We start from the raw sequence: 90,276 nt of genomic DNA, 5'->3' as shown, positions 1-90,276 counted from the left end.
GAAGAAGATGGAGGGTTACGGCGCCACCTGCATCTACGTGGTCGACTCCGGCGGGGCGATGCAGATGCAGGACATCCGCGAGCGCTTCCGCGCGCTGAAGGACGTGCTCGATCCCGCGACCCAGACCGGCATCCACGCCCACCACAACCTGAGCCTGGGGGTGGCCAACTCCCTGGTCGCGGTGGAGGAGGGCTGCGACCGCATCGACGCCAGCCTGGCCGGGATGGGCGCCGGCGCCGGCAACGCGCCGCTGGAGGTGTTCATCGCCGCGGCCGAGCGGCTGGGCTGGCAGCACGGCACCGACCTCTACACCCTGATGGACGCCGCCGACGAGCTCGTCCGCCCGCTGCAGGACCGGCCGGTGCGGGTCGACCGCGAGACCCTGGCGCTGGGCTACGCCGGGGTCTACTCCAGCTTCCTGCGCCATGCGGAGGTGGCGGCGCGCAAGTACGGGCTGAAGACCGTGGACATCCTGGTCGAGCTGGGCCGGCGGCGGATGGTCGGCGGCCAGGAGGACATGATCGTCGACGTGGCCCTGGACCTGCTCGCCGCCGGGCGCAACCACTGAGCGGCGGCCGGGAAACGGCCGCCGGAGTACCTACAACAACAATCAACAAGGTACGGAAACTATGAGCGAATACTCCTCGCATGACCTTGCGGCGCAAGCGGCCGGCCAGCGGACCTGGACCACCGTCGCGCTGTGCTTCGCCGTCGCCCTGCTCGAGGGCATGGACCTGCAGGGCCCCGGCATCGCCGGACCGGGCATGGCCGCCGAGTTCGGCCTGGACAAGGTGTGGATGGGCTGGATCTTCGGTGCCGGCATCCTCGGCCTGCTGCCGGGGGCCCTGTTCGGCGGGCGCCTGGCCGACCGGATCGGTCGCAAGCGCGTGCTGATCGGCGCGGTGGCGCTGTTCGGCCTGTTCTCCATCGCCACCGCCCTGGCCCGCGACACCTCCGGCCTGCTGCTGGCGCGCCTGCTGACCGGGGTCGGCCTGGGCGCGGCGCTGCCCAACCTGATCGCGCTGTCCTCGGAAGCCGCGGGGCCGAGCCTGCGCAGCACGGCGGTGAGCCTGATGTACTGCGGCGTGCCCCTGGGCGCCGCGCTGGCGGCCACCCTCGGCATCGCCGGCTTTCCCGGCGGCTGGCGGACCGTGTTCTACGTCGGCGGGGTGACGCCGCTGCTGATCGCGCCGCTGCTCGCCCTCTGCCTGCCGGAGTCGAGCGAGTTCCGCCGCCAGCAGGCGCAGGGCGGCGCGGCGCCGCGGATCTCCCTGTGGCAGGGGTTGTTCCGCCAGGGCGCGGCGCTGCCGACGCTGCTGCTGTGGGTCGCCTATTTCTTCACCCTGCTGGTGGTGTACATGCTGATCAACTGGCTGCCGAGCCTGCTGATGGACCAGGGCTTCCGCGGCGAGCAGGCGGGCTGGGTGATGTTCGCCCTGCAGATCGGCGCGGCGGTGGGCACCCTGGCCCTGGGCGCGCTGATGGACCGTCTGCGGCCGTTGGCGCTGGCGGCGCTGATCTACCTGGGCCTGCTCGCTTCGCTGGCCGCCCTCGGGCTGTCCAGCCAGTTCGGCAGCATGCTGCTGGCCGGCTTCGTCGCCGGCCTGTTCGCCACCGGCGGGCAATCGGTGCTCTACGCCCTGGCGCCGCTGTTCTACCGCACCGAGGTGCGCGCCGGCGGGGTCGGTTCCGCCGTCGCGGTGGGCCGGCTCGGGGCCATGAGCGGGCCGCTGGTGGCAGGCCAGGCGCTGGCCCTGGGCGGCGGTACGGCGGGAGTGATGCTGGCCTCGGCGCCGGGCATCGTGCTGGCCGCGGTGGCGGTGTTCTACCTGCTGGCCCGGCGCGAGCGCAGCGCGGTGCCGGCGCACGCCTGAGCGAGGCGGGCAGGGCGCGTTGTGCCTCGACGCCCGCGACGTCTCCCGCGCGCGGTGGCCCGGCCATCGCGCCTGCCATTCATTCCGAGGAGAATCGCCATGTCTGCCATGGCCAACCCGCGGCGGCTGATCGTCCTGCTCGCCGCCCTGGTGGCCTTCGGGCCGCTGTCGATCGACATGTACCTGCCCAGTCTGCCGCTGATCGCTGCCGACCTCCGCGCGCCGGAGGCGCAGGTCCAGCTGAGCATCGGCCTGTTCCTCGCCGGCTTCGCCCTGGGCATGCCGATCTACGGGCCGCTGTCCGACCGTTTCGGCCGGCGCCGGCTGCTGCTCGCCGGGATCGCCCTCTACATCCTCGCCAGCATCGGCTGCCTGCTCGCCGAGCGGGCCGAGCAGCTGGTGCTCTGGCGCCTCCTGCAGGCCTTCGGCGGGGCCGGCGCCTCGGTCCTCGGGCGGACCATCGTGCGCGACCTGTTCCCGCTCGGCGACGCCGCCCGGGTGCTGTCGCTGATGCACCTGGTGACCATGGTCGCGACCCTGGTCGCGCCGCTGATCGGCAGCTACCTGATGCGGGTGGCCGGCTGGCGCTCGATCTTCGCGGTGCTGCTGGCGTTCGCCGGGCTGTGCCTGCTGCTCGCCGCGCGGAAGATTCCCGAGACGCACCCGCCCGAAGCCCGCGGGGCGTCGGTGGCGGCCGCCTTTCGCGCCTACGGCGCCATCCTGCGCCTACGGCGCCATCCTGCGCCAGCCCCGGGCGCTGGGCTACATCCTCAGCATGGGCCTCGGCTTCGGCGGCATGTTCGCCTTCTTCACCGCCTCACCCTTTGTCTACATCGAGCACTTCGGCGTCTCGCCGCAGGACTACGCCTGGCTGTTCGGTCTGAACGTCGGCGGCATCATGCTGGTCACCCTGGCCAATGCCCGCCTGGTCGATCGCGTCGGCCCGTCGCGCATGCTGCTCTGGGGCGCCGGCATCGCCGCCCTGGCCGGGATGGCGCTGATCGTCCTCGGCGGCAGCGGTACGGGCGGGCTGGGCGCGATCGTCGTCTGCCTGCTGTTCTACGTCAGCGTCACCGGCCTTCTGGGCGCCAACGCGATCGCCAGCCTGCTCGCCCTCTATCCGCGTCAGGCCGGGGCGGCCGCCGGGCTGGCCGCAGCCGTGCAGTTCGGTCTCGGCACCGCCCTCAGCGCCCTGGTCGGCGTCCTGCACGACGGCAGCCCGCTACCGATGTGCCTGGTGGTCGGCTTCGCCGGCATCGGCTGCCTGCTGGCCCTGCTGCCCGGCCGGCTGGCGCAGCGGCCGGGCGTGGCGGTCAGTCCGGCCGACTGATCGCCGTGTGGCGCCGGCTTCGGGCAGCGGGTGCGAGGCTCCGCTGCGGTCGGGCCGCGGCAGGTTCCTTTCCGTCCGAACGACGCTGGACAGCCTCCCGGGCCTGGGTGTCATTATGATGTCATCCTGGCTCTGCATGGCCGCTCAGGGCGCGACGGCGGCGATCGAGGTGGCGGTCCGGTCCAGCGACTCCTTGGCCGCAGGCGGCAACTGATCGCGCATCAGCTCGAGCATGCGTTCGAAGGTCGGCCAGACGCGCTGCCGGGCTTCGGGCGGCAGCGCGCCGAGCAGGGCCGCGACGGCGCAGCGCAGGGCGACGACTTCGCCCTGAAGGGAATGGAATTGGCTCGGCATGGTGACACCCCTGTCGTTGATCCAGTGATGACAAGTTAGTGATACGGGCTCAAGGAAAAAACTAGGACATGAGCAAGCAACTGCTAGAAACCCGCAGGGACGTGATGAAGGCGGTGACCCGGGGTTTCCCGGGCGGCCAGGAGGCCGCGGCCGCCCACCTCGGGATCAGGCCGAAACGCCTGGGCAACCAGGTCTACGAGACCGCGGGCTGCAGTCCGCTGAGCGATGCGCAGATCCATGCGCTGGAGTCGGTCAACGGCACCCGCTTTCTGCCGGACTACGTCTGCGCCCTGTACGGCGGGGTCTTCGTGAAGGTTCCGGAGGTGGGCGAGCTGGACAACGTGGATCTCTACAGCCGGGTCGTGAGAGCCGCGGCCAAGCGCGGCATCGTCGACCAGATCATCGCCGCGGCTCTGGAGGACGGCGTGATCGAGGCCTGCGAGGCGGAGGCTATCCGCGAGGCCCACTACGCCTATCTCGCCGCCCGCCACGAGGAAGTCCAGGCGACCATCGATCTGCACTCCGCGCAGCCCTGACGCCGGGCGCCCGCTGCGGCGCGCCGAGCGTTCGAATTTCATACGTCCGATGGAGGAGGCGTTCGCTTGCCGAACGCCCGGTCTGCCTCCGTTTTCGTTGCCGTTTCCAGTAAGTCCTTCGTTTTCAGCGAGTTGCCTTTCCTGTCGGGATTGGCACAGGCGCTGCTATGGGGAAGAGGCGGGCGTGACGACCCCGCGCTGGGACAAGAACAACAACGGAGAACCCCATGGACATGCAACGTTCGAAAGTCCAGGTGATGGGCATCGATGCCGGCGGCACGATGACCGACACCTTCTTCGTCCGCGAGGACGGCAACTTCGTGGTCGGCAAGGCGCAGAGCAATCCGGCCGACGAATCCCTGGCCATCTACAACTCCTCCCTCGACGCGCTGTCCGCCTGGCAGCTGGGCGTCGACGACGTCTACCCGGAGCTGGTGACCTGCGTCTATTCCGGCACCGCCATGCTCAACCGGGTGGTGCAGCGCAAGGGCCTGGACGTCGGCCTGATCGTCAACCGGGGCTTCGAACAGACCCATTCCATGGGCCGCGCGATCCAGAGCTACCTGGGCTACGCCCTGGAGGAACGGCTGCACCTCAACACCCACCGCTACGACGCGCCGCTGGTGCCCTATTCGCGCACCCGCGGAGTCACCGAGCGCACCGACGTGCAGGGCAGGATCGTGATTCCGCTGCGCGAGGAGGAGGTGCGCCAGGCCACCCGCGAGCTGGTCGAGGCCGGCGCCAAGGCCATCGTCATCGTGCTGCTGCAGTCGCACAAGAACCCCACTAGCGAGAAGCGCGCCCGCGATCTCTGCCGCGAGGAGCTGAAGCGCCTCGGCGCGGACCTGCCGGTGTTCGCCTCGGTCGATTACTACCCCTCGCGCAAGGAGAGCCACCGCGCCAACACCACCATCCTCGAGGCCTACGCCGCCGAGCCGTCGCGCCAGACCTTGCTGAAGGTCAGCGAGCGCTTCAGGAGGCACGGCGCCAAATTCGACCTGCGGGTGATGGCCACCCACGGCGGGACCATCTCCTGGAAGGCCAAGGAACTGGCGCGGACCATCGTCTCCGGGCCGATCGGCGGGGTGATCGGTTCCCGGCTGCTCGGCGAGGCGCTGGGCTACGAAAACATCGCCTGTTCGGACATCGGCGGCACCTCCTTCGACATGGCGCTGATCACCAAGGGCAACTTCGCCATCGCCTCCGACCCGGACATGGCCCGCCTGGTGCTGTCCCTGCCGCTGGTGGCGATGGACTCGGTGGGCGCCGGCGCCGGCAGCTTCGTGCGCCTCGACCCGTACAGCGGCTCGCTCAAGCTGGGGCCGGACAGCGCCGGCTACCGGGTCGGCACCTGCTGGCCGGAGAGCGGCCTGGACACCGTCTCGGTGACCGACTGCCACGTGGTGCTCGGCTACCTCAACCCGGACAACTTCCTCGGCGGCACCATCAAGCTCGACGTGGAGCGCGCCCGCCAGCACATCCAGGCGCAGATCGCCGGGCCGCTCGGGCTGTCGGTGGAGGAGGCCGCCGCCGGGGTGATCGAGCTGCTCGACCTGTCGCTGCACGAGTACCTGCGCTCCAACATCAGCGCCAAGGGCTACAACCCCACCGACTTCGTCTGTTTCTCCTACGGCGGCGCCGGGCCGGTGCACACCTACGGCTACACCGAGGGCCTTGGCTTCAAGGACGTGGTGGTGCCGGCCTGGGCGGCAGGCTTCTCGGCCTTCGGCTGCGCCTGCGCCGACTTCGAGTACCGCTACGACAAGAGCGTCGACATCGCCCTGCCGCCGGACAGCGGCGAGGCCCAGCGCACCGAGGCCTGCGCGGTGATCCAGGCGGCCTGGGACGAGCTGGCGGCCAAGGTCATCGAGGAGTTCGTGATCAACGGCTTCAAGGCCGAGGACGTCACCCTGCTGCCCGGCTACCGGATGCAGTACATGGGCCAGCTCAACGACCTGGAGATCACCTCGCCGATCGCCAGGGCAGCCTCCGCCGCCGACTGGCAGCAGATCACCGACGCCTTCGAGGACACCTACGCGCGGGTCTACGCCAGCTCGGCGCGCTCGCCGGAACTGGGCTTCTCGGTCACCGGGGCGATCATGCGCGGGCTGGTCGCCACCCAGAAGCCGGTGCTGCCCGAGGACCCGGAAGCCGGCCCGCAGCCGCAGCCCTCCGCCCACCTCGGCAAGCGGCCGTTCTACCGGCACAAGCGCTGGGTCGACGCCGACATCTGGCAGATGGAGGCCCTGCAGCCGGGCAACCGCATCGTCGGGCCGGCGGTGATCGAGTCCGACTCCACCACCTTCGTGGTGCCCGACGGCTTCGAGACCTACCTGGACAAGCACCGCCTGTTCCACCTCAAGGAACGCGCCCGCGGCTGAGCCGGACTCCATAACGACAAGAAGAAGGAACCTCACATGAACATGCTGGCCAAGAACGCGCCCGGCTCGCTGCTGGGCAACGGCAAGACCCTGCAGGCCTTCCGCGGCGAAGTGATGCAACGCACCAAGGAAACCGGTTTCTACAACGGGCTGAGCAGCCTGCCGTTCCGCGAGAGCGACCCGATCGGCTACGAGAAGCTGTTCTCCAAGATCCGCGGCGGCCTGGTGCACGCCCGCGAGACCGCCAAGAAGATCGCCGCCAGTCCCATCGTCGAGCAGGAGGGCGAGCTCTGCTTCACCCTCTACAACGCGGTGGGCGACTGCATCCTGACTTCCACCGGGATCATCATCCACGTCGGCACCATGGGTGCGGCGATCAAGTACATGATCGAGAACGACTGGGAGAGCAACCCCGGCATCGCTCCCGGCGACATGTTCACCAACAACGACTGCTCGATCGGCAACGTGCACCCCTGCGACATCGCCACCATCGTGCCGATCTTCGCCCACGGCAAGCTGGTCGGCTGGGTCGGCGGCGTCACCCACGTCATCGACACCGGCGCGGTGACTCCGGGCTCCATGTCCACCGGCCAGGTGCAGCGCTTCGGCGATGGCTACCAGATCACCTGCCGCAAGACCGGGGTCAACGACCAGCCGCTGCGCGACTGGCTGCACGAGTCGCAGCGCTCGGTGCGTACGCCCAAGTACTGGATTCTCGACGAGCGCACCCGCATCGCCGGCTGCCACATGATCCGCGGCATGGTCGAGGAGATCATCGCCGCCGAGGGCCTGGAGGCCTACGAGCGCTTCGCCTTCGAGGTGATCGAGGAGGGCCGCCGCGGGCTGCAGTCGCGGATCAAGGCGATGACCCTGCCGGGCACCTACCGCAAGGTGGCCTTCGTCGACGTGCCGTTCAAGCACGAGGACGTGCAGACCTCCTCGGCCTTCGCCAAGGTCGACACCATCATGCACTCGCCGGTGGAGATCACCATCCGCCCGGACGCCAGCTGGCGGCTGGACTTCGAGGGCGCCAGCCGCTGGGGCTGGCACACCTTCAACGCCCACCACGTGGCCTTCACCAGCGGCATCTGGGTGATGATGACCCAGACCCTGGTACCGACCCAGCGGATCAACGACGGCGCCTGCTTCGGCACCGAGTTCCACCTGCCCAAGGGCGCCTGGTGCAACCCGGACGACCGCCGCACCGGCCACGCCTACGCCTGGCACTTCCTGGTCTCCGGCTGGAGCGCGCTGTGGCGCGGCCTCGGCCAGGCCTACTTCAGCCGCGGCTACCTGGAGGAGGTCAACTCGGGCAACGCCAACACCTCCAACTGGCTGCAGGGCGGCGGCATCAACCAGGACGGCGAGGTGCACGCGGTCAACAGCTTCGAGGCCTCGTCCTGTGGCACCGGCGCCATGGCGATCCGCGACGGCCTGAACCACGCCGCGGCGATCTGGAACCCGGAAGGCGACATGGGCGACATCGAGATCTGGGAGATGGCCGAGCCGCTGCTGTACCTGGGCCGCAACGTCAAGTGCAACTCCGGCGGCTACGGCAAGTACCGCGGCGGCTGCGGCTTCGAGACCCTGCGCATGGTCTGGAACGCCGAGGACTGGACCATGTTCTTCATGGGCAACGGCTACATGAACTCGGATTGGGGCCTAATGGGCGGCTATCCGGCGGCCGCCGGCTACCGCTTCGAGGCCCACCGGACCGGGCTCAAGGAGCGCATTGAGCTGGGCCTGTCGCTGCCGCTGGGCGGCGACCGCGACCCCGCCGAGCCGGCCTACGAACAGCACATCGCCGCCACCGCGAAGATCAAGCGCGACAAGCAGTGCATGACCACCGAGGACTGCTACGAGAACCACGACCTCTACCTCAACTACCTGCGCGGCGGCCCGGGCTTCGGCGATCCGCTGGAGCGGGAGATCGCCGCCATCGCTGACGATCTGAACCAGGGCTTCGTCCTGCCGGCCTACGCCGAGAAGGTCTACGGCGCGGCGATCGCCCAGGACGCCAAGGGGCACTGGTCGGTGGATGCGGCCGGCACCGAGGCACGCCGCCGGCAGATCCGCGCCGAGCGCCTGCAGCGCTCGCAGCCGACCCGCGAGTGGATGCGCGAGGAGCGCGAGCGGATTCTGACCAAGCACGCCTCGGCGCCGGTGCAGCAGATGTTCGCCAGCAGCTTCGCCCTGTCGGAGAAGTTCCTCGCCGAATTCAAGGCCTTCTGGGACCTGCCGGCGGACTGGACGCTGAAGGAGGAGGAGCTGGGCGTGCCGGTCTACGGTTCCAAGCACCGCATGGACCTGTCCCTGCTGCCCGACGTGCATACCGTGGTTCAAGTGGAAGAATGAGGAGCGCGAGATGAGCACCTACACCAAGGAACAAGTGAAGAACCTGGTCGACGGCCGCCTGGACTGGGACACCACCACCCGCATGCTGACCATGCCCAAGGACCGCGAGCGCTTCGAGCTGTATCTGAGCGTGCTGCAGGAGCGGGTCGCCTGGCCGGACCGCATCGTCCTGCCGCTGGGTCCGGCGCTGTACATCGTGCAGTCGGCGACCAGCAAGCAGTGGGTGACCAAGTGCCGCTGCGGCCACGAGTTCTGCGACTACCGGCAGAACTGGAAACTGCACGCCAACATCCACGTGCGCGACACCCCGGAGAGCATGCAGGAGGTCTACCCGACGCTGCTCGCCCCGGACACCCAGTGGCAGGTCTATCGCGAGTACTACTGCCCGCACTGCGCCACCCAGCTCGACGTCGAGGCGCCGACCCCGTGGTATCCGGTGATCCATGACTTCGAGCCGGACATCGAGACCTTCTACCGCGAATGGCTGGAGATGCCGCTGCCCGAACGCGCCGCCTGATCCGATCCGCCGAGCCTTGAGCTACGCCGCCGCCCCGGCATTCCCGGGGCGGCGGCTTTTGCCGTTGCGCTGGTCTAGAATGGAATCAGCCTGAACGGCATCCCCTCGCGGATGGCTGTCCGTCGCCCAGGCCCGACCACAACAAAACAATAAGAACAGAGGTGACGGTTGATGACTTCCCTGGTACCCCAAGGGGTATTCGCCTGCCCGGGTGACAATCCGCGGATCATGGCCGCCTGGCACGCCTTCCTGCGCGGTGAGGAGCCGCCCCGCGAGCTGGTCCGCTTCCCCATCGACGACTCCTGGCGCCGCTGCCTGAGCGGCGGGGTCGATCCGAGCCTGCAGCACGCCCCCGACCCTCTCTCCGACGCCCAGCTCGACGCTATCCGCCAGCGCCACCAGCGCCTGCTGGAGGGCAGCGTGCCGGCGATGGACATGGCCGAGCAGTTGATGGCCGAGAGCGGCGCCATCCTCATCCTCACCGACAGCGAGGGGATGATCCTCGAATCCCGCGGCGACCCGGCGACCCTCGGCCGCGCCGAGCGCATCCGCCTGATGCCCGGCAGCCCGTGGAGCGAGCAGGCCTGCGGCACCAACGCCATCGGCACCGCGCTGCGTCTCGGCGGGCCGGTGCAGATCCACGCCGCCGAGCACTTCTGCGAGGGCATCAAGCACTGGACCTGCTCGGCCGCGGTCATCCGCGACCAGCGCGACGGGCAGATCCTCGGCGCCCTGGACGTGTCCGGCGCGCCCAGCGATTTCAGTCGGCACACCCTGGCGCTGGCGGTGAGCACCGCCAAGCGCATCGAGGAGACCCTGGCTCGGCAGGAGATCGCCAGGCGCTTCCGTCTGCTCGAAGCCAGCGTCGAGCAACTGCTCGCCGACCGCAGCGAGGGGGTGATGCTGTTCGACCCGCGGGGCTTCCTGCTGCGGGCCAACGCGCGCCTGCCGGAGGTGCTCGCCGCCCGCGGCATCGCCTTCCAGCCCGGCACGGCCTGCCGGCTGGCCGCCCTCGACCTGTGCCGGGGCGGCGGCCAAGCAGGCCCGTTGCCGCCGTGGCTGGCGGCCGATTGGGTGCAGGCCATCCGCGCGGACGGCGAAGCCCTCGGCACGCTGGTGCGCATCCCACCGCCTTCCCGGGCGGCGCGGGCTCTGGCCCTGCCGGCGAATCCGGGCGAGCCGGAAGTCGGCTTCGACCGCCTGGCCGGCGACAGCCCGGCGCTCGCCGAGGCCCTGGGCAAGGCGCGCCAGTTGGCGACCTCGCGGGTGCCGGTCCTGCTGCACGGGGAGACCGGCTCGGGCAAGGAGGCCTTCGCCCAGGGCATCCACCATTCGGGCATCGGTGGCCGCGGTCCCTTCGTCGCCATCAACTGCGGCAGCCTGTCCCGCGATCTGCTCGCCAGCGAGCTGTTCGGCTACGCCGAAGGCGCCTTCACCGGTGCCCGGCGCGGCGGCATGAAGGGCAAGATCGAGGCGGCCCAGGGCGGCACCCTGTTCCTCGACGAGATCGGCGAGCTGCCGCTGGAGCTGCAGAGCCACCTGCTGCGCGTGCTGGAGGAGGGCGAGCTGTACCGCCTGGGCGAGAGCGAGCCGCGCCGGGTCGATTTCCGCCTGGTCGCCGCCACCCACCGCGACCTGCGCCAGGAGGTGGCCGCCGGGCGCTTTCGCGAGGACCTGTTCTACCGGGTCGCGGTCACCCGGATCCGCATCCCGCCGCTGCGCGAGCGCAAGGAGGACATCCCGCTCCTGGCCCGGCACATCCTGCGCCGCCAGGCCGAGCGCCACGGCCGGCCGCTGCCGGAGCTGGAGCCGGACCTGCTGGCGGCGCTGGCCGCCCATGACTGGCCGGGCAACGTGCGCGAGCTGCGCAACGTCCTCGAAGGCATGCTGCTGTTGGGCGGCGACCGGCTGAGCCGCGAGGACCTGCCGGACGAGCTGCGCCGGGTCGAGGCCCAGAGCGTGGTGGGCGACCTCGGCGAAAGCGAGCGGCTGGTCATCCGCCGGGCCATCGAGCGTTGCCGCGGCAATCTGACCCAGGCCGCCAGGGCCCTGGGCATCGCCAAGAGCACCCTGTACCAGCGGATGAAGAAGTACGGCCTGTCCCGCGACGGGGCGGCGCGGTGAGGCGTCGCCTACTGCTGCTCGAGCTGCTTGCGCAGTTCGCGGGCGGTGCGGATCAGGCCGGCCAAATAGGGGCGATCCTTGAGGATATGGGGAGCACGCAGGCCGGGCGGGGTATGGCGGTAGCCGTCGGAGCCCCAGCAGTCGGCCATGGCCTGTTCGTACTGCTCGATCAGCCAGCGGAAGTAGGCCTCGGCCTCGTGCCGGTCTAGCTGGATGGAAACGGTGATGTCACGCATAGGGTCACCCAAATGATGCTGCCTCTTCTTCCTCCGGCTGCCCGGGCGGAAAGTGCCGCCGGGGCAGGTCGGGAGCCGCGGACCGGGCAGGCCGTCGTCGACGCGGGCTTCGGGGAGAGACGGCCGCTTGTCCCGACCGGATCGCCGGCTGTCCGCCGGGCATCGGCGCCCGCCCGGGGCGGAGAGCGGGGGCGTCCGGTAGCGGCGAAGGCTCGTGCGCGAAGCGTTCGGCCGGCCGCGGGTCGAAGGGAAAACGGCGGAACTTGTCGCTATCTTCGAGCAGACAGTCATGTATCTGACGTTTGCTCATGTCGCTGCGCCTCGGGCGGAGGCTGGGTTCCGTGCGCTAGAGCGCCGGCATCGGGAAAGCAGGACAGGACCGCATGGTCCAGGCTTGGCGGAAAGTATGAGTTCCTTTCATAGTTTGGGCGTTCCCACTTTAGTTAATATGTACGCGTTGCGCATAAAGTTATCTATTCAATATGCGTATGTCAAATGGAAATCCGCCAAATGCGTAAGAGTAGCTCTGCAGATGTCATCTCGCGCCTAAAATTGGCGATCGGTACGAAAAGTGATTCGGAACTCGGGACTGCCCTGGGAGTTCCGCCCCAGACGATCAGCAGCTGGAAAAGCCGGGACAGCGTCCCCTACGCGAAATGCGTAGAAGTGGCGGAGGAAAGGAACATCTCGTTGGACTGGCTGCTGACCGGCGACGGCCCGATGCGCCGCGGCGAGCCCGAGACAAGGGTGCAGGAGGCGCCGGCCGCCTATGTCATCAGCCCGCACGAGCGGGCCATCCTGGAGCTGTTCCGCTCCCTGGACGAAGAGGCTCAGCGAGAGCTCCAGAGTGTCGCTGTGGAAAAGAAGCGGCTGCGGGACATGGAGCGTCGCCTGCAGCAACTGATCGAGGCCATGGATGGCATACGCAAGCCGGCCTGAGCGGCTCCGCACGCCGCTCCCGATGCGTGGCGGCGGCCCCTGGCGTTCGTTCTCAGTGGGGCATGACGGGCCACTGCGCCTGGCTCGCCAGCGCCAGCAGCTCGCGCTGGCCGGAAATGCCCAGCTTGCGGTAGAGGCGCTTGATGTAGGTGGCGGCGCTGGAGCATTGAATGCCCATGCGCGAGGCGATGGCGGCCACGTCGCAGCCGTCGAACAGCAGCCTCAGCAGCTCCCGGTCGCGCCGGGTCAGTTCCGGGTGCAGTCTGACCACCCGTTCGCCGAGCAGCGTCGGCATCTCGTTGGCTTCCACGTAGGCGCGGTAGTGCAGGCGGACGACCTGCATGACGAAGGGCGCCAGCGTTTCGATGAATTCGATCTCGCCGGACGAGAACCGGCCGTGCTCGCGGCCTCGATAGAAGTTGACCGACAGCCAGCGCCCGCCCTCGCAGTGGCCCAGCAGCGCGACCCGTTCGGAGATCTGCGGCTGCTCGTAGCAGATCCGCCGGTAGTCCTGGTGGGCGATGTCGTCTGTGCTTTGGCGCTGCACCATGATCCGCTCGGCGCCGGAGGCGGGCGGGCGTCCGGCCATCGCCTGCTGGTTGCCGTCCAGGCTGTAGAAGCGTTCCGCGTAGTTGGCCGAGATGTTCGGCAGCTGGGCCATCCGCGCGCGATCGGCGAAGGAGACGATGTGCGGGTTGCGCTGCTGCGGATAGGCGAAGATGGTGCACTGGGCCAGCGGAACCTGGGCGCAGACCAGCTGCAGCAGATCGCTCGCCAGCAGCCGGCTGCGGTTCTCGCCGACGCGGGACAGCAAGGCGGCGGCTTGTCCGGCATTCAGGCGGTATTCGGACCCGGACGATCGCAAGGGCCAATATTGCATCCTGCACTCCCTGTATCCCCTTTCCCGGGGCTTTCTCGTATCGGGTGTTGGCTCCGGCGCCGCGAGGTGAGGCGTCGGAGCCTGCCTGCACTGTAGCGGCTTTCACCCTGCTCCATAGCCCGTTCAATCGGCGTCCGGCTGGTGCTCCGGGGCGGCGCGCTGGAAGGCTTCCAGGCTCTGGCAGCGGGCGACGATGGCGAGGATCGTCGGCATGGCGTCGAGTTCGCAGCCGAAGCGCCGGGCGTTGAACACCTGGGGTACCAGGCAGCAGTCGGCCAGCGTCGGGCGGTCGCCGTGGCAGAAGGCGCCGGTGCGCCGATCGTCGGCCAGCAGCCGCTCCACCGCCCCCAGTCCTTCGCCGACCCAGTGCCGGTACCAGGCGTTTTTCTGCTCCTCGCCGAGGCCCAGGGTGCCGCTCAGGTACTGCAGCACCCGCAGATTGTTCAGCGGATGGATCTCGCAGGCGATGCTCTGGGCGATGGCGCGGACCCGCGCCCGGTCGGCGCTGCCTTGAGGCAGCAGGGGCGTCTGCGGGTACTGCTCCTCCAGGTATTCGAGGATCGCCAGGGACTGGGTGAGGGTGTGTCCCCGATCCTCCAGCGCCGGCACCAGCCCGGCCGGGTTCACCGCCCGGTAGGCCGGCCGGTGCTGCTCGCCGCCGTCCCGCAGCAGATGCACCGGCAGGGTGCGGTAGGTCAGCCCCTTGAGGTTGAGGGCGATGCGCACGCGGTAGGCGGCGGAGCTGCGGAAGTAGCTGTAGAGGTTCATGGTCAGGGGTTCCCGAGGGAAGGTTCTCGGACGGGCTGCTGATTCAGTATCCGCCGGGACGAGGGAATCGGCAGCAGGAAGACCAGTAGCGCCCCGACGACCAGCAGCGCGGTGGCGTAGCCGAGGCCGGCGGTGAAGCTCTGGGTCAGGTCCCTGAGCCAGCCGACCACCAGCGGATTGAGCGCCGAGCCGAGGTTGCCGACGGCATTGATCGCGGCGATGCCGATGGCCCTCGCCTGAAAGCTCAGGGCCTGGTCCGGGGTGGTCCAGAAGATCGACATGGCGGTGTAGGAGCCGCTGGAGGCCATGCACACGCCGAGCAGTTGCACCAGCGGATGGCTCGACCAGGCGGTGCACATCCAGCCGGCGGCGGCGAACAGCATGGGCAGCACCAGATGCCAGCGGCGCTCGCGGGTGCGGTCCGAATGCATGCCCCATAGCAGCATGCCGACGATGGTGCAGATCTGCGGGATGCTGGCCAGCAGGCCGATGGTGATGTTGCTGCCGGAGGCGTTGAAGCTCTTGATGATCAGGGGCGTCCAGACCGCGATCATCGCCAGGGTGTTGACCAGACAGAAGTACACCAGGCTGAACAGGATCACCGTCGGCGACAGCAGCTCGCGCATCAGACCGACGGGTTTTTCCGCCGGCCGGGACGCGGCCGGCGCATCGGCTGCCAGGGCCCGGGCCAGGTTCCGTTTTTCCTCGGCATCCAGCCAGTCGGCCCGCTGCGGCTGGTCGTCGAGATAGCCGAAGACCACCAGGCCCATGATCACCGAGGGCATGCCCTCCAGCAGGAACAGCCATTGCCAGCCGTGCAGGCCCCAGGTGCCGTCCAGGCCGAGGATCAGGCCGGATACGGCCGAGCCGAAGCCGGCGGTGAAGGGCATGGCGATCATGAACAGGGCGTTGGCGCGGGCGCGGTAGGCGGCCGGGAACCAGAAGGTCAGGTACAGCAGCACGCCGGGCAGGAAGCCGGCTTCGGTGATGCCCACCAAGATCCGCAGCAGGTACAGGCTGGAGGCGTCGCTGGCGAAGAGGGTGGCGGTGGAGGCCAGGCCCCAGGCGATCATCAGGGTGCCGATCCACTTGCGCGCGCCGACCCGGGCCAGGGCGATGTTGCTGGGAATGCCGCAGGCGATGTAGGCGAGGTAGAACAGCGTGGTGGCCATGCCGAACTGGGTGCCGGTCAGCCCCAGGTCCCCCATCATGGTGAGGCCGGCGAAGCCGATGTTGATGCGGTCGAGGAAGGACAGCACGAAGCAGAGGAACAGGAACCACAGCAGATGCCTGGATACCTTGCGGATCACCTGCTGCTGCGCGGTGGTTTGGCTGTCCGGTGTGTCGAAACGGCTGGTCCCGGCCGGGGACATGGCGGAGCTCTGAGTCATCGTTGGCTTCCCGATTATTATTGGAATGGGGCCGGATCGCCGACGCGGGCGGTGGCGCGAGGCTGCCGCCCGGCGGTCTGGTTGGTGGCGGACCTCGGCTCGCAAGGCTGGTCCGCCGGCTGGCGCGTCAAAGGTCCTGCAGGGCCGACCGGGTCAGCTCGGCGAAGACCCCGGCATCGCCCAGGGTCTGGGCGCTCAGCAGGGCCAGCTTGGTCAGGAACAGCTCGGCCTTGGCCGGGGTGGCCTGGTCGAGCGCTTCGGCCAGCAGGTCGTAGACGCGTTCCAGGTCTTTTACGGTCAGGGTGTTCATCCTCGAATCCTCAGTGATGGCCCAGGGCCTTGGTCATGGCGGCGTGCAGTTGTCCGGCCGACAGTTGCAGCCAGCGGGCGCAGACGTGCTGGTCCGGGCGGATCAGGTAGGCGCCGCCGGTTTCGATGCCGTAGCTGGCGCGCATCCGTCCTTCGACGTCCTCGATCCACTGGTCGGCGCCTTCGACCCGCTCTTGCCCGGCGGGGGCGACGGCCAGTATCTGGAAAGGGATGCCGCGAGCGCGGATGGCCTGCGCCTGCGCTTGCAGCTCGGCCGGAACGGCGCCGCCGTCGCCGTCGCCGAAGTGGAGCAGATAGAAGGAGGCGCCGAGGCGGTCGAGCAGGTAGCGGTCCTCGCCCAGCCGCACGTTGGCCAGCGGCGCGCCGTCGCGCGGGCCGGCTCGGAAGCGGGCATCGTCGTCGTCCCGGCAGTTGAGCGTCGATGCGGCGTAGTCGTGGGACCGGGAGGTGCGCCAGTGGTACAGCGGGCGGACGAATTCCTGGCTCAGGGACAGCGACAGGACCGCATCGCGTACCCGCCGGTAGCCCGCGGTCGGCGGGGTCATGAAGCGGGTGCTCTTGCCGGCTTCGTGGATTATCTCGTGGGCCGCGGCGACCCGTTCCTGGCTGTAGGAGGGCAACAGCCCATCGCCCGCCCAGCCGTTGACGGTGAAGGCCAGTTTCCAGGCCAGGTCGTGGCAGTCCTGAAAGCCGGTGTTGGCCCCGCGCACGCCGAAGATCGGCAACAGGTGCGCGGCGTCGCCGGTGAAGATCACCCGGTCGTGCACGTATTCCGGCAGGGTCAGGGCGCGGGCGGAATAGACCGAGCACCAGTCCAGCTCCCAGGCCGGGCTCTCGATGCCGATCATCCTCAGCTGGGCGTCGATGCGGCTGCGCAGGGACTCTGGCCGCAGCGCCTGCTCCGGGCTCTCGCCGGCCGGCAGCTGGTAATCGATGCGCCAGATGCCGTGCGGCTCCCGATGCATCAGCACGGTATTGCCGGGGTTCCAGGGCGGGTCGAAATAGGCCTGCCGCTCGGTGGGCAGGTTCAGCTCGGTCCGGATGTCGGCGATGACGAAACGGCCCTCGTAGGAAGCGCCCTCCAGCTTGAGGTTCAGCAGGTTGCGGATCGCCGAGCGGGCGCCGTCGGCGGCCACCACCCAGTCGGCCTCCAGGGTGTAGAGGCCCTTGGGCGTATCCACCTGCAGCGAGGCGGACTCGCCGCTCTGCTCGAGCCCGACGACCTTGTTGCCCCAGCGCAGCTCGATCAGCGGATTGGCCGCGACCGCCTCGACCAGGTATTCCTCCAGATAGGGCTGCTGCAGGTTGGTCATGGGCGGGAAGCGGTCGTCCGGGTCGTGCGGGGCCTCCATGCGGAACACCAGTCGGTCGCGGTAGAAGGAATTGCCGAAACGCCAGCCCAGGCCCGACTCGCTGACACGGTCGGCGATGCCGACCTGCTGGAGGATTTCCAGGGAGCGACGGGTGAAGACGATCGCCCGGCTGCCTTCGCTGACCTGCTGTTCGGATTCGAGGATCACCGAGGGCACGCCGTAGCGGGCCAGGTCCAGGGCGGTGGTCAGGCCGATGGGGCCGGCGCCGACCACCACGACCGGCTTGCGCTCCACGAGCCGTGTTTCCGCGCTGGCCGTGAAGGCCGGAAAGACCCGGTAGCGGTAGTAGATCGAGAAGCGTGGATCGGTATTGGGGTGGTGCATCGCAGTGCGTCTCCGGATTGTTCTTGTTATCCCGGGGATGACTCTAACCACTGCGAGGGAGGCGGCATGTCCCCTGGAGGGGACAACTTGCGAGGCGAATACGCGGGCGGGGCAGGGGCGCCGGTCTCAGGCCGGCATCTCGATGTCGCCGCCCAGCCGCGCGCTGATCTGCCGGGCGTGGTCGCGAAGCCTCAGGGCCGCCGGGCCGTGGGGATCGGCGGCGAAGGCCGGCGCCGAGCCCACCACGGTCAGCACGCCGGCCAGTTTCCGGCCGACGCCGAAGAGGGGCGCCGACAGGGCGTTGACCCCCAGCATCAACTGGCCGTGAATGCAGTGGATGCCGGCGCGGCGGATCCGTTCGCTCTGTTCGGCCAGGCGCTCGGACGTCAGCTCGGGCGCCCGGGCCGACTCCTCCAGACGCAGGGAAGCGGTTTCGCTGTCCGGCAGGTAGGTCTGGAACAGCATCCCGGTGGCCGAGCCCAGCAGCGGCAGGACCGAGCCGACCTGGGTCACCAGGGTCACGGCGCGCACCGCCTGCTCCACCAGCACCACGGTCGGCCCCTTGTTGCCCCATACCGCCAGGAAGCAGGTCTCGTTCAGGTCGTCGCGCAGTCGGACCAGCCAGGGCGCGGCGACCTTCACCACATCCAGCCGGCCTATCGCGGCGAGCCCGACGAACAGCGCCTGGCGACCGAGGGCGTAGTGGTTGGTGGCCGGGTCCTGCTCGGCGAAGCCGCTGGCGATCAGGGCCTGGAGGTAGCGATGGACCTTGCTGGCCGGCATGTCTAGGTGCTCGGCCAGCTTCGACAGCGAGGTGGCCGGTGCCAGTTCGGCCAGGGCCTTGAGAATGTCCGTACCGACTTCCGCCGACTGGACTTTCTGACGTCTTGGGGTGGATGCGACAGAGTCTGGGCTTTTCATCGGCGGTCCTTGGGATGAAGGGAGCGGCAATTCTAACGCTTGACGGTGGATGAATCGTCTGATTACGTTAATCGTAAATGGATTACGCATAACAAGAAAAGGAGTGAGCCATGAGTTCCCCATGCTGTACCACGCCCTTGTCGTACCAGTCCGGGTTCGGCAACCAGTTCGCCAGCGAGGCGCTGCCGGGCGCCCTGCCGGTCGGCCAGAACTCGCCGCAGAAGCCCGCCTACGGCCTGTATGCCGAACTGCTGTCCGGCACCGCCTTCACCGTGCCGCGCGCCGAGGCACGGCGTACCTGGCTGTATCGCTTGAGGCCCTCGGCCAACCATCCGAAGTTCGAGCGGCTGTCCCGGCAGATCGTCGGCAGCCAGACGGGGCCGGCGACGCCCAACCGTCTGCGCTGGAATCCGCTGGCGATGCCGGAGGAGGGCACCGATCTGATCGCCGGCCTGCACCGCTTCGTCGCCACCGCCGAGGCCGGCCAGGCATCCGGCGTGAGCATCTATCTGTATGCCGCCAATGCCTCCATGGAGCGGGTGTTCTACAACGCCGACGGCGAGTGGCTGATCGTTCCCCAGGAGGGCCGGCTGCGTCTGGTCACCGAGCTGGGACTGCTGGAGGTCGCGCCGCTGGAGATCGCCGTGATTCCGCGCGGCTTGAAGTTCCGCGTCGAGCTGCCGGACGCCGAGGCGCGTGGCTACCTCTGCGAGAACCACGGCTGCGCCCTGCATCTGCCAGAGCTGGGGCCGATCGGCAGCAACGGCCTGGCCAACCCGCGGGATTTCCTCGCCCCGGTGGCCTGGTACGAGGACCGCGACGAGCCGGTGGAGCTGGTGCAGAAGTTCCTCGGCGAGCTGTGGGGCACCACCCTCGACCACTCGCCGCTGGACGTGGTCGCCTGGCACGGCAACCACGTGCCCTACAAGTACGACCTGGCCCGTTTCAATACCATCGGCACCATCAGCTACGATCATCCCGACCCGTCGATCTTCACCGTGCTGACCTCGCCCGGCGCCGTGACCGGCCAGGCCAACGTGGACTTCGTGATCTTCCCGCCGCGCTGGATGGTGGCGGAGAACACCTTTCGTCCGCCGTGGTTCCACCGCAACCTGATGAACGAGTTCATGGGCCTGATCCGGGGTGTCTACGATGCCAAGGCGGAGGGCTTCCTGCCGGGCGGCGCCTCGCTGCACAACTGCATGAGCGCCCACGGGCCGGACGACGCCACCACCAGCCAGGCCATGGCCGCGGAGCTGGCGCCGCAGAAGATCGAAGGCACCATGGCTTTCATGTTCGAGACTTCCCAGGTCCTGCGCCCGAGCCGGTTCGCCCTGGAATCGCCCACTCTGCAGGCCGATTACGACCGGTGCTGGGCAGGATTGGGCAAGCACTTTCAAGGAAGCGGAGACTGACATGACCGATACGTCCCGATTGCACAGCTGGATCGCCTCGGCCAACCAGCATGCCGATTTCCCCCTGCAGAACCTGCCCCTCGGGGTGTTCAGCCCGGTCGGCGGCGAACCCCGCGGCGGCGTCGCCATCGGCGAGCTGATCTTCGATCTGAAGGCTGCCGTGGCCCACGACCTGTTCAGCGGCGAGGCCGCCGAAGCCGCGGTTCTGGCCGGCGGCGACAGTCTGAATGCCTTCTTAGCCCTCCCGGCTGCGATACGTGGTGCATTTCGCCGGCAACTCACCGAGTTGCTGGCCGAAGGCAGCCCGCAGCAGTCGAGGCTGGAGGCGCTGGGCGAGCAGCTGCTGCATCCGGCCCGTGCCTGCCGCATGCACCTGCCGGCGAGGATCGGCGACTACACGGACTTCTATGTGGGCATCCACCATGCGCTCAACGTCGGGCGCCTGTTCCGTCCCGACAACCCGCTGCTGCCGAACTACAAGTACGTGCCGATCGGCTACCACGGGCGTGCCTCGACCATCGTGGTTTCGGGCACCCCGGTGCGCCGTCCCCATGGACAGTCGCTGCCGCCGGGGCAGAGCGTGCCGGTGTTCGGCCCCTGCCGCCGACTCGACTACGAGCTGGAGCTGGGCATCTGGATCGGTACGGGCAACGAACAGGGCCAGCCGATCCCTATCGGCGAGGCCGGGGAGCACGTGGCCGGCTTCTGCCTGCTCAACGACTGGTCGGCCCGCGACATGCAAGCCTGGGAATACCAGCCGCTCGGTCCCTTTCTCTCGAAGAGCTTCGCCACCACCATTTCCCCCTGGGTGGTCACCGCCGAGGCCTTGGCCCCTTATCGCAAGGCGCAGCCGGCCAGACCCCAGGGCGATCCGCAGCCGTTGGACTACCTGCTGGACGCCCGCGACCAGGCCGAAGGCGCCTTCGACATCGAGTTGGAGGTGCTGCTGCAGACCCGCTCCATGCGCGAGCGCGGCCTGCCGCCCGAGCGCATCGCCCTGAGCAATACCCTGAACATGTACTGGACCGTGGCGCAGATGGTGGCGCACCACACTGTCGGCGGCTGCAAGCTGCAGCCTGGGGATCTGTTCGGCTCCGGCACACTGTCCGGCCCGGAACCGGGCAGTCTGGGCAGTCTGCTGGAAACCACCCGGGGCGGCAGGCTGCCGCTGCCGTTGCCCGGCGGAGAGCAGCGCACTTATCTCGAGGCCGGCGACGAAATCATCATGAGGGCCCGTTGTCGTCGAGAGGGCTTTCCAAGTCTGGGCTTCGGCGAGTGCCGGGGGACGATCGTCGATTGATCCGCGAAAAGGCGATTCGCCCATCAAAGGACAGTCGCATTTTCAGCGGTAACAGCTCAAATGTTCCGATGGTCGTGAGAGGGCGCGCGGATGAGTGAACTTCGATGCCTGTTATAACCAGCGGAGCAATAGGGGTATCGGGGGAAGTGAAGCGCCACAAGTTTCCGCTGTATTGATCGGCTGTGGTTTTGCACTGAGGAGATAGGGGGCTTCTGGTGCCCTGTCTCGAAGTTTTACTGCTGGCCTTTAAAGCACAAGGTCAGTAAGGGAATGGCACGGCTTGGTATCCGCTCACTCTTAACTTGGTCTGAGTATTCAGTTCAGAAGTTATTCGAGCCCGTGACGAAATATATGATCCCAAAGGAATGCCGCCGAATTTTCTGCTCCGATCGGCAAACGGATTCAACCGCTCGGCCATTGGAGATCGAAATGTACGCCAAGGACGAACCGGCGGGTTTGGGCCTGATAATCCCAACGCTCGACCCGCACCTGCTTGCCGTCCCGGGTGCTGATATAGAGCCGATTGAACGAGTTCGGCAAGCGGCCGCGTAGACGGGAGGAGAGGGTCGTACCGGCCTGGACGATCCAGATTTCCCGCGCCAGGTCAGGGTACTGACCACTCAGGGGAAGGACGTAGGGGAGATGGATGTGTCCGCCCATCACGAGGTCCAGCCCGCTCTCTGCCCAGCGCAACAATGCCTCGCGTGCGCCATGTTGCAGGTTGCGCAGATCCGAGGGCGCCATGGAACCGAAGGGTTGGTGAGCTACGACGATACGCAGCTTTGCCGGATCGCAGCGGCTCAGCCGCTCGCAGACCGAGTGAATCTGCTCTTCTGTTACCTTGCCATCCTTGCGGCGTTTGGGATGGGTCGTATTGAGGCCGATGGCTAAAAGCTCATCATTTTCGAAGACTGGCTCGAGTTGTTCGTCGATGAATTGGCGGTAATTTTTGTAAGGGCAGAGAAAACGAGTGAGGAGATTGTGTAGCGGAATATCGTGATTGCCGGGAACTATTAGCTTTTGTCGGATGCCACAGTCATCCATGCGGTGAATGAATGCTTGGGCGGCTGCAAACTGGTTCCGTCTCGCTCGTTGGGTAATGTCTCCGGATAGCACCAGCAAATCGGCTCCATGTTCACGGGCATGCGCTTCCAAGGCTTCTACTACAGGTTGCTGCTCGGTGCCGAAATGAGTATCCGAAATATGCAAGATGCTCGTCATGTTAGCGAGGTTTGCCTTCATACCATGGAAGAGGAAGTTGTACGTTCCATGGCTTCGATTCGGATGGCATCTGGAACATGGTGATACGCTTGTGCTATGAGTGAGTTATGTCAATAATTTTACGAGCGAGTCAGAGCACAATAATCCGCACTCGCCGGTCAAATAACAGCATGAGGGATGCATGGCTTTTTTTGCACTTGAAAATAGTTCGGCAGTGCGGAAGTTGTTCAAATCAGATCATCAAATCCGAGCCAATCGGCCGTTGAACTCTTCCGTTTCCAACAACGGCAGCACGGGGATTCCGGCAGGGGTGCCGATCATAACGCCCGTCGTCCTGGATGCCCAGCCTGGTTCGCCTGAAGCCCCCGCCGTACGCATCTTCCTTGGCACCCAGCCGGAGCAGTACCGCGCCGAGCGGATCTTCTTCTATTCCTTGCAGCGGGTGCGCGATCCCAACCGGCGCTACGAGGTCTATCGCATGACCGGCCTGCCCGGATTCGAGCAGCGCGGCTGGCGCACCGGTTTCACCAACTATCGCTTCGCTATTCCTTATCTCGCCGGTTGCCATGGCAGGGCGATTTACACCGACGTTGACCAGATCTTCACTGCCGATCCCGCCGAGCTGTTCGATCAATCCATGGGGGAGCACGGCTACCTGGCGTTGTCGCCCCAGGACACAGCAGTGATGCTGATCGACTGCGAGTGCATGGCCCGTTGCTGGACCTTCACCAAGGCCTGCCGCGAAACCAAGAAGAGCCTGTGCGCCGAGGCGGCCGCCGAGCCGGGGCGCTGGGGCGCCCTCGATCCGGACTGGCACGCCCGGGACCTGGAGTACCGCCATGGCCAGTCCAAGCTTCTGCATTACACGGCGCTGCACCTGCAGCCCTGGCGGCCGACACCTGACCAATATTCCTACCACATCAACCCGTTCGCCGAGTATTTCCTCAGCCTGGAGCAGGCCGCCGACGCCGAGGGCTATGAGATCTACACCGCCGAGCAGCCGACCCCGGCTTTTGCTACGGCCTGCGCTCCTCAGGGGTGGGGGCCGGAAGCGCTGTCCGAGGAACTCTATCGGCAGGCCCGCGAGTTCGGTGCCGAGAGCTTGGCCCTGATCGGTCCCTGGCATGAGCTGCAGAACCCTGGCCTGGAGCTGGTCCACTGGCTTCCTGATCAACTTCGGAGGGACGAGCTGGCGCCGCAGGACGCGGTCGCCGTCTGCGGCCTCGAGCGGCTGCCGGTGGAGGATCTGCCCTGGGTGCTGGACCGGCTGTTTCGTTTTTCCCGTCGAGCTGTATTCGTCAAGGCCGAGCCGGGGCCGAAGGGCTCGATGGTCGGGACTTTGGCCGGCTGGCGTACCCTGCTGAGACGTATCGCCCTGCGTTACCCGGGACATAGCTGGCAGCTCGACTGCCGCGATCCGGAAGGCAAGATCAAAACTTATCGGGCTGACTACGCCCGGCGCTGCGAAAGCGGGCAGCCACCGCGGGTCTGGGTGCTGGAAGGCAAGCATGCCGGGGACAACGCCCAGCTGCTGCAGGTTGCCGATTCCCTGGGCTGGCCCTATGAGATTAAGCGTTTCGGCACCTGTGCGAAGGAGTTGAGGGCGCCCTGGCCGGATCTGGTGCTGAGTGCCGGCAAGCGCACGGTGTCGCTGTCCCAGGCGATCCGGTGCCGCTCTGGCGGCCACAGTCGCCTGGTGGTGCTGGGCCGGCCCTGCGCGCCGCTGTCGCAGTTCGATTTGGTGGTGACGACTCCGCAATACGGCCTGCCTCTACGCGACAACGTGGTCGATTTGCCGGCGCCCTTCGTCACCGAGCAGGAACTCGATCCCACCGAACTGAATGTTTGGAAGCAGCGCTTCGCCCATCTGCCGCGCCCTTGGGTCGCCGTGCTAGTGGGCGGCAGCAAAATGCCCTATCGACTCGATACACAGGCTGCCAGGGTTCTTGGCCTTGAGGCCAGTGCGGCCGTACGGGCCAATGGTGGGTCTTTATTGGTGTCGACCAGTCCGCGTACGGGGAATGATGCTACCGATGCGTTGTTGGGCGCTCTGGATGTACCGGTATGGAGCTACCGTTATGGTAGTGGCGAGGAAAATCCCTATCGTGCACTCTTGGCTCTGGCCGATGCCTTCATCGTGACCGGGGAAAGCGTATCCATGGCCACCGAGGCCGTTATGACAGGACGGCCGGTCGCGGTTTACCCTCTGCCTATGCGTCGGAATTGGCAAGCCAAGCTGCTGCATGCCATCGAGAAACGCTTGGGTGTTGTTGATCGGGTGGCCGGTAGCCGTGGCGTACCACGGCAGCAGCATATCCTGGGCCGGTTGTACGACCGGGTGATCGAAGCAGGCTGGTTCAACCGAGAGCGGCGGATTGAGGAGGTCCATCTGTCTCTGGGCATAAGCTCCTTGCCGCATGGACTGGAGCGGTTGCCGGGACTTACTCCGGACCTTCTCGCTACATCTCGAGCTCGTGCCTTGCAAGCGATTCGGTGTGTAGTCGAGGCTGAAAGGCTTGTCTCCTGATCGATAGCCGATCAGGGGGAGAGCAGGCTCGCTTAAATGCAGGGAGGGAAACCAGATTCCCTTCCTGCCATGAAAATCTTATCCGTCCTTGCGAGAATCAGGCCTTGCATCATCTGTCGGATAAGGTTTGATCCTTACTCTTCAGAGTCCATTCAAGATCTTCGCATTGAGAAAATCCCCATGCGAAAGACGTAACATCCCAACGATATCAGTCAAGTCAAGCCGCTATTCATGGTGTGGAGCAAGTCCCACATGTATGAGGTGTTCCACCTGCTCGAAAGCGGCTGCCGGTGGCACCTGTTGCCCAGCTACTCTGTTCAAGTGATTCACGCCGCGCTCGTGCTTCAGCCACTGGGGCGAGCCGGCCACTGGTAGCGTTCGGGGGCGGCGCTTAAGGATTAGGCAGTGCGGCTTATACTAAACAGGCAAATCTTGATAAGCCTTCTGATCGTTGACGTGAATGGCGTGAAGAGCTCGGATAGCGCTAGTGACTAGGACTACGATGCCGGAAAGAAATTGTCTGGTATCAGGCTCTAGATTGCGTTGGATACGAAAGGACTGTTTTGCGCCATCCCCGTGACGAAGGAGAGCATGCCGGATTGCTAGGTTCGGTGAGCTGCCATGCTGGGTGTGCTTGGTCGCCCGGTTGAGAAGTACGGGGGCTGTGGAAGAACTGCCAGCGAAGCTCAACGCCAGCTTGCAGTCCATCCACTTGGCCTTTCTCATCCTGCTGCTTAGATAGGTGTGAAAAGGCTCATAGGTATCCGGTTGCACACAGAGCGATAGCTAGCGCTCGAGCCCTTGTTCCCACGCGCGATGATTGCGGCGTGCGTCCTGGATATAGGGAGACCAGCGGATAAGCTGCAGGATAATTCGATTGAGGAGCGAACCCGGCCAGGCCAGTGGTCGTTTGATATCCAAGAAAAGAACGACACGAGTGCCATCGGTATCGTTCCAAACCTGATGTCTGTAGGTGTCGTCAAAGACCATGCACTTGCCGGTTTCCCAATGCTGGGTTTGGTCGCCAACCTGAATGCGGCATTTTTCCTTCGGCTCGGGCACGATCAACCCCAGGTGTGCACGTAGCAGCCCATTGTAGGGGCCACGATGTGGCGGAATGTGTTTGCCTGGTGCTAGAACCGAGAAGAACGCGGTATACATCCCAGGTACAGACTCGACGAGCTTGGTGGTTTCAGGGCAAAGCGCGCAATTGCCCTCCATCTTGTACCCATACCCATAGAGAAAGAATGTTTTCCAGCGGTCATCCTGAGTAAGGTTTTTCTGATCCTTGGAGATGTCCTGGAAGTTGGGAATGCGATCCTGATTCTTCAGAACTTGATCCAGTTCCTTGCGGACAGTTTCCCAATTGGCTTCGAGTTTAGGTGCCCAAGGAAACATCCGGGGGTCAAAGAAAGGAGTGTTACCCACGGTCGAAGCCGAGTAATGCCGAATGGCTTTTTCCAAGCGCTTTATGATCCATAGGCCGATGGCAACGCTAGGACGATGCTTGCGTTTACGCTTTGGCGCAGGGACTACGACGCTTTCATTGGTATTTCCCACTTTCTTTGTACCTCCTGCAGATACATTGAGCGGTCAGAACTTGCGAGACCGTTACTGAAATAAGCCAGACGCATCATGCTGCAGCACAATGATTTTCGTCATGATTTCTGTCATGACTCGGACACGATACTCCCATGCATGTACATCAGGAAATCATGTCCATGTCTTCCAAAGTTTCACCGATTGCCCAGCTCACTCGATGCCTGAGTGTCGCGCTGGTAGTCGGCCACATATCCGAGCTGAGCAAAGTTAATGCATGTTTAATGCAGGCGTCGATCTTTAAGCAGTCGCCAAAGTAGAGGCCAGCCGAAGATAAGGGGGAAGCGGCGTAGGCGAGGAGTAATTTCGATGGGTTCCCCGAGATGTCGTTCCAGTTTCCACACCACGTAATCAACGCCATTCTCGAAGGTGAAGAACGATTTCACCAAGCGCGCCACGTTTAGAACTCGGCCCTGCAAGCGCCTCAATTTCCAGCGCTTGATATTCTCTTCGCAGGAACCAGGAGGCAGTTGGCTTCGATAGGTATCTGTCTGACCAGAGACGAGTTCCAGTCCGGTAATGGCCGGTACGGCTGCACGGGTCAGACTTCGATAATAATCTTTGTAATGCTGTGCAAGTTGTGTGGGGCGATTTGCCGACTCCGGGCGTAGCTCGGTGCCGTAACTCAGTGCCAAGGCTCGCTGCCAGAGGGTCTGGCTATCAAATTGCCCACTTTGGCAAGGCAGAGTTTGATTCAGAAGGGTTATGACTGCTTGAGCCAGGGCGCGATGTATACGCTGCTCGACGTGACCATCCCGACAGTAGACCAAACGGGATGGCTGAGCAAAACGCCCCCAAAGATAGCTCTGGAACCAGGAGCTGGTCCCTTGCTCGAGATCCTTCAAGGACAATACGGCACATTTTGCTTGCAATACACGCTTGTCTTCTGTGTGTGCTTGCAGCAGGAAAACGTTGGGTGGGAGCCAGGCATTCGCCATTTGCAGTAAGCGGTTCGCATGCGCGTGAGAGTAGTCGTCGACAACGGCATAGAGATCGACTAGCCCCTCGGTCGGATCGCCGCTGCGCAGGCACGAGCCATAGAACAGGAGCGCTACGAGGCCGTCGCCGAAACGAGAGCGCACCTCTTGGCAGAGCGTGTGCAGCTCCTTGGCAACGGGCTGAGCGCATTGCTGGGCAACTTCAGCGAGCAAAGGCGCCGGAGGTGCTGTCTGGGATAGGGGGGTACGCATCGGCTTGGCTCAGAATGTCAGGAAGCTGAGAGGTTCAGTAGCGGAGACTCGTATAGGTTCATGCGCTTTGAAAAGCTCCCCATCGAGTATGAAATCGGTTACATCGGTCAGTGTCAGTGAGTTGAGATTGTGGCTGATGTATCCATCTTGCTCTCGAGCCACTGATGCACCCCGTCCAGCCAATAGGGATGGCAAGACCCTGAAGAGGCGCTGAGGACGATTGATGACGGCCGTGAAGTGAACCGGACCTTTCTCTGATCCCCAGTAGGGGCGAGAGCCAACGAGTAGGCGGTCAAGCGTTGAGGCCAATACCAACAGCCAGTCATATTGCCACTTCGCATGTTCAGCGCTGATATGGGCCGGCATGGCCGGTAAAAGAGGGTGTGGCTTGTTGCGAAGCAGTGAGAACAGCAGCCGTCCGAGGGCCAATGCCGGCCCCAAGGACCCACGCACACCAGTTGGGCGGATCTGCTGATGGAAATAGCGCACACCGCTAACCACGGCGCCAACTCCAAAAAACATCCCGAATTGTGGGCCGGGGCTCGTCCCGGCATCTACTCTCAAGACCGCACGTTGCATGGTTTTGGGGGCCTTTCCGCTACCATGCAACCATGCGTTGAGGGCCTGTAGTGCGGGAACGGGCTTCAGGCGTGCGCCAATATCGGCAGCGCTCATGTTGGTTGTACCACCGGGCACGACCACCAACCTTGGAAGGCTGCTGGCCTGATCCAGTAGGAGCGTTGTCAGCGTTGCCTGGAGGGTCCCATCCCCCCCCATGATCACTAAGAGATCCAGGGGGGTTAGCTGCCAACGGCGCAGTGCATCTTCCATCTCTTGGGGAGTGGATACTTCCTGCAACAGTGCACCAGGTATCGAGGTTGAGAGCATCCGTAGGGTAGAGAGATGCTGTTTGTTACGCCCGCTGTGTGGATTTAACAAGATTCCCACACGAGAGGGCGTCCATTTTGCTGTGTCAAGCATCGCTCAGTCCGGAACGTGGAGCGAAGAGGCGAACAACAGGACGTCGTCCCTCGGCCTGGAGGTCGATTTGGCTCAACCATGGCTGAAGTTTCTCTCCGTGGCTACGGAGAGTGATGCCTTGGATCACTCGAACCGCGAGTACCAGTGTCGAAATGACAGTCCATGCCATCACCAAGAGTAAGCCGACATCACTGGCATTCGCTTGCCAGGCAAGAGTCATGATCAACAGGTTCGGATTGCGACGCGCGGTTATCAGGCGATTCAGTGAGTCGAAAGGTTGCCAGATGAACAGAGAGAAGGGGGCGGCAAACTGGAAAGCACCTTCACATAGGCGCCCACCTACGTAACCGATAAGAATGATCCAGAACACAGCTGATAGAGGAATGCTCCAGTTCCAAGTCGCAGCCATTCCCATGCCCCAAGCTATATACCAGAGCGGGGGATGAACGAGATCCAGGGCGTGGTCGAAGATATTACCGAAGCGGGTCGAGGTGACCGTGACACGTGCCAGCTTGCCATCCACCGTATCCAGAAATGTCATGATCCAGCCCGCGAGCAAGCCCAGCCCATAGTACCCCTGCCAAAACAGGCAGCCAGCGAGGAATGCCAGCACGTAGCTCGCCCCGGTGACATGGTTCGGGCTCAGCCCGAGGCGTATGCATAGTGCAGTAGCCCAGCGCGCGGGAACAGGCCAAACGCCTCTCGTAATGAAGTCCGTGACGCCTTTATAGGCACCATTGAACAGCGATTTTTCCAGACGTTTACGATTGCTATCGGTGATACGGGCCACCCATGGCTGATCGAACTTGCGTAGCTGTTCTTGCATGCCTGATGCGATCGTGTCGGGGCGAACCGTGCGCAGACTTTCGATGGCGGGACCTGCAAGCTGGGGTATATCAGTCAGTTTCTGGGCAGGCAGATGTGCTGCGACGATTGTTCCATCGCGGGGATCTTCCAAAGCAACATCCTCGGTGTCCAGAAGCCCTTTCAGGACCCGATCGTCATACAGATAGTCTTCGCGTAAGAGCAGGACACTCCCATTCTGGGGGAGGGATTCGTTTTCTGCGGACAATAGGGCCTTAGGGAACTTCTTGAGAGTTCGTTGCAGCCGTTCCCTGGAGGTGAGTCCCCACAAACGAACATTACAGTTGCCTACAAGGTGAACACGTATTGTCATGGTTTAATACTTCGGTCTATAGGGCGCAATAGTTATAAGCATTAGCTGGCGAGTATGACTGCATTTTTCTCTTAAAGACATTAGGAATGCCCGCGGTCAAATCGGTGCACTATGGCTACAGCCGCTGCAAGCAGAATGAGTGCAGGCAAGATGGCAACAGCGAGGGCATTAAATTTGAGTAGCAAGCCAAGATTTACCACGATCTGGTTTGACACATAAATCAATAGCCCCACGATTGCGCCGAGCGCAAGTTTGCCCCCTAATCCTGTTGAGCGCACCTGTGCAAAGGTGAATGGGACCGAAAAGAGAATCATTGCCAAGGTCAGAAGTGGAAGACCCAATTTTTGCCATAAGGCAACTTCATATTGCGCAGCAGGCTGCCCGGTGTTCTTCAGGAATTGCACGTAGCGATGAAGTTGGCTGGCCGAAAGACTCTCAGCAGGGAGGGTGACCTCTTTCAGCCGGGTATCACGAAGAACGGACTGCCACGGCATCTGGTCAAGTTGTTGGATACTCTCCTTTCCGTCGCTCCAGCGTTTCAGCTGGACATTATTGAGTCGCCATATTCCATCCGGTTGGATGTCCGCATAATCCGCAAAAATATATTCCTCTAGCCGGTCGGATTCATCAAAGTTGAATATTTCTATGTGGGTTGGAATGCGCCCAAGGCGCAAGTTTCCAATTCTCACTACTTGTTTGTCTTTTCGAGCCCATACGCTACCTTCCTTGCCGGAACCCTTGTCTGCAGAGGCGATGGCTTGGGTGCGAAGCTGCAGAGCTTTTTGTTGAAGAGGTGAAGCTATGAATTCATCAGCTGCACCGAGCATCAGTGCCAAGACTGCTCCTGCGGCCAAAGTCGTAAGCCCTATACGCGTGGCGGAAATCCCCGCTGCTCGGAGTGTTGTCAGCTCTTGGCTCAAGGCAAGCTGGCCGAGTGCTGCGATACCACCTAGTAGTGCGATGAAGGGCCCCAACTCCACTGCTCGTCGGGGCAGGGTCATGATTACGACCTCGACTGCCTGTATCAGCCGATAGCCCCCTTCGCTGACATCATCCAGTTCGCTGACCAGATCCAAAGTACTGAACAAGGGGAGCAGCAATGCAGCTGCTGCTGCGAAGCCAAGAAAAATATTTACAAAAAGATACTTGTCGATAATTTTCATCTGAACCGGATCCGGGCATTGAGCACATCGCGCGCTATGAATAGAGTCAGCGCGATCCCCATCAGAAGTGGGATTGACCATAGCCCGGGTGACAGAGGCAAATTGCCTTTGGCTACGAGATTCTTACAAATATCGCCCGCATAGAAAACTAATGCGAATACCACCGCAACGGGTAGTAGAGTGGAAAATCGCCCACGCCGGGGTGCAGTCCGGCTAAGTGGCACAGCAAGCAAAGCCAATAACAGCGTACTAAGTCCGCGGGACTGGCGCCATTGTAGTTCGGCTTTGTCTGCAAGTTCCCTTGAGCTTTTTAGGTTGTTAGACGAGGCTGCCTTCCGCCGAAAATCTGCTGTAGGCTCGATGGGGGTGAGGCGCAGCGTCATTTTGTCGAAGGACATCTGCTGATCTCGAGTGCCGATGTGCTCGAGCGAATAAGTATTGCCTTTCTTAAGCTCCAGAACCGGGTTGCTCGGATTAGGGTCTGCAATCCATGCTTCCTGGGCTCGGAAAAGGTGCGTACTTTGCTGTCCTGCGTCAAAAATCAGGATGTCTTGAAGTCGTCCCGTATTGCGATCAATTTGATCCGCTAGGATCATGCGACCGTTTTCTTCGTTGACGTTAAACCGTTCTGGTAGCAAATGCTTAACATCGAGGTCGGTTTTAGATTGTTGTTCGAGATCATATGCATTGGCATAAGCCCATGGCCTGCCGTACATGGATAGCAATGCTACGGCAATCGCAATAGGAATCGCCAGCAGGGTGATCGCTTGATAGATGCGCGCTGGGCTTATCCCTGATGCAGACATGGCAGTCATTTCTGTATCGTGATATAGCCTGCCTAGGCTTAAAACTACTGTTACATAGAGTGCAACGGGAATTAAGACCTCAAGTGCAATCAAAACCTTGTAGAATACAATATCCATGACGACATCTAGTGCCAAAGTTCCATTCGCGGCTTCTGCGAGATAGCGCTCGGATGAATAGCTAGCAAAGATGAAGGTGAGAATTCCCACCATGACCATCAGTGGTCGGCGTGTTTCAGAGATGATGTAACGCTCAATCAGAAGCATGAACTCATGAGCCTTTTGGGGGGCCAAGCGCGCGCTAACTGTGCCCGTCTAATGTGCGAAATGCCAATTCGCCAGCATGAGTACCTGCCTGCATGTGGGTTCGGCTGGCGTCACAGCATAGCAGTATGTCAGTATGGGCGGCCAACCATCCTATCAGCTAGGTAGTGTGCTGAGCCAGCTTGCTGGCACGAGTGGCGAATCATCGTACCAGTATGTCAGTATTGTGGCGAGCTATCTGGGTAGCCCATCTTGATCAGCTGCTTAATGGTGGTTGAGTTTTTTCAATGCAGGAGACGGCATGAATCAATTCGAGCGGAGTGAGCCCCGCAGGGCAATAATTTTAAGTGCTGGCCAAGGACGTCGCCTTCTTCCTTTCACTGAGAGTAGGCCTAAGTGTTTGATTGAAGTCGCAGGGCGTACCGTCATTGAATGGCAGGTCGATGGGTTGCTCGCTGTTGGCGTGCGGCATATTACGGTGGTAGTTGGCTATGGGGCTGATCAAGTTGAGCGTGTGCTGAACGACCGATATGGCGAGGGCTTCATCTTTACATTATTCAACCCTTTCTTCGAGGTGGCAGACAATCTTGCAAGTTGTTGGATGGCTCGCCAGGCCATGCAGGATGATTTTATTCTCTTGAATGGCGACACCCTCTTTGATTTGCCGGTTTTGCAGCGTTTGTTGGAGGCTCCTGCCAGGCCTATCACGCTTGCGATCGATAAAAAATCTAGCTATGACAGTGATGATATGAAAGTCTGCCTGGATGGAGATAGGCTGACACGGGTTGGAAAAACATTGCCTCTCGATACTGTCGATGGTGAGTCAATAGGCATGATGTATTTCCGCCCGGAGGGGGCGGCGATGTTCCGAAAAGCGCTCGAGGAAAATATGCGCAAGCCGGAAGCGCTTAAGCGTTGGTACCTGAGCATCATTGATCAGTTGGCTCAGGCCTCGGGCCAGGTTTTTGTTCAGTCCATCGAAGGACTAAGTTGGGGGGAACTAGACTTTCCGGGCGACTTGGAGTCAGTCCAGGTTAAGGCTCGCCTCTGGAAAGGGGTAAAAGAGGCTGGCAACTAAGGGTGGCAAGCTCGCCTGATCGCCTTCTTCATCGGATTATTTTGCTAATGATCCGATGATCTAGGCTCTGAATAAATCCTAGCTATCTGCTTAAATAGTTTATGTTCTGCTTGAGCCTTGATGTATTAGTTGGGGGCTTCTCTGGTGCCGAGTAAGTCGGCAAGCGCAAGCAGAACTATCGTGAGTGATTCCTGGCGGGGCTGAGGCAGGTTGCGCATGAGGCTGCTTGCTCTTGTCAAGCAAGTCTTTCTCTGCAACCTGCAAGTATTCTCTATATTGCTACAACCCGCCGCAGTGAGGGCTTGGTCTGATCGATCTGGCGAGTTGGGGGCTCCGCTCGCCGGCCAAGATTATTTAGAACGCTCGGGGCGGCGAGCACAAGGGTAATTAGTGTTGGGTTGAAGGTTGCGCGGATTCCTCGGCCAAGACTTTCTCAACTAAAAAAAGATCGGCTGTTGAATCCACATCAACGGCAGCTTCAGCAAATGGCAGGATAACCGCTCCAATTTTAACATCGAGCTTGCGGGATAGTCGTACCAGCGCTTGCTCTAGTGTCAAACTCCCAAGTAGATAGCGTAAAGCGGCACTTACACCGAGTGCTCCAGCAATTACGCGTCGTGGGTGCTTGCGTTCCTGTTCTATTTTGCGCCAAAAAACCGCAAGGTTTCGGCTTCGCTCACTTGCGAAAGCAAACAGATTACATCCGCAGTAAGGCCCGCCTCGGAGTTTCGTAGCGGTTCTTTTGGTATCGGGGAAGCGTGCTTGAACGGTTTCCAGTCGGGCTAGGCCTACAACGAAGTCGCATCCGCTGGCATTGGCTTGCTCGAGAAAGTAGTCGACGATTGCTGGCCTGAGAAGTGCGTGATCCGCTGTTGTGATGAGAACTGGTTGGTGTGGATCTTCCTTTTCTAACGCACGCGCGGCGCTTGTACTTGGGGAGGCGGCATTTTCCAACCAGCCTAGCTGATTTGTTGCTAGGAGATTTTCGATTTCAGCATCTTTGCGAAGTAGCGCGCGGGAGGGGCCGACTAAGGTAATGCGATTCACAAGGCTGCTCATTTGCAAGGTTTTTATAACCCTATGGACCATTGGTACGCCGCCAACTGGTGCCAATGCTTTACACTCTGCCCCGGTCGCGGCAGCCACCACGTCTCCGGAATGCCTATCTGCCGCCAGTACTAAGGCGGCATATTTCTTTTCATCAAATTCGCTTTTCATAGACACGATAACGTTTGTAGATGTAAGCACCGATGTGTTCAAGAATATTGCGCATGCCGGTGTTGCTTTCTAAAATCCAAGACATTTCAAGTGATTGAATTCCATGTTTGACAAATGGGGTATATAGGGCCTCGATCAAAAGAAGTGCCAGGGTGGGGCCGAGGCGGCTGTGTTGGTGCATCTGGCGGACGCCCATTAATGGTACTCGGGCAGTGCTAACACCTTGTACCTTCATTTTCCATAGTAAGCGTAGCCAGCCGAACGGCAGGAGGCGTCCTTTCAAGGGGGCAATCGCTTCGTTGATGTTGGGTAGCGCCACAATAAAGGCGCTCGGTTCCCCATCGACCTCGGCTATATATAATAAATCGCCTGGTACAAGTAGTTTTAGGTTTTTTCCTAGTTCTTCAAATTCGGCCTCGGTGAAGGGGATGTATCCCCAGTTATTGGCCCAGGCATCATTGAAAATGTCGCGTAAAATCTTGATTTCAGCTTGGAAGTTTTTGCGATTAAGCGCTCTGATGGTTACGCGATCGCGTACTCGATCCATCATGCGGCGAATGGGAGGGGGGAAATTTAGTTCGTCCGTCCGCATCCAGTAGGCCAATAGATCCACAGCTGGTTGGTAGCCAAGGCCTTCTATCCTGGTTCCATAATATGGCTTGCTGTGTCCCATAAGTGCGCATGGGGGCTCATCAAATCCTTCGATCAGTAGACCGCTTTCTTCGTTAATGGTTAGGTTGAAGGGGCCGGTTATTCGGTGTGCGCCCTCCTGTTGGAGCCAGCTTTCCGCTGTAGACATGAGGCTTTCAAAGACGGCGGGGTCGTCTATGGCCTCTAGCATGCCAAAGTGGCCTGTATCATTGCCATGTAATTGGCGATGCAGGGTGTCGACCTGGGCGGTGATGCGGCCTACAGGTTTGTCGCCTGCCCATGCGATCCAGGCTTGCCATTTCAGGTGACCGAAAACAGGGTTCTTTGGGGAAAGATGTTGACGGCGTTCGAAATGAAGAGGCTCTATCCAATGGGGATCGTTTCGATAGAGCAGGCCTGGCAGTCGAATAAAGAGATCTAGGTCAGACTTACTCAGTACGGGCTTGATGACGATCAATTGATTGCCTCTGGGACGGATCTGGTCCACGCGCGAAACCCTCAGCACGTTATCTTCTGTGGCAAATTGGAAAACATCCAGCCGGATGGTGGGGATGGTTGTATAGCGAGAATTGGACTGGCTTGACGCTATTATGCGGTAGTGTCACTCCTTCTGTCATGGTTACTCTGCTGCCATTCGAATGCGCTTGGTCGTTGCGCTCTGTATGAAAAGATATCGGCGCCCCGGGGTTTTTGGATTCTACTGGTCTCGTATTGCTTGGGGGTGGTGCTTCGTTGTATTGAACTGTGCTTTGTTAGGTGCGCTCGGTGGGTTGTTCGCGTGCTGAGAGCTTCTGCATTGAATTTTCTGTATAGTCCGTACCCTAGGTTTTTTTGTCTGTGTTGGGTGGGGGCTAAGGGTGCGGTGCGGGAGGCGGCTGTCCGTATCTGGATTTTCACGTCCCTACATAGCAGCTATCTGGGGGTAAGGCAATACGTTTGCGCTCGCTTGGTTGGAGAGGCTTTATCGCGGTGTCATATTAAGGTAAACTATAGGGGCTGGATGATGGCCCTATTGATTTGTGCTTTTTGTGATTTTTATTGCAAAGAGGCGTTTTAGGCAGATCTGACCGGCATGCTGCTAGCCTCGCCGATTGGCTTGCTGCATTGTATAGTCGTTGCGCTGGACTGAACTGATGGCCAAACTTTATATGTCTGCGACTCTAACTCAACACGTTCTGCCTCAGCGGTTGGCGGATTTTTCGACTCTTGCAGAGGCTCTTGATTACGCGGCGCTTGGGCATACTGGCATGAATTTTTATGACGGTCGTTGTCGTCTGACGGCTGTCGTGCAATATGCTGCTTTGAGGCGGGAAGCATTGGCTTTGGCTAAGCGCCTCCATGGCCTCGGCTTGAGGAAAGGCGATCGAGTTGCGCTCATTGCTGATACTGATCCCGGCTTCATGGAAGCCTTCTATGGTTGTCAGTATGCTGGCTTCATCCCTGTGCCTCTTCCTATCCCTTCAGGCTTGGGTAGTCATGCTTCTTATGTTGAGAAGCTCAAAGGGTTGCTAAAAAGCTGTGAGCCATCCGCAATACTTGGGTCTGCAGATTGGATGCCTTTTGCTCAAGAGGCGGCTGCGACTTTGGCGCCGTTATTCATAGGTTCTGTCAAAGATATAAAAGCTCTTGATGTTCCGTGTGTGGATCTTGAGACTCCGCAACCTGACGATATCGCCTACCTTCAGTACACGTCGGGCAGTACTCGTTTCCCTCGCGGTGTGGTTGTGACGCAGCGTGCGGCAATGGCGAACCTGCAAGGAATGGTGCGGGAGGGGTTGGGTGTGCGGCCTTCCGACCGTTGCGTGTCCTGGCTACCCTTTTATCATGACATGGGGTTGGTAGGTTTCGTGCTCGGCCCTATGGTATCGCAGCTGTCTGTAGACTATCTGCGTACCCAGGACTTCGCGATGCGTCCGCGGCAGTGGCTTAATCTGATCAGCCAAAATCGTGGCACCATCTCGTTCTCACCGCCTTTTGGCTATGATATTTGTACCCGCCGCGCCCGTGAGAGCGAGGCTTCGCGCTTTGATCTGTCTTCTTGGCGTGTGGCTGGTATTGGTGCCGAGCCCATTCGTGCCGAGGTGTTGGAGCGATTTGCTGAGCAGTTTGCTCCTTCTGGGTTCGATGCGCATGCCTTCCTGCCTTGCTATGGCCTAGCTGAAAGTACTCTCGGTGTGACTTTTGCTCGCCGCGGTGCTGGCGTACAGATTGACCGAGTCGATCGTTGGGAGCTGGAGCATCACTCCGTTGCTGTGCCATTTGCCAACGGCGATGAGAGTAAAGCCAGTACATTTGTAAACTGTGGTTCGATTCTTTCTGGACATAAGCTCGAAATCCGCGATGATGCTGGGCGTCCTTTGGCCGAACGCCAGGTTGGGAAAGTCACGCTACAGGGGCCCAGTTTGATGTCGAGTTATTTCAGAGATGAGGAGTCGACCCAGTCCGTGAAAAACGGAGATTGGCTCGATACTGGCGATCTTGGGTACTTGAGTAATGGAGAGCTTTTCATCACTGGGAGACGAAAAGATCTTCTGATTGTCCGCGGTCGTAATATTTGGCCCCAAGATATCGAATACCTAGTTGAAACCCAGCCTGAGGTCCGACCTGGGGACGTTATCGTTTTCCTCATACCAACGGATTCGGACCCGCAAGTAGTTGTTCAGGTCCAATGTCGCTTGACAGACCCGGAAAAGAGGGAGCGCCTCGTCCAAACTTTGGTTGGGATGATAAGCAGCGAGTTTGGCCTTATTGCGAAGGTTGAGCTTGTCCCCCCGCATTCTCTTCCGCGCACATCATCGGGTAAACCTTCCCGTGCTGAGGCTCGTAAGCGTTATCTTGAGCAGCTTCAGTCCGGGGCAGGGCTGTCGATGGCAGTCGGTTAGACCTTTATGGCTCGGATTGTTGCCCTGACGGGGGCGACCGGCTTCATAGGTAGTGTCCTGCGACAACGTTTGCTCCACTTGGGTGTTCACGTTCGAGCCTTGAGCCGCCATTCTGGCGGCTCAGAGGATGCTACTGAGTGGGTGCATGGCGGGCTTGGAGATATCGATGCGCTTGATGAGCTCGTTGCCGGTGCTGATGCGGTTATCCATTGTGCAGGAGCAGTACGCGGCGCTTCCTCTGATGAGTTCAATCAGATTAACACTGAGGGTAGTGTGCGTCTGATTGAGTCGGCTCGGAACGCTGGTACATGTGAGCGCTTTCTATTAATGTCTACGCTCGCTGCAAGGTATCCGGGTCTTTCTTGGTATGCTTCCTCTAAATACGCAGCAGAGCAGCAGGTCAGGAGTGCTGCCAGAGATGTTGCTGTGACCATTTTTCGGCCCACAGCGGTCTATGGGCCAGGCGACCGAGAAATGCGGCCGTTATTCGAGTGGCTGCTCCGTGGGTGGTTATTCACCCTTGGTGAAAGTGAATCCAGGCTTTCCTTCATACATGTGGAGGATCTGGCCAACGCTGTGCTGAAATGGCTTGTGGCGCCGGAAGCGCCGTCCGGTACCTACGAGTTGAACGATTGCCAACAAGGTGGGTATGACTGGAGCAGCATCGCGGCCATTGCGGCGGAAATTCGAAATGGCCCAGTACATCAGCTCAGCATTCCGACGCCTCTGTTAAGAGGTTTGGCGTGGTTCAACCTATACTTTTCGCGACTTTTTCATCGTGCTCCGATGTTGACTCCTGCGAAGGTGCGTGAACTGACGCATTCTGATTGGTCTTGCAGCAATGGTCCCATCCAGAAAGCATTGGGATGGGAGCCGCAAATCTTGTTAAGCCGGGCCTTGCAAGAACGTTGGTTCTAGTCAGGCAAAAGGCACATCTAGAACCTGAAGGATTTCACGATGATTTCCCAAGAGAAGATACTGGAACGGCTATTGGTCTACCTGGAACGTCTGGCTCCGGCCGGAAAAGCCATCTCCCCAGATATTGATCTGGTGGAAGACCTAGGATTGGAGTCCATCAAGATCATGGATCTACTGATGGAGCTCGAAGATGAATTTGATATTTCCATACCACTGAACATCCTGACGGACGTGCGTACTCCTGCCCAACTGTCTCAGGCGGTGTTTTCGTTGATGGAGGGTGATAATGGCGTTGTTCGATAAGTTTGAGAAGCTGGCTCAGGACCGTGCCGCCTTGGTCCAGAGCGGACTCAATCCCTTCGGTACTCGCATAGACGAGATTTTTTCTCCGACTGAAGGGCGTATCGGCGACTTCAAGGTGGTATTGGCTGGCACCAATAACTACTTGGGGCTGACTTTCGATCCTGAGAGCATCAAGGCTGCGCAGTTGTCATTGAAACATGAGGGTACCGGCACTACTGGTTCCCGTATGGCTAATGGTAGCTACGGCAGTCACATGGCGCTTGAGGCCGAGTTGGCCGATTTCTTCCAGCGCCGCTCAGCGATGGTTTTTTCGACCGGTTATCTCGCGAATCTAGGCGTGATCGGGACTCTAGCCGGGCCCGGTGATCTGGTATTGCTCGATGCAGATTGTCACGCCAGTATTTATGACGCTTGCAAGCTTGGCGGGCCTGAAATCATTCGTTTCCGTCATAACGATGCTGCCGACTTGGAGCGCAGGATGCTGCGCCTGGGCGAGCGTGCTCGGGATGTCATCATTATCGTCGAAGGCATCTATAGCATGCTGGGCGATCAAGCGCCGCTGAAAGAAATCGTCGACGTGAAGCGTCGCCTCGGCGGCTATTTGCTGGTTGATGAGGCGCATTCTGTTGGTGTCCTCGGAGCTCATGGTCGTGGGTTGGCCGAAGAGCTGGGCGTCGAAGCGGATGTGGACATCGTCCTAGGCACATTCAGTAAGAGCCTGGGTGCCATTGGTGGATTCGCGGTTAGTCACCATCCGGAAATGGACCTGCTGCGCTACGCCAGCCGCCCGTACATCTTCACGGCTTCTCCTTCTCCTTCATCCATCGCTTCGGTCCGTGCATCCTTGAAGACCATGCGAGCTCGACCTGAGCTACGCGAGCACCTGTGGTCCAATGCTCGTCAGCTCTATAAAGGGTTGGCGGATCTTGGTTATAGGCTCGGTCCGCAAGCTAGCCCGGTTATTCCGGTCATGCTGGGCTCCCCTCAGGAGGGGGTGGCCTTCTGGCAGACTCTTATCGAGCATGGCGTGTATGTGAATCTGGTGCTTCCGCCGGCATCCCCAGGGGGGCAGGCACTGGTGCGTTGCAGCGTGAGCGCTGCGCATACGCCTGAGCAGATCGACCGCATTATCCGGGCTTTCGACGAGTTGCGCCCCATTTTTCCTGCTGCCGTTGCTGGCAACCAGGGCTGATTGATCCCTTGATCCGACAGTAAGAAGAGCGCGAGTGGAACAAACCGGTTCCACTCGCGCTCTTGCTGGTTGGTACCACTATCCGTGTCGAGCTGCTTCGTTGCGATCAAGTCTGTCCTGCAGCGTGTCGGCTAACTGGTGACAGGCCTTCATAAGTGCTCCATGTTGCCTAGCCTCACCCAGGAAGCCCTTCTCACTCTCTGAACGATAGCCATGCGTATTATTGTTGCTTTTGGTCGGGCTTATCCGGCACGTACGTTGCTCATGCTCATCAGTCTGCTACTGGCTGGTGTCGCTGAAAGCGTCAGCCTAACCACCATGCTTCCTTTGTTATCGGTAACTCTGGGGGATCAGACTCACTCATCATTTGCTCAGAAGGTCGTTGATGTCCTGCACTGGTTCGGTTTGGAACCGACCGTTCTAGTCATGTTGTCCGTGATTGTGCTCGGTATGACTGTCAGCAGTACATTGATTCTGCTCGGCAACCGGCAGGTGGGGTATACCGTAGCCCATGTCGCTACCGATCTGCGCGTCAATCTGATCCGCTCTCTGCTGGGGAGCCGCTGGGAATATTATCTGCGACAGTCGACCGGAGCCTTGGCCAATGCAGTAGCGACCGAGGCATATCGTGCTTCGACTGGCTATGAGCATGCTGCCAATATGTTGGCCCTGTGCATTCAGGCCGGCGTCTATGCGTTTATCGCGCTTTTCGTGTCCTGGCAGGCCACTCTCGTTTCCTTGGTAGTGGGCTTCATTCTGCTGATCGCTTTGCAGAGATTAGCAAAAACCTCACGTCGGGCAGGTAAAAGCCAGACCCGTCTGATGCGGGATCTGCTCACCCATCTGACTGACACGCTGAGCTCAGTGAAGCCTCTCAAGGCCATGGCTCGAGAGGATATCGCCGACTCGTTGCTCAGGAGCCAGGCTGCAGAGCTCAACAAGGCCATGGAGCGCGAGGTCATGAGTCGCGAGACTCTCCGAGCGCTGCAGGAGCCGATGCTTGCGATCCTGGCCGCTGCCGGGCTCTATGCAGGAGTGGTGGTGTGGCACCTCCCACTGTCCCATGTCATGGTTCTCATCTTCCTCGTCGTGCGAGTGCTGGGGCTGATGCATAAAGCCCAGCAGCGCTATCACCGTATGGCTGCGCAGGATAGCGCCTATTGGGCGCTGCAGGAGGCGATCGATACGGCAGCAGCGGATGCCGAGCCTTCAGGCGGTAACCGAACCCCGACGCTACAGAAGGACATCGTCTTCGAAGGGGTGTCATTCACTTATGGTGCACGCCAGATTCTGGATGCAGTCAATCTCCGGATCCCTGTTGGCTCGTTCACCAGTCTGGTTGGCCCCTCGGGTGCGGGTAAAACGACCATCCTCGATCTGATCTGCGTTCTATTGGCACCGCAATCCGGCAAGATATCGGTCGACGGTGTGCCGATTGAGGAGCTGGACCGCCAGCGCTGGCGTCGGATGATCGGTTACGTTCCCCAGGAAACCCTGCTTCTGCACGATACGATTCTGGCCAACGTCACGCTGGGAGATCCGGCACTGACTGCGGCGGATGCCGAGCGAGCGCTCAAGCAGGCCGGAGCCTGGGAGTTCGTAGAAAAATCTCCCGCCGGTCTGCAGACCATCGTGGGGGAGCGGGGAGGCAAGCTTTCCGGCGGGCAGCGTCAGCGTATCGTGATCGCCCGGGCACTGGCGCACAATCCGCGTCTGCTGATTCTTGACGAGGCTACCAGCGCGCTGGATCCGGAGTCGGAAGAGGCGATCTGTTCCACGCTGAAGGCGCTATCCCCGGCGATCACCATCATCGCCGTTTCGCACCGGCCTGCCATGATTCATATCGCTGACCAGGTCTACCGCCTGAATGAGGGCAAGCTCAACCTCGTAGAGGCTGAGTCTGTAGAGTAATCGCCTGACCCCGCCCAGTAGCATGAATGGCCTCGTCTATTCTGCTAGTGGGCGGTTTTTTATGTTTACCCAGGCTGCAAGTCAGGTCAGCTCTCATTTCTTCCAGTTGCCCATTCCGTCCCTTGCAATCCTGCGAGGGCGCTCTTTGCTGGCTGATGACTGATACTCGGACCGTGCGATGAATGAGTCGCTTCAGGTCGTTTCCTCCGCAACGGAGAGACATGGGCGTCCCGTTTCGCCATGAAGCCGAGAAGTCGGCAATAGCCTGTTTGATCCTGGGATTCCAAGATCGTCTTCGCGCCAGGTAAGGCCTGTCAGTGGTGGGAATGGGGCGATAGTTTTTACGGCTTTTTTACAGCATGACCTCGGCGAACGGGGGATACTGAAGTCCCATCCATCACGTGCTTCACCCATGGTCCGCATGATTGATGCATCCCTCCTCGTATCCGCCTCGGGCTGCACTCCGCCCGTATCCGGTCAGCAGGGTGGCTACGGACGGCTCAAGCTTTATCTGGGAGCGGCGCCGGGCGTCGGCAAGACCGGCGCCATGCTGCATGCCGCCTGGGAGCTGCAGCGTCACGGGGTGGATGTACGGATCGGCGTGGTCGAATCCGATGGCTCGGCCGAGGTGGAGGCGCTGCTCGCCGAGTTCTTGCCGACCCGCTCGCAGATCAGGACGACAGTCCTGGACCTCGAGGAGCTGCTGGCCAGACCGCCGCAGGTTACCCTGATCGCTCCGTTGGCACATGGCAATCCACCCGGCAGCCGGCATGCCAAGCGTTGGCAGGATGTGCAGGAGCTGCTGGCCGCGGGTATCGACGTGCACGCCACGCTCAACGTCCATCACCTGGAAAGCCTGAGGAACCAAGTCGAAGCGACGGCCGGTCTGGTAGTCGACGAGACCGTTCCGGACTGGCTGCTGGACGAGGCCGATGAGGTGGAGCTGGTCGATCTGCCTCCCCATGAACTGCTCGAGCGCTTGCGCGAGGGCAGGGTGCACGGGGAGAAAGGAGCGGAAGGTCACGGTGCGAAGTCCTTCAGTCTGAGCAGCCTTGCGACCTTGCGCGCTCTGGCTTTGCAGGTGGTGGCGGCGCGGGCTGATGCCGAGCTGCATCGGCGCTATCGCCAGTCCGGGCGCGAAACCCCGGTGGTGCTCGGCCGCCTGCTGGTTGCGGTGGATGGCGATCTGCAGGCCGAGAGTCTGGTTCGCCACGCCTGCCAGGTGGCCCGGCGACGCCAGCTTCCCTGGAGCCTGGTGCATGTCGATACCGCTCGTCCCCGCAGCGAACACCGGCGGCAATTGCTGCAGTCCGCTCAGCAGCTGGCTGAACGTCTCGGTGGCGAGGTCATCGTCCTGCGGGCCGACGACGTGGCGGAGACCCTGCTGCAGCATGCCCAGGAGCGGCGCGCCAGCGTGCTGCTGGTGGGCCATGGCCAGCCGTCGCGTCGGCGCTGGTTGACCAAGGGCCTCGTCCCGCGGTTGCTGCGCAGCGGGAAGGACCTGGAGATCGATGTGCTCACCGGCGGTGAGCACGGCCCGCTGCCCCAGCCTGCACCGCGGCGCCACCTGGCTTCCCTGTGGGCCTACTTGCAGGCGCCGCTGGCGACCCTGCTGGCGAGCGGCGCAGCCTGGGGCATCTCCCTGTTCCTGGAGCTGTCGAACATATCCTTGGTGTTCCTGGTGGCGGTCCTGCTGGTCGCCGTACGTGGCGGGCTCGGTCCGGCCCTGCTCTGCGCAGTGCTGTCCTTCGTCGCCTACGACGTTCTGTTCATTTCGCCGACCTTTTCCCTCAGCGTGCATCACCAGCAGGACGTACTGACCCTGCTGTTCTTCCTCCTCATGGCGGCGTTGACCGGCAACCTGGCGACCCGCCAACGCCGGCAGATGGAGGCCCTGCGCGATACCCAGGCGGAAACGGCCGCGCTGCTCGACCTCTCGCGCAAGCTGACCGCCGCCACCGACCGTCAGGCGGTGCTGGACGCCGCCATGCAGCAGTTCGCCCTCTGGCGCGATCTGGACATCTGCCTGCTCGGCCCCGATGGCGCAGGCGGACTGCGCGACGAGGCCGGCCTGCCGCCCAATCTTAGCGACAACGAACGAGCCGCCGCCGAGTGGGTATGGCAGCACGAACTGCCGGCCGGTCTCGGCACCGATACCTTGCCGGAAGGGCGCTGGTGGTGGTGGCCGCTGTCCAGCGAGGAGGGGCCGCTGGCCCTGCTCGGCGTCATGCCCAACGACGGGCAACCGCTGCCGGCCCAGCGCCGACGCCTGCTGGCCGCTCTCGGCCGACCGCTGGCCCAGGCCCTGGCGCGGGCGCAACTGGCCGAGGCGCTGGAGAAGGCCCGCTTGCACGGGGAAACCGAGCAACTGCGCAGCGCCTTGCTGGCCTCGGTATCCCACGATCTACGCACGCCGCTGACGGTGATGCACGGTGCCATCGACAGCCTGCTGACTCTCGACGGGCAGATCGGCGAGCAGGATCGTCGCGAGCTTCTGGAAAGCACCCGCGACGAAGCCGAGCGGCTTGATCGCTACATCCAGAACCTGCTGGATATGACCCGGCTAGGACATGGCGGGATCAAGCTGGAGCGCGACTGGGTAGCGCCGGTCGATATCGTCGCCAGCGCCCTGCAGCGCCTCAAGCCGGTCCTGGCGCCTTTCACGGTGGAGACGCGGATGGCCGGCGAGCTGCCGCTGCTGTTCGTGCATACGGCGCTGATTGAGCAGGCGCTGGTCAACGTCCTGGAGAACGCCGCGCGTTTCTCGCCGCCGGCCGGGCATCTGCGGGTGACGGTGGAAAGCGACGAGCGGGAGCTGCGCATCGCCGTCAGCGACCAGGGGCCTGGCATTCCTCCCGGCGAGCGGGAGAAGATCTTCGACATGTTCTACACCGCGGCCCGCGGGGACCGCGGTGGACAAGGCACCGGCCTGGGGCTGGCCATCTGCCAGGGGCTGGTCACGGCCCATGGCGGCCGGGTGACGGTGGGCGACGGTCTGGACGGGCAGGGCACGACCCTGACTCTGCATCTCTCCCTGCAGGCCCTGCCGCGGTTGGGCGACGGGCCGGAAGACGAATGACGAAAGGCGACATGAGCAAGCCGCAGATCCTGGTCATCGACGACGAGGCGCAGATCCGCAAGTTCCTGCGCATCAGTCTGGCCGCCCAGGGCTACCGCGTGCTGGAGGCCGGTACCGGTGGCGAGGGGCTGGCCCTGGCCGGGCAGGCCCGGCCCGACCTGTTGGTGCTCGACCTCGGCCTGCCGGACATGGACGGCAAGGAGGTACTCCAGACCCTGCGCCTGACCTCCCGGGTGCCGGTGCTGGTGCTCTCGGTACGCGCCGGCGACGGCGAGAAGGTGCTGGCCCTGGATGGCGGCGCCGACGACTACGTGACCAAGCCCTTCAGCATCCAGGAGTTCCTCGCCCGGGTTCGGGTGCTGCTGCGCCGATCGGTTCCCTGCGACCAGGCGCGTACGCTGATCGATTGCGGCCCGCTGCGGGTGGATCTGGCCTGTCGGCGGGTCACGCTGAACGGCGAGGACATCGCCCTGACCCGCAAGGAGTATGCGGTCATCGCCATGCTCGCCGGCGCCCTGGACCGGGTCGTGACCCAGCAGCAATTGCTGCGGGACATCTGGGGGCCGACCCACGTGGAGGACAGCCATTACCTCCGGGTGGTGATCGGCCATCTGCGCCAGAAGCTCGGTGACGACCCGACCGCGCCGCGCTTCATCGTCACCGAGGCCGGCATCGGCTACCGCCTGCGCGAATCTCCCCCATGACCGATGGCGGTTTCGCGTCGATAATGACGGAGAAGGCTCCTATCCGAGCGTCACCCTGATCCCCTCCGCCAGGAGCTCTCGAATGAGTGAATCCACAGCGTCATCGGCAGCCGGGCACAAGGCGCCCTCCGCGCTCGGGCTGCTGGTCGCGGCCGCCGGCGTGGTCTATGGAGACATCGGCACCAGCCCGCTGTACACCCTGAAGGAGGTCTTCGCCGGCCACTACGGGGTGCAGGTCAATCACGATGGGGTGCTCGGCATCCTCTCGCTGATCTTCTGGTCGCTGATCTGGGTGGTGTCGATCAAGTACGTGCTGTTCATCCTGCGCGCCGACAACGAGGGGGAGGGCGGCGTCATGGCCCTGACCGCCCTGGCCCGCCGCGCCACCGCGGCCTATCCGCGCCTGAGTGGCCTGCTGATGCTGCTCGGTCTGTTCGGCACCGCGCTGTTCTACGGCGACAGCATGATCACCCCGGCGATTTCCGTGCTGTCCGCCGTCGAGGGCCTGGAGGTGGCGCTGCCGGCCGTCAGCCACTGGGTGCTACCGGTCACGGTGATACTGCTGATCGGTCTGTTCCTGATCCAGAAGCACGGTACCGCACGCATCGGCATTCTCTTCGGTCCGGTGATGGTGGTCTGGTTCCTGGTGCTCGGCGTGTTGGGCATCCGCGGCATCCTCCAGCAGCCCGAGGTGCTGCATGCCCTCAAACCCTGGTGGGCGATGAATTTCTTCGTCAGCCACCCAGGGCTCGGTGTGGCCATTCTCGGAGCGGTGGTCCTGGCTCTGACCGGGGCCGAGGCGCTCTACGCCGACATGGGCCATTTCGGCCGCCGGCCGATCACCCGGGCCTGGTTCCTGCTGGTACTGCCGGGGCTGGTGCTCAACTACTTCGGCCAAGGCGCGTTGCTGCTGAGCGACCCCAGCACGGCGCGCAATCCCTTCTACCTGCTGGCGCCGGACTGGGCGCTGATGCCGATGATCGTGCTGGCCACCCTGGCGACCATCATCGCTTCCCAGGCGGTGATTTCCGGCGCCTTCTCCCTCAGCCATCAGGCGATCCAGCTCGGCTACGTGCCGCGCATGCTGGTCCAGTACACCTCCAGCGCCGAGCAGGGGCAGATCTACATCAGCGTGGTGAACTGGATGCTGATGGTCGGTGTGGTCCTGCTGGTCCTCGGCTTCGGCTCCTCGGGGGCCTTGGCGGCGGCCTACGGCGTGGCGGTGACCACCACCATGCTGATCGACACCCTGCTGGTGGCCTCCGTGGTGCTGCTGCTCTGGCGCTTCCCGCGCTGGCTGGCGATCCCCGTGCTGCTTTGCTTCCTGTTCGTCGACAGCCTGTTCTTCACCGCCAACGTGCCCAAGGTCGTCCAGGGCGGCGCCTTTCCGGTGATCGCCGGCATCGCCCTGTTCACCCTGATGACCACCTGGCGACGCGGCAAGCAGTCGCTGATCGAGCGCCTGGACGAGAGCGCGTTGCCGCTGCCGACCTTCATCGACAGCGTGCGGCTGCAGCCGCCGCACCGCGTCCACGGCACCGCGGTGTTCCTCGCCGCGCGGCCGAATGCGGTGCCGCACGCCCTGCTGCACAACCTGTTGCACAACCAGGTGCTCCACGAGCGGGTGGTGCTGCTCACGGTGCTGACCGAGGACAGCCCGCGAGTCCCGGCGGAGCGCCGCTTCCAGGTGGATTACTACGGCGAGGGCTTCTACCGGGTGATCCTGCACTTCGGTTTCATGGATGAGCCGAACGTGCCCAACGCCCTGCGCCTGAGCCATCTGGAAGACCTGGACTTCAGCCCGATGCGCACCACCTACTTCCTCAGCCGGGAAACCGTGATCCCCTCCCGGGGCATCGGCATGGCCTACTGGCGCGAGGCTCTGTTCGCCTTCCTGCTGAAGAACGCCAACAGCAGCATGGCCTACTTCCAGTTGCCGGCGAACCGGGTGATCGAGCTGGGGACGCAGATCGAGATCTAGCCGAAGCGTGCCGGCGCGCGCCATCAGAAATGCATCTTGAGCAGCAGGCTGGTGCTGCTCTCGTCGGTATCGAACGCCTTGCTGCTCTTGATGCCGTACTTGTTCGCCCAGTAGCTGTACTCGATCCCCACGTAGAGTCGCTTCGGCTGGTAGCTCAGCGCCTTGCCCAGGTCGTACTTGATCTGCGGGTTGATGTGCAGGTTATGGTGCATGTAGTTGCCCGGTACGCTCCTGTGCCCGGCATCGTTCATGCCCCAGTCGATGTAGCCGTCTATCAGGATGTCGGAGCCGCCCACGGGAAGGGTCACCGACGACACGTGGGTCAGCTGCCACTGGCCGGAGGGCTTGTTGCCGTAGCTGCCGTCTGGTTTGCGGTAATAGAAGTTCAGCTGGAAGTAGTCGAAGCCGGGGACCTTGAAGTCGAATCCCGGGCCGAACAGGTAGCTCTTGTTGCCGTGTTCGCCGCGCTCGAAGGTGGTGGCGAGCAGCACGTCCTTGACCGGGCCGAAGGAGAAGTCGGTGCGGAAGATCTTGCCCAGCGAGAAGCGCGGGGTGATCTCGCCGTAATAGGTGTGGCCGCCGTCGCTCGCCTGGCCGTTGAACCACTTGTTGTCCCAGAAGATGAAGAGGTCGCCCCAGGTCCAGCTGCTGGCATGCTCGAAGGTGAGGGTCTGCTGGATGTCCCCGGCATCCACCTTGAAATGCTCGCCCCACAGGTAGGTCAGGCTGTTGGTTTGCCAGATCAGGGGGCTTCCTGCCAGGGATTCCCCGCTGGCGAACAGGCCGGCTGCCAGAGCGGTACTGCGTAGAACGGCTTTCATTATTGGGCTAGCTCCTATTGCACGCGGACGGATGTTGTCCAAGTTGTCAGGTTTCCGCGTGAGCAATAGTTGCGCCAAGAGGCTGCGCCGAGCCGCTCGTTTCGTATAACTACTTGATTATCAATCGGATGGTCGGTTGGCTTGCGCAGGTGCCTGGCGCCATCCGGACGAACGCACGCATCGGGACAATCTGATCGGATGGTCAATTATGGTGTGCGTCGGAGGTTTGCTGCCTCTTTCTGTTCCAGCGGGAATCCAGGGGCGCGTAAAGCGGGGAGGGGACTCCCGGTCGAGCTGGGCAGAGGCTAAGGGGCAGGCGGCCGGCAGCCAGACGGCCGTGGGGGAACGGGAGAGGGCGATGCAGGGACAGGAAGCGGGAGAGGCAGACGCCGGGCGGGTCTGCCTTCCGTTCCCGGTGGGTTACACGGCGGGCTTGAAGTACAGGGTCTCGCCGCGGGCCAGGGCGACCAGGCCGGGATGCTGCTTGCTCACCTCGGCCTCGATCAGCTCGTCCTGGCCCTGCACCTGCAGGGTCACCCGGGTGATGGCGCCGAGCGGGCGGATGTCGCGCACCTGGGCCGGGCGGTGATCGGCCGCGGCCTGGCGCGACAGGGAAACCTCGTGCGGGCGGAACAGGATGTGCCGGTCCCCGCCCAGCTCCAGCCGGTTGGAATCGCCGAGGAAGTGGTAGACGAAATCGCTGGCCGGATGCTCGTAGACCTCGCCCGGCGCGCCAATCTGCTCGACCACGCCCTTATTCATCACCACGATGCGGTCGGCGACCTCCATGGCTTCTTCCTGGTCGTGGGTGACGAACACGCTGGTCAGGTTGATCTCCTCGTGCAGGCGCGCCAGCCAGCGGCGCAGCTCCTTGCGCACCTTGGCGTCGAGGGCGCCGAACGGCTCGTCCAGCAGCAGGATCTTCGGCTCCACCGCCAGGGCGCGAGCCAGGGCGATGCGCTGGCGCTGGCCGCCGGAGAGCTGGTCCGGGTAGCGGTCGGCGAGCCAGTCGAGCTGCACCAGGTTCAGCAGCTCGTGCACCTTCTCGGCGATCTTGGCCTCGCCCGGCCGTTCGCGCTTGGGCTTCATGCGCAGGCCGAAGGCGACGTTGTCGAACACCGTCATGTGGCGGAACAGGGCGTAGTGCTGGAACACGAAGCCGACGTTGCGCTCGCGCACGTCGCGACCGGACACGTCCTCGCCGTGGAAGGCGATGTTGCCGCGGTCCGGCGTCTCCAGGCCGGCGATGATCCGCAGCAGGGTGGTCTTGCCGCAGCCCGAGGGGCCGAGCAGGGCGACCAGCTCTCCGCTGTGGATGTCCAGGTTGATGTCGTCGAGAGCCTTGAAGGCGCCGAACTGCTTACTGACGTGACGGACTTCGATGGACATGGCTTATTCCTCGACGGGCTTGGACTTGAGACGGGACAGGCGGGACTCGCTCCACTGCTTGAGCAGCAGGATGGCCAGCGCCAGGAGCAGGAGCAGGCTGGCGACGCTGAAGGCGGCGACATGGTTGTACTCGTTGTAGAGGATCTCCACGTGCAGCGGCAGGGTGTTGGTCATCCCGCGGATATGCCCGGAGACCACCGATACCGCGCCGAACTCGCCCATCGCCCGGGCGGTGCAGAGCACCACGCCGTAGATCAGGCCCCATTTGATGTTCGGCAGGGTGACGTGCCAGAACATCTGCCAGCCGTTGGCGCCGAGCAGGCGCGCGGCTTCCTCTTCCTGGGTGCCCTGTTCCTGCATCAGCGGGATCAGCTCGCGGGCGACGAAGGGCACGGTGACGAACAGGGTGGCCAGCACGATGCCGGGCACGGCGAAGACGATCTGGATGTCGTGGTCCTGCAGCCAGGGACCGAAGTAGCCCTGGGCGCCGAACAGCAGCACGTAGATCAGGCCGGCGATCACCGGCGAGACCGAGAACGGCAGGTCGATCAGCGTCACCAGCAGGCTTTTGCCGGGGAACTCGTACTTGCTCACGCACCAGGCGGCGGCGACGCCGAACACCAGGTTCAGCGGCACCGAGACGCCAACCGCGAGCAGGGTCAGCTTCAGCGCGGAGAGGGCGTCAGGCTCGAGGATGGCCGAGAGGAAGGTGCCGAAGCCCTGCTTCAGCGCTTCGCTGAGCACGACCACGAGCGGCAGCAGCAGGAACAGGACGAACGCCAGCCAGGCGCCGGCGATCAGCAGCCAGCGTCCCGGGTGGCGCTCGCGACGGGCGGCCGTGGCCGGAGCGGCGGCGGTCAGGGTGGTGGACGACATGGGGCCTCCTCAGGCGCGCGCGAGGCGCCGTTGCAGCAGATTGATCGCCAGCAGCAGGACGAACGAGACCACCAGCATCAGCACGCCGATGGCGGTAGCGCCGGTGTAGTCGTACTGGTCCAGCTTGACCATGATCAGCAGCGGCAGGATTTCGGTCTTCATCGGCATGTTGCCGGCGATGAAAATCACCGAGCCGTACTCGCCGACGCCGCGGGCGAAGGCCAGGGCGAAACCGGTCAGCCAGGCCGGCAGCAGCGCCGGCAGCAGCACGTGGCGGAACACCTGCCAGGGCTTGGCGCCGAGGCAGGCGGCGGCTTCCTCCACCTCGCGGGGGAAGTCGGCGAGCACCGGCTGCAGGGTGCGCACGACGAAGGGCAGGGTGACGAAGGTCAGCGCCAGGGTGATGCCGAGCGGGGTATAGGCGATCTTCAGGCCCAGCTCGCCGGCGAAGCGTCCGACCAGACCGGTCGGCGCATAGAGGGCGGTGAGCGCGATGCCGGCCACCGCCGTCGGCAGGGCGAAGGGCAGGTCGATCATCGCCTCGATCAGCTTGCGTCCGGGGAAGCGGTAGCGCACCAGCACCCAGGCCAGCAGGGTGCCGATCATCCCGTTGAGCAGCGCGCTGGCGAAGGCGGTGGAAAAGCTCAGCTTGAGCGCGGCGAGCACCCGCGGCGCTGTGATGATGGCGAGGAACTCGCTCCAGCCGAGCTGGGTGGTCTTGAGAAACAGCGCACCCAGGGGAATCAGCACCAACAGGCTGAGATACACCAGGGTGTAGCCCAGCGTCAGCCCGAAGCCGGGTATGACGGGGGAGGTACGTCGCGACATTGTGTGTCCTTCTCTGCGTTGAAACGCTCAAGCCAGAACGGTGCGCCAAGCGCACCGTTCCGCGGCCCGAAGCCGGTTGCGGCTGTCACTGGGCCTTGTAGATCTGGTCGAAGATCCCGCCATCGCTGAAGAACTTGGGCTGGGCGCTCTTCCAGCCGCCGAACTCCCGGTCGACGGTCACCAGTTCGAGCGTCGGGAACTGTTTGGCGAACTCGGCCGCGACCTTCGGGTCGCGCGGGCGGTAGAAGTTCTTCGCCGCGATGCGCTGGCCTTCGTCGCTGTACAGGTACTTCAGGTAGGCCTCCGCGACCTCGCGGGTGCCTTTCTTGTCGACGTTCTTGTCCACCACCGCCACCGGCGGCTCGGCCAGGATCGACAGGGACGGCACGACGATCTCGAGATCCTCCCCGCCCTGTTCCTTGAGGGCGAGGAAGGCCTCGTTCTCCCAGGCCAGCAGCACGTCGCCGATCTTGTTGTTGACGAAGGTGATGGTCGAGCCGCGGGCGCCGGTATCCAGCACCGGAACCTGTTTGTAGAGCTTTTCGACGTACGCCTGGGCCTGGTCGTCACTTCCGAATTGATGCTTGGCCCAGGCCCAGGCGGCGAGGAAGTTCCAGCGCGCGCCCCCGGAGGTCTTCGGGTTCGGCGTGATCACTTCCACGCCCGGCTTGACCAGGTCGCCCCAGTCCTTGATGCCCTTCGGGTTGCCCTTGCGCACCAGGAACACGATGGTCGAGGTGTACGGCGTGCTGGCCTGCGGCAGGCGGCTCTGCCAGTCCTCCGGGAGCAGCTTGCCGAGCCGGTACAGCTCGTCGATGTCGCCGGCCAGGGCCAGGGTCACCACGTCGGCGCGCAGACCGTCGATCACCGCCCGGGCCTGCTTGCCCGAGCCGCCGTGGGACTGCTGGATCTGCACCGGGTCGTGGCCCTCGGCCTGCCAGTGCTGGCTGAAGGCCTTGTTGTACTCGACGTACAGCTCCCGGGTCGGATCGTAGGAGACGTTGAGCAACTGGGTCTGCGCCTGGACTGCACCGCTCAGGGTGAGGCTGGCCAGGGCTGCCAGGGCGAATCGACGGATGGACATGGGGTACTGCTCCTGAATGCTGAATAGGGGGTATGGCAGGGGCTTTCTGGTTATCGGGCTTCGCCGCGCATTCGCCCGCGGTGGCCGCAGGGGCGCTGCCGCGGCTGGGGCGAAGGCCTGTTCGTGTCGGTGCCCATGAGGCATACCCTCCGGTGGTCCAGTCGGGTCGTCGGCTCTTGAGATGGGTCAGGAGGCTTTCTGGCTCTGGGCCTGGAGGCGGAACTTCTCCTTGCGCTCGATCTGCACGACCTGGCCGTTGTGCACGGTGATCTCCACCGACCCGAAGCGCAGACCATGCAGGGCGGCCCGGATTTCGCGCAGGATGGTGGCTTCGTCGTGACCTTCTAGGCTTCTGATGGGGGCGCTCATTCTCGTTCTCTCCTTGATGAAAGATCGTCGCCCAGGAAGCGGGCCAACGTGTTGGGCGGATACTAGGATGTTCGGTAATATTCTTAAAAATATTGTTTAGAAATTTTTATATTATTTCTGGTAATAAGGCGGAGCGACTGAGTAATTTGGCTATTTCGAATAAATAAATAATTTTTAATTCTTTTTAGTTCTTACTGGGCTGCCCTAGACTGGCCGGCGTTCATTTAGGAAGGAGGCCCTATCCATGCGCCGAAGCCTGAGTTACCTGATTCTGCCGGGCTGGCGAGGTTCGCCGGAGGAGCACTGGCAAAGCCACTGGCAGCGCTGCCTGCCGAACGCCGCTCGGGTCGAGCAGGAGGACTGGGAGCGTCCCGAGCCCTCCAACTGGATCGCCGCGCTGGACAAGGCGGTCGGCGCGCTGCAGACGCCGGCGATCCTGGTCGCCCACAGCCTGGGCTGCATCACCGTGGCGCGCTGGGCCGCCCAGGCGACGCGACCGCTCCTCGAGCGGGTGCGCGGCGCGCTGCTGGTGGCCCCGGCCGACGTGGAGCGGCCGACCTGCCACGAGCTGCTGCGCGGCTTCGCCCCCATCGTCCGCGAGCCGCTGCCTTTCCCCAGCCTGGTGGTCGCCTCCGACAACGATCCGGCCGCCAGCGCCCCGCGCGCCCTGCAGCTGGCGCAGGACTGGGGAGCCCACGCGACCCTGCTGAGCGGCGTCGGCCACATCAACGTGGACTCCGGCCATCACCAGTGGGAGCAGGGCTTCGCCCACCTCTACCGCCTGCAGCGGCAGATCGAGCGGCTCGAGAGGCGCTGTCTGTGAACCTGTGCGGTTGCCGCTGGCACCCGATGCGGAGGCCCCACGCCGCCGTCCCCAGCCATTAGTACCGAGCCTGCCCTGGCGGCGGCTCGGGCAGGAGAACACCATGAACCGCCGTCCTTCCGACCAGCCCCTGTTGACCTTCCCACCTGCCGACAGCAGCCCGCTGAGCATCCGCGCCCGGGCGCTGGTGTTCGTCGATCCGCGCACCCGCCGGCTGCGCAAGGTGGTCGAGGGGTTGGCGCCGACCAGCCTGCCGTTGCTGATCCGCGGCGAGACCGGTACCGGCAAGGAGCTGCTGGCGCGGCACATCCACCGCGAGAGCCAGCGCAACGGCCTGTTCGTCTCGGTCAACTGCGGCGCGCTCAGCCCGACCTGGGCCGAGGCCGAACTGTTCGGCCATGCCCCCGGCGCCTATCCGGGCACGGCCTCCAGCAGCCGGGCCGGCTGGTTCGGTTCGGCCAACGGCGGCACCCTCTACCTGGACGAGATCGGCGACCTGCCGCGGTCGCTGCAGGACAAGCTGCTCGCCGCCCTGGAGAACCGCGAGGTGCTGCGCGTCGGCGCGGCCCAGCCGAGCCCGGTGGACGTGCGCCTGGTGGCGGCCACTAGCATCGACCTGGCGCGCGTGGTGGCGGCGGGCAAGTTCAGCGAGCGGCTCTACCGCTACCTGGACGAGGGCCGCCTGGAGCTGCCGCCGCTGCGCGAGCGGACCGGCGACATCCTGCCGCTGGCCGAGTACTTTCTGGGTATCCACGCCGAGCGCCTGAGGCTGCCGCTGCCGACCATCAGCCCGGACGCCCAGGAATTGCTGGAGCACCACTTCTGGCCGGGCAATATCCGCGAGCTGGAGAACGTCATCCACTTCGCGCTGCTCAGCAGCGTCGCGGAAATCCGCCCCGAGCACCTCGGCCTGCCCGAGTACGGCCTGGCGTGAACTCCCGGTCGCCGGCGGCGCTACCAGCGGCCGGCGCTGCCCGCCGGCCTCAGCGGCCGGCGTTTTTCTGCGGTTTCCAGATCTCCACGTCGCGGGCATCGATCTTCTCCGGCAGCAGGCCTTCGGCCTGGAAGGCGTCGGCGATCTTCTGCTGCTCGGCGAGACTTTCCGGCGTCACCGCATGAACCTCGTAGCTGCGCTTGCCGTTGGCCTGGGTCACGGTGGCGCTGTCCATGTTGCCCCAGAGCGGACCGAGCACCGTCGCCGCCTCCTGCGGATGGCTCTTCAGCCAGGAGCCGCTCTCGCGCAGGGCGTCGAACACCGTGGCGAGGATCTGCGGATGGGCCTTGGCGTAGGGCGTCGAGGCCAGATAGTAGCGGCGGTAGCTGGCCAGGCCGCGGCCGTCGGCGAGGGTGCGGGTCTTCAGCTGACGCTGCACGCCGCTGAGGAAGGGCTCCCAGGTCACCCAGGCGTCGACCTTGCCGTTCTCGAAGGCGGCGCGGCCGTCGGCCGGGGTCAGATAGGCCGGCTGGATGTCGGCGAAGCTCAGGCCGGCCTTGGCCAGCGCGGCGATCAGCAGATAGTGGCTGCCGGCGGCCTTGGTCACCGCGACCTTCTTGCCCTTGAGATCGGCCAGGCCGTGCAGCGGCGAGTCGGCGGCGACCACGATGGCCTGGGCAGCGGGCGAGGGCGTCTCCTGGGCGAAGTAGGTCAGGCGGGCGCCGGCGGCCTGGGCGAACACCGGCACGGTGTCGGCGACGTCGGCGGAGAGGTCGACGTTGCCGACGTTGAGCGCCTCCAGCAGCGGCAGCCCGCTGGCGAACTCGTGCCAGCTGATCTTCACGTCCTGCCCGGCCAGCCGCCGCTCCAGGGTGCCCTGGCTCTTGAGCAGGGTGATCAGGGTGGAGGATTTCTGGTAGCCGATGCGCAACTGGGTCTCGGCCTGGGCCAGGCCAGCCGAGCTCACGGCCAGAGCCAGGGCGACGCCTGCCAGCAGACGGCGGCGCAGGGAATGGAACGGTTTCGGGTACTTCATGGATCTCATCGGGGTTTCTCTCTTGCGTCGAAGGCCCGGCGGACGCCCCGGCTTGCCGGGGGCCTCCATCCGGGCCCGCTGTTGCCCGTCGGGCGGGGAAGGAACTAGAACTCGGCTCGGCCGCTCGCCCGCGGGGGATTCCCCGGCTCGCCGGCATTCTGCGAAACGCTCGCCGCGCCGGCCGGCGCGGCCCCGTCCAGGGCGAAGCCGCGGTCGAAGGTGGCGCGGACCTCCAGGCGCTGCGGTATCAGGCCGTGGGCGTGGTAGAAGTCGGCGGTCGCCTGCTGCTGGGCGATGGTCTCCTCGTCGAGGGATTGCCAGCGCGACTGGCGGCGCTCGAAGGACAGGCGCGCGGCGTCCTCGGGAAAGCCGATGATCTCGGCCAGGCGCCTGGCATAGTCGTCGAGGTGGTCGTAGGCCCAGCGCTGGGCGCCGTCCAGGCGGTGCAGGTAGTCCTGCAGGGCCTCGCGCCTGGCCGGATCGGCCAGCGTCCGTTCGGTGGCCGCTAGATAGGTGTTGCCGGCCCAGAGGCCGCGGCCGTTGACCACCACCCTGGCCCGGTCGACGGTTTCCGCCTGCGCGGTGTAGGGCTCCCAGGTCGACCAGGCGTCCACCGAGCCGTTGGCCAGGGCCATTTTGGCGTCCACCGGGCCGAGGAAGCGGAACTCCACGTCCTGCTCGTCGAGCCCTGCCGTGGCCAGCGCCTTGAGGGCGACGAAGTGGCCGATGGAGCCGCGTCCGGTGGCGATGCGCTTGCCCTTCAGGTCGGCGGCGCCGCGCAGCGGCGAGTCGGCCCGGGCGATGACGGCGGTGCCGTAGGGATCGGACTTGTTCACCGCGATGGCCTTGACCCGAGCGCCGGCGGCCAGGGCGAACAGCAGCGGTGCGTCGCCGATGATCCCGGCGTCCACCGCGCCGGCGTTGAGGGCCTCGGCCAGCGGCGCGGCGGCGGGGAACTCCGACCACTGGATGGCGTAGGGCAGGTCGCGGAGCGCATCGGCCGCCTCCAGCTGGGCGCGCATGCTGCCCTTCTGGTCGGCGATGCGCAGGGTCACCGGCTCGGCGGCCGACGCCAGAGAGGCGTGCAGGACGAGCGCGGTCAGGAGGGCGAATGGGGCGCTGAATCTCATCGAGGGCTCCTCGGGGTCAAAGGACGAAGGACGGATCGTCGCGCTCGAGCTGGCGCAGGTAGGCGTCCCAGTGGGATTTCTGCCGGCCGTCGGCGATGGCCTGGTCGAAGCCCCGCGCGGCCTTTTCCGCCACCGCCTCGGGCGGCACGTGCAGCGCCGCGCCGCCGGACTGGGCGGCCAGCTGCGCCACGCAGGCGCGCTCCAGGTAGTAGAGGTTGTAGAAGGCCTCCTCGATGTCCCGGCCGCAGGCGAGCAGACCGTGGTTGCGCAGGATCAGCGCGTCGTGCTCGCCGAGGTCGGCGACCAGGCGCTGCTGCTCGTCCAGGTCGAGGGCGATGCCCTCGTAGTCGTGGTAGCCCAGGCGCCGGTAGAAGCGCATGGCGTGCTGGGAAATCATCAGCAGGCCGCCTTGCTGCGCCGAGACGCCGATGCCGGCCGCGGTATGGGTGTGCAGCACCGCATGGGTGTGTTCGCGGGCGCGGTGGATGGCGCTGTGGATGACGTAGCCGGCGCGGTTGTAGCCGAGCCCGGTGGGGTCGTCGAGGATGTTGCCGTCGAGATCCAGCTTGATCAGGCTGGAGGCGGTGATCTCGTCGAAGGTCAGGCCGTAGGGGTTGATCAGGAAATGCCGGTCCGGCCCCGGCACGCGCAGGGAGAAGTGGGTGTAGATGTGGTCGGTCCAGCGCAGCCGGGCGGCCAGCCGATAGCTGGCGGCCAGCTTGACGCGGGCCTCCCATTCCGCGGCGCTGACGCGGGGCTTGACGGAGGCGATGCGGGTGATGGCGTTCACGGAGTCTCTCCTTGTCCTCAGGTGTAGGCCCGTACCGGCGGGTACTGGCCGTTCAGGGCGTATTCGCCGACCTCCAGCACCTTGTGCGCCAGCGGGTCGTGCAGGCTGTGGGTGCGCGCGTCGCGCCAGAAGCGGTCGAAGGCGTAGCGGTTGTGGGTGGCGCGGGCGCCCATCACCTCGAACACCCGGCTGGTGACGTCGAGCGCGGTGCGGGCGGCCAGCACCTTGGCGCTGGCCACGGCGACGGCCGCCTCGCCGCGCAGCTCCGCGGTGAAGGCCTCGTCGGCGGCGAGCAGCTCGTCGACCTTGAGCGCGGCGCGGTCGGCGAGGGCGATGGCGCCCTGCAAAGCGATCCACAGCTCGCCGAACTGGCTGACCAGCAGCGGGTCCTGGTGGGCCTCGGCGACCCCAGCGTGCAGCCAGGCGCGGCCTTCGCGGTGGACGTAGGCACGCGCCGCGCGCAGGGCGCCGAGGGCGTTGCCGAGGTAGAACTGGGTGAAGGCGGACTGGTTGACCGGCGTGCGGATGGCGGCGGAGAAGTCGCCGCCGTCCTCCAGGTCGTTGACCAGCACCTCCTCGGCCTCGGCGCGCACCGCGTCGAGCACGAAGCTGCCGCTGTCGCTGCGCTCCAGGCCGAAGTGGTCCCAGTCGTCGGCGTACTTGAGGCCGGGGCGGTCGCCGGGAAGCAGGACCATCAGCCGCTCGCCGCTCAGCGCATGGCGGGCGCTGACGCTGAGCAGGTCGGCGAAGGCCGCGCCGCTGCAGAAGCCCTTGCGCCCGTCGAGGCGGAAGCCGGTGCCGTCCGGCGTGGCGAGGATGTCGTCGTCGCGCGGGTTGACCACCCCGGCCAGCCACAGCCGGCCCTCGGCGATGGCCTGCAGCAGCCGGTCGCGGCGCGGCTGCGGCTCGCGGCGCAGGTTGATGACGTTGAGCTGGTGGTAGCCGTAGAGCATGCCCACCGAGCCGTCGCCGGCGGCCAGCTCGCGGATGGTGCGCACGATCAGCGACCAGGGCTGGCCGGCGCCGCCCAGGGCGCGGGGAATCGCCAGGTTGGTCAGGCCGCTGTCCTTCAGGCGCCGGAGCTGGGCGTCGGGGCGGGTGCGCGCGCGGCTGCGCTCGGCGACGTCGCGTTCGAATTCCGCGCCGATCGTGCGCGCCAGTAGCAGCCAGTCGGTGCGGGGTTCGGGGGTGTCCATTCAGTCCTCCAGCGGGCCGAGGCCCAGGTGTTCGCGCAGCGTCGCGCCCTCGTAGGCGCGTCGGAACAGGCCGCGGCGCTGCAGGTGCGGCACCACGCTTTCGGCGAATTCGGCGAAGGAACCCGGCAGGTAGCCGGGCGAGACGATGAAGCCGTCGCAGCCGCCGCCCTCGAAGATCTCCTCCAGCTGCTCGGCGATCTGCGCGCCGGTGCCGACCAGCTGCGGCACCCGCACGCTGCCGGCGTACAGCCGGCCGAGTTCGTCGAGGGTCAGCGCCGGCCCCAGGGAGCGCAGCTTCTCGGCCACCGCGGGCGGGGTGTCGGAGCGTTTGGCGATGGCCTCCAGGCGCGTGCCCAGGGCGAAGCCGGAGAGGTCGAAGTTGAGTTGCGCGGCGAGCGTCACCAGGCCGATCTGCGGGCGCGCCAGGGCGTTGTGGCGGTCTCGCCGGGCGCGGGCCTCGGCTTCGCTGCCGCCGACGAAGGGCATGACCGCGGTGAGAACCTTGCACTGGTCGGCCTCGCGGCCCTGGGCGACCACCTGCCGGCGCACCGCCTCGCGGAAGGCGCGCATGGCGGGCAGGTCGGCCTGGATGGTGAAGATGGCCTCCGCCCAGCGCGCGCCGAAGCGCTGGCCGCGCCCGCTGGAGCCGGCCTGGATCAGCACCGGGCGGCCCTGCGGGCTGCGCGGGATGTTCAGCGGCCCCTCGACCTTGAACCACTGGCCCTGGTGGGCGACGTCGCGCACCCCGGCTGGATCGGCCAGGATGCCCCGTTCGCGGTCCAGCTTGAGCGCGTCCGGCGCCCAGCTGCGCCAGAGCTTGAGGGTCACCTCGACGAACTCGTCGGCGCGGTCGTAGCGCAGGTCGTGCTCCAGGTGGCGGTCCTTGCCGAACAGGCGGCCCTCGCTGTCGTTCATCGAGGTGACGATGTTCCAGGCCGCCCGCCCGGCGGAGAGGTGGTCGAGGGTGGCCAGCGCCCGGGCGACGTGGGCGGGTTCGTAGTAGGTGGTGGAGCGGGTCGCGCCGAGGCCGAGCCTACGCGTCTGCCCGGCCAGGTAGGCGAGGATCGGCAGCGGGTCGAGGCGGGTGGCGTCCTGGGCACCGTAGCGCAGGGCCTGCTCGCGGGAGCCGCCCATCTGGTCGCCGACGGCCAGGCGGTCGGCGAAAAACAGGAAGTCGAACAGCCCGTCCTCCAGCACCCGGGTGCTGCGCGCGTAGTACTGCGGATCGAGGTAGTCGCCGACGGTCTCGGGATGGCGCCAGAGCGCATGACTGTGGACGACCGGGCCGGCGAGCAGGAAGCCGGCCAGGTGCAGCTGTCGGCTCATCGGGAGGCCTCGCTCGGGTGGGGTTGCAGGTAGCGATTGAAGCTCTGGTCGTAGAGTGGCGTGACCTCGTAGGGCGTGCTCAGTACCCCGGCACGGACCAGGAAGTCGGCGGTCTGCTGGCCATCCTTCAGGGTCTGCGGGCTGATCGGCTCGACCCAGGTGGCGTCGCGGCGGAACCAGCTTTCGGCGATGGCCGGGTCCGAGTTGTTCTTCTTCGCCCAGGCCTGTGCATACACCTCGATATGCTGGCGTGACCAGTCGCGGGCGCGTTGCAGGCGGGCGATGAAGTCGCCGATGGCCGCGCGGTTCTCCTCCAGATGCGTGGTGTTGGCGACCACATAGATCGGCGCCGGCATCAGATCCTTGGCGTTGCGCAAGATCCGCCCGCCTTGGCGCTCGACCATGCTGACGTAGGGTTCCCAGGTGGCGGTGGCGTCGAGCTTGCCTTCCGACAGCGCGGCGATGGCCTCCGTCGGCATCAGGTAGCTGTAGCGAGGGGCGTTGCTGGGCAGACCGGCCTGCTCCAGCGCCGAATAGGTCAGCTGCTGGCTCCAGGAGCCTTTCCAGATGGCCATGCGCTTGCCGGCCAGGTCGGCTACCGTGCGGATGTCCGAATCCTTGCCGACCACGATGGCAATGCCGTCCGGCCGGCTGCGGGTCACCGCCACCACCTTGATCGGCCCGCCGCGAGCGGCCAGGGCGATCACCGGCGTGTCGCCGACGATGCCGACGTCGATGGAGCCGACGTTGAGGGCCTCGACCACCGGGCCGCCGGCGTTGAAGCGTTTCCAGTGGATCTCGTAGGGCAGGTCCTTCAGTTCGCCGGCCAGCTCGAGCAGGGTGCTGCTGTAGTAGAACTGGTCACCGATGGTGAGGGTCACGGCCTGGGCGCTGCTGGACAGGAACAGGCTGAGGAGGCTCATCAGGGCGAGCGTGGGCTTGATCATGAAGCGGTCTCCACCAGGGGCTGTGGAGCGCTCCGCTGGTGCGGTTGCGCGGGGCTGGGCGCGGGCGGGGTTCAGGCGCTGCGGCTGGTCTGCTGGCGGTCGCGTTCGGCGACCTTGGCGCGGATCAGCGGGATCAGCTCGCGGCCGTAGTCGACGGCGTCGTTGAGCGGATCGAAGCCGCGCATCAGGATGTTGCGCACGCCCAGGTCGTAGTAGTCGAGCAGGGCGTCGGCGACCTGTTCCGGGGTGCCGACCAGGGCGGTGGAGTTCTGCCCGCCGCCGACCAGCCCGGCGATGCCGGTCCACAGCCGCTTGTCCACCCGCTCGCCGCGGGCCACGGTCTGGCGCAGGCGCTGGGCGCCGACGCTCTGCGGCTTGGCCGCCAGCACCGGGCCGGCCTGCGCCTGGCGCTCGCGGGCGCGCCGGAGGATGGCGTCGGCCTTGGCCCAGGCCTCTTCCTCGGTGGCGGCGATGATCGGCCGGAACGACACGCTGAACTCGATGCTGCGCCCGTGGCGGGCCGCCTCGGCGCGTACCCGGGCGAGGATCTCGCGGGTCTGCTCCAGGGACTCGCCCCACAGCATGTAGACGTCGGCGTGCTTGCCGGCGACGCGCAGCGCCGCGTCCGAGGCGCCGCCGAAGTACACCGGGATGTGCGGCTTCTGCTCGCTCTTGATCGCCGAGAAGGCCTGCTCGACCCGGTAGAACTCGCCCTGGTGGTCGAACGGGCGGTCCGCGGTCCAGGCCTTCTTCAGCACCTCGAGGAACTCGTCGGTGCGCGCGTAGCGCCGGTCGTGGTCGAGGAAATCGCCGTCCTTGCGCTGCTCGGCGTCGCTGCCGCCGCTGATCACGTTCAGCGCCAGGCGGCCGTCGAGCAACTGGTCGAGGGTGGCCAGCTTGCGCGCCGCCAGGGTCGGCGCGACGAAGCCGGGGCGGTGCGCCAGCAGCAGGCCGAGGCGGCGGGTGGAGAGGCCGGCCAGGGCGGTGACCAGAAAGCCGTCCGGCTGGTCGGACCAGTAGCCGACCAGGATGCGGTCGAAGCCGGCGTCCTCGTGGGCCTTGGCGAAGCTGCGGATGTAGTCCTTGTCGAACACCGGGCCCACCGGGGCGATGGTTTCCGAGGACAGCCGGTGGCCGATCATGCCGAGAATCTGAATGCTCATCTGTGGGGCTCCTGCCCGATGCGAAGAAAGGGGAACGACGGGAATGCGGCGGCTACCAGCTGCTGCCCAGGCCGAGCAGCTCCAGCGCCTGCTGGCGCAGCTCGACCAGGTAGGGATCGTCGCGGTGCCGCGGGTAGTCGCGCTCGACCTTGAGTTCGGCGAGGATGCGCGCCGGCCGGTTGCTGAACACCAGCACCCGGTCGCAGAGCAGCAGGGCTTCCTCGACGTCGTGGGTGACCAGGAGCGAGCTGTAGCGCTGCTGCTGCCAGAGGCGGATCAGCTCGCCCTGCATGGCGATGCGGGTCAGCGAGTCGAGCTTGCCCAGCGGCTCGTCGAGCAGCAGCAGGCGCGGCTCGTTGACCAGCGCGCGGGCCAGCGCCGCGCGCTGGGCCATGCCGCCGGAGAGCTGGCGCGGATAGGCGTCGCGGAAGTCGATCAGGCCGACCTTGGCCAGCGCCATGTCTACCCGCGCCCGCTGGCTGTCGAGCAGGCCGCGGGCCTGCAGGCCGAGGGCGACGTTGTCCCAGACCGTGCGCCAGGGATAGAGGGTCGGGTCCTGGAACACCAGGATGCGCGACGGATCGGGCGCGGCGATCGGTTGGCCGTCGGCGAGGATCTGCCCGGCCAGCGGCGTCTCCAGTCCGGCGACCAGGCGCAGCAGGGTCGACTTGCCGCAGCCCGAGGGGCCGATCAGGGCCACGCTCTCGCCGGGTTCGAGGGTCAGGTCGACCTTGTTCAGCACCGGCAGGCTAGTCTTGCCCAGGTCGAAGGCATGGCTCAGGTTCTTCACGTCCAGGCGCAGGCCGTTGCCTTTGGCCTGCTCGCGGGGGGCGGCACTCACCATTTCACGGCTCCTTTCTGCCAGGACAGGACGCGGTCGCGCACGAGGAACAGCAGGGTGATCAGCCCCGAGCAGAGCAGGGCCATCACCAGCAGCGCCGCGTACATGTTCGGGTAGGCCGCCCAGCCCTGGGCCCATTGCAGGTACCAGCCGAGCCCGGCCTTGACGCCCATCATCTCCGCCACCACCAGCACCGAGAAGGAGGCGCCGAGGCCCATGAACAGGCCGACGAAGACGTGCGGCAGGGCCGCCGGGATGGCCACGCGGAAGATCAGGAAGCGCTCGCTGGCGCCCAGGGTGCGGGCCACGTCGTAGTAGGCGCGGTCGACGCTGGCGACCCCCGACCAGGTCAGCACCGTGACCGGGAACCAGGTGGCCAGGGCGATCAGGAACACGCTGGCGCCCCAACTGCTGGGGAAGACGAAGAAGCACAGCGGCAGCAGCGCGGTGGACGGCACCGGGCCGAGGATGCGCAGCACCGGGTGCAGCCAGTAGCCGATGCGCTGCGACCAGCCGATCGACACCCCGGCGACGAAGCCGAACGCCGAGCCCAGCAGCACGCCGTTGGCCAGCAGCCAGAACGAGTGCAGCAGGCTCTCGCCCAGGCGCGGCCAGTCCTCGGCGTAGACTTCCAGCAGGGCCTGGGGCGGGGCGAAGAAGGGCACCGGCAGCAGCGCCAGCTTGGCCGTCGCCAGTTGCCAGAGGCCGAGCAGCAGGGGCAGGGCGATCAGCCACTGGCCGGCCGGGCGCAGGCGACTGGCCAGCCGGGTCGTCGGGCCGGGCAGCAGCGCGAGCAGGGCCAGCAGCACGGCGATGGCGATGCTGCCGTGGGTCAGCTCGCGGGTGTAGGGCCAGGTCCGCGTCGCGTTGGGCGCCAGCTCGCAGTAGAGGGCGAAGGCCAGCCAGGCCGAGGCGGCCAGCAGTCCCGTCGCCCACAAAGAAAACGGCCGGCGCCGCTCCTCGCGCAACTCGCGCAATATTTCAGCTGAATATATCGGCATGGATGCTCTCCGCGAAGGCCAGGGGATCGGTGCTCGGGCGCAGCACGTCCACGGCCTTGAGGTCGCGGGCGTAGACGGCGATTTCCTTGACGAAGGCATCGCCCACCGAGTAGTGCGCGTGGGTGTGCTCGTTGAGGATGGCGCTGACTTCCTCGGCCGTGGTGTTGATCGAGTGGGCGAGGAAGGCCTTGGCCACGGCTTCCGGGTGCTGCGCGGCCCAGGCGTGGGCCTGGAGGATGGCGTGGGTCAGGGCGGCGGCGACCGGCTTGTCCTTGCGCGCCAGGTTGCCGCCGACGCCGACCACGCAGCAGCTCAGGTTGGCGTAATCCTCGACCAGGTTGGTGGACAGCTCGCGCTTGCCCGGCTGCTTCTTCAGCCGGTACATCATCGGGTCGGAGCCGCTGGCGGCCTGAATCTCGCCCTTGTCCAGGGCAGTGCCGAGCAGGTCGATGGGGTAGACCCGCCAGTTCACGTCGCGCACCGGGTCGACGCCGTGGCGCTTGAGCATCAGCGAGAAGAAGTTCTTGTCGGCGCCGGCCATGTCGGTGACGCCGATGGTCTTGCCCTTGAGCTCCTCGTAGGTGCGCGGGCCGTTCTCCTGGCCGATCAGGCGCAGGCAGCCGCCGTGGGTGCCGGCGGTGAGCTTGACGTCGAAGCCTTGCTCCAGCGCCTTCAGCCAGCGCAGGGCCATGCCCACCGCGGCGTCGGCCTTGCCGGTGGCGAGGGATTCCAGCAGCACCTCGGTGGAGTTGCCGAAGTTGACGAATTCCACGTCCAGATTGTGGTTGCGGAAGAAACCCTGGTCGTCCGCCACGGTCACCGGCGCGATGCAGACGGCGTTGAGGTTGATCGCCAGCTTGATCTTGCGCGGCTCCGGCAGCGCCCAGCTCTGGGCGTCGAGGCGGAAGGCTTCGGCGCTCGGGGCGGCCTGGCCGTGGTGGGCGTGGCCGTCCTCGGCCAGGGCGAGGCGACCGAAGGCGGCGGCTGCGGCGAGGCTGCCGGTCAGGCCCAGCAGGCGGCGACGGGAAAGGTTCGGGTTGAAGGGCATGCGAGTCACTTCCAGAGGTCCATGTGATTTCTGGCAGGCACCGCGTGGTCGGGAAGCTGCGTCGTTGGGGGCGGGGCGGTTGGACGGCCGTCCGGGTGGTGGTGTCGGACGGCCGCTTCGGTTCAGGCCAGGCGCACCGGCGCCTCGGCGTCCCTTCCGGGGGCGCGGGCCAGGGCGGCCTGACCGGCCTTGGTCAGCACCACGTCGTTCTGCGGCGTGTGGATGCGGCTGCAGAGCACGTTGCGGTAGTGCCGCTCCAGCGCGCCGGACCTGCTCAGCCCGGGATTGCCGGACGCTTCCAGGGCGCGCTGCACCGCGCGGATGGCGTTGTCGGTGATCAGGTACTTGAGCTGGCCGCTGGCGCCTTCCGGCAGGCGCTGCGTGCCGGCGGCCTCCAGCAGGGTGCGGTTGACCAGCAGCAGGCTGTCGATTTCGCCGACCGTCTGCTGGAAGCGCGGCAGGCTGGCCAGTGGCGCGCCGAGGTTGGACGGCGTGCGGTTCTGCAACCACTCCACCAGCCAGTCGCGGGCGGCGCGGGCGACGCCGTCGTAGATGGCGCCGAGCAGGGCGGCCATCCACAGCTGGCCGGTGGCGTCGAGTTCGCTCTCGCTGCTGCGGCGGCTGGCCGGGGCGATGTTCACCGCGTGGTCGAGGGGCACCGGCACGTCGTCGAAGTCGATGCGGTGGCTGCAGGTGGCGCGCATGCCCAGATGGTCCCAGTCCTCGACGATGCGGATGCCGGGGCTGTCCTTGTGCACCAGCCAGACGCCGACCAGCGGGTCGGCATCGTCGCTGCGGGCGAACACGCTGTACCAGGTCAGGCCGTAGCTGCCGGTGGAGTAGAGCTTGCTGCCGCTCAGGCGCCAGCCATCGGCCGTGCGCCGGGCGACGGTGGCCGGCAGGCCGCCGCGGGACGGCGAGCCCAGTTCCGGCTCCACGCGCAGGGCGTTGATCAGGGCGCCGTCCTCGATGGCCTCGCGCACTACCCGCTGGCGCAGGTGCTCCGGCCATTGCGGGTTGTCGTGCAGGCGGCCGTGCTGCAGGTACTGCATGGCCAGGATCAGCGCGGTGGAAGGATCACCCTGGGCGATCGCGCCGACGGTCTCGACGGCCTCGGCCAGTCCGCCGCCCAGCCCGCCCTTCGCCGCCGGGATGGTCAGGGCCAGCAGGCCGTGCTCGTGCAGGCGGATGAAGTTCTCGTGGGGGAACTGGCCGGTGCGGTCGTAGTGCCCGGCCCGGCGCGCGAACTCGGCGCCCAGTCCGGCGAGCAGCTCGGTGAATTCCGGGCTGCCGGGCTTGACGGGGGTTCTGGCGACCCGGGGGGCATTGGCAATCATTCTGGCACTCATCGGAAACTCACCCTTGGGCGACGGCGGGATTCGGTGTCGTCCGGTGGTCCGGTGGGTCCATCCATTCATGCGCCGGTTCGGAAGGCTTCTGCCGCTGGCAGGAAGGTCTGTCCCCCATACTGGTCGCATAAGAAACAAAACTGAAGTTCTATTTTGTTATAAACAAATATTCCTTCGTTGTAACTTGGTTGGTGATAAATATTCAATAAACGCATGTTGTGCGAGGCAGGTCTTGCCTGCCGCCCGTCGCTCAGGCTCAGGCGTTCGCTGTCTGCGGCGATTCCAGCTGTCCGGAGATCAGGTTGCCGAAACGCTCGATGGCCTCGTGCAGATTGCCGACGAAGCGCGGGCGCAGCAGCCAGAGTTCGACGCTCGGCTGGAAGTCCGCCAGCGCGACGACTTCCAGCCGGTCGCGGTAGCGGCTGGCGTTCAGCAGCGGCTCGGGAACCAGGCCCAGCCCGAGATCCTTGGCCACCAGCCCGAGCTGCAGTTCGCTGCCGAAGGTTTCCAGGTTCACCTGCAGCTTCAGGTTCCGCTCCTGCAGGGCCTGCTGCAGCCCGGCGCGGAAGCCGCAGCCGTCGGGATTCAGCACCCAGCCGCGGCGGCAGCAGTCGGCGAGCCGGCCGTCGCGGCGCTCCAGGCTGCCGCGGGCGGCCACCACCAGCAGCCTCATCCGCGCCAGGGAGGTGCCGGCGATGTTCTCGGCAAACGCCTTGCCCGGCGGGAACAGCGCCGCCACGGCGTCCAGTTCGCGGTTCTCAAGGCGCGCCAGCAGGGTGTTGCCCCAGCCGCTGGAAACCTGGGTCCGCAGGTCCGGGTAGGCGGCCCGCAGCCGCTCCAGGGCATCGAGCAGGACCAGATCGCCCAGGGCCTGCGGCACGCCCAGGCGCAGCAGGCCGCTGGGCGGGGCGTCGCGGGCGACCATCTCGCGCAGCACGTCCATGTTGCGCAGCACCTCGCGGCACTGTTCGTAGACCCGCAGGCCCAGGGCGGTGGGCTTGAGGGGCTTGGTGTTGCGGTCGAGCAGTCGCACGCCGAGGGCCTCCTCGAAATTCTGCACGCGGCGGGTGATGGCCGACTGGGTCAGCTGCAGGCTGTCGGCCGCCAGGCTCAGGGATTGGCAGCGGACGACGGCGGCGAAGGCTTCGAGATCATCTGTTTTCATGCTAAGCAAGTATATTAGCTTATGAATAAATTGAATTTAGCGAATGATAGGCTGCTTGCTAACGTGGCGCCATCTTGTCACGCAATGGAATCCAAGGATGAGCAATGCCCCCCTGCGCCTCGAGCGCCTGCGTCACTTCGTAACCGGCCTGGCCGAGGTCCTCGAACGCCACGACGACGAGGCGTACGTCCTCGATGAGGGCAAGCGCCTGCTCGGCGAGCTGATCCGCCACGACGACTGGTTGCCGGAGGCCTTCGCCCAGCCCGATCCGGACCGCTACCAGCAGTTCCTCCTGCACGCCGATTCGCGCCAGCGCTTCTCCGTGGTGTGCTTCGTCTGGGCGCCGGGACAGACCACGCCGGTCCACGACCACCGGGTCTGGGGGCTGATCGGCATGCTCCGCGGCGAGGAGGTCTCGCAGAACTACGCGCTGACCGCGGAGGGCCTGCGTCCCGACGGCTCGCCGATCCGCCTGAGGCCGGGCGACGTTGAGGCGGTATCGCCGCGCATCGGCGACATCCACCAGGTCTCCAACGCCCTGGGCGACCGGGTGTCGATCAGCATCCACGTCTACGGCGCCAACATCGGGGCGGTGCGCCGCGCCACCTATCAGCCGGACGGTACGGAAAAACCGTTCATCTCCGGCTATTCCAACGACGTCCTGCCGAACATCTGGGACCAGTCCAAGGAAGGGGGCCGAGCATGAGCCGGATCGCCCGCCGTTCCTTCGCCGAAATCCGCGCCGCCCTGCTGGCACGCCAGGAACTGGCACTGGTGGACGTGCGCGAGGAAGCCCCCTATGCCAGCGGCCATCCGCTGTTCGCCGTGAACATTCCGCTGTCGCGTCTGGAGCTCGAGATCTACGCGCGCATTCCACGGCGCAGCACGCCGGTCACCGTCTACGACGACGGCGAGGGTCTGGCCGAGCGCGCCGCCGAGCGCTTGCGCGAGCTGGGCTACGCCGACGTCGCCCTGCTGGAGGGCGGCCTCGCCGGCTGGCGCGAGGCCGGCGGCGAGCTGTTCATCGACGTCAACGCGCCGAGCAAGTCCTTCGGCGAACTGGTGGAAAGCCGGCGGCACACCCCGTCGCTGGCCGCCGAGGAGGTCAAGGCCCTGCTGGACGAGAAGGCCGACGTGGTGGTGCTGGACGCCCGCCGCTTCGACGAATACCAGACCATGAGCATTCCCGGCGGCGTCAGCGTGCCCGGTGCCGAGCTGGTGCTGCGGGTGCGCGAGCTGGCGCCGAATCCGGCGACCCGGGTGATCGTCAACTGCGCCGGGCGCACCCGCAGCATCATCGGTACCCAGTCGCTGATCAACGCAGGCATCCCCAATCCGGTGACGGCGCTGCGCAACGGCACCATCGGCTGGACCCTGGCCGGCCAGCAGCTGGAGCACGGACAGAGCCGCCGCTTCGGCGCGGTATCGGCCGGGACTCGCGCCCTGGCGGCGGAATCCGCCGGCCGGGTCGCCGACCAGGCCGGCGTCGGTCGCGCCGGACTGGCCGATCTGGCGCGCTGGCGGGAGGAGGCCGGACGCACGACCTACCTGTTCGATGTGCGCACGCCGGAGGAGTACGAGGCCAGGCATCTGCCGGGGTCGCGCCAGACCCCGGGCGGCCAGCTGGTGCAGGAGACCGACCACTACGCCAGCGTGCGCGGCGCGCGGCTGGTGCTGATCGACGACGACGGCGTGCGCGCCAACATGAGCGCTTCCTGGCTGGCGCAGATGGGCTGGGAGGTACACGTGCTGGACGGGCTGGGCGCCGCCGACTTCTCCGAGCGGGGCGTCTGGGCCGCGCCGGTGCCGCCGGCGCCAACGAGCGAGGACGTCGCCCCGGGGACTCTGCGCGACTGGCTGGCGGCGGGCGACACCCTGCTGCTGGACTTCACCGCCAGCGCCAACTACGTCAAGCGGCATATCCCCGGCGCCTGGTGGGCGCTGCGCGCGCAACTGCCCCAGGCGCTCGAGAAGTTGCCGCCTGCGGAGCGCTACGTGGTCACCTGCGGCAGCAGCCTGCTGGCGCGCTATGCGGTGGACGAGCTGCGCGCGCTGACCGGCAAGCCGGTGTTCGTCCTGGCCGGCGGCACGGCCGCCTGGATCGCCGCCGGCCTGCCGCTGGAGACGGGCGAGACCGCCCTGGCGGAGCCCCGCACCGACCGCTACCCGCGTCCCTACGAGGGCACCGACAACCCGCGGGAGGCCATGCAGGCCTATCTGGAGTGGGAGTTCGGACTGGTGAAGCAGCTCGGACGCGACGGCACCCATGGCTTCTTCGTGATCTGAGGCGGCGGGCCGGCCGCGACGGTCGGCCCTTCGCTCAATTGGCGAACAGGTAGCCCAGCAGGAGCAGCCCCAGCGCGGCGACCACCAGGTTGATCGCCGGGCCGGCATTGACGCTGTAGCCCTCGGGAATCTCCACCGGCTTGAGCGTCCGCACCACCTTGCGGTACTGCCAGGACGAGCTCAGCGCCACCACGGCCCCCAGCAGCAGAAAGCCCAGCCCCATCCAGAATGAGGGGCCGCGCTCCAGATCGGCATCTCCCGGCCGCAGCATCAGGTGCATGAACAGGCCGAAGCGCTCGATGACGAAGCCGAAGGCCATGAGCGACAGGCTGGTACGGTTCCACGCCAGCAGCGTGCGTTCGGCGGCGAAGAAGACCCGCGGGTCGTTGAGGTCGGACATGCCGATACTCCGTTGGGGAAGGGCGATCCGGGACGCCGGTCGGCGCTCCGGCCCGGCGGTCAGGACGCCGGCTTGGATGGTTCGATGTGGATGCGCTCGATGCCGGCCGGCGGTTCTTCGCTCGGGTGCAGATCGATCCGGGCGGAGGCGGCCTCGTCGTTCCGCTCGCGTCAGGTCATGCTGTCGAGCGCCTGCGCGCTGATCGGGAGGCCGGTCCTGACGAGTGGGCGATAAAGCATCGCAAACTCCTTTCGTATCGGGCGTATGCCAGTCAGGTTACTCGAAAGAGCGCCGATGGCGCAGCGGGGCCGCGGTTCCGTGGGCTTCGGCAGGAGGGGAGGGCGGGCGAGTCCGGATCTTTATTAATAACTGTCCAGCGACGTTGAGTCGCGCCCTAGTGCGACGCTATGTCGCAAATACAAACATTATTCCGGATTACGTCATGACAAAACGATATCGTTGGGGGATGATGAGACTTTCGTCTCATTCATCAACCGCTAGGCTTCCGCGCGCACGCGAACTCAGGGCGAAGCGCAGGCCAGGCACCGAGTAAGAGCGTCTCAGCGGCCTCGCCTCAAGGGTAACGGCATGTCTCAAATCGAAACCTTCTATGACGTGATGCGGCGTCAGGGCATCACCCGTCGCAGCTTTCTCAAGTATTGCAGTCTGACGGCTGCCGCGCTGGGCCTCGGGCCCACCTTCGCGCCGCAGATCGCCCATGCGATGGAAACCAAGCCGCGTACCCCGGTGCTCTGGGTGCACGGACTGGAGTGCACCTGCTGCTCCGAGTCCTTCATCCGCTCGGCCCACCCGCTGGTCAAGGACGTGGTGCTGTCGATGATCTCCCTCGATTATGACGACACCCTGATGGCCGCCGCCGGCCACCAGGCCGAGGCCTCCCTCGAGCACACGATGGAGAAGTACAAGGGCGAATACATCCTCGCCGTGGAAGGCAACCCGCCGCTGAACGAAGACGGCATGTTCTGCATCGTCGGCGGCAAGCCCTTCCTCGACCAGCTCAAGCGCGCCGCCAAGAACGCCAAGGCGGTGATCGCCTGGGGCAGCTGCGCCAGCTGGGGTTGCGTGCAGGCCGCGCGCCCGAACCCGACTCAGGCGGTGCCGATCCACAAGGTGATCCACGACAAGCCGATCATCAAGGTGCCGGGCTGCCCGCCGATCGCCGAGGTGATGACCGGGGTGATCACCTACATGCTGACCTTCGGCAAGCTGCCGGAGCTGGACCGTCAGGGCCGGCCGAAGATGTTCTACGGCCAGCGCATCCACGACAAGTGCTACCGCCGCCCGCACTTCGACGCCGGCCAGTTCGTCGAGCACTGGGACGACGAAGGCGCGCGCAAGGGCTACTGCCTGTACAAGGTGGGCTGCAAGGGGCCGACCACCTACAACGCCTGCTCCACCGTACGCTGGAACGAGGGCACCTCCTTCCCGATCCAGGCCGGCCACGGCTGCATAGGCTGCTCCGAGGACGGCTTCTGGGACAAGGGCTCGTTCTACGACCGTCTGACCAACATTCCCCAGTTCGGCATCGAGAAGAATGCCGATGAGATCGGTACCGCCGTGGCCGGCGGTGTCGGTGCCGCCATCGCCGCCCATGCCGCGGTGACCGCCATCAAGCGTCTGCAGAACAAGGGAGACCAGGCATGAGCAACCAGCTGAACGCCAGCCAACTCGACAACTCCGGCCGCCGTATCGTGGTCGACCCGGTGACCCGCATCGAGGGTCACATGCGTTGCGAAGTCAACGTCGACGACAAGAACGTGATCCGTAACGCGGTGTCCACCGGCACCATGTGGCGTGGCCTGGAAGTCATCCTCAAGGGTCGCGACCCGCGCGACGCTTGGGCCTTCGTCGAGCGTATCTGCGGCGTCTGCACCGGCACCCACGCGCTGGCCTCGGTGCGGGCGGTGGAGGATGCCCTGGGTATCCAGATCCCCTACAACGCCCACCTGATCCGCGGGCTGATGGACAAGACCCTGCAGATCCACGACCACATCGTGCACTTCTACCACCTGCACGCGCTGGACTGGGTCAACCCGGTCAACGCCCTGAAGGCCGATCCCAAGGCCACCTCGGCCCTGCAGCAGTCGGTCTCGCCGGCCCATCCCAAGTCCAGCCCGGGCTACTTCCGCGACGTTCAGACCCGCCTGAAGAAGTTCGTCGAGAGCGGCCAGCTCGGCCTGTTCTCCAACGGCTACTGGGACAACCCGGCGTACAAGCTGCCGCCGGAAGCCGACCTGATGGCCGTGGCCCACTACCTCGAGGCGCTGGAGCTGCAGAAGGACATCGTCAAGGTCCACACCATCTTCGGCGGCAAGAACCCGCATCCGAACTACATGGTCGGCGGCGTGGCCTGCGCCATCAACCTGGACGACGTCGGCGCGTCCGGCGCGCCGGTCAACATGGTCAGCCTGAACTTCGTCCTCGAGCGCATCCGCGAGGCCCAGGAGTTCACCCGTAACGTCTACCTGCCGGACGTCCTGGCCATCGCCGGGATCTACAAGGACTGGCTCTACGGCGGCGGCCTGGCTGCCCAGAACCTGCTGTCCTACGGCACCTTCACCCAGATCCCGGGGGACAAGTCCAGCGACCTGCTGCCGGCCGGCGCCATCGTCGACGGCAACTGGAACGAGGTGCTGCCGGTCAACGTGCGCGATCCCGAGGAGATCCAGGAATTCGTCAGCCACTCCTGGTACACCTACGCCGACGAGACCAAGGGTCTGCACCCCTGGGACGGCGTCACCCAGCCCAAGTTCGAGCTGGGCCCGAACACCAAGGGCACCCGCACCGACATCAAGGCGCTGGACGAGGCGCACAAGTACAGCTGGATCAAGGCCCCGCGCTGGCGCGGCCGCGCCATGGAGGTCGGTCCCCTGGCGCGCTACATCATCGCCTACGCTTCCGGTCGCGAGTACGTCAAGGAGCAGGTCGACCGCTCCCTAGCCGCCTTCAACCAGAACACCGGCCTGAACCTCGGCCTCAAGCAGTTCCTGCCCTCGACCATCGGCCGCACCCTGGCCCGCGCCCTGGAGTGCGAACTGGCCACCGACGCCATGCTCGACGACTGGAACGCCTTGGTCGCCAACATCAAGAACGGCGATCGCGCCACCGCCAACGTCGACAAGTGGGACCCGAGCACCTGGCCGAAGGAGGCCAAGGGCGTCGGCATCAACGAGGCGCCGCGTGGCGCGCTGGGGCACTGGATCCGGATCAAGGACGGCAAGATCGAAAACTATCAGGCTATCGTGCCGACCACCTGGAACGGGTCGCCGCGCGACCACCTGGGCAACATCGGCGCCTACGAGGCGTCGCTGCTGGGCACCCCGATGGCGCGTCCGGACGAGCCGGTGGAGATTCTGCGCACCCTGCACAGCTTCGACCCCTGCCTGGCCTGTTCGACCCACGTGATGTCCCCTGATGGCCAGGAACTGACCCGGGTGAAGGTCCGCTGAACCGGAGGAATGTGCGATGGCACTGGAAAAAACCCTGGAAACCGCCGACGGCCGGCAGAAGGTCCGCAAGCAGACCGCGGTGTACGTCTACGAGGCGCCCCTGCGCCTCTGGCACTGGGCCACGGCGCTGTCCATCGTCGTGCTCGGCGTGACCGGCTACTTCATCGGCGCGCCGCTGCCGGCGATGCCCGGCGAGGCGAGCGACCACTACCTGATGGGCTACATCCGCTTCGCCCATTTCGCCGCCGGCTACGTGCTGGCGATCGGCTTCCTCGGGCGGGTCTACTGGGCCTTCGTTGGTAACCATCACGCCCGCGAGCTGTTCATCGTGCCGGTGTTCAGCAGCCGCTGGTGGAAGGAGCTGCTGCACGAGGTGCGCTGGTACCTGTTCCTGGAGAAGGTGCCGAAGAAGTACATCGGTCACAACCCCCTGGGGCAGCTGGCGATGTTCTGCTTCTTCGTGATCGGCACCATCTTCATGAGCATCACCGGCTTCGCCCTCTACGCCGAGGGCCTGGGCCGCGGCAGCTGGGCCGACCGCCTGTTTGGCTGGGTCACCCCGCTGTTCGGCCAGAGCCAGGACGTGCACACCTGGCACCACCTCGGCATGTGGTACCTCGTGGTCTTCGTCATGATCCATGTCTATCTGGCCGTGCGCGAAGATATAATGTCCCGGCAATCGCTGATCTCCACCATGGTCGGCGGCTGGCGGATGTTCAAGGACGACAAGCCGGACTGAAGCCTCCCGGCAGGTCGTTTTCCACCGCCCGGGCCGCACCCGGCCCGGGCCATCGCCATCAGGGACGAACGCAGGTTGACCAGGGCTCGGGCCGGACGGCCCCGGGCGGCAACGGTAAGTAATCCATGACGACTCCCAACATTCTCATTCTCGGCATCGGCAACCTGCTCTGGGCGGACGAAGGCTTCGGGGTGCGCTGCATCGAGCGGCTCAACCAGGGCTACCGCTTCCCCGACGGCGTAACGCTGATGGACGGCGGCACCCAGGGGCTCTACCTGGTCCAGCACGTCCAGCAGGCCGATTGCCTGATCGTCTTCGACGCCATCGACTACGGCCTGCCGCCCGGCACCCTCAAGGTGGTGCGCGACGCCGACGTGCCCAAGTTCATGGGCGCCAAGCGCATGAGCCTGCACCAGACCGGATTCCAGGAAGTGCTGGCCATCGCCGAGTTCACCGGCTCCTTTCCCCGCGAACTGCTGCTGGTCGGCGTGCAGCCGGAGGAGCTGGAGGACTTCGGCGGCAGCCTGCGCGAGCCGGTCCGCGCCCAGGTCGAGCCGGCCCTGGCCATCGCCCTGGAGTTCCTCGCCGAGCGCGGCGTGATCGCCATGGCGCGGGAGGACGCCGCCGAAGAGCTGGCGCCGGAACAACTGGCCCTGGAGCGCTACGAGGCGGAGCGGCCGGCCGAAGACGTGGCCTACCGCTACGGCGACATTCGTTTCATCCCCCAGACCGACGAGCAATAGCCATGTGCATCGGCATCCCCATGCAGGTCCTGGAAGGGGCCGAGGGCCGGGCCCTGTGCGCCGACGGCCTGGAAACCCGCTGGGTCGACACCCGGCTGGTCGACCCGCCGCAGCCCGGCGACTGGCTGCTGGTATTCCTCGACGCCGCCCGCGAGCGCCTCGACGCCGAGCGCGCTGCGCAGATCCGCGACGCCCTGCGCGCCCTGGAGGCCGCCATGGCCGGGGATCTGGCCAGCGTCGACCAGCTGTTTGCCGATCTAGACCGCGAACCGCAGCTGCCGCCCCATCTGCAGGCGCAGCTGCCCGCCAAGGAGCAGTAATGAATCACCCCCTGTTCGAGCGCCTGGTCACCCTGGGCTATCCCCGGCTGGACGCCGACAACTTCGAAGGCCGGGTGCAGGCCCAGGCGTTCTCCGTGCTCTTCTTCAGCGAAGATCCCAACCGCTTTCCCGAATCTCTCGATGTGGCAGTGATCCTGCCGGAGCTGGTCAAGGCCTTCCCCCAGCTCAGCCCGGCGCTGATCGACCGCAGCTTCGAGCGCACCCTGCAGGAGCGCTACGGTTTCAGCGTCTGGCCGGCCCTAGTGTTCCTCAAGGAGGGACGCTATCTGGGCACCCTGTCGCGGATCCTCAACTGGCAGGAATACCTCGAGCAGATTCCGCAGATCCTCGCCCGCGAGCCCCAGGATCAGCTCATTCCCTTGCGCGCGCTGGACAGCAGTAACGCGCGCAGCTGCGCACAACCCACGGAAGCCAGCTAACCATGACAGGCCAGATTCCCGTACTCAACATCGGCATGGGCCCCGGCTCTCAGGTCGAGGACGAACTCAGCTACATGCCCATGCCCCACGAAATGAACACCTTCGAGGTGCCGGTGCTGCCGGAGCCCGAGGAGGTCGGCGAGTGCCCGGCGGCTCTGGAGCTGCTGACGCGCCTGCAGGAGGCCCTGGACGGCTACCGGGTCGGCACGCCGGGTGTTGTGCTCGAACTCGATACGCTGCCCGAACAGGCGTTGACCCTGCTCAAGCAGATCCTCGGCGAAGGCGAGGTGGCGATCCAGATCGGCGGCCAGCGCCCGGCGCGCATCCAGGAAACCGTCCTGGCCGGCGTCTGGTGGATCCACCAGCAGCTGGACGGTGCCGACGGCGTCGCCCGCCAGTGGCTGGAAGTAGCCGACGTTCCGGCGCTGGCCGTCGAACAGGCCTTCGCCGCCGCGCGCTGGCCGCAGCTGGACGGCGCCGACCTGCCGGCCGATCTGCTCAATGCCGGCCCGGTGCTGGTCGAACTGCTCGACGTCGCCCGCCAGCATGCCCAGGCGCCGCGCAGCCTGCCCCACGTGATCAACCTGTCGCTGCTGCCGTTCTCCCCGGAGGACCAGCGCTACCTCGCCGCCCAGCTGGGCGAGGGCTGCGTGGCGGTGCTCTCGCGCGGCTACGGCAACTGCCGGATCGGCAGCACGGCCACCCCGGGCATCTGGCGCGTGCAGTACTTCAACAGCACCGACCAGCTGATCCTCGACACCCTGGAAGTCACGACCATCCCCCAGGTGGCCTGCGCCGCCCAGGAGGACATCGAGGATTCGGCCGAGCGGCTGCGGGAGATCCGCGAGGTACTGCTGTGAGCGCGCACTTCGAGGGCAGCTACCTGGGCGACGCCTCGCGCCTGCCGGAAGACGCGGTGCTGGAGTGCAAGATCTGCTGGTATCAGTACCACCCCGAGAAGGGCGACGACGTCTGGCAGATCCCGCCGGGCACGCCGTTCGCCGCGCTGCCGGAGCACTGGCGCTGTCCGAACTGCGACGGCGACCGCGAGCAGTTCATGGTGGTCGATGACTGAGGCGGCGATGCTGACGGGCGAAGCCATACTGGCCTATTACCGGGCGGTGGCCGAGCGCATGGCCGGGTTGCCGGTGTACAACCCGGCGCTCGCCGTGGAGCTGCGCGGCTGGCGCGAGGTGGCCGGGGTCGGCGGCGTCGGCGTACTGATCACGCCCTGGTGCATGAACCTGTTCTGGCAGCCCCTGGCCGAGGCCGAGCTGCCCGGCAAGGGCGAGCAGGCGCTGCTGTCGCTGCCCAGCGGCGACTACGAATGCACCCTGCACGAGGACCCGACCCTCGGCCGCTTCGCCAGCGCCTCGCTGTGCTCGCCGATGCAGGACTTCGCCGACCAGGCCGGAGCCCAGGCGATGGCCGACGAGGCCCTCAGGCTGGTGTTCGCCGAGCCGGCTCCTGTGCTCGAGCCCGCCCACGAGCCGGCGACGCCGGTCAACCTCGGGCGCCGGGCGCTGTTCCGCCGCGCCCTGGGCGGTGCGCCGTGAACGATCTGAGCGCGCTGGCCGGGCGGCTGCAGGTGGAGGTCTTGCTGCGCGACGGCCGCATCGAGGCCGTGGAAACCCGCCTGCAGCGCCCTCTGGTGCAGATTTCCCGGCTGCTCGTCGGCCAGGCTCCGGAGCAGGCCCTGGCGCGTCTGCCGCTGCTCTTCGCCCTGTGCGCCGGCGCCCAGCAGGTGGCCGCGGTCCGGGCCCTGGAGCAGGCCGCCGGCTGGCAGCCCATGGCGGAGGTGGAGGGCGGCCGCACCCGGCTCAGCGAGCTGGAGCTGCTGCGCGAGTCCCTGCTGCGTCTGGTCCGGGACTGGCAGCTGCCGTTGCCGGCGGAGCGCCTGAAGAGCCTGCTCGGGCTCTGCCAGCGCGGGATCGCCCTGCTGCAGCCGCTCTGCGCGATGGGCGCCGCGCCGCTGGCCTCCGACGGGCGGCTGGCCGACATCCTCGGCGAGCTGGCGGAATGCTGGAGCACGCTGGTGCTGCCGAGCCCCGACGACTGGCTGCAGCCGCGGCTGCAGCGCTGGCGGGAGGTGGCCCTCGGCGGTTCCTTGCCGGCCGTTTTCGAACCGGCGGACATTCCGCCCCTGCTGGAGCGGCTGCGCGCCGGCGAAAGCGAGGCGAGCATCGCCGGGGAGCCGCGCATCACCGGACCTGCGGCCTTCGCCGACGGCGGGGCTCCGGCCGCGATGCAGATCGCCCAGCGGGTCGCCGCGCTGCTGCGGCGGGCGGAACAGGCCGCCATCGGTCAGCCGGTCCGGCCACCGGTCGCCGAGGATCTGCTGGCGGAGGAGGGCGTCGGTCTGGCGCAGACCGCCCGCGGCTGGCTGCTGCACCGGGTCCGCTTGTCGGCAGGGCGCGTCGCCGTCTGGCAGTTCCTCGCGCCGACCGACTGGAATTTCCATGCCGACGGCCTGCTGCGCCGTCAGCTACTCGGCGTGCAGGTGGCCGAAGAGGAATGCGAGGCGCTGCTGCGCGAGCTGATCCTCTCGGCCGATCCCTGCGTCGCCTTCGAGGTGAGAATCGCCCATGCATGAGATGTCCATCGCCGAGGGCGTGGTGCAATTGCTCGAGGATCAGGCCTCGGCCCAGGGCTTCGCCCGGGTCAAGGGCGTGTGGCTGGAGATCGGGCCGCTGTCCGCGGTCGACGCCAGTGCCCTGCGTTTCTGCTTCGACGCGGTGACCCGCGGCAGCCTGGCCGAGGGCGCCCGCCTGGAGATCATCGAGCTGCCGGGACGCGCCTGGTGCCTGGGCTGCAGCACCAGCGTGGCGATCCGCCAGCGCTACGACAGCTGCCCGAACTGCGGCAGCCACCAATTGCAAGTCACCCAGGGCGACGAGCTGCGGGTCAAGGAACTGGAGGTAGAGTAAGCATGTGTACCGTTTGCGGCTGCGCCGAGGGCGAGACCCGGATCGAAGGCGAGCATCAGCACCATCCCCACACCCACGAACACGGGCATGCCCATCCCCACGAGCATAGCCATCACGAGCACTCGCACCTCGACCACGCCTTCGTGCGCCGTCCGGCGCCGGTCGAAGGCGGCGCGCTGCGCGTGGAGGGACTCAACCTGCACTTCGGCCAGGGCCCGGCCCGCGCCCATGCGCCGGGCCTCAGCCAGAGCCGCATGGTGCAGATCGAGCAGGACATCCTCGGCAAGAACGACCGCTACGCCGCCGAGAACCGCGCCCGCTTCGACGCCCAGTCGATGTTCGTCCTCAACCTGGTGTCCAGCCCCGGCTCGGGCAAGACCACCCTGCTGACCAAGACCATCGAGCGCCTGGCCGGGCGCTGGCCGCTGGCGGTGATCGAGGGCGACCAGCAGACCGACCACGACGCGGCGCGCATTCGCGCCACCGGCGTGCCGGCGGTGCAGGTCAACACCGGCAAGGGCTGCCACCTCGACGCGCACATGGTCGGCCACGCCCTTGAGCGCCTCGCGGGCCTGGACGGCGGCCTGCTGTTCATCGAGAACGTCGGCAACCTGGTCTGCCCGGCGGCCTTCGACCTCGGCGAGGCGCACAAGGTGGCGATCCTCTCGGTGACCGAGGGCGAGGACAAGCCGCTCAAGTACCCGGACATGTTCCATGCCGCGGACCTGATGCTGCTGAACAAGATCGACCTGCTGCCGCACCTGGACTTCGACGTCGAGGCCTGCATCGCCTACGCCCGCCGGGTCAACCCGGACATCGAGGTGATTCAAGTCTCCGCGCGCAGCGGCGAGGGCATGGACCAGTGGCTGGCGTGGATCGAGCGCCAGCGCGGTGCCCGCCTGCGGGCGCGGATCGACGCCCTCAAGGCCCAGGCGCAGGGGCTGGAGTCGCTGCTCTGAACGAAGCGGCAGAGGCGGGCGTGCGCCTGCTGCTCCGCGGCCAGGTGCAGGGGGTCGGCATGCGCCCGCTGGTTCATCGCCTGGCCACTGCCCTCGGCCTGCGCGGGGAGGTCTGCAACACCCGCGAAGGCGTGCGCATCGACCTGCAGGGCCTGGCCCCGAGCCTCGCTGCCTTCGAGGAGCGGCTGCGCGCCGAGCTGCCCCCCCTGGCCCGTCTCGACGCCCTGCGCCGGGAGGCCTTGCCCGACGACCGGCGCTTCGCCGGCTTCTCGATAGTCCCGAGCCGGGACGAGGCCGCCGCCGGCGTGCCGGTACCGCCGCCGGATGCCGCGGTCTGTCCGGCGTGCCTCGAAGAACTGTTCGATCCGCGGGATCGCCGCTGGCGCCATCCGTTCATCAACTGCACCCACTGCGGCCCTCGCTACAGCCTGATCCGCGCGCAGCCCTACGACCGTGCGCGGACCAGCATGGCCGCCTTCGACCTGTGCCCGGCCTGCCGCCAGGAGTACGAGAATCCGGCCGACCGCCGCTTCCACGCCCAGCCCATCGCCTGTCCGGACTGCGGGCCGAGTCTCTGGTGCGAGGACGCCGCCGGTCGGCGTCTGCCCGGCGATCCCGTCGAGCGGGTGGTGGAAGCCCTGGCGCGCGGGCGGATCGTCGCCCTGCGCGGCGTCGGCGGCTTCCACCTGGCCTGCGACGCGCGCAACGCCGCCGCGGTGGAAGCTCTGCGCCAGCGCAAGCGCCGGCCGGCCAAGCCCTTCGCCCTGATGGCGGCCAATCCGGCCTCGCTGAAGGCACTGGTCGAGCTGAACGACACCGGCCGACACGAGCTGACCGGGACGGCCGCGCCGGTGGTGCTGCTGCGCAAGCGCGCCGGGGCCGACCGCCTGCTCGCCCCCGGGGTGGCACCGGGGCTGGCCTGGCTCGGGCTGATGCTGCCGCACAGCCCGCTGCACTGGCTGCTGTTCCACGAGGCCGCCGGGCGGCCGGCCGGCAGCGCCTGGACCGGCGCGCCGCAGGAGCTGCTGCTGGTGATGACCAGCGCCAATCTCAGCGGCGAGCCGCTGATCACCGACAATGCCGAGGCCCGGCGCAAGCTGGCCGGCATCGCCGACCTCTGGCTGCTCCACGACCGGGAGATCGTCAACCGCTGCGACGACTCGGTGGTCGACGCCCGCACGGTCGAGCCCCTCGTCGTGCGCTGCGGACGCGGACTGGCGCCGCAGACCCTGCGTCTGGCCAGCAGCGGTCCGCCGCTGCTGGCCTTGGGCGGCTATCTGAAGAATGCCGTCTGCCTGACCCGCGACGGCTACGCCTATCTCTCCCAGCACATCGGCGACCTGGACAACGCCGACAGTTGTCGCGCCCTGGAAGGCACGGTGGAACGATTGAGCGAGCTGCTGGACATCCGCCCGCAGGGGATCGCCTGCGATCTGCACCCGGACTTCCACGCCAGCCGCTTCGCCCGCGATCTGGCCGGCCGCCTCGGCGCCCCCCTGCACGAGGTGCAGCACCACCACGCGCACATCGCCGCGGTGATGGCCGAGCACGGCCATGGCGGCCCGCTGCTCGGCCTGGCCCTCGACGGCTTCGGCCTCGGTGCCGACGGACGGCTGCGCGGCGGCGAACTGCTGCGGGTGACCGCCGCGGGCTGCGAGGCCCTCGGCGAACTGCTGCCGCTGCCGCTGCCCGGGGGCGACCGGGCGGCCCGCGAGCCCTGGCGCATGGCCGCCGGCGTGTTGCATGTCCTCGGTCGTAGCGGGGAGATCGCCGCGCGTTTCGCCGACGAACCGGGCGCCGCCGCCGTTGCGCGGATGCTCGAGCGCGGTTTCAATTGTCCCCCGACCACCAGCGCCGGGCGGCTGTTCGACGCCGCCGCCGGGCTGCTCGGGCTCGGCGCGGCGCAGCGCTACGAAGCCGAGGCGGCCATGCGGCTGGAGTCCCTGGCCGGCGCCTTGCCGGTTGAGGTGCCGAGGCTCTGGCGTATCGATACGGACAATCGCCTCGACCTGCTGCCCCTGCTGGAGCGACTGGCCGACCTGCGCGACCCGCAGGCCGGCGCGGCGCTCTTTCACGGCGTGCTGGTCGAGGCCCTGGCCGCCTGGGCCGTGCGCGCCGCCGAAGACCGCGGCCTGCACGAGATCGCCCTCGGCGGCGGCTGTTTCCTCAACGCCATGCTTCGCCACGGGCTTTGCGCCCGCCTGCGCGCCGCCGGCCTGGAACCGCTGCTGGCGCGCCGCGCGCCGGTCAGCGACGGCGGGTTGGCGCTGGGCCAGGCCTGGGCGACGCACCTGGCGTTGGGCAATCCATCAACATGAGGTAACTCCGGATGTGTCTCGCGATTCCGGTTCGCATTGAAGAACTGCTCGACGAGCAGACCGCCGTCGCCTGCATCGGCGGCCTGCGCAAGACGGTCAACGTCGCGCTGCTCGACGACCTCAAGGTCGGCGATTACGTGATTCTGCACGTCGGCTTCGCCCTGCAGAAGCTCGACGAGGCCGAGGCGCAGCGCAGCCTGGCGCTGTTCGCCGAAATGGGGCAGCTGGCCGAGGCGGAGCGGGCCGCCCTGGGAGAGATGCAGTCATGAAGTACGTCGACGAGTTCCGCGACGGCGCCACCGCGCGCCAGATCGCCGCGCGCATCGCCGCCGAGGTCGATCCGGGCCGCGAATACCGGCTGATGGAGTTCTGCGGCGGGCACACCCACGCCATCTTCCGCTACGGCATTCCCGGCCTGTTGCCGGACAACGTGCGGCTGATCCACGGTCCGGGCTGCCCGGTCTGCGTGATGCCGATCGGCCGGCTGGACATGGCCATCGAGCTGGCCCGCCGTCCGGAAGTGATCCTCTGCACCTACGGCGACATGCTCCGCGTACCGGCCTCAGGGCGCGTCAGCCTGCTCAAGGCGCGCGCCGAAGGCGCCGCGGTGCGCATGCTCTACTCGCCGGTCGAAGCACTCAAGCTGGCCCAGGACCATCCGGACAAGCAGGTGGTGTTCTTCGCCATCGGCTTCGAGACCACCACGCCGCCCACCGCGCTGGTCATCGAGCAGGCGCAGCGGCTCGGCCTGGCCAATTTCACCGTGTTCTGCAACCACGTGCTGACGCCGGCGGCGATGCACGCCATCCTCAATCTGCCCGAGTCCGCCGGCCCGCTGCGCCTGGACGGCTTCCTCGGGCCGGCCCACGTCAGCACGGTGATCGGCAGCGCCGCCTACGAGCCGTTCCCCGCCCAGTACGGCACGCCGGTGGTGATCGCCGGCTTCGAGCCGCTGGACGTGCTGCAGGCGATCCTGATGCTGGTCCGCCAGCTCAACGAGGGCCGCGCCGAGGTCGAGAACGAGTTCACCCGCGCCGTCACCCGGGAGGGAAACCTCAAGGCCAAGGCCCTCTGCGAGCGGGTCTTCGAGACCCGCGAGAGCTTCGAGTGGCGCGGCCTGGGGGCCGTGCCGCACAGCGCCCTGCGCATACGCGAGGCCTACGCGGAGCTCGATGCGGAGCGGCGCTTCGCCCTGGAGCAGCGCACCGGCCTGGAGAACAAGGCCTGCGAATGCCCGGCCATCCTGCGCGGGGCGAAGAACCCGCGCGACTGCAAGCTGTTCGGCAACCCCTGCACGCCGGACAACCCGCTCGGCTCCTGCATGGTTTCCTCCGAGGGCGCCTGCGCCGCCTACTACAGCTACGGCCGGCACCGCGAAGCGGCCGCCCAGGCGGTGGAGGTGCGTTCGTGAGTCGGCTGGATCTCAAACGTGGCACGGTGGAGATGATCCACGGTAGCGGCGGGCGGGCCTCCGCCCAGCTGGTCGCCGAGCTGTTCGCCAGGGCCTTCCGCAACGAATGGCTGGATCAGGGCAACGACCAGGCGCAGTTCGATCTGCCGCCCGGCCGGGTGGTGATGGCCACCGACAGCCACGTGATCTCGCCGCTGTTCTTCCCCGGCGGCGACATCGGCAGCCTGGCGGTGCACGGCACTATCAACGACGTGGCCATGGCCGGCGCTCGTCCGTGCTATCTGGCCGCCGGATTCGTGCTGGAGGAGGGCTTCCCGCTGGCCGATCTGGCGCGCATCGTCGAGTCCATGGCCGCCGCCGCCCGCGAGGCCGGGGTGCCCATCGTCACCGGCGACACCAAGGTGGTGGAGCGCGGCAAGGGCGACGGGGTGTTCATCACCACCACCGGGGTCGGCGTGGTGCCGGAAGGGCTGCGGCTCTCCGGCGACCAGGCGCGACCGGGCGACCGCATCCTGGTCTCCGGGAGCATCGGCGACCACGGCGTGACCATCCTCTCCCTGCGCGAAGGTCTCGGTTTCGAGGCCGACATCGGCTCGGACTCCCAGGCCCTGCACGGCCTGGTGGCGGCGATGGTGGAGGCGGTGCCGCAGATCCGCTGTCTGCGCGACCCGACCCGCGGCGGCCTGGGCAACACCCTCAACGAGCTGGCCCAGCAGTCGCGGGTCGGTATGCAGCTGGACGAGCGGACCATCCCGGTCCGCGAAGCGGTGCGCGCCGCCTGCGAGTTCCTCGGCCTCGACCCGCTGTACGTGGCCAACGAGGGCAAGCTGATCGCCATCTGCCCGGCTGAGCACGCCGAGCAGTTGCTGGCTGTGATGCATGCCCATCCCCAGGGCCGCGAGGCGGCGATCGTCGGCACCGTGGTCGAGGACCCGCAGTGCTTCGTGCAGATGCAGACGCAGTTCGGCGGCAACCGCATGGTCGATTGGCTGAACGGCGAGCAGCTGCCGCGGATCTGCTGAGCCTCTCCGTGGGGCCGTCTGGTTCTTCGCCAGCGGTCCCCGTCTTCCGAGCCTCTTTTCCGAGACGAAAAAAACCGGGCCCTGTGGCCCGGTCTTCGGCTTGCCGGAGGTCTTAGCGCATCAGACCATCATCAGCGCACCGCTGGCGGCGATGGCCAGGCCGGCGCCGCGGGACAGCAGCGGCAGGCGGCGCTGCACGGAGGCGGCGAGCAGGCCGCCGCCCAGGTGCAGGGTCAGGCTGGCGGCGAGGAAGCCGACGGCGAAGGCCGGCAGGCTGCCGCTGGCCTCGATACCGTGGGCGTAACCGTGGAACAGGGCGAAGCCGCCGGCCAGGGCCAGGCTGACGGGAGCCGGCAGGCGGGCGGCGGAGGCGATCAGCAGACCGAGCAGCAGCACCGACAGGGCGATTCCGCCCTCCACCAGCGGCAGGCCGCTACCGGCCACGCCGAGGGCGAAGCCGCCGAGCAGCATGGCGAGGAAGGTGGCCGGCACGGCCAGCTTCATGGCGCGCGGCTGCAGGGCCGCCCAGATACCGATGGCGAACATCGCCAGCAGATGGTCGAGACCGCTGAACGGGTGCATCAGACCGGCCATCAGGCCAGCGTCGCCGTGGCCGCCGACGTGGGCGAAGGCTGCGCCTGGCAGCAGGGTGAGGGGGAGCAGGGAGAGCAGGTGGGACTTCTTCATGGTGCAGGTCCTATTTTTACGGAACCGGTCCGGGCGGGCTGTGGCCTCGGCAGAAAGGAGCATTGTAAAGGCAGCGTTTTTCTATTGCCATTGGAGCTGGCATTTCGCTACGTCGAGTGACGGCCACGGATCGGGGAGGGGAACGGCGAGCGCGACGCAGAGGGCGCGAGGGAGGCCGGGGCGGCTGGCTGAGCGGCATCTGCCGGTACTGCGGGCGTGTGCCGCCAGCCGGGGTCTGGTTCAGTCGTTGGCACTCCAGAGGAATTCATCGATACCGTTCATCAGGTAGGAATTGCTCCGGATGTTGCGGGCGATGGTTTCGGCTTCGTCCTGGCTGTAGCCCTGCAGGGTGAAGCTGGTATTTCCCGCTCGGCTGCCCCGATAGTACAGGCGTACATCCAGCCGCCAGGCCTCACGGCTGGTCAGGTCGGGCAAGAGGCGCAGGTACGCCTTGCGCTTGTCCCCCAGCGGGACGATCAGGTTTAAGACTTCCTTGTTTGATGGGTAGGACTGTCCCATTTCTTATTTCCTCCTTGTCCATTGCAAAGCGGCGCATCCGTGCCTGGCTTTTCCGCAGCCGAACAGCCGATGGCAACCCATTAAACCAAATCGTCATCAGACCATGCGAGTGCCAATCGCAGCCGCCGGCCGCTATCGATTACCGGACGGGTTTGCGATCATCAGTTTAGTGAATGGCGACAGGTTAGGGATGGGATCATGAACATTTGGGCGCTGGACAAACATCAGGACATCCGCCACGTGCTCCTGCTGCTGAACGAGCAGCTGGGACCGGATGCCTTCGACATCGATGCGGCGACCTCCTTGGACCCGCGGGCGGTCTACCTCCTCCATGGCCGCGAGGCCGGGGTCCGCGCCTGGCTGCACACCCTGGGCCAGGGGCCCGGGCGTTACGGCGTGCACCTGGAATACCCGAACGCCACCGACACCCAGGAAAACCTCGGCCTGGCGGAGCTGGTGGCGATCCTCGCCGTGCATTTCGACGTGCCGAGCATTCGCCCGCTGCCCTGATCCTTCCCGCTACGGGGCGTCCAGCTGCCCGGCCAGCCACGGCAGCACCCGCTCGCAGGGCAGCTCGATCTTCTGCCGCAGCAGGTCGTCCGCCCGGGTCCGGCCCATGTTGACGGCCATCAGCGGCTTGCCCCGATCGGCCATCGACCGGCACAGGCGGAAGCTGGAGTAGGTCATCAGCGTCGAGCCGACCACCAGCAGCGCCGGTGCCTGGTTGATGCTCTGCCCGGCCGCGGCGGCCTGTTCGGCCGGCACGCCTTCGCCGAAGAACACCACGTCCGGCTTGAGCAGGTCGCTGCCGCAGCAGGGGCAGCAGGGCACGCGAAAGCCTTCGAGCAGGGCATCCGCCAGCAGGGCGTCGCCATCCGGCGCCAGTGCGGCTTCGACGTCGCGAAGCTGGGCGTTCTGCGCCTCCAGCAGGGCCTGCACGTCGCTGCGCGGCAGGCCCTTGCCGCAGTCGAGGCAGCGCACCCGGTGCAGGTTGCCATGCAGCTCGATCACGCCGTCGCTGCCCGCCTGCTGGTGCAGGCCGTCGACGTTCTGGGTGATGAGTCCGGCGAGCCGGCCCGCGGCCGCCAGCCTGGCCAGAGCCTGATGCGCCGCGTTCGGTCGCGCCTGCCACACCCTGGGCCAGCCGATCATGCTGCGTGCCCAGTAGCGGCGCCGCGCGGCGGCCGAGCCGACGAAGTCCTGGTAGAGCATGGGCGCCCGGCCATGACGGACTCCCTCCTTGTCGCGGTAGCCGGGGATGCCCGACGCCGTGCTGACCCCGGCGCCGGTCAGGACCAGCAGCGGCTCACCGGCCATGAGCTCGCAGAGTTCGAGCAGGGCCGCAGAGGGATGGAAGTCGTGCATGGAGGTCTCCCGGTGTGTCTGGTATCGCCGTGTTTCTCCAGACCGGCAACGTGCGCGGCTCGGTTGCTCCGGCCGGGCGGTTGCGCCTGGGACGGAACGGCAATCGGGCGCAGGGGAACACTATAGGAAATTTTCTCACTGAGAACTTATATTCCTAATGGTTACTAAAAAATAAAAATATATTCTTTTTGTTTTTTTGACGTCCTGCGCATAGTGGCAACCCATCAGGACATCACAGCAGGAGCAACACCCATGAGCATCCGCCTGGGCGACATCGCCCCCGACTTCGAACAGGACTCCAGCGCCGGCCGCATCCGTTTCCACGATTGGCTCGGCGACAGCTGGGGGATTCTCTTCTCCCACCCGGCGGACTTCACTCCGGTCTGCACCACCGAGCTGGGTTTCACCGCCAAGCTGAAGGACGAGTTCGCCAAGCGCAACGTCAAGGCCATCGCCCTGTCGGTCGATCCGGTGGAGTCCCACGTGAAATGGATCGAGGACATCAACGAGACCCAGCAGACCCGGGTGAACTTCCCGATTCTGGCCGATGCCGACCGCAAGGTCTCCGACCTCTACGATCTGATCCACCCGAACGCCAACGACACCCTGACCGTGCGCTCGCTGTTCATCATCGATCCGCAGAAGAAGGTCCGCCTGATCATCACCTACCCGGCGAGCACCGGCCGCAACTTCCACGAGATCCTGCGGGTGATCGACTCGCTGCAGCTGACCGACAACTACAAGGTCGCCACCCCGGCCAACTGGCAGGACGGCGACGATGTGGTGATCGTGCCTTCGCTCAAGGACGAAGCCGAGCTCAAGCAGCGCTTCCCCAAGGGCTACCGCGCGGTGAAGCCTTACCTGCGCCTCACCCCGCAGCCGAACCGCTGATCCCGGTCGCTCCGTCATAAGGAAATTCCCATGTTGGTCGTTTCCCTAGCCGGCAGTCCCAGCCAGCGCTCGCGGTCCGGAGTGCTGCTGGAGTTCGCCCGCCAGCGTCTGCAGCAGCGCGGAGTCGAGGTGGTCGACTACCAGGTGCGCGACTTCGCCGCCGAGGATCTCCTCTTCGCCCGCTTCGACAGTCCGCTGATCCAGACGCTGCAGGCCCACGTCGCCCAGGCCGACGGCCTGCTGATCGCCACGCCGGTGTACAAGGCGTCCTTCTCCGGCGCCCTCAAGACGCTACTGGACGTGCTCCCGGAGCGCGCCCTGGAACACAAGGCGGTGCTGCCCATCGCCACCGCCGGGAGCAGCGCGCACATGCTCGCGGTGGATTACGCCCTCAAGCCGGTGCTGGCGGCGTTGAAGACCCAGGAGATCCACCAGGGCGTATTCGCCGTGGACCAGCAGATCGCCTATGCCGACGAAGGGCGGCCGGCACGTCTGGAGCCGGAGCTGGAAGCCCGTCTCGAACAGGCGCTGGAGCAGTTCCACGCCGCGCTGGCGCGTCGTCCGCAGCCGCTCGATCCGGCGCTGCTGCCGCAACGCCTGAGTACCGCTCGCTGGAGCATCTGAACTGCGCCTTACTCGGACGACCTCCGGGCCGCGCTTGAAACACGCCGCCTCATACGGTGGCTCTCGACAGTCTTACTCGCCCGCCAACGGGCAAGCAGGCCGTGAATCCGAACCCCATGCGAAGGAGAGTGCCATGCGCACCGCAACTTTGCGCCGAGGTCTGGTCGCCCTGTTTGCCGCGGCCCTTTCCTTTGGCGCCATTACCCAAGCCCAGGCCGAGACCCTGCGGATCGGCTATCAGAAATACGGCACCCTGGTGCTGCTCAAGTCCCGCGGCACGCTGGAGAAGCGGCTGGGCGAGCAGGGCGTCGACGTGCAGTGGACCGAGTTCCCCGGCGGCCCCCAGCTGCTCGAAGGGCTCAACGTCGGCTCCGTCGATTTCGGCGTCACCGGGGAGACCCCGCCGGTCTTCGCCCAGGCGGCCGGCGCCGACCTGGTCTACGTGGCCCATGAGCCGCCGGCACCGACCGGCGAGGCGATTCTGGTGCCAAAGGATTCCAAGATCCGCTCGGTGGCCGAGCTGAAAGGCAAGAAGGTCGTCCTTAACAAGGGCTCCAACGTGCACTACCTGCTGGTGCGGGCCCTGGAGGATGCCGGACTGAAGTACGGCGACATCCAGCCGGTCTACCTGCCGCCGTCCGATGCGCGCGCCGCCTTCGAGCGCGGCAGCGTCGATGCCTGGGTGATCTGGGATCCGTTCCTGTCCGCCGCCGAGAAACAGCTGCAGGCCCGCATCCTGCGCGACGGTCAGGGGCTGGTGGACAACCATCAGTTCTACCTGGCGACCCGCACCTTCGCCGAGAAGCATCCGCAGGTGATCAGCGCCCTAGTCGAGGAGATCCGCACGGT

The 90,276-nt window shown here is 65.5% G+C and carries 83 protein-coding genes and 2 pseudogenes (1 of these 85 cut by a window edge); 46 read left to right on the top strand and 39 right to left on the bottom strand.

Annotated features, from left to right (window positions below; genetic code table 11):
• The 4 genes and pseudogenes from dmpG to ACFOJE_RS21790 all read left to right on the top strand — a co-directional run.
• Positions 1-568, top strand: a 568-nt coding sequence (gene dmpG, locus ACFOJE_RS21780) for a 4-hydroxy-2-oxovalerate aldolase (RefSeq protein ID WP_377817127.1), incomplete at its 5' end; no start/stop codon positions are given.
• A 61-nt stretch (positions 569-629) separates the two neighbouring features.
• Entirely contained in the window at positions 630-1,874 is a 1,245-nt protein-coding gene (gene mhpT / locus ACFOJE_RS21775) for a 3-(3-hydroxy-phenyl)propionate transporter MhpT (protein WP_377817126.1), read from the top strand.
• A gap of 99 nt (positions 1,875-1,973) precedes the next feature.
• Positions 1,974-2,552 (top strand): annotated as a pseudogene (locus ACFOJE_RS21795) (MFS transporter); the annotation flags it as partial.
• A gap of 97 nt (positions 2,553-2,649) precedes the next feature.
• A complete protein-coding gene (locus ACFOJE_RS21790) occupies positions 2,650-3,204 on the top strand; it encodes an MFS transporter (RefSeq protein ID WP_449224147.1) in 555 nt (184 codons plus the stop codon).
• Between the two features lie 144 nt (positions 3,205-3,348).
• Here ACFOJE_RS21790 and ACFOJE_RS21765 read toward each other — a convergent pair whose 3' ends face one another.
• Positions 3,349-3,558, bottom strand: coding sequence for a hypothetical protein (locus tag ACFOJE_RS21765; RefSeq protein WP_377817124.1), 210 nt, complete (start codon positions 3,556-3,558; stop codon positions 3,349-3,351).
• 68 nt (positions 3,559-3,626) lie between these two features.
• On the opposite strand from ACFOJE_RS21765, the gene ACFOJE_RS21760 reads away from it, so the two are divergent.
• The 5 genes from ACFOJE_RS21760 (at position 3,627) to ACFOJE_RS21740 (ending at position 11,471) form a co-directional block, all read left to right on the top strand.
• A complete protein-coding gene (locus ACFOJE_RS21760) occupies positions 3,627-4,094 on the top strand; it encodes a YmfL family putative regulatory protein (protein WP_377817123.1) in 468 nt (155 codons plus the stop codon).
• 227 nt (positions 4,095-4,321) lie between these two features.
• Positions 4,322-6,475 carry a hydantoinase/oxoprolinase family protein gene (locus ACFOJE_RS21755; RefSeq protein ID WP_377817122.1) on the top strand — a complete coding sequence of 718 codons (2,154 nt, stop codon included), beginning with the start codon at positions 4,322-4,324 and terminating at the stop codon, positions 6,473-6,475.
• A gap of 36 nt (positions 6,476-6,511) precedes the next feature.
• Positions 6,512-8,830 carry a hydantoinase B/oxoprolinase family protein gene (locus tag ACFOJE_RS21750; protein WP_377817121.1) on the top strand — a complete coding sequence of 773 codons (2,319 nt, stop codon included), beginning with the start codon at positions 6,512-6,514 and terminating at the stop codon, positions 8,828-8,830.
• Positions 8,831-8,840: 10 nt separating this feature from the next.
• Entirely contained in the window at positions 8,841-9,347 is a 507-nt protein-coding gene (locus ACFOJE_RS21745) for an acetone carboxylase subunit gamma (protein WP_377817119.1), read from the top strand.
• A 171-nt stretch (positions 9,348-9,518) separates the two neighbouring features.
• Positions 9,519-11,471: a sigma-54-dependent Fis family transcriptional regulator gene (locus tag ACFOJE_RS21740; protein ID WP_377817118.1), complete on the top strand. Its 1,953-nt coding sequence runs from the start codon at positions 9,519-9,521 to the stop codon at positions 11,469-11,471.
• Between the two features lie 8 nt (positions 11,472-11,479).
• Here the strand turns inward: ACFOJE_RS21740 and ACFOJE_RS21735 are convergent, their stop codons facing one another.
• On the bottom strand, positions 11,480-11,707 hold the full coding sequence (locus tag ACFOJE_RS21735) for a hypothetical protein (protein ID WP_377817117.1): 228 nt from the start codon (positions 11,705-11,707) through the stop codon (positions 11,480-11,482).
• A 495-nt stretch (positions 11,708-12,202) separates the two neighbouring features.
• Here ACFOJE_RS21735 and ACFOJE_RS21730 point away from each other — a divergent pair, with 495 nt between their 5' ends.
• Positions 12,203-12,646: a helix-turn-helix domain-containing protein gene (locus ACFOJE_RS21730; RefSeq protein WP_377817116.1), complete on the top strand. Its 444-nt coding sequence runs from the start codon at positions 12,203-12,205 to the stop codon at positions 12,644-12,646.
• A 52-nt stretch (positions 12,647-12,698) separates the two neighbouring features.
• Here ACFOJE_RS21730 and ACFOJE_RS21725 read toward each other — a convergent pair whose 3' ends face one another.
• The 6 genes from ACFOJE_RS21725 to ACFOJE_RS21700 form a co-directional block, all read right to left on the bottom strand.
• The gene (locus ACFOJE_RS21725; RefSeq protein WP_377817115.1) at positions 12,699-13,526 is read right to left on the bottom strand and encodes a helix-turn-helix transcriptional regulator; all 828 of its coding nucleotides are present in this window, start codon (positions 13,524-13,526) and stop codon (positions 12,699-12,701) included.
• 123 nt (positions 13,527-13,649) lie between these two features.
• The gene (gene maiA, locus ACFOJE_RS21720; protein ID WP_377817114.1) at positions 13,650-14,294 is read right to left on the bottom strand and encodes a maleylacetoacetate isomerase; all 645 of its coding nucleotides are present in this window, start codon (positions 14,292-14,294) and stop codon (positions 13,650-13,652) included.
• A gap of 2 nt (positions 14,295-14,296) precedes the next feature.
• A complete protein-coding gene (locus ACFOJE_RS21715; RefSeq protein ID WP_377817113.1) occupies positions 14,297-15,685 on the bottom strand; it encodes an MFS transporter in 1,389 nt (462 codons plus the stop codon).
• A 127-nt stretch (positions 15,686-15,812) separates the two neighbouring features.
• Positions 15,813-15,995 (bottom strand): DUF2783 domain-containing protein, encoded by a 183-nt coding sequence (locus ACFOJE_RS21710; RefSeq protein WP_377817112.1) that lies wholly within the window; start codon positions 15,993-15,995, stop codon positions 15,813-15,815.
• A gap of 10 nt (positions 15,996-16,005) precedes the next feature.
• The gene (locus ACFOJE_RS21705) at positions 16,006-17,712 is read right to left on the bottom strand and encodes an FAD-dependent monooxygenase (protein WP_377817111.1); all 1,707 of its coding nucleotides are present in this window, start codon (positions 17,710-17,712) and stop codon (positions 16,006-16,008) included.
• A 126-nt stretch (positions 17,713-17,838) separates the two neighbouring features.
• Positions 17,839-18,633, bottom strand: coding sequence for an IclR family transcriptional regulator (locus ACFOJE_RS21700; protein WP_377817110.1), 795 nt, complete (start codon positions 18,631-18,633; stop codon positions 17,839-17,841).
• A gap of 110 nt (positions 18,634-18,743) precedes the next feature.
• Between ACFOJE_RS21700 and hmgA the strand changes: the two genes are divergently transcribed.
• Both hmgA and fahA read left to right on the top strand, forming a co-directional pair.
• A complete protein-coding gene (gene hmgA, locus ACFOJE_RS21695; protein ID WP_377817109.1) occupies positions 18,744-20,048 on the top strand; it encodes a homogentisate 1,2-dioxygenase in 1,305 nt (434 codons plus the stop codon).
• 1 nt (position 20,049) lies between these two features.
• Positions 20,050-21,348: a fumarylacetoacetase gene (fahA, locus tag ACFOJE_RS21690; protein WP_377817108.1), complete on the top strand. Its 1,299-nt coding sequence runs from the start codon at positions 20,050-20,052 to the stop codon at positions 21,346-21,348.
• Between the two features lie 402 nt (positions 21,349-21,750).
• Here fahA and ACFOJE_RS21685 read toward each other — a convergent pair whose 3' ends face one another.
• Positions 21,751-22,569, bottom strand: coding sequence for a metallophosphoesterase family protein (locus ACFOJE_RS21685; protein WP_377817107.1), 819 nt, complete (start codon positions 22,567-22,569; stop codon positions 21,751-21,753).
• A 181-nt stretch (positions 22,570-22,750) separates the two neighbouring features.
• On the opposite strand from ACFOJE_RS21685, the gene ACFOJE_RS21680 reads away from it, so the two are divergent.
• Complete coding sequence (locus tag ACFOJE_RS21680; protein ID WP_377817106.1) at positions 22,751-25,096, top strand: ELM1/GtrOC1 family putative glycosyltransferase; 2,346 nt, start codon at positions 22,751-22,753, stop codon at positions 25,094-25,096.
• Positions 25,097-25,882: 786 nt separating this feature from the next.
• Here the strand turns inward: ACFOJE_RS21680 and ACFOJE_RS21675 are convergent.
• From ACFOJE_RS21675 to lptF, 6 genes are all read right to left on the bottom strand, one after another.
• On the bottom strand, positions 25,883-26,656 hold the full coding sequence (locus tag ACFOJE_RS21675; protein WP_377817105.1) for an aspartyl/asparaginyl beta-hydroxylase domain-containing protein: 774 nt from the start codon (positions 26,654-26,656) through the stop codon (positions 25,883-25,885).
• Between the two features lie 260 nt (positions 26,657-26,916).
• Complete coding sequence (locus tag ACFOJE_RS21670; RefSeq protein ID WP_377817104.1) at positions 26,917-27,885, bottom strand: hypothetical protein; 969 nt, start codon at positions 27,883-27,885, stop codon at positions 26,917-26,919.
• A 9-nt stretch (positions 27,886-27,894) separates the two neighbouring features.
• A complete protein-coding gene (locus ACFOJE_RS21665; RefSeq protein WP_377817103.1) occupies positions 27,895-28,866 on the bottom strand; it encodes a diacylglycerol/lipid kinase family protein in 972 nt (323 codons plus the stop codon).
• Complete coding sequence (locus ACFOJE_RS21660) at positions 28,859-30,043, bottom strand: CDP-alcohol phosphatidyltransferase family protein (protein ID WP_377817102.1); 1,185 nt, start codon at positions 30,041-30,043, stop codon at positions 28,859-28,861. Before ACFOJE_RS21660 ends, ACFOJE_RS21665 begins: the two co-directional genes overlap by 8 nt.
• 80 nt (positions 30,044-30,123) lie before the next feature.
• A complete protein-coding gene (lptG, locus tag ACFOJE_RS21655; RefSeq protein ID WP_377817101.1) occupies positions 30,124-31,206 on the bottom strand; it encodes an LPS export ABC transporter permease LptG in 1,083 nt (360 codons plus the stop codon).
• Complete coding sequence (lptF, locus tag ACFOJE_RS21650) at positions 31,203-32,276, bottom strand: LPS export ABC transporter permease LptF (protein ID WP_377817099.1); 1,074 nt, start codon at positions 32,274-32,276, stop codon at positions 31,203-31,205. The genes lptG and lptF overlap by 4 nt, the downstream gene beginning before the upstream one ends.
• 298 nt (positions 32,277-32,574) lie before the next feature.
• On the opposite strand from lptF, the gene ACFOJE_RS21645 reads away from it, so the two are divergent.
• Complete coding sequence (locus tag ACFOJE_RS21645) at positions 32,575-33,351, top strand: phosphocholine cytidylyltransferase family protein (RefSeq protein WP_377817097.1); 777 nt, start codon at positions 32,575-32,577, stop codon at positions 33,349-33,351.
• A 387-nt stretch (positions 33,352-33,738) separates the two neighbouring features.
• On the opposite strand, the gene ACFOJE_RS21640 is transcribed toward ACFOJE_RS21645, so the two are convergent.
• Both ACFOJE_RS21640 and ACFOJE_RS21635 read right to left on the bottom strand, forming a co-directional pair.
• Positions 33,739-34,569, bottom strand: coding sequence for a nucleotidyltransferase family protein (locus ACFOJE_RS21640; protein ID WP_377817095.1), 831 nt, complete (start codon positions 34,567-34,569; stop codon positions 33,739-33,741).
• The gene (locus ACFOJE_RS21635; RefSeq protein ID WP_377817094.1) at positions 34,553-35,707 is read right to left on the bottom strand and encodes an N-acetyltransferase; all 1,155 of its coding nucleotides are present in this window, start codon (positions 35,705-35,707) and stop codon (positions 34,553-34,555) included. The genes ACFOJE_RS21640 and ACFOJE_RS21635 overlap by 17 nt, the downstream gene beginning before the upstream one ends.
• A gap of 646 nt (positions 35,708-36,353) precedes the next feature.
• Here ACFOJE_RS21635 and ACFOJE_RS21630 point away from each other — a divergent pair.
• From ACFOJE_RS21630 to ACFOJE_RS21595, 8 genes are all read left to right on the top strand, one after another.
• Positions 36,354-38,102: a fatty acyl-AMP ligase gene (locus ACFOJE_RS21630; protein WP_377817093.1), complete on the top strand. Its 1,749-nt coding sequence runs from the start codon at positions 36,354-36,356 to the stop codon at positions 38,100-38,102.
• A 6-nt stretch (positions 38,103-38,108) separates the two neighbouring features.
• Complete coding sequence (locus ACFOJE_RS21625) at positions 38,109-39,020, top strand: NAD-dependent epimerase/dehydratase family protein (protein ID WP_377817091.1); 912 nt, start codon at positions 38,109-38,111, stop codon at positions 39,018-39,020.
• Between the two features lie 39 nt (positions 39,021-39,059).
• Positions 39,060-39,323, top strand: coding sequence for an acyl carrier protein (locus tag ACFOJE_RS21620; RefSeq protein WP_377817090.1), 264 nt, complete (start codon positions 39,060-39,062; stop codon positions 39,321-39,323).
• Positions 39,307-40,515 (top strand): serine palmitoyltransferase, encoded by a 1,209-nt coding sequence (gene spt / locus ACFOJE_RS21615; RefSeq protein ID WP_377817089.1) that lies wholly within the window; start codon positions 39,307-39,309, stop codon positions 40,513-40,515. Before ACFOJE_RS21620 ends, spt begins: the two co-directional genes overlap by 17 nt.
• A 213-nt stretch (positions 40,516-40,728) precedes the next feature.
• Positions 40,729-42,426 carry an ABC transporter ATP-binding protein gene (locus tag ACFOJE_RS21610; RefSeq protein ID WP_377817088.1) on the top strand — a complete coding sequence of 566 codons (1,698 nt, stop codon included), beginning with the start codon at positions 40,729-40,731 and terminating at the stop codon, positions 42,424-42,426.
• Positions 42,427-42,847: 421 nt separating this feature from the next.
• Positions 42,848-45,505 carry an ATP-binding protein gene (locus ACFOJE_RS21605; protein ID WP_377817087.1) on the top strand — a complete coding sequence of 886 codons (2,658 nt, stop codon included), beginning with the start codon at positions 42,848-42,850 and terminating at the stop codon, positions 45,503-45,505.
• Positions 45,502-46,209: a response regulator gene (locus tag ACFOJE_RS21600; RefSeq protein WP_377817085.1), complete on the top strand. Its 708-nt coding sequence runs from the start codon at positions 45,502-45,504 to the stop codon at positions 46,207-46,209. Before ACFOJE_RS21605 ends, ACFOJE_RS21600 begins: the two co-directional genes overlap by 4 nt.
• Positions 46,210-46,291: 82 nt before the next feature.
• On the top strand, positions 46,292-48,190 hold the full coding sequence (locus tag ACFOJE_RS21595; protein ID WP_377817084.1) for a potassium transporter Kup: 1,899 nt from the start codon (positions 46,292-46,294) through the stop codon (positions 48,188-48,190).
• A 23-nt stretch (positions 48,191-48,213) separates the two neighbouring features.
• On the opposite strand, the gene ACFOJE_RS21590 is transcribed toward ACFOJE_RS21595, so the two are convergent.
• From ACFOJE_RS21590 to oscA, 6 genes are all read right to left on the bottom strand, one after another.
• Positions 48,214-49,011 (bottom strand): outer membrane protein OmpK, encoded by a 798-nt coding sequence (locus ACFOJE_RS21590; RefSeq protein WP_377817083.1) that lies wholly within the window; start codon positions 49,009-49,011, stop codon positions 48,214-48,216.
• A 420-nt stretch (positions 49,012-49,431) separates the two neighbouring features.
• Positions 49,432-50,400, bottom strand: a complete 969-nt coding sequence (locus ACFOJE_RS21585; RefSeq protein WP_377817082.1) for a sulfate/molybdate ABC transporter ATP-binding protein — start codon at positions 50,398-50,400, stop codon at positions 49,432-49,434.
• Between the two features lie 3 nt (positions 50,401-50,403).
• A complete protein-coding gene (cysW, locus tag ACFOJE_RS21580; protein ID WP_377817081.1) occupies positions 50,404-51,276 on the bottom strand; it encodes a sulfate ABC transporter permease subunit CysW in 873 nt (290 codons plus the stop codon).
• A 9-nt stretch (positions 51,277-51,285) separates the two neighbouring features.
• On the bottom strand, positions 51,286-52,104 hold the full coding sequence (cysT, locus tag ACFOJE_RS21575) for a sulfate ABC transporter permease subunit CysT (RefSeq protein WP_377817080.1): 819 nt from the start codon (positions 52,102-52,104) through the stop codon (positions 51,286-51,288).
• An 85-nt stretch (positions 52,105-52,189) separates the two neighbouring features.
• Complete coding sequence (locus tag ACFOJE_RS21570) at positions 52,190-53,188, bottom strand: sulfate ABC transporter substrate-binding protein (protein ID WP_377817079.1); 999 nt, start codon at positions 53,186-53,188, stop codon at positions 52,190-52,192.
• Positions 53,189-53,374: 186 nt separating this feature from the next.
• Positions 53,375-53,557, bottom strand: a complete 183-nt coding sequence (gene oscA / locus ACFOJE_RS21565; RefSeq protein ID WP_377817078.1) for a sulfur starvation response protein OscA — start codon at positions 53,555-53,557, stop codon at positions 53,375-53,377.
• Between the two features lie 244 nt (positions 53,558-53,801).
• On the opposite strand from oscA, the gene ACFOJE_RS21560 reads away from it, so the two are divergent.
• Together ACFOJE_RS21560 and ACFOJE_RS21555 are read left to right on the top strand one after the other, a co-directional pair.
• Positions 53,802-54,380: an RBBP9/YdeN family alpha/beta hydrolase gene (locus tag ACFOJE_RS21560; protein WP_377817077.1), complete on the top strand. Its 579-nt coding sequence runs from the start codon at positions 53,802-53,804 to the stop codon at positions 54,378-54,380.
• Between the two features lie 103 nt (positions 54,381-54,483).
• Positions 54,484-55,305 (top strand): annotated as a pseudogene (locus tag ACFOJE_RS21555) (sigma 54-interacting transcriptional regulator); the annotation flags it as partial.
• Between the two features lie 58 nt (positions 55,306-55,363).
• Here ACFOJE_RS21555 and ACFOJE_RS21550 read toward each other — a convergent pair.
• From ACFOJE_RS21550 to ACFOJE_RS21495, 12 genes are all read right to left on the bottom strand, one after another.
• On the bottom strand, positions 55,364-56,350 hold the full coding sequence (locus ACFOJE_RS21550) for an aliphatic sulfonate ABC transporter substrate-binding protein (protein WP_377817075.1): 987 nt from the start codon (positions 56,348-56,350) through the stop codon (positions 55,364-55,366).
• Between the two features lie 104 nt (positions 56,351-56,454).
• Positions 56,455-57,480, bottom strand: a complete 1,026-nt coding sequence (locus tag ACFOJE_RS21545; RefSeq protein WP_377817074.1) for an ABC transporter substrate-binding protein — start codon at positions 57,478-57,480, stop codon at positions 56,455-56,457.
• Between the two features lie 16 nt (positions 57,481-57,496).
• Entirely contained in the window at positions 57,497-58,270 is a 774-nt protein-coding gene (locus ACFOJE_RS21540; protein WP_377817072.1) for a class II aldolase/adducin family protein, read from the bottom strand.
• Positions 58,271-58,287: 17 nt separating this feature from the next.
• Positions 58,288-59,466 carry an acyl-CoA dehydrogenase family protein gene (locus tag ACFOJE_RS21535; RefSeq protein WP_377817070.1) on the bottom strand — a complete coding sequence of 393 codons (1,179 nt, stop codon included), beginning with the start codon at positions 59,464-59,466 and terminating at the stop codon, positions 58,288-58,290.
• Positions 59,467-60,792, bottom strand: a complete 1,326-nt coding sequence (locus ACFOJE_RS21530; RefSeq protein ID WP_377817069.1) for an LLM class flavin-dependent oxidoreductase — start codon at positions 60,790-60,792, stop codon at positions 59,467-59,469.
• Positions 60,789-61,739, bottom strand: coding sequence for an ABC transporter substrate-binding protein (locus ACFOJE_RS21525; RefSeq protein WP_377817067.1), 951 nt, complete (start codon positions 61,737-61,739; stop codon positions 60,789-60,791). Before ACFOJE_RS21525 ends, ACFOJE_RS21530 begins: the two co-directional genes overlap by 4 nt.
• Before the next feature lie 71 nt (positions 61,740-61,810).
• On the bottom strand, positions 61,811-62,902 hold the full coding sequence (locus ACFOJE_RS21520) for an LLM class flavin-dependent oxidoreductase (RefSeq protein ID WP_377817065.1): 1,092 nt from the start codon (positions 62,900-62,902) through the stop codon (positions 61,811-61,813).
• Between the two features lie 52 nt (positions 62,903-62,954).
• A complete protein-coding gene (locus ACFOJE_RS21515; protein WP_377817063.1) occupies positions 62,955-63,746 on the bottom strand; it encodes an ABC transporter ATP-binding protein in 792 nt (263 codons plus the stop codon).
• Positions 63,740-64,744, bottom strand: a complete 1,005-nt coding sequence (locus ACFOJE_RS21510; protein WP_377817062.1) for an ABC transporter permease — start codon at positions 64,742-64,744, stop codon at positions 63,740-63,742. Before ACFOJE_RS21510 ends, ACFOJE_RS21515 begins: the two co-directional genes overlap by 7 nt.
• The gene (locus ACFOJE_RS21505) at positions 64,725-65,792 is read right to left on the bottom strand and encodes an ABC transporter substrate-binding protein (protein ID WP_377817061.1); all 1,068 of its coding nucleotides are present in this window, start codon (positions 65,790-65,792) and stop codon (positions 64,725-64,727) included. The genes ACFOJE_RS21510 and ACFOJE_RS21505 overlap by 20 nt, the downstream gene beginning before the upstream one ends.
• A 122-nt stretch (positions 65,793-65,914) precedes the next feature.
• Positions 65,915-67,129 (bottom strand): acyl-CoA dehydrogenase family protein, encoded by a 1,215-nt coding sequence (locus ACFOJE_RS21500; RefSeq protein ID WP_377817059.1) that lies wholly within the window; start codon positions 67,127-67,129, stop codon positions 65,915-65,917.
• 268 nt (positions 67,130-67,397) lie between these two features.
• Positions 67,398-68,306 (bottom strand): LysR family transcriptional regulator, encoded by a 909-nt coding sequence (locus ACFOJE_RS21495; RefSeq protein WP_377817058.1) that lies wholly within the window; start codon positions 68,304-68,306, stop codon positions 67,398-67,400.
• A gap of 97 nt (positions 68,307-68,403) precedes the next feature.
• Between ACFOJE_RS21495 and ACFOJE_RS21490 the strand changes: the two genes are divergently transcribed.
• Together ACFOJE_RS21490 and ACFOJE_RS21485 are read left to right on the top strand one after the other, a co-directional pair.
• Complete coding sequence (locus ACFOJE_RS21490; protein WP_377817057.1) at positions 68,404-69,012, top strand: cysteine dioxygenase family protein; 609 nt, start codon at positions 68,404-68,406, stop codon at positions 69,010-69,012.
• Positions 69,009-70,592, top strand: coding sequence for a rhodanese-related sulfurtransferase (locus ACFOJE_RS21485; RefSeq protein ID WP_377817056.1), 1,584 nt, complete (start codon positions 69,009-69,011; stop codon positions 70,590-70,592). The genes ACFOJE_RS21490 and ACFOJE_RS21485 overlap by 4 nt, the downstream gene beginning before the upstream one ends.
• A gap of 34 nt (positions 70,593-70,626) precedes the next feature.
• Here ACFOJE_RS21485 and ACFOJE_RS21480 read toward each other — a convergent pair whose 3' ends face one another.
• Positions 70,627-70,992, bottom strand: coding sequence for a YidH family protein (locus tag ACFOJE_RS21480; protein WP_377817055.1), 366 nt, complete (start codon positions 70,990-70,992; stop codon positions 70,627-70,629).
• A gap of 588 nt (positions 70,993-71,580) precedes the next feature.
• Here ACFOJE_RS21480 and ACFOJE_RS21475 point away from each other — a divergent pair.
• The 16 genes from ACFOJE_RS21475 (at position 71,581) to hypE (ending at position 85,341) form a co-directional block, all read left to right on the top strand.
• The gene (locus tag ACFOJE_RS21475; RefSeq protein ID WP_377817054.1) at positions 71,581-72,657 is read left to right on the top strand and encodes a hydrogenase small subunit; all 1,077 of its coding nucleotides are present in this window, start codon (positions 71,581-71,583) and stop codon (positions 72,655-72,657) included.
• Positions 72,654-74,462 carry a nickel-dependent hydrogenase large subunit gene (locus ACFOJE_RS21470; RefSeq protein ID WP_377817053.1) on the top strand — a complete coding sequence of 603 codons (1,809 nt, stop codon included), beginning with the start codon at positions 72,654-72,656 and terminating at the stop codon, positions 74,460-74,462. Before ACFOJE_RS21475 ends, ACFOJE_RS21470 begins: the two co-directional genes overlap by 4 nt.
• Positions 74,463-74,478: 16 nt before the next feature.
• On the top strand, positions 74,479-75,201 hold the full coding sequence (gene cybH, locus ACFOJE_RS21465; protein WP_377817052.1) for a Ni/Fe-hydrogenase, b-type cytochrome subunit: 723 nt from the start codon (positions 74,479-74,481) through the stop codon (positions 75,199-75,201).
• Between the two features lie 125 nt (positions 75,202-75,326).
• Positions 75,327-75,944, top strand: a complete 618-nt coding sequence (locus ACFOJE_RS21460) for a HyaD/HybD family hydrogenase maturation endopeptidase (protein WP_377817051.1) — start codon at positions 75,327-75,329, stop codon at positions 75,942-75,944.
• A gap of 2 nt (positions 75,945-75,946) precedes the next feature.
• Positions 75,947-76,264: a HypC/HybG/HupF family hydrogenase formation chaperone gene (gene hypC / locus ACFOJE_RS21455; protein WP_377817050.1), complete on the top strand. Its 318-nt coding sequence runs from the start codon at positions 75,947-75,949 to the stop codon at positions 76,262-76,264.
• On the top strand, positions 76,264-76,704 hold the full coding sequence (locus tag ACFOJE_RS21450) for a hydrogenase (protein ID WP_377817049.1): 441 nt from the start codon (positions 76,264-76,266) through the stop codon (positions 76,702-76,704). Before hypC ends, ACFOJE_RS21450 begins: the two co-directional genes overlap by 1 nt.
• Before the next feature lie 2 nt (positions 76,705-76,706).
• Positions 76,707-77,564, top strand: a complete 858-nt coding sequence (locus ACFOJE_RS21445) for a hydrogenase expression/formation C-terminal domain-containing protein (protein ID WP_377817048.1) — start codon at positions 76,707-76,709, stop codon at positions 77,562-77,564.
• Positions 77,561-77,779 carry a rubredoxin gene (locus ACFOJE_RS21440; RefSeq protein ID WP_377817047.1) on the top strand — a complete coding sequence of 73 codons (219 nt, stop codon included), beginning with the start codon at positions 77,561-77,563 and terminating at the stop codon, positions 77,777-77,779. The genes ACFOJE_RS21445 and ACFOJE_RS21440 overlap by 4 nt, the downstream gene beginning before the upstream one ends.
• 7 nt (positions 77,780-77,786) lie before the next feature.
• The gene (gene hybE / locus ACFOJE_RS21435) at positions 77,787-78,260 is read left to right on the top strand and encodes a [NiFe]-hydrogenase assembly chaperone HybE (protein WP_377817046.1); all 474 of its coding nucleotides are present in this window, start codon (positions 77,787-77,789) and stop codon (positions 78,258-78,260) included.
• Entirely contained in the window at positions 78,257-79,297 is a 1,041-nt protein-coding gene (locus ACFOJE_RS21430) for a nickel-dependent hydrogenase large subunit (RefSeq protein WP_377817045.1), read from the top strand. The genes hybE and ACFOJE_RS21430 overlap by 4 nt, the downstream gene beginning before the upstream one ends.
• Positions 79,290-79,631: a hydrogenase maturation nickel metallochaperone HypA gene (hypA, locus tag ACFOJE_RS21425; protein ID WP_377817044.1), complete on the top strand. Its 342-nt coding sequence runs from the start codon at positions 79,290-79,292 to the stop codon at positions 79,629-79,631. Before ACFOJE_RS21430 ends, hypA begins: the two co-directional genes overlap by 8 nt.
• Before the next feature lie 2 nt (positions 79,632-79,633).
• Positions 79,634-80,590 carry a hydrogenase nickel incorporation protein HypB gene (gene hypB, locus ACFOJE_RS21420; protein WP_377817043.1) on the top strand — a complete coding sequence of 319 codons (957 nt, stop codon included), beginning with the start codon at positions 79,634-79,636 and terminating at the stop codon, positions 80,588-80,590.
• A 20-nt stretch (positions 80,591-80,610) separates the two neighbouring features.
• Entirely contained in the window at positions 80,611-82,908 is a 2,298-nt protein-coding gene (hypF, locus tag ACFOJE_RS21415; protein WP_377817042.1) for a carbamoyltransferase HypF, read from the top strand.
• Between the two features lie 11 nt (positions 82,909-82,919).
• Complete coding sequence (locus ACFOJE_RS21410; protein ID WP_377817041.1) at positions 82,920-83,177, top strand: HypC/HybG/HupF family hydrogenase formation chaperone; 258 nt, start codon at positions 82,920-82,922, stop codon at positions 83,175-83,177.
• Positions 83,174-84,319 (top strand): hydrogenase formation protein HypD, encoded by a 1,146-nt coding sequence (gene hypD, locus ACFOJE_RS21405; protein ID WP_377817040.1) that lies wholly within the window; start codon positions 83,174-83,176, stop codon positions 84,317-84,319. Before ACFOJE_RS21410 ends, hypD begins: the two co-directional genes overlap by 4 nt.
• Entirely contained in the window at positions 84,316-85,341 is a 1,026-nt protein-coding gene (gene hypE / locus ACFOJE_RS21400) for a hydrogenase expression/formation protein HypE (protein WP_377817039.1), read from the top strand. Before hypD ends, hypE begins: the two co-directional genes overlap by 4 nt.
• A gap of 120 nt (positions 85,342-85,461) precedes the next feature.
• Here hypE and ACFOJE_RS21395 read toward each other — a convergent pair whose 3' ends face one another.
• Positions 85,462-86,028 (bottom strand): HupE/UreJ family protein, encoded by a 567-nt coding sequence (locus ACFOJE_RS21395; protein ID WP_377817038.1) that lies wholly within the window; start codon positions 86,026-86,028, stop codon positions 85,462-85,464.
• 240 nt (positions 86,029-86,268) lie between these two features.
• Complete coding sequence (locus tag ACFOJE_RS21390) at positions 86,269-86,547, bottom strand: hypothetical protein (RefSeq protein WP_377817037.1); 279 nt, start codon at positions 86,545-86,547, stop codon at positions 86,269-86,271.
• Between the two features lie 198 nt (positions 86,548-86,745).
• Between ACFOJE_RS21390 and ACFOJE_RS21385 the strand changes: the two genes are divergently transcribed.
• Complete coding sequence (locus ACFOJE_RS21385; protein WP_377817036.1) at positions 86,746-87,057, top strand: hypothetical protein; 312 nt, start codon at positions 86,746-86,748, stop codon at positions 87,055-87,057.
• Positions 87,058-87,066: 9 nt separating this feature from the next.
• On the opposite strand, the gene ACFOJE_RS21380 is transcribed toward ACFOJE_RS21385, so the two are convergent.
• Entirely contained in the window at positions 87,067-87,912 is an 846-nt protein-coding gene (locus ACFOJE_RS21380; protein WP_377817035.1) for an NAD-dependent protein deacetylase, read from the bottom strand.
• Positions 87,913-88,164: 252 nt separating this feature from the next.
• Here ACFOJE_RS21380 and ACFOJE_RS21375 point away from each other — a divergent pair, with 252 nt between their 5' ends.
• The 3 genes from ACFOJE_RS21375 to ACFOJE_RS21365 form a co-directional block, all read left to right on the top strand.
• The gene (locus ACFOJE_RS21375) at positions 88,165-88,803 is read left to right on the top strand and encodes a peroxiredoxin (protein WP_377817034.1); all 639 of its coding nucleotides are present in this window, start codon (positions 88,165-88,167) and stop codon (positions 88,801-88,803) included.
• Between the two features lie 30 nt (positions 88,804-88,833).
• On the top strand, positions 88,834-89,427 hold the full coding sequence (ssuE, locus tag ACFOJE_RS21370; protein ID WP_377817033.1) for an NADPH-dependent FMN reductase: 594 nt from the start codon (positions 88,834-88,836) through the stop codon (positions 89,425-89,427).
• Between the two features lie 133 nt (positions 89,428-89,560).
• Positions 89,561-90,276: the 5' portion of a sulfonate ABC transporter substrate-binding protein gene (locus ACFOJE_RS21365; RefSeq protein WP_377817032.1), read on the top strand. The gene runs 247 nt beyond the window's last position; only the first 716 of its 963 coding nucleotides appear in the window; its start codon is at positions 89,561-89,563; its stop codon lies off the right edge, out of view.

It is taken from the genome of Azotobacter bryophylli (genome assembly GCF_042643485.1).
In the GTDB taxonomy this organism is placed as follows: Bacteria; Pseudomonadota; Gammaproteobacteria; order Pseudomonadales; family Pseudomonadaceae; genus Azotobacter; species Azotobacter bryophylli.
The sequence above is the reverse complement of the archived record's forward strand: the minus strand, read 5'-3'. Positions and strand labels throughout refer to the sequence as shown.

Bases quoted from the DNA above. Each gene is read 5' to 3' on its own strand.
- mhpT (WP_377817126.1), top strand. From the start codon at position 630: ATGAGCGAATACTCCTCGCATGACCTTGCGGCGCAAGCGGCCGGCCAG.
- ACFOJE_RS21790 (WP_449224147.1), top strand. From the start codon at position 2,650: ATGGGCCTCGGCTTCGGCGGCATGTTCGCCTTCTTCACCGCCTCACCC.
- ACFOJE_RS21765 (WP_377817124.1), bottom strand. From the start codon at position 3,558: ATGCCGAGCCAATTCCATTCCCTTCAGGGCGAAGTCGTCGCCCTGCGC.
- ACFOJE_RS21760 (WP_377817123.1), top strand. From the start codon at position 3,627: ATGAGCAAGCAACTGCTAGAAACCCGCAGGGACGTGATGAAGGCGGTG.
- ACFOJE_RS21755 (WP_377817122.1), top strand. From the start codon at position 4,322: ATGGACATGCAACGTTCGAAAGTCCAGGTGATGGGCATCGATGCCGGC.
- ACFOJE_RS21750 (WP_377817121.1), top strand. From the start codon at position 6,512: ATGAACATGCTGGCCAAGAACGCGCCCGGCTCGCTGCTGGGCAACGGC.
- ACFOJE_RS21745 (WP_377817119.1), top strand. From the start codon at position 8,841: ATGAGCACCTACACCAAGGAACAAGTGAAGAACCTGGTCGACGGCCGC.
- ACFOJE_RS21740 (WP_377817118.1), top strand. From the start codon at position 9,519: ATGACTTCCCTGGTACCCCAAGGGGTATTCGCCTGCCCGGGTGACAAT.
- ACFOJE_RS21735 (WP_377817117.1), bottom strand. From the start codon at position 11,707: ATGCGTGACATCACCGTTTCCATCCAGCTAGACCGGCACGAGGCCGAG.
- ACFOJE_RS21730 (WP_377817116.1), top strand. From the start codon at position 12,203: ATGGAAATCCGCCAAATGCGTAAGAGTAGCTCTGCAGATGTCATCTCG.
- ACFOJE_RS21725 (WP_377817115.1), bottom strand. From the start codon at position 13,526: ATGCAATATTGGCCCTTGCGATCGTCCGGGTCCGAATACCGCCTGAAT.
- maiA (WP_377817114.1), bottom strand. From the start codon at position 14,294: ATGAACCTCTACAGCTACTTCCGCAGCTCCGCCGCCTACCGCGTGCGC.
- ACFOJE_RS21715 (WP_377817113.1), bottom strand. From the start codon at position 15,685: ATGACTCAGAGCTCCGCCATGTCCCCGGCCGGGACCAGCCGTTTCGAC.
- ACFOJE_RS21710 (WP_377817112.1), bottom strand. From the start codon at position 15,995: ATGAACACCCTGACCGTAAAAGACCTGGAACGCGTCTACGACCTGCTG.
- ACFOJE_RS21705 (WP_377817111.1), bottom strand. From the start codon at position 17,712: ATGCACCACCCCAATACCGATCCACGCTTCTCGATCTACTACCGCTAC.
- ACFOJE_RS21700 (WP_377817110.1), bottom strand. From the start codon at position 18,633: ATGAAAAGCCCAGACTCTGTCGCATCCACCCCAAGACGTCAGAAAGTC.
- hmgA (WP_377817109.1), top strand. From the start codon at position 18,744: ATGAGTTCCCCATGCTGTACCACGCCCTTGTCGTACCAGTCCGGGTTC.
- fahA (WP_377817108.1), top strand. From the start codon at position 20,050: ATGACCGATACGTCCCGATTGCACAGCTGGATCGCCTCGGCCAACCAG.
- ACFOJE_RS21685 (WP_377817107.1), bottom strand. From the start codon at position 22,569: ATGACGAGCATCTTGCATATTTCGGATACTCATTTCGGCACCGAGCAG.
- ACFOJE_RS21680 (WP_377817106.1), top strand. From the start codon at position 22,751: ATGGCTTTTTTTGCACTTGAAAATAGTTCGGCAGTGCGGAAGTTGTTC.
- ACFOJE_RS21670 (WP_377817104.1), bottom strand. From the start codon at position 27,885: ATGCGTACCCCCCTATCCCAGACAGCACCTCCGGCGCCTTTGCTCGCT.
- ACFOJE_RS21665 (WP_377817103.1), bottom strand. From the start codon at position 28,866: ATGCTTGACACAGCAAAATGGACGCCCTCTCGTGTGGGAATCTTGTTA.
- ACFOJE_RS21660 (WP_377817102.1), bottom strand. From the start codon at position 30,043: ATGACAATACGTGTTCACCTTGTAGGCAACTGTAATGTTCGTTTGTGG.
- lptG (WP_377817101.1), bottom strand. From the start codon at position 31,206: ATGAAAATTATCGACAAGTATCTTTTTGTAAATATTTTTCTTGGCTTC.
- lptF (WP_377817099.1), bottom strand. From the start codon at position 32,276: ATGCTTCTGATTGAGCGTTACATCATCTCTGAAACACGCCGACCACTG.
- ACFOJE_RS21645 (WP_377817097.1), top strand. From the start codon at position 32,575: ATGAATCAATTCGAGCGGAGTGAGCCCCGCAGGGCAATAATTTTAAGT.
- ACFOJE_RS21640 (WP_377817095.1), bottom strand. From the start codon at position 34,569: ATGAAAAGCGAATTTGATGAAAAGAAATATGCCGCCTTAGTACTGGCG.
- ACFOJE_RS21630 (WP_377817093.1), top strand. From the start codon at position 36,354: ATGGCCAAACTTTATATGTCTGCGACTCTAACTCAACACGTTCTGCCT.
- ACFOJE_RS21625 (WP_377817091.1), top strand. From the start codon at position 38,109: ATGGCTCGGATTGTTGCCCTGACGGGGGCGACCGGCTTCATAGGTAGT.
- ACFOJE_RS21620 (WP_377817090.1), top strand. From the start codon at position 39,060: ATGATTTCCCAAGAGAAGATACTGGAACGGCTATTGGTCTACCTGGAA.
- spt (WP_377817089.1), top strand. From the start codon at position 39,307: ATGGCGTTGTTCGATAAGTTTGAGAAGCTGGCTCAGGACCGTGCCGCC.
- ACFOJE_RS21610 (WP_377817088.1), top strand. From the start codon at position 40,729: ATGCGTATTATTGTTGCTTTTGGTCGGGCTTATCCGGCACGTACGTTG.
- ACFOJE_RS21605 (WP_377817087.1), top strand. From the start codon at position 42,848: ATGATTGATGCATCCCTCCTCGTATCCGCCTCGGGCTGCACTCCGCCC.
- ACFOJE_RS21600 (WP_377817085.1), top strand. From the start codon at position 45,502: ATGACGAAAGGCGACATGAGCAAGCCGCAGATCCTGGTCATCGACGAC.
- ACFOJE_RS21595 (WP_377817084.1), top strand. From the start codon at position 46,292: ATGAGTGAATCCACAGCGTCATCGGCAGCCGGGCACAAGGCGCCCTCC.
- ACFOJE_RS21590 (WP_377817083.1), bottom strand. From the start codon at position 49,011: ATGAAAGCCGTTCTACGCAGTACCGCTCTGGCAGCCGGCCTGTTCGCC.
- ACFOJE_RS21585 (WP_377817082.1), bottom strand. From the start codon at position 50,400: ATGTCCATCGAAGTCCGTCACGTCAGTAAGCAGTTCGGCGCCTTCAAG.
- cysW (WP_377817081.1), bottom strand. From the start codon at position 51,276: ATGTCGTCCACCACCCTGACCGCCGCCGCTCCGGCCACGGCCGCCCGT.
- cysT (WP_377817080.1), bottom strand. From the start codon at position 52,104: ATGTCGCGACGTACCTCCCCCGTCATACCCGGCTTCGGGCTGACGCTG.
- ACFOJE_RS21570 (WP_377817079.1), bottom strand. From the start codon at position 53,188: ATGTCCATCCGTCGATTCGCCCTGGCAGCCCTGGCCAGCCTCACCCTG.
- oscA (WP_377817078.1), bottom strand. From the start codon at position 53,557: ATGAGCGCCCCCATCAGAAGCCTAGAAGGTCACGACGAAGCCACCATC.
- ACFOJE_RS21560 (WP_377817077.1), top strand. From the start codon at position 53,802: ATGCGCCGAAGCCTGAGTTACCTGATTCTGCCGGGCTGGCGAGGTTCG.
- ACFOJE_RS21550 (WP_377817075.1), bottom strand. From the start codon at position 56,350: ATGAAGTACCCGAAACCGTTCCATTCCCTGCGCCGCCGTCTGCTGGCA.
- ACFOJE_RS21545 (WP_377817074.1), bottom strand. From the start codon at position 57,480: ATGAGATTCAGCGCCCCATTCGCCCTCCTGACCGCGCTCGTCCTGCAC.
- ACFOJE_RS21535 (WP_377817070.1), bottom strand. From the start codon at position 59,466: ATGGACACCCCCGAACCCCGCACCGACTGGCTGCTACTGGCGCGCACG.
- ACFOJE_RS21530 (WP_377817069.1), bottom strand. From the start codon at position 60,792: ATGAGCCGACAGCTGCACCTGGCCGGCTTCCTGCTCGCCGGCCCGGTC.
- ACFOJE_RS21525 (WP_377817067.1), bottom strand. From the start codon at position 61,739: ATGATCAAGCCCACGCTCGCCCTGATGAGCCTCCTCAGCCTGTTCCTG.
- ACFOJE_RS21520 (WP_377817065.1), bottom strand. From the start codon at position 62,902: ATGAGCATTCAGATTCTCGGCATGATCGGCCACCGGCTGTCCTCGGAA.
- ACFOJE_RS21515 (WP_377817063.1), bottom strand. From the start codon at position 63,746: ATGGTGAGTGCCGCCCCCCGCGAGCAGGCCAAAGGCAACGGCCTGCGC.
- ACFOJE_RS21510 (WP_377817062.1), bottom strand. From the start codon at position 64,744: ATGCCGATATATTCAGCTGAAATATTGCGCGAGTTGCGCGAGGAGCGG.
- ACFOJE_RS21505 (WP_377817061.1), bottom strand. From the start codon at position 65,792: ATGCCCTTCAACCCGAACCTTTCCCGTCGCCGCCTGCTGGGCCTGACC.
- ACFOJE_RS21500 (WP_377817059.1), bottom strand. From the start codon at position 67,129: ATGATTGCCAATGCCCCCCGGGTCGCCAGAACCCCCGTCAAGCCCGGC.
- ACFOJE_RS21495 (WP_377817058.1), bottom strand. From the start codon at position 68,306: ATGAAAACAGATGATCTCGAAGCCTTCGCCGCCGTCGTCCGCTGCCAA.
- ACFOJE_RS21490 (WP_377817057.1), top strand. From the start codon at position 68,404: ATGAGCAATGCCCCCCTGCGCCTCGAGCGCCTGCGTCACTTCGTAACC.
- ACFOJE_RS21485 (WP_377817056.1), top strand. From the start codon at position 69,009: ATGAGCCGGATCGCCCGCCGTTCCTTCGCCGAAATCCGCGCCGCCCTG.
- ACFOJE_RS21480 (WP_377817055.1), bottom strand. From the start codon at position 70,992: ATGTCCGACCTCAACGACCCGCGGGTCTTCTTCGCCGCCGAACGCACG.
- ACFOJE_RS21475 (WP_377817054.1), top strand. From the start codon at position 71,581: ATGTCTCAAATCGAAACCTTCTATGACGTGATGCGGCGTCAGGGCATC.
- ACFOJE_RS21470 (WP_377817053.1), top strand. From the start codon at position 72,654: ATGAGCAACCAGCTGAACGCCAGCCAACTCGACAACTCCGGCCGCCGT.
- cybH (WP_377817052.1), top strand. From the start codon at position 74,479: ATGGCACTGGAAAAAACCCTGGAAACCGCCGACGGCCGGCAGAAGGTC.
- ACFOJE_RS21460 (WP_377817051.1), top strand. From the start codon at position 75,327: ATGACGACTCCCAACATTCTCATTCTCGGCATCGGCAACCTGCTCTGG.
- hypC (WP_377817050.1), top strand. From the start codon at position 75,947: ATGTGCATCGGCATCCCCATGCAGGTCCTGGAAGGGGCCGAGGGCCGG.
- ACFOJE_RS21450 (WP_377817049.1), top strand. From the start codon at position 76,264: ATGAATCACCCCCTGTTCGAGCGCCTGGTCACCCTGGGCTATCCCCGG.
- ACFOJE_RS21445 (WP_377817048.1), top strand. From the start codon at position 76,707: ATGACAGGCCAGATTCCCGTACTCAACATCGGCATGGGCCCCGGCTCT.
- hybE (WP_377817046.1), top strand. From the start codon at position 77,787: ATGCTGACGGGCGAAGCCATACTGGCCTATTACCGGGCGGTGGCCGAG.
- hypA (WP_377817044.1), top strand. From the start codon at position 79,290: ATGCATGAGATGTCCATCGCCGAGGGCGTGGTGCAATTGCTCGAGGAT.
- hypB (WP_377817043.1), top strand. From the start codon at position 79,634: ATGTGTACCGTTTGCGGCTGCGCCGAGGGCGAGACCCGGATCGAAGGC.
- ACFOJE_RS21410 (WP_377817041.1), top strand. From the start codon at position 82,920: ATGTGTCTCGCGATTCCGGTTCGCATTGAAGAACTGCTCGACGAGCAG.
- hypD (WP_377817040.1), top strand. From the start codon at position 83,174: ATGAAGTACGTCGACGAGTTCCGCGACGGCGCCACCGCGCGCCAGATC.
- ACFOJE_RS21395 (WP_377817038.1), bottom strand. From the start codon at position 86,028: ATGAAGAAGTCCCACCTGCTCTCCCTGCTCCCCCTCACCCTGCTGCCA.
- ACFOJE_RS21390 (WP_377817037.1), bottom strand. From the start codon at position 86,547: ATGGGACAGTCCTACCCATCAAACAAGGAAGTCTTAAACCTGATCGTC.
- ACFOJE_RS21385 (WP_377817036.1), top strand. From the start codon at position 86,746: ATGAACATTTGGGCGCTGGACAAACATCAGGACATCCGCCACGTGCTC.
- ACFOJE_RS21380 (WP_377817035.1), bottom strand. From the start codon at position 87,912: ATGCACGACTTCCATCCCTCTGCGGCCCTGCTCGAACTCTGCGAGCTC.
- ACFOJE_RS21375 (WP_377817034.1), top strand. From the start codon at position 88,165: ATGAGCATCCGCCTGGGCGACATCGCCCCCGACTTCGAACAGGACTCC.
- ssuE (WP_377817033.1), top strand. From the start codon at position 88,834: ATGTTGGTCGTTTCCCTAGCCGGCAGTCCCAGCCAGCGCTCGCGGTCC.